Genomic DNA, 111,925 nt, shown 5'->3' with positions numbered 1-111,925 from the left:
GGCGAGCTGGCCCCGAAACGCCTGGCCCTGCAGCGCACCGAAGGGCTCTCGCTCTTCGTGGCGCCCTTCCTCGACTGGATCGCCCGGCTGTCGCGGCCCGTCATCTGGGCGCTGTCGAAGTCCACCGACGGCGTGGTCCGGCTGCTCGGCGGCAACCCGCAGGCCGACCGCGAGGAGGTCACCACCGAGGAGCTGCGCGACATGGTGGTCGGCCACACCGACCTGACCGCCGACGAGCGCAAGGTCATCGCCGAGGTCTTCGCCGCCGGCAAGCGGCAGCTCAGGGAGGTGATGCTGCCGCGCACCGAGGTCGAGTTCATGGAGGCCGACACGCCGCTGGCCGAGGCCGCCGCCCTCGCCGCCCGCCTGCCGCACTCCCGCTTCCCCGTCTACCGCACCTCGTACGACGAGATCATCGGCTTCGTGCACGTGCGCGACCTGCTCGACCCCGAGCTGTCCGGCCGCACCGAGCCGATCAGCGCGGTCGTGCCGATCCGGCCGGCCAAGTTCGTGCCCGCCTCCAAGCGCCTGCTCACCACGCTCAACGAGATGCGCGACGAGGGCCAGCACCTCGCCATCGTCGTCGACGAGTACGGCGGCACCGCCGGCATCGTCACCATGGAGGACCTGGTCGAGGAGCTGATCGGCGACATCAGGGACGAGTACGACATCGAGGACGACGTCGTCGTCCTGCCCGCCGGCGAGATCGAGATCGACGGCCTGACCAACCTCAACGACTTCGCCACCGAGACCGGCATCAAGCTGCCCGACGGCCCGTACGAGACGCTCGGCGGCTTCGTCATGGCCTGCCTGGGTCACGTGGCCGCCATCGGGGAGCGGGTGGAGCTGCCCGGCTTCGAGCTGGAGGTCATCGAGCTGGACGGGCGGCGTATCGCCAGGGTGAGGGTGAAACGCCGACCGGTCGCCGAGTCGCCGCAGGAGCAGGATTCCTGACACAATTGCCTGCTATGGCCAGACCTCGTGTTCTCTCCGGCATCCAGCCCACCGCGGACTCCTTCCACCTGGGCAACTACCTGGGTGCGGTCCGGCAGTGGGTCACCATGCAGGAGACCCACGACGCCTTCTACTGCGTGGTCGACCTCCACGCGATCACCGTGCCGACCGAGCCGGCCGCGCTGCGCCGCCGCAGCCGCGTGGCCGCCGCGCAGCTGTTCGCCGCGGGGCTCGACCCCGAGCGCTCCACCGTCTTCGTGCAGTCGCACGTGCGCGAGCACACCGAGCTCGCCTGGATCCTGATCTGCCTCACCGGCATGGGCGAGGCGGCCAGGATGACGCAGTTCAAGGACAAGTCGGCCAAGTTCGGCGAGAACGCGGCCAGCGTCGGGCTGTTCACCTACCCGATCCTGCAGGCCGCCGACATCCTCATCTACCAGGCCGACAAGGTGCCGGTGGGGGCCGACCAGAAGCAGCACCTGGAGCTGACCCGCGACCTCGGCCAGCGCTTCAACCACCGCTTCGGCGACACCTTCAGGCTGCCCGAGCCGTACATCCTGAAGGAGGTCGAGAAGATCACCGACCTCCAGGACCCGACGTCGAAGATGTCGAAGTCGTCCTCCAGCCCGGCCGGCATCCTCGACGTGCTGGAGCAGCCGGGGCCGCTGCGCAAGAAGGTCATGCGGGCGGTCACCGACACCGGCACCGAGGTGCTCTTCGACGAGGACAACAAGCCCGGCATCTCCAACCTGCTGCGCATCCAGTCGGCCCTGACCGGCACGCCGATCCCCGAGCTGGTCGCCCGCTACGCCGGGCAGGGCTACGGCACGTTCAAGAAGGACGTGGCCGAGGCGGTGGCCGAGACGTTCACGCCGATCCGCGAGCGCACCGAGAAGCTGCTGTCCAACGAGGCCGAGCTCGACCGCATGCTCGCGGTGGGCGCGGAGCGCGCGGGCGCGGTCGCCAGGCAGACGATGGAGCAGGTCCGCGACCGGATCGGCTTCCTGCCGAAGTTCTGAGGGGCGGGGTGGGCCCGCCGCCGGGGCCTGCCCTCCCGGCGGCGGGTGTTCGGGGGTGAGTGCCTGGCCGCCATCCGGCTGGAGGAGGACGGAGGATGGCGACCAGGACGGAGGGGCTTCAGCCGGGCCACAGCTCCAGGCGCTGGTTGTGCAGCAACGTGGCCTGGTGGGCCAGGGCCGAGGCGAGCGTGACCGCGTCGGGGGCGTCGAGACGCCGGCGCACCCCGCGCGCCGACGACCGCTCGGCGACCGGCCGGCGCAGCGTGGCCGTCCACGGGTCGGGCACGGGCGGGTCGGCCAGGTAGTCGATCTCCCAGGCGGGGTAGGTGCTGCGGAGGACGGCGAGCTGACGCCAGGGGAGCTGGGCGTCGGCGTCGGTGGACGGGCCGCTCACCTCCTGCCGGCCGCCCGGTGGACGCGCAGCAGGGCGCGGAGGGCGGCCAGGCTGTGCCTGGTGAGGCGTAGGTCGCCGTTGACGGCTGTCCAGCCGGCCTGATCTCGTTCGAAGGCCCAGCCGGGGAACTCTCTCGCGGCCTCGTTGAGCAGTCGTTCCATGACGAGATCGGCAGTCGGCGCTGTGGTCATGAACGCAGCGTGTCATCCGGACGCCGATGCGTGACGAACTCGAGCGGAAGAACTCTCAGTTCGCCCGCACCGAACACAGAGTTCGCTCCGGGTGGCGCACTGTCAGCCCAGGATGCCGTGCCGCTCGGCGAGCTGGCGGACCTCGGGGGCCCACGACGGCCGGGCCCGCCGGGCCAGCGACCGGACCATCTCGCGGAGCAGCAGCTTGTGGTCGAGCTCCTCGGGGCACTCGCGCTCGATGCGCAGCAGGTGGAGCAGGCTGGCGGCGTCGTCGCCGAGGTCCTCGCAGGCGCGGGCGACGTGCCCGAGGTGGGTGGTGCGCCGCTCGATGGACGGGGTGGTGCGGAGGTCGATGTCGTCGGCGATGCGCAGCACGTCCTCGGGACGGCCGGCGTCGTTCTCGATGCTGGCCAGGTGGATGGCCACGTTCGTGGGGCCGAAGAAGGCCAGGTCGTAGACGTCGGAGTCGTCGCGCACCCGCTCGGCCAGCCGGGTGGCGGTGCCGAGCAGGCGCTCCCTGGCCCGGTCGTCGTCGCCCGAGCGGGCCTCGCCGACGGCGGCCAGCAGGTGCAGCGCGCCGAGCGCCTTGAGGTGGCGCTGGTCGCCGTCGGCGACGTGCGGCTCGAGCAGCTCGATGCCGCGCCGGGCCACGTCGTGGGCGATCTGGTGCATGTCGTCGGACAACATTGACTGCCCGAGGCTCCAGTACGCCCACGCGATCGTCAGCGGGTCCTCCGACTCCTCGGCGAAGCGCATGGCGCGGTCGGCCGCGAGGTGCGCGAGGTCCACCCGGCGCAGGTGCTTGAGCACGCCCCTGGCCAGCATGTACGCGTCGGTGGCGACGCTGCAGGCCCGCGGCGTGCGCTCGGCGGCCAGGCTCTCGGCGTCGGTGACCAGGGACGGCAGCGCCGCCATGAGGATGGAGTAGCGCCGGGCCGAGGTGAACCAGGTGTTGCGGGCGGCCGCGACCCGTTCGGAGAGCTGGTCGGCGTCCGGCGGTTCGAGGTCGGGGGCGAGCGAGCGGCAGGTGAACAGGGCCCGCTCGATGTCGCTGATCTGCGGCCTGCTCGGCTCGTGGGAGTCGCGCGGGGTCTCGCCCAGCAGCACGGCGGTGCGCACGCCCAGCACCTTGGCGATCTCGCGGAGCAGGGGCAGCGAGGGGGTGCGCTTGCCGTGCTCGATGAGCTCGATGTGGCGGGTGGTGCAGCCGGACTGGGTGGCCAGCGCGGTGGTGCTCATGCCCCTACGCTCGCGCTGGAGTCGGACCATCTGACCGGTGCTGATCTCGGTCATGGGCGTGGCGCCTCCTGGCTCTGTCGCAACAGACCACAGGCTAGGACTCCAGAACCTCCCCTGTACCGGTTTCCGCGCAGGTCAGGAACGTGAGTGGTGCTCAGCTCGGCCTGGCTCGCGGGACCGGACTCGCGCGGCGCGACGAGCGCGGCGTGGTGCCACTTGCGGGCGTCGAGGCGGGCCAGGCGCTCGTTGACCAGTGGGTCGGGTGCGCTGTCCCGGCATGCGGCCGTCGTCGGTCATGGCCCGAGCTTACCGGGGTTGCGTTAGTCGCACTAACGATGTAGCTTCGTTAGTGTCACAAACGTTAGTTCAACGAACGGATTCCGTCATGATGATCGACGTGCTCGGCTCCTCCCTGTACTACGAGGACTCCGGGGAGGGCGTCCCCTTCGTCTTCCTGCACGGCAACCCCTCCTCCTCCCGCCAGTGGCGCAACGTGCTGCCCGGGGTGGCCGCCCCCGGCCGCCGCCTGCTCGCCCCCGACCTGATCGGCATGGGCCGCTCCGGCAAGCCCGACCTGCCCTACCGCTTCGGCGACCACGCCCGCTACCTCGACGCCTGGTTCGACGCCCTCGGGCTGGAGGACGTGGTGCTCGTCGGCCACGACTGGGGCGGCGCGCTCGCCTTCGACCACGCGGCCCGCCATCCCGGGCGGGTGCGCGGCGTGGCCTTCTTCGAGACCATCGTCCGCGAGCTGAGCTGGGACGAGCTGGGCGAGGCCCCACGCCGGCGGGCCGCCGCCATCCGGGGCCCGGAGGGCGAGTCGCTGGTGCTGGACGGCGACTTCCTCGTCCGCTCGGCCTACACCGGCGGCGTGCTCACGCCGCTCGGCGAGGACGACCTGCGGCCCTACCTGGAGCCGTACCCGACGCGGGAGAGCCGCCGGCCGCTGCTGGAGTGGGCGCGCTCGTCGCCGCTCGACGGGGACCCGGCCGACGTGGTCGAGCGGGTCGCCTTCAGCCGCAAGTGGCTGGCGTCCGCCGCCGAGGTGCCCAAGCTGCTGCTCACCTTCGACACCTCGCCGACGCTGCTGATCACCCCGGCGGTGGCGGCCTGGTGCGCGGAGAACGTCGCGGCGCTGGAGACCGTGCACTGCGGCCCGGCCGGGCACCACGCCACGGAGGACAAGCCGGGTGAGATCGCCGCCGCGATCGACGCCTGGGCCCGCCGCCACGGCCTGTGACGCGGGTGCTCAGCGGAAGCGGCGGCGGCCGAGCGGCGCCAGCACCTCGCGGAGCGCGTCGGCCGCCCGCCGCAGCGTCTCCTCCGGGATGCCGGCCGTCACCTCCTCGTGGACGCGGCCCGACACCTCCAGGGCCGCGGCGGCGGTGCGCCGCCCCTCCTCGGTGAGGCGCACCCACCGGCTGCGCGCGTCGCCCGTGTCGGCCTCGCGCTCGACGTGGCCGGCCGCCGTCAGCCGCTGGAGCACGTTGCTGGTGCCGCCGGAGGTCAGCAGGAGGTTCTTGGCCAGCTCGCTCGGCTTCATCCGCGACGCGGGGGCCCGGCTGAGCGCCACCAGCACGTCGAACTCGGCGTAGGTCAGCCCCAGCTCGGCCAGCTCGGCCTTGACCGCCTGCTCGAAGAGCAGGTTGAGCCGGGCGGCGCGCTTGCTCAGCTCCAGCGTGGCGACGAGGGACGGCGACATGCCCGCCTCCTCCCAGCGGGGGACCAGCGCGTCGATCTCGTCAGGCTTCATCCCATCGAGGATACTCATCCATCGATTGCTTTCTGAAAAGCTTCTGGTTAAGCTTTCGCCATGCTCAACTCCCTGCTGATCAAGAACGGCGTCGTCATCGACACCGCGCCCGCGCCGGTCGTCCTCGGCCCGGCGGACGTCCGCGTCGAGAACGGCGTCATCGCCGAGGTCGGCCCCGGCCTGACCGCCGCCCCGGGGGCGGAGGTCATCGACGCGACCGGCCGGCTCGTGCTCCCCGGCTTCGTCGACACCCACCGCCACACCTGGCAGGCCCCCATCCGGGCGCTCGCCCCCGACGTCTCCTTCGACGGCTACCTCGCCCGCGTCCTCGGCGAGGCCGCCCCCCGCTTCCGCCCCGAGGACGTCTACGCCGGCAACCTGGCCGGCGCCCTGGAGTGCCTGGACGCCGGCGTCACCACGCTGCTGGACTGGTCGCACATCCAGCTCACCCCCGCCCACACCGACGCCGCCGTGCGCGCGCTCCGCGACTCCGGCATCAGGGCCGTGTTCGGCTACTGCCACGGCGGCGACCCCGCCGAGCTGGCCCGCGAGACCCGGCGGGTGCGCGAGGAGCTGTTCGACACCGAGGACGGCCTGCTCACCATGGCCCTGGCCGCGCTCGGCCCGGAGATCGCCGGCGAGGAGCGCGCGCTCGCCGAGTGGCGGCTCGCCGCCGAGCTGGGCCTGCCGGTCACCGCCCACCTGGGCGGCCACGGCAGGGAGAGCGCCGCGCGGGGGCTCGCGTTCCTGGAGTCCCACGGCCTGCTGTCGGTCCGCACCACGTTCGTGCACGCGCTGCACTACACCGACGAGGAGTTCAAGCGCATCGCCGGCAGCGGCGGCAGCGTCTCCTTCGCACCCGTCGACGAGATGAACCTCGGGCTCGGCTGCCCGCCCGCCGGCCGGGCCAGGGCCGCCGGGCTGCCGGCCGGGCTCGGCGCCGACACGGTGGTGTGCGCCCCCGGCGACCTGTTCTCCCTCATGCGCACGGTCCACCTCCTCGAACGCGGCCGCCCCGACGGCGCCGGGCTCGGCTTCACCACCCACGACGCGCTCCGCATGGCCACCGCCGAGGGCGCCGAGGTGCTGGGCCTGGCCGGGTCCGTCGGCTCGCTGCGGCCCGGCGGGCAGGCCGATATCGTGCTGCTGCGCACCGACAGGCCCGGCATGGCCGCCGCGCACGACCCGATCGGCGCGGTCGTGCTGCACGCGAGCCCGGCCGACGTGGAAACGGTGCTGGTCGGGGGGCGTGTCGTGAAGCGAGATGGGCAGTTGCTCCAGCACGACCTGACGACGGTGCTCGCCTCTCTCCGGGAGTCCGCCGCCGCGGTCGCGGGGTGAGGCCGGGAGGGCGTGTATGGCGGGTCTTTGGCAGCGCGTGGAGGCGGTCCGCGCGTGGGGGCGCCGCAGGGTCGAGTACTGGCGGGTCCGGCGGCTGTCGCTCGACCACCTGATCCGCGGCGTGCAGCGCTACCAGCTCCAGAGCGGCGACCGGCTGGCGGGCGCGGTCACCTACTTCGCGTTCCTGTCGTTCTTCCCGCTGGTCGCGCTGGCGTACGCGCTGCTCGGCTACGTGGTGGCGACCAGCGAGGCCACCAGGGAGGCGCTGCAGACGGCCATCACCGAGCGGCTGCCGGGCATCGCCGAGCAGCTCAACCTCAAGGCCATCGGCGAGGCCAAGACGACCGCCGGCATCATCGGCCTGCTCGGCCTGCTCTACGCCGGGCTCGGCGCGCTGGACGCGCTGCGCGGGGCGCTGCGCGAGATGTACATGACCACCGAGCCGCCGCTCAACTTCTTCGTCGGCAAGCTGCGCGACCTGTCCTCGATCATCATGATCGGGATCGCCATGATCACCTCGGTGCTGGTCGGCGGGTTCGCCACCAGCGCCACCGACCGGGTGCTGCACCTGCTGTTCGGCGGCGGGTCCCCGCTGGCCACCTTCGGGCTGCGGCTGGCGGGCGTGGTGGCCGGGGTGGCCGCGGACTGGGTGCTGTTCCTCATCCTGCTCGGCTGGGTCGCCCGGCCGGTTCAGCCGTTCAAGGTGATCGCCAAGGGCGCGCTGATCGGCGCGATCGGGTTCGGCGTGCTCAAGCAGCTCGCCACGCTGCTGCTCGCGACGACGCTGCACAACCCCGTCTACGGCACGTTCGCCGTCATCGTCGGGCTGCTGATCTGGATCAACTTCTCGGCCCGGCTCGTCCTGCACGTCGCGGCGTGGACGGCCACGGCCGGCTACTGCCCGCCGCCCGCGCCCACGCCGGTGCCCGCTCCGCTGGAGGAGGGCTCAGGCGCCTGAGCCCCCGCGGCGGCGGCGCCGGATGCCGTACACCAGCCACACGACCCCGACCAGCAGCCCGCCGCCGATCACCACCGACCCGACGGTCTTGGTGTGGTCGGTCTGCTTGCGCGCGGCCGCGTCCAGCAGCGGCGGCTGCCGGGCCGGGGTGACCTGGGTGACCGGGCCGCCACTGGCCTGCTGCTGGGGCGCGGCCGGCTGCCCCTCGGGCAGCGGGTCGACGAGCTGCCCGACCGGGGCGGCCTTGCCCCGTACGGAGAAGCCCCAGTCCATGAGCTTGCCGACCTCCTCCCAGAAGTAGCCCTCGTGGCGCATGATGCTCACCACGATCGTGTGGCCGCCGCGGGTGGCCGCGCCGACGAAGCTGCCGAGGGCTTTGGAGGTCCAGCCGTTCTTGACGCCGATCATGCCCTGGTAGCGCCAGAGCAGCTTGTTGTGGTTGCTGATCTGGTACGTCTTGCCCTTGGGGGCGGGGAAGTTCGCCGTCCTGGTGCTGATGTAGCGGGCGAAGTCGCGGTTGGCCAGGCCGGCGCGGGCGATGAGCGCCAGGTCGTAGGCGGAGCTGCTCTGCCCCGGCTTGTCCAGGCCGCTCGGCGTCTTGGCGACGGTGTCGTACGCCTGCAGCCGCCGCGCCTCGGCGTTCATCTCGCTCATGGTCTTGGCCAGGCCGCCGTTGACCTCGGCGAGGGCCATGGCCGCGTCGTTGCCGGAGGACATCATCAGGCCCTTGAACAGGTCGTCCACCGAGTACGTGGCCTTCGGCGTGAGCCCGACCGCGGTGCCCTCCTGGTTGCAGGCGTTCTGGCTGGGGCGGATCCGGCGGTTCTTGTCGAGCTTCGGGATGAGCGTGAGCGCCGTCAGCGTCTTCAGCGTGCTGGCCGGCAGGTAGTGCCCGTGGGCGTCCTTGGCGGCGAGCACCTGGCCCGTCTCCACGTCCGCGACGACGTACGACGTAGCCTTGGTCTTGGGCGGCTTCCTGACGCCCTGGGGTGCCACCAGGCCACGGCTGCCCAGTGCCTCGCCGCCGACGGGTGTCGCCGGGGCGGCGTGAGCGGTCCCGCCGGTCAGCGAGGCCGAGGCGATGAGTGCCGCAAAAAGCACGGTTTTTGTCCACATGGCGGGTCTCAGCGTAGCCCTGGATGAATGCCCATGTGGCGACACATCCCCCGAAGATCCACCTTCGATACTAGAGAGATGGTCATGTCACGAAAGATCGCCGGATTCCTCATCGCCCTCGGCGCATTCATGATCTTCGAATGGATCAATCTCGGCCTCAACCTGGCCGACGGGCATCCGACGAGCTTCTACGTGGTGCACGGGATCCTCATCGCGGTGAACCTCGTCCTCGCGCTCGTCCTCGCCTGGATCGGCGTCCGGGGGTTCACAGGCCGCTCAGGAGGCGCCCGGTGAGGGCGTGCAGCTCGTCCGCCTCCTCCCGGGAGTCGCCGATCGTGGTGAAGCCCAGCTTGCCGTGCTCGGGGATGGCGCCGAGCAGGTGGAAGACGTTGCCGGTGCGGCGCTCGTGGTCGAAGCCGAGGCCGAGCCGGTCGGCCGTGCGCATGACCTCGCCGGGCGTGCGGCCGCGCAGGCAGGGGGCGGCGCAGTTGTCGGTCGCTGTGTAGTACTTCGGCCGGCCGTCGGCCACGAGCAGCCCGTCCGCGGGGTCGTAGACCGCCCCGGTGGTCAGCGTGACGGCCCCGTACGGGTGCGTGGTGCCGCCGATGCGCAGGTTGATCTCGCACAGCAGCGCCGCGTACCCGGCGTCGGCCTTCAGCGCGAAGAAGTCCATCCCGAACAGCCCCACCACGCCGCGGTCGGCGAGGACGCGGGCGATGCGCTCGGCCGAGGCGCCCACCTCGGCGCGGTACTCGGGGGCGGCGGGGAACGTGCAGCCCTGGTAGACCTGGCCGCTGTCGCCGCCGAGCACCTGGTCGTGCGTGGCCAGCACCCGGGCGTGGCCGCCCGGGCTGACGCACGCCAGGGCGCTCGGGTAGTACAGCGGCCGGTGCTCGATGAACTCCTCCACCACCGCGCCGCGATCCCTGATCTTCGACGAGAACGCCTCCCAGGTCTCGTCGCCCGCCGAGAAGCTGATCAGCGAGCGGTCGGCCTTGGTGACGATGGCGTTGCCCAGCCCCGAGTAGGCGTCGTTGAGCTTGACGATCACCCGCTCGCCGGGCAGGGCCTCGATGGCCTCCTCGATCTCCAGCGCCGTGCGCACGTCCCCGAAGCCGCGCGCCATGGGCACGCCGGCCTCGCGGCCGATCTCGCGGGCGCCGCTCTTGGAGCCGTAATAGGCGTACGAGGTGGCCGGACCGTAGATGGGCACGTGGAGTGACGATGCGAGCTCCTCCTCCAGCTCGCTGAGCACGAACGGCACCAGCCAGGCGTCGCCGTCGATCTCCGCCCGTAACTGCTCCAGCACGTCGGGACGGCGGAGCAGGGTCCTGGTCAGCGGCTGGGACCAGGGGTCGTCGAGCGTGATCAGCGTGAGGCGCTTGGCGGCGTCATCCGGATCGGGCAGGAACGCGAAGTAGTAGTCGATGATGTCGGGATCGATCGGCGCGGAGGAGAGGTAGATCACCTTTACCCCGGGTTCGCGGAGCGTCAGCAGCAGGAAGAGCAGGCGCTCCTCGTAGGACCTGGCCGCCTTGATGCGGCGGAGCTCGTCCTGGGGCAGGGAGAGCGAGGGCACGACCACCAGGGTCCCCTCCCTCGGCTCGAAGATGCTCAACCCAGCACTCTTCTCCCCGAACGGGATATTAGTGATCATATAGCGAGTGAAACACCGATTCACCCCAAATGCAGCCAGCCCCGAAGTGTCATGACCATGACAGAAGGTGACAGGATTCGGAATCGGCGACCACGTTTGGGAGGGGCGGCGACGGGTCACTATCTAATGATCCCTTGTGACTATTTCCGGACCAGCCGGTCGTTCACGTATGGTGACGAGCAGGGGTTACGGGCGTGCCGTCGGCTAACTTTTGGTGTATCTGTCGGCGCGAAGCCGTACGCGGGCGATAGAGTCGAAGCATCGCCATCGGGCTCACGGCCGACCGCTGTGCTCCCGGGCTGCAGCGGCACTCGCGACCGACGTACGCATGCCCATGCCGACGATCTCACGCACCCGAACCAGCGGGTGTGTTTTTTGATTCGCCGAGTCGGCCGCTCGACCACGGCGGCCCACGGCGCGAAGTGGACGAGTACGACAGCGCACTAGCCGCGCTGGTTCATAGTGATGTGGCGCGCGGCATTGGGACGGGACGGTGACATATGCGGGGACGTGAGCTGCGGGGGGAACTCGACGCGTTCCTGGCGGAGACCGAGCAGGATCTCGTGGCGTTCCGCCGCGACCTCCACATGCACCCGGAGCTCGCCTTCGCCGAATACCGCACGACGCAGCGGATCGCCGAGCGGCTCAGCGCCGCCGGGCTGAGCCCGCAGGTGCTCCCCAGGGGCACGGGCCTGATCTGCGACGTGGGCAGCGGCGACGGCCCCACGGTGGCCCTGCGCGCCGACATCGACGCGCTGCCGCTGCAGGACGAGAAGGACGTCCCCTACCGCTCCACGGTGGCGGGCGCCTGCCACGCGTGCGGTCACGACGTGCACACCACGGTGCTGCTCGGCACCTCGCTCTTCCTCGCCCAGCAGGCCGCGGCGGGGCTGCTGCCCGGCCGGGTCCGGCTGATCTTCCAGCCCGCCGAGGAGCTGCCCGGCGGCGCCCTGGAGGTCATGGCGCACGGCGGCATCAGCGGCGTCGACCGCATCTTCGGCCTGCACTGCGACCCCCGGGTGGACGTCGGCCAGCTCGGCCTGCGCACCGGCCCGATCACCTCGGCCTGCGACCGGCTGACCGTCCGCGTCTCCGGCCCCGGCGGCCACACGGCCCGCCCGCACCTGACCGCCGACCTGGTCTTCGCGCTGGCCAAGATCCTCACCGAGCTGCCCGCCGCGCTGTCGCGCCGGGTCGACCCGCGCTCCTCGCTCAGCCTCGTCTGGGGCCGCGTCGAGGCCGGCTCGGCCGCCAACGCGATCCCCGACGACGGCATCGCCGAGGGCACCGTGCGCTGCCTGGACGAGAACGCCTGGCACGCGGCCCCCGACCTGATCAAGTCGCTGCTGGAGTCGGTCGCGAGCGCCTACGGCATCGAGGCCACCATGGACTACACCCGTGGCGTGCCGCCGGTCGTCAACGACGAGGTCAGCGTCGAGATGCTGGGCGAGGCCGCCGAGCGCGTGCTGGGCGCGGGCGCCGTGGTGCCCACCCAGCAGTCGCTCGGCGGCGAGGACTTCGCCTGGTACCTGGAGTCGGTGCCGGGCGCGTTCGCCCGCCTCGGCACCCGGTCCCCCGACGGCGTCACCTACGACATCCACCAGGGCACCTTCGACGTGGACGAGAAGGCGATCGCGATGGGCGTGCGGGTCATGGCCGCCACCGCGTTCACCGCCCTGTGGGAGGTCGGGCCGCTCGACCCGTCGGTCACCAGCGCGCTGGCGTGACCACCGGCAGCCGCAGCGCCGACCTGCCGGGCGCGACCGTGATCCGCGTGCCCGGCGGGTAGCGCAGGGTGTAGTCGCGGTCGGTGGAGATGATCACCAGGCTCAGCCGGTGGCCCTTCTTGACCAGGTAGTCCGTCGGCTGGAAGTCCCAGGTGAAGTCGTACTCCTTGCCCGCCCGCAGCGGCTCGGTCCGGTCGGCGCGGTGCCGGTTGCGCACGTCCAGCCAGCCCCGCGTGACGATCTTGTACGGGGTCACCGCGGTGCCGAGCGTGCGCAGCGCGGTGCACCCGGTGTCGCCCGGCACGCCCTGGCCGTAGCAATAGGTCTCGCCGGTCGGCACCAGCGTGCCGTTGGCCCGGGTGTCGCTGCCGTGGTCGACCAGCAGCGCCGTCAGGTACGGCGAGGAGCCGCCGGCGAAGGAGGCGCGCACCGACACCCGGGGCGTGCCGGAGATCCGCACGTCGGCCGGCAGCTCCCCGGTGGTGTAGGCGAGCCGGTTCGGGTCCGCGCCGCTCGCCTCGACGAGCTGCTCGGCGGTCCTGGTCTTCTGGTCGGTGAACGTCTCGCGCCCCGACAGCGGGCGCGGCAGCAGCCCCAGCCGCCCGCCGGAGCCCAGGTGCAGCGGCACGGTCGCGGCGCCGGGCAGCGGCCACGAGGCGTGCCGCTCCCACTGGCCGGGCCCGATCTCCACGTCGGCCTGCGGCTCGCGCGTGATGCCCGAGTCGATGCCGTACAGCCAGTGGTCGAACCAGCCGTGGAGCTGGCGCAGCCACTCGGCGGTGCGCAGCGAGAACGGGTTCATGTGGGTGCCCTGGTGCAGCCAGATCTTGCGCGGCACGTTCCGCTCGGCCAGGGCGTACCACCACTGGGCGAACTGCTTGGTCTTGACGTTCCAGTCGTTCAGGCCGTGCACGACGAAGACGCTGGCCTTGACCTTGTCCACGTCGTTCAGGTAGTTGCGGGCGGCCCAGAAGGCGCTGTAGTCGCCGGTGACGCGGTCCTGGGCGGCGGTGATGGAGTCGATCAGGGGGCCGCACACCTCCTGGCCGTTCTCCCTGGTCAGGACGTACTTGGCGAGCACGTCCAGGTCCTCGCCCTGGAAGCCGCCGGGGGCGAGGACGCCGCCGTTGGCGCGGTAGTAGTCGTACCAGGACGAGATCGCGGCGATCGGCACGATCGTGCGCAGGCCCTCGACGCCGGTGGCGGCGACGGCGTTGGGCAGGGTGCCGTTGTAGGAGACGCCGATCATGCCGACGTTGCCGGTGGACCAGGTGGCCTCGACCGGGTTGCCGTCGGCGTCGTAGCCCTTGGCCCGGCCGTTCAGCCAGTCGATGACGGCCTTCGGGCCGGCGGTCTCGTTGCGGTCGCCGGAGGTAGGGCAGCCGGTGGCGCGGCCGCTGCCCAGGTTCTCCACCAGCGCGACGGCGTAGCCGCGGGGCACGAAGTAGTTGTCGTAGTAGCCGTCGAACGGCTCGGCGGCCAGCTTGTTCGCCTGGGCCCTCAGCGTGGGCAGCGGGTTGCCGTTCTCGTCCACGTCCACGGGGTAGTTGGCGACGTCGTTGCCGCCCGCGTAGTACGGGCTGGCCTCCATGATCACCGGGACCTTGAGCCCGGCCTCGGTCTCCTTGGGCCGCAGGATGTCCACCGCGACCCGGTCCGGGCGGCCGTCGGAGTCGCTGTCGGTGCCCGCGACCTCGACGTGGACGGTCTGCTTGACGGCGTCGGCCCGGGAGAAGACCGGCTGGGTGGCGTTGTTCTCGACCTTGACGGCAGGGGTGTCCGCCGCGGCCGGCGCGGGGCCGGTCACGGCCGCGACGAGGAGCGCGGCCAGCGGCACGGCTAAAAGTCTCCTAGGGTGCATGTTCGGAATCTCTGTCAAGATCGGCCGTCGGACAAGGGGGCAGGGAGTGCCAAAGTTGGGCAAAACCTGTTCTCGCGGATAGCGTGTCGGATGGCGCGGAACCTAGGTCACGGACGCGCCTGATGTCGATAACGGAGCGGTTGCGACCCTGTGTGCCGGTTTGGTCTGCCCTGGTCAAGCAACTATCTTCCGTGCAGGTGCCGTACGTTTCTTCGCGCCTGCGATGAACCCGACGGCGGGGAAATGGAAGGGAGTCGCCTTGCTCGGCAAGCGATTCAGCAAAGTGACGTTCGGCTCCGTGGCCGGCGTCATGCTCATGGCGGCTGCCGCGTGTGGTGGCGGCAACAGCGGGGGCACCACGGCCAGCGAGGCGCCGAGCAGCGCCGGCGCCAGCAGCGCGGCGCCGCAGGGCGGGCTCAAGGTGGGCCTGGCGTTCGACGTCGGCGGGCGCGGTGACAAGTCCTTCAACGACGCCGCGTACGCGGGTCTGGAGAAGGCCAAGACCGAGCTCGGCGCGGACATCAAGGAGCTGAGCCCGGCCGCCGACGGCTCCAACCGCGGCGACCTGCTGCGCCAGCTCGCCGACGCGGGCTACAACCCGATCATCGGCGTCGGCTTCGCCTACGGCGAGGACATCAAGAAGGCCGCCGAGGAGTACCCCGACATCCAGTTCGCGGTCGTCGACTCCGCCAGCAACGCCCCCAACGTGACGGGCCTGCTGTTCGCCGAGGAGCAGGGCTCCTACCTGGCGGGCGTCGCCGCCGCGCTCAAGTCGAAGAGCGGCCACGTCGGCTTCGTCGGCGGCGTCGAGAACGACCTGATCAAGAAGTTCCAGGCGGGCTTCCAGGCCGGCGTGAAGTCGGTCAAGGCGGACGCCAAGATCGACGTCAAGTACCTCACCCCCGACGGTGACTTCTCCGGCTTCAAGGCCCCCGACAAGGGCAAGCTCGCGGCCGAGAAGATGTACCAGGACGGCGCGGACATCGTCTACCACGCCTCCGGTGACTCCGGTCTCGGCGTGTTCCAGGCGGCGGCCGCGGCCGGCAAGAAGGCGATCGGCGTCGACTCCGACCAGCGCCAGACGGTCAAGGAGAGCGACCTGCAGAAGGTCATCATGACCTCGATGCTCAAGCGCGTGGACGTCGGCGTGTTCGAGTTCATCAAGGCCTTCCAGGGCGGCGCCAAGGGCGGCAGCGACACGGTCTACGACCTCAAGGTCGACGGCGTCGGCCTGGCCACCACCGGTGGCGAGATCGACGACATCAAGGACAAGCTCGACGCTGCCAAGAAGGACATCGTCGACGGCAAGATCACGGTTCCGGCCAAGCCGTAACCTGGGCAGGACCGACGACCGAGGGCCCGGAGTCCGCTTCGGGCCTTCTGTCTATCCCGCCCTGCTCCTAGGAGAGGCGAAATGAGTGCTGACACCCTGGCCACGGCGAAACCCGCCGTAGAGCTGGAGGGCATCACCAAGCGTTTCCCCGGTGTCGTCGCGAACCATGACATCCGCATCACCGTCAGACCCGGGACGGTGCACGCCATCGTGGGAGAGAACGGCGCGGGCAAATCCACCCTGATGAAGATCCTCTACGGCATGCAGAAGCCGGACGAGGGCACGATCAAGGTGAACGGCACGGAGGTCAGCTTCCGCACGCCGAGCGACGCCATCGCCGTCGGCATCGGCATGGTCCACCAGCACTTCATGCTGGCCGACAACCTCACCGTGCTGGAGAACATCGTCCTCGGCGCCGAGCCGACCAAGGCCGGCGTGCTCGACACCAACGCGGCGCGGGTGCGCATCGAGCAACTGGCCGCCTCGCACGGCCTGCGCGTCGATCCCGGCAGGCTCGTGGAGGACCTCGGCGTCGGCGACCGCCAGCGCGTGGAGATCCTCAAGGTGCTCTACCGGGGCGCCCGCATCCTGATCCTCGACGAGCCGACGGCCGTGCTCGTCCCGCAGGAGGTCGAGGAGCTCTTCCAGAACCTGCGCGAGCTCAAGGCCGAGGGCCTGACCGTCATCTTCATCTCCCACAAGCTCGACGAGGTGCTCGACATCGCCGACGCCATCACGGTGATCCGGCGCGGCACCACGGTCGCGAGCATGCCGCGCGCCGAGGTCGCGAGCGCCCGCCAGCTCGCCGAGCTGATGGTCGGCAGCGAGCTGCCCACGCCCGAGACGCGCGAGTCCACCGTCACCGACCGGGTGGCCTTCCAGGCCGCGCACCTCACCGTCGAGACCGACGGCAAGCGGCGGCTGCTGGACGACGTGTCGTTCGACATCCACGAGGGCGAGATCCTCGGCATCGCGGGCGTCGAGGGCAACGGCCAGTCCGAGCTGATCGAGGCCATCATGGGCATCCGCCCGGCCCAGGGCCTGATCCGGCTCGCCGGGCAGGACGTGAGCGCCTGGCCCACGCTGAAGCGCCGCGAGGCCGGCATCGGCTACATCCCCGAGGACCGCCACCGCCAGGGCCTGCTCCTGGAGGCGTCGCTGTGGGAGAACCGCGTCCTCGGCCACCAGACCAGGAAGCCCGCCAGGAAGGGCATCTGGGTGGACCGGCGCGCCTCCAAGGCCGACACCGAGCGCATCGTCAAGGAGTACGACGTGCGCACCCCGAGCGTCGAGACCCTGGCCCTCGCGCTGTCCGGCGGCAACCAGCAGAAGCTCATCGTCGGCCGCGAGATGAGCAGCGAGCCGAAGTTCCTCATCGCCGCGCACCCCACGCGCGGCGTCGACGTCGGCGCCCAGGCCGCCATCTGGGACCACCTCCGCAACGCCCGCGCCGCCGGCCTCGCCGTGCTGCTCATCTCGGCCGACCTCGACGAGCTGATCGGCCTGTCCGACACGATCCGGGTCATCTACCGCGGGCGCCTCGTGGCCGCGCTCGACCCGTCCGACATCACGCCCGAGCGGCTGGGCGGCTACATGACCGGCGCCATCGCCGGCACTGAGGAGACGTGATGCCCGCGGGGCTCAACCGGGCGCTGCTCACCGTGGCCGGCGCCGTCATCGCGATCGTGCTGGCCATCGCGATCTCCAGCGTGGCGATCATCGCCGCGGGCGCGAGCCCGCTGGACGCCTTCGCCGCCTTCTTCGACTTCGGCGAGACCGCGCGGGCGCAGTCCAACGGCATCGCGACCTTCATCAACCGGGCCGTCCCGCTGTTCATCGCGGGCCTGGCCGTGGCCGTCGGCTTCCGGATGAACCTGTTCAACATCGGCGTGGAGGGCCAGTACCGGCTCGCCGCGATCGTCGCCGCCTACGTGGGCTCCACGTTCACCGCGCCCGCGCCGATCCAGATCGCGGTGATCATCATCGTGGCGGCGGCCACCGGCGGCCTCTACGCGCTCATCCCCGCGGTCATGAAGGTGACCAGGGGCGTGAACGAGGTCATCGCCACGATCATGCTGAACTACATCGCGATCAACCTGACGTCGTACCTGGTGCGCGGGCCGTTCGCGGGTCAGCGCGCGGCCGGGCAGCTCACCACCACCACGCCCGAGCTGCCCGAGTCGGCCATGTTCCCCAACCTCAACTTCGTCTTCGACTGGTTCGGGCAGCTCGCGCCCACCCGGGGCGGCGGCCTCCAGGGCTTCCTGCTGGTCGCGATCGTGCTCGGCGTGGTCGTGTGGATCGTGCTGGAGCGCACCCGCTTCGGCTTCGACATCAAGGCCAGCGGGCTCAACGGCCCGGCCGCGCTCGCCTCCGGCGTCAACCCGAAGAAGATGGTCATCGCGGCGATGGTGCTGTCCGGCGGCATCGCCGGGCTCATCGGCCTGCCCGAGATCCTCGGCGACAAGGGCGCCTTCAACTCCAACTTCACCGCCGGCCTCGGCTTCCTCGGCATCGCCGTGGCGCTGCTCGGCCGCAACAAGCCGGCCGGCATCGCGGTCGCGGCGCTGCTGTTCGCCTTCCTCGACCGGGCGCAGGGCTCGCTGCAGTTCGCGGGGGTGCCGTCGTCCGTGGTCACGATCATCCAGGCGGTGATCGTGCTGCTGGTCGTGGTGGCGAACGAGGTGACGAACCGGCTGGCGCTCCGGATCGAGGAACGCCGGGCGGCGCAGCAGCTCGGCAGGGACACTCCCGTTGAGGTGACCGCATGACCAGGGTCAGCAAGTACCACCTGACGCTCATCGGCGTCGCGGCGCTCCTGGTGGTGATGTCGCTGGTGCGGATCATCACCGGCCACAACGACATCACCTCGTCCGGCACCTTCTACGCGGCCCTGCTGCTGGCCGTGCCGATCGGCCTGGCCGGGCTCGGCGGCCTGTGGGCCGAGCGGGCCGGCGTGGTCAACATCGGCCTCGAAGGCATGATGGTGCTCGGCACCTGGTTCGCCGGCTGGGCGGGCTACCAGTGGGGGCCGGTGGCCGCGCTCGTCGCGGGCCTGCTGGCCGGGGCGATCGGCGGGCTCATCCACGCGGTCGCGACCGTCACGTTCGGCGTGGACCACATCATCAGCGGCGTCGCCATCAACCTGCTCGGCCCCGGCGTCACCCGCTTCCTGTCCGAGGTGCTCTACAAGGAGGGCACCCCGGCCGCGGCGGCCGGCGCTGGCATCACCACCTCGCCCGCGATCAGCGGGTCGACCTGGACGCCCAGCCTGCCGGTGCTGTCCGACGGGCCCGACCTGCTGGGCAAGCTGGAGAGCACGCACTGGTTCCTGCTGTCGGACCTCGCGGGCATCCTGCGCGGGGTGACGCACCAGATCAACATCCTGGTGGTGCTGGCGGTCCTGCTGCTGCCGCTGACGTACTTCGTGCTCTGGCACACCTCCTTCGGCCTGCGGCTGCGCTCGGCGGGCGAGAACCCGTGGGCGGCCGAGTCGCTGGGCGTCAACGTCTACCTCATCAAGTACCTGGCCGTCGTCGTCTCCGGCGCGTTCGCCGGGCTCGGCGGCGTGTTCCTGGTCTTCGTCTCCACCAAGTACGTCGAGGGCCAGACGGCCGGGCGCGGCTTCATCGGCCTGGCGGCGATGATCTTCGGCAACTGGCGGCCGGGCGGCCTCGCGGCCGGCGCGGCGCTGTTCGGCTACGCCGACGGCCTGCAGCTGCGCGACCAGCAGGCCGTCACCTCGTTCTTCCTGTTCGGCGCGGTGCTGCTGCTCGGCTACCTGGTGATGCGGGCCCGTCAGCTCATGGCCGCCGACCCGGCGGGCAGGGGCGCGCGGCAGTACACCGTGCTGGCGCTCGCCGCCCTCGGCACGGTCGTGCTGCTCTGGTTGTGGCGGACCGTCGAGCAGCTGCCGAACGAGTTCGTCTTCATCACACCACACGTGCTCACGCTGCTCGTGCTCCTGGTGGCGTCGCAGCGGCTGCGGATGCCCAAGGCCGACGGCGTGCGCTACCGGCGGGGGGAACAACATTGACCGAGCACATCGAATGGGACGCCCTGCGCGAGCAGGCGGCCGAGGCCATGCGGTACGCGTACGCGCCGTACTCGAAGTTCCCGGTGGGGGCGGCGGCGCTGGTGGACGACGGGCGCGTCGTCACCGGCTGCAACGTCGAGAACGCCTCCTACGGCGTCGGCCTGTGCGCCGAGTGCGGGCTGGTCTCGGAGCTGCAGCGCACCGGCGGCGGCCGGCTGGTGGCCTTCACCTGCGTGGACGGCCACGGCGAGCTGCTGATGCCGTGCGGGCGCTGCCGGCAGCTCCTGTACGAGTTCGGCGGCGACGACCTGCTCGTCGAGACCGTGGACGGCCCCAAGCCGATGGCCGAGATCCTGCCGTACGCGTTCGGCCCGCAGGACCTCAGCCGGAGCGCCTGATGGACGCCATCGAGGTCATCCGCGCCAAGCGCGACGGCGGCGAGCTGACCACGGCCCAGATCGACTGGGTGATCGCGGCCTACACGCGCGGCGAGGTGGCCGACGAGCAGATGTCCGCGCTCGCCATGGCGATCCTGCTCAACGGCATGAACCGGCGCGAGATCGCGGACTGGACGCAGGCCATGATCCGCTCCGGCGAGCGCATGGACTGGTCGGCGCTGGACCGGCCGACCGCCGACAAGCACTCCACCGGCGGCGTCGGCGACAAGATCACGCTGCCGCTGGCGCCACTGGTGGCGGCGTGCGGGGCGTACGTGCCGCAGTTGTCCGGGCGCGGCCTCGGCCACACCGGCGGCACGCTGGACAAGCTGGAGTCCGTCCCCGGGTGGCGGGCCTCGCTGTCCAACGACGAGATGCTGGGCGTGCTGCGCACGGCGGGCGCCGTGGTGTGCGCGGCCGGCTCCGGGCTGGCCCCCGCCGACAAGAAGCTCTACGCGCTGCGCGACGTCACCGGCACCGTGGAGTCGATCCCGCTCATCGCCTCGTCGATCATGTCGAAGAAGATCGCCGAGGGGACGGGGTCGCTCGTCCTCGACGTGAAGGTGGGCTCCGGGGCGTTCATGAAGGACGTCACGACCGCGCGCGAGCTGGCCGAGACCATGGTCGCGCTCGGCACCGACGCGGGCGTCCGCACGGTCGCCCTGCTGACCGCCATGGACCGGCCGCTCGGCCGGGCCGTCGGCAACGCGCTGGAGGTCGAGGAGTCGGTCGAGGTGCTGGCCGGGGGCGGGCCCGCGGACGTGGTGGAGCTGACCGTGCGGCTGGCGGGCGAGATGCTGGAGGCGGCCGGGCTGCCCGGGGCCAAGGATCCGGCCGAGGCGCTGCGGGACGGCTCGGCCATGGACGCCTGGCGGCGGATGATCTCCGCCCAGGGCGGCGACCCGGACGCCGTGCTGCCGCGCGCGGCCGAGACGCTGACCGTGGAGGCGCCCGCGTCCGGGGTGCTGAGCCGGCTGGACGCGTACGCGGTGGGCCTGGCCGCGTGGCGGCTGGGCGCCGGGCGGGCGCGCAAGGAGGACCCGGTGTCGCCGGGGGCCGGGGTGACGCTGCACGCCAAGCCGGGCGACCTGGTGCGGGCCGGGCAGCCGCTGCTGACCCTGCACGCCGACGAGACGGCGCGCTTCGAGCGGGCGCTGGAGGCGCTGGCGGGCGGCTACGCCGTGGAGGACGCGGCGGGGGAGCGGCTCCCGCTGGTCATCGACCGCATCACCGCCGGGTAGCCCCTGGTCAGGGGGCCAGGGCCGGGGCGTCGGCGAAGACCTCCCGGAGGACGGCCCGCTGCGTCGGAAGGGCCTCGGCGTGGCGGGCGCGGCCCTCCGGCGTGATGCAGACGAAGATCCCGCGCCGGTCGGAGCTGCACGCGTCGCGCGAGACCAGCGCGGCCTTCTCCAGCCGCGCCACCACCCGCGACAGCGCGCTCTGGCTGAGGTGCACCTCGTCGCACAGCTCCTGCAGCCGCAGCTGGCGGTCGTGGTGGACGATCCGGTCGAGGACCTCGAACTCGCTCGGGCCCAGCCCGTGCCGGTCGCCCAGCTCGCGCTCCAGTGCGCACATGGCCTTGGCGTGCTTCGCCAGGACGTAATGCCAGGTCTCGACCACGACTTCCTCGTCCATGTCGCGGAGGTTACCACCCGGCTAAAGCTTATGCAACGGCATTAAATGCGCTTGCATATGATGCGGATGCATGTAATCGTTCTGAGCCATGTCCTCTTCTCGTTGGGGCGCGCTCGCCGTGCTCTGCGCAGTGATATTCCTTGACGCCCTGGACGTGTCCATGGTGGGGGTCGCCCTGCCCGCCATCCAGCACGACCTGGGCCTGAGCACGTCGTCCTTGCAATGGGTGGTCAGCGGTTACGTGCTCGGCTACGGCGGTCTTCTTCTGCTCGGGGGCAGGACCGCCGATCTGCTCGGGCGGCGCAGGGTGTTCCTGGCCGCGCTGGGCGTCTTCGCCGTGGCGTCGCTGCTGGGCGGCATCGTGGACGACGGCGGGCTGCTCATCGCGGCCCGGTTCGTGAAGGGCGTGGCCGCCGCGTTCACCGCCCCCGCCGCGTTGTCGATCATCACGACCACCTTTCCCGAGGGCCCGGAGCGCAACAAGGCGCTGAGCATCTTCACCGCCTGCGGCGCCAGCGGCTACTCGCTCGGCCTCGTGCTGTCCGGTCTGCTGACCGAGCTCGGCTGGCGCTGGACGCTGCTCATGCCGGTGCCGGTCGCCATCATCGCGCTGGTCGCCGCGCTCAAGGTGCTGCCGCGCGGCGCCGAGGAACGGGCCGAGGGCGGCCACGACCTCGTCGGCGCCGTGCTCATCACCGCCTCGATGCTGCTGCTGGTCTTCACCGTCGTGCAGGCGCCCGAGGCCGGCTGGGCCTCGGCCCGCACGATCGGCTCGCTGGTGGCCGTGGCCGTGCTGCTGGCGCTGTTCGTCCTCGCCGAGTCGCGCATGAGGCACCCGCTGGTGCGGCTCGGCATCCTCCGCTCGGGCCACATCGTGCGGGCCAACCTGGGCCTGGTCATCCTCATGGGCTCGTACGTGGCCTTCCAGTTCGTGGCCATGCAGTACTTCCAGAACCTCCTGCACTGGTCGGCCCTCGGCACCGCCCTCGCGTTCCTGCCGGCGGGCCTGCTGGTGGCCGTCACCTCGACCAAGATGGGCGACTTCGCCGACCGGTTCGGCACCGGCCGGCTCATCGTCATCGGCGCGGCGGCCCTGGCCGGCGGGTACGCGATCTTCCTCGGCATCGACGCCACCCCCAGCCTGGCCGGGATGGTGATCCCCGGCATGCTGCTGCTCGGCGTGGCGTTCGCGCTGTCGTTCCCCTCGCTCAACATCCAGGCCACCAACGGCGTGGACGACGACGAGCAGGGCCTGGCCTCCGGGCTGCTCAACACCTCCGGGCAGGTCGGCGGCGCGATCGTGCTGGCCGTCGTGACCGCCGTGCTCACCTCGGGCGGCGGCGGCGAGACGTTGTCGATCGGGTCGCTGCGCGCGGCCATCGTGGTCTCGCTGGTGCTGGCGCTGGTCGGGCTGGCGATCTCCGCCACCGGGCTGCGCCGCCGCCGCGCGGCCGTCGCCGCCGGCCAGGAGGAGACGCGAGTGTACGAGACCGTGTGACGCCCCGGTCGCGCGAGGGCCCCGTCCGGACACCGGGCGGGGCCCTTCCCGTCAGTGGCCGAGCCGGCCGAGCGGGTCCTCGTAGTCGAGGGAGTGCGTCACGTCGTCCGCGTACTCCGAGACCTGGCCGGTGCGCACGTCCACCCTGGTCAGGTAGATGTAGTCGTCGTCGTACTGGCGGACCAGGACCTCCTCGGGGCCGAGCCAGCGCTCCACGGACACCACGTCGTACTCCCGCAGCGTCGCCCGCCTGGCGGCGACCCGGCCGGTGCGGACGTCCATCGTGACCAGCGTCCGGTCGTCGGCGACCAGGGCGAGCGTGCGGCCGTCGGGGGACAGGGCGCCGCCGTAGGAGACCAGGGCCGGATCGATGCTGTAGCCGCCCGCGTACACGGCCGGGCCGCGCAGTTCGAGCGTGGTGACGGAGGCGTGGCCGGGGACGTCGGTCACGTCCTCGGTCTCGCTGACCACCTGGCTCCCGTCGTCGCCGACGGCGATGATCTCGACGTCGCTGCCCGTGGTGTAGCGGGTCACGCCGGTCTGGAAATCCAGCAGCGCCGCCGATGCGGCGGAGCCGGGGAAGTCGAAGGCGAAGTAGCGGCCGCCCGGGGAGGCGACGATGCGGGCGGTGGAGGGGGAGCCGGTCACGTCCACGCGCTTGCGGACGCCCGTGGGGAGGTCGTGGATGACGTAGGAGCCCTGGTTGTCGCGGTAGCCGAGGCGGCGGCCGTCCTGGCTGACGGCCAGGGGGAGGGGGTCGCCGGTGGCCTCGTCGTAGCCGGCGCCCGCGCCCGGCAGCCGCCACTCGGCCCCGGACGTCGTCACCAGGCGCCACTGGCCGCACGGCTGCGGGTTCGCGGCGTCGTTCGGGGTGTCGCCGCAGTAGCTCGTGTACGCGTAGTGCACCGGCTCGGTCAGGACGGCCGGCATCGGCGCCGGGTCGCGCTGCGGCCGGCCGGCGGGGTCGAAGGCGGGGTCGGCGGACAGGCGCTCGGCGTTGCGGGCCACGGCCGTCACCGCCAGCGCGCCCAGGCCGACGAGCGCGCCGACCACGCCGAGGCCGGCGGCGGTCCAGGCGGCGGCCCTGATCCTGCGGCGGCGGCCGAGCCGGCGCAGCACCTGGTCGGACAGGTGCACGTGGGGCATCGCGGCGGCGGCCGCGACGAGCGCGGAGCGGAGGGCGGGGTCGTCGGCCGGCTCGGTGGCCGACCAGGGCTGCTGCTGTTGCCCGGGAGCCGTCCAGGCCGGGGTGGTCCCGGTGGGCGTGGCTTCGGTGGGGGTGGCTTCGGTGGGGGTGGCTGCGGCGGGGGTGGTCCAGGGGGCCGTCCACGCGGCCGCCGGGGGCGGGGTGTCCTGCGGCGGTGCGTCGTGCGGCTCCTGGGAGGCGGGCTCCTCGTCCGTGGGGGGCGGGGCGAAGGTGAACAGGTCGGGATGGGCGGCGCGCAGGCGGGCGCGGGCCGTGCGCAGCTCCTCCTCGAACGCGGCCGGCGACTGCCCGGCGACGGTGGCCGCGAGCTGCGGCGGCAGCCCGTCGTGGTAGCAGGCGACGAGCGCGGCCCGGCCCCGCGGCGGCAACGTCGCCAGCACGTCCGGCGTAACAAGCGGGGGATCGGTCGGGGGATCGGCCGGGGGATCGGCCGGGGTGGGCTGCCGGTCGTGGGCGTCGGCGTGGCGGCGGTAGAGCTCGCGCAGCGCGTCGTGCGCCGGCTGGCCCCAGCGGACGCTCGCCCAGCGGCGTCCCACCGCGACCAGCGCCTCGACGGCCAGGTCCCGGGCGCGGTCGGGGTCGCCGGTCAGCAGGTACGCCGTCCGCGCGATCGGCGGCCCATAATTGGCCAGAAATATCGGTAATTCGCTGGATCTAGTCACGTATTCGACTCCTTGTGGGCCAATCAGCGTAGAACTGCCGACCGGTCCCGCGAAAGCCCCCGGAAAGACCCCTCTGATCAGGCAAAACACCGCTTGCGACCCCGTGGGCTGGGCATCTACCGGGCATGCGACCGTCTTCCCCGTCCGGCATCCGGTCGTCGCGCCTCCGCGTCGCCGCCCCGATCGCCGCTCTCGCCACTCTCGCCGCGCTCACCGCGTGCGGCCCGGCCTCCCAGACCGCCCTGCCCGGCGCCCCGTCCGGCGCCGGCTCGTCGGCGGCCCGCACGCCCGAAAACCCGGACAGCCCCGGCGACCCAGGCCGCGGCGCCGAGCCGGGCGCCCCGACCAGCACCAGCGAGGTGGACGTCGAACGCGGCGGCATGGACCCGGCCGTCGTGACCGCCGTGCGCTACGCCGCCCACCCGACCTACGACCGCCTGGTCATCGACCTCGACGGCGACATCCCCGGCTACAACGTCAAATGGGTGGACGAGTTCGTCCAGGACGGCTCGGGCCGCCCCATCGACGTGCGCGGCGGCGCGTACCTGCAGCTCACGCTCTTCCCCGCGAACGCCCACGACGACGACGGCGTGCCGACCTGGAAGGGCGGCCCGATCTACCCGGCCGACCTCGGCAACCTCACCGACGTCGTGCGCACCGGCGACTTCGAGGGCCGCGTCGGCATCGGCCTCGTGCTGGCCCGGCAGGCGGCCTTCTCCATCGAGGAGCAGGGCGAGCCCAACCGGCTGGTCCTCGACGTGGCACACTGACCTGCGTGGTGAGAAAGATCGAGGGCCCGGCCCGCATCCCCGTACCCGGCGGCAAGCTCATCGACGAGCACATCGGCCGCGTCAACAGCGGCGACGAGGCGGTCTCCATCGCCCACATGACCGCGCCGCCGGGCTGGGAGGAGCCGCCGCAGACGCCGTCGTTCACCGAGTACACGCTGGTCCTGCGCGGCACGGTGATCGTCGAGCACGACGGCGGCCGGACGGAGGTGGCCGCCGGGCAGTCGGTGGTCACCGAGCCGGGCGAGAAGATCCGCTACAGCGCCGGCCCCGAGGGGGCCGAGTACGTCGCCGTGTGCCTGCCCGCGTTCTCGCCGGACGGCGCTGGGCGCGAGTGACGCCGCTGGTCATATCATGGGCGGATGAGTCCTGCGCTTGACGAGATCCGGCGGGCTCCCAAGGTGCTGCTGCACGATCATCTCGACGGCGGGCTGCGCGCCGAGACGATCGTCGAGCTGGCCAGGGAGACCGGCTACGATCGGCTGCCCACCAACGACCCCGACCACCTGCGCCAGTGGTTCGAGGAGGCGTCCGACTCGGGCTCGCTCGAACGCTACCTGGAGACGTTCGACCACACGGTCGGCGTCATGCAGACCCGCGAGTCGCTGACCCGCGTGGCCGCCGAGTGCGCGGAAGACCTCGCCGCCGACGGCGTCGTCTACGCCGAGGTGCGCTTCGCGCCCGAGCAGCACACCACCACGGGGCTGAGCCTCGACGAGGTGGTGGAGGCGGTGCTGGAGGGCTTCCGCCAGGGGTCGGCCGGCCGGGGCGTCCGGGTCGGCACGCTGCTGACCGCCATGCGCCACCAGGCCCGCTCGATGGAGATCGCCGAGCTGTCCGTCCGCTACCGCGACGTCGGCGTGGTCGGCTTCGACATCGCCGGGGCCGAGGCCGGCTACCCGCCCACCCGCCACCTCGACGCCTTCGAATACCTCCAGCGGGAGAACGCGCACTTCACCATCCACGCGGGCGAGGCGTTCGGGCTGCCGTCGATCTGGCAGGCCATCCAATGGTGCGGCGCCGACCGGCTCGGCCACGGCGTGCGCATCATCGACGACATCGCGGTGGGCGACGACGGCACGGCCAAGCTGGGGCGCCTGGCCGCCTACGTCCGCGACAAGCGCATCCCGCTGGAGATGTGCCCCACGTCCAACCTGCAGACCGGGGCCGCCGCCTCCATCGCCGAGCACCCGATCGGGCTGCTGCGGCGGCTGCACTTCCGGGTCACCGTCAACACCGACAACCGGCTGATGAGCCGCACCAGCCTGTCACTGGAGTTCGCCAAGCTGGTGGAGGCGTTCGGCTACGGCTGGGACGACCTGCAGTGGTTCACGGTCAACGCCATGAAGTCGGCGTTCCTGCCGTTCGACGAGCGGCTGTCGCTCATCAACGGGCGCATCAAGCCCGGCTTCGCGCAGCTCAAGTGGCAGCCGTGAGACAGACCTACCGCTCCAGGTCCGCGTTCGTGATGGCGTGGTTCTGGCTGGCCTTCGTCGCCTTCAACGTCTACGACCTGATCCACAAGTACAGCGGGAAGGCGTCGATGGTGGCGCTGGCCGTGCTGGCCGTGCTCACCGCCGTCGTGTACGTCGTGGCGCTGCGGCCCGCGACCGTGTTCACCGAGCGCGAGCTGGTGGCCCGTAACCCGCTGCGCACCGTACGCGTGCCGTGGGCGGCGATCGAGGACGTCACCGTGTCCCACGCCATCGGCGTCCACCACGGCGACGACCAGGTGCTGCGCCTCTGGACGCCGATGAGCAGCGCCAGGGAGCGCGCCAAGGCCCAGCGGCGCGGCCTGGCGAGCCAGCGGCGGGGCCGTTTCCAGACCGAGCCGGCGCTGAGCAAGGCGGAGCAGGCCGCGCAGGAGGCACTGGCCGGCCGGACGCACGCCGACTGGGTGGGCGAGCAGATCCGCGAGCGCGCCGAGGCGGCCCGGCGCCGCCACGAGGAGGCGGCGCCGGTCCAGGCTTCCTGGGCCTACGACGCCGTCGCGGCCGGGGTGGCCGCGCTGGCGCTGGTGGTCGTCGCGATCGTCGTCCCCTGACCCGCCTGCCCGGTGGCCGTGGTCAGCTTTCCCCGGTCTGAGGGTGTGCGGCGGTGAAGCGGGCCATGCCCGCCTGGGCGAGGCCGCTCGCCTCCACCCGCACGGCCGCCTCGGTCTCGGCCGCGAACGCCCGCTCCACCTCCGCCAGGGACGGCCGCAGCAGCGCCAGGTGCGCCGCCGTGGCGGCCCCCGGCTCGCTCCACCGCCGCACCTGGGCCACGGCCGCGTCCACCAGCTCCTCCGGAGGCACGATCTCGTCGAGGAGGCCCGCGTCGAGGGCGTCGGCCGCGTTCAGCCGGGCCGAGCCGAGCACCAGCCGCAGCGCCCGGCCGCCGCCGGTCAGCCGGGGCAGCAGCAGGGAGGCGGCGTTCGAGATCGACAGGCCGAGGTGGTTCTCGGGGAAGAAGTACCCGGCGGAGGGCACGCCGAGCCGGGCGTCGAAGCAGAGCGTCCACTCGGCGGCGCCGCCCACGGCCAGGCCGTTGACCGCGGCCACGACCGGCACCTCGCTCTCCAGCACGGCCCGGGTCATGTCGTGGAACAGCTCGACCTCCGTGACCAGCGAGCGTCCGGTGGCCTCGTGCAGGTCCTCCCCGGCCGAGAACGCCCGCCCGGTGCCGGTGACCACGATGCCGCGCCCGCTGCGGCCGTGCCCACTGCTGCCGTGCCCACTGCTGCCGTGCTCGCGCACGGCGGCGGCCAGGTCGGCGCGCATGGCGGCGGTGAGCGCGTTGAGCTTCGCGGGACGGGCCAGCGTGATGACGGCCACCTCGTCGCGTACCGTGACGTCGATCATGTTCTCTCCTCGTGGACCGGGATGGCGGGGGCGGCGCGCTGGTCGCGTCCCGGCGGCAGCAGGTGACGCTTCTCGATGCGGGCCGACGGGGTCAGCGAGAACCCCTCGACGAACTCGACGTACGCCGGGATCTTGAACCGGGCCAGGCGGCGCCGGGCGTGCCCGACCACGTCCATGGCCGTCGCGGCGTCGGCGGCGTGCCCGGGGCGGAGCTGGAGGAACGCCTTCGGCAGCTCGCCCCACAGCTCGTCGGGGATCGGCACCAGCGCCGCCTGCAGCACCGCCGGATGCTCGGTGAGCACGCTCTCGACCTCGGCGCACGAGATGTTCTCGCCGCCCCTGCGGACCATGTCCTTGATCCGCCCGGCGTGCGCGATCCGGCCGTGCTCGTCGCGGACGCCGAGGTCCCCGGTGTGGTACCAGCCGTCGCGCAGGGCGCGGGCGGTGGCCTCGGGCTGGTTCCAGTAGCCGGTCATCATGGGCCGGCCGCGGACCAGGATCTCGCCGGTCTCCGCGTCGAGCACGACCTCCTTGCCGGGCGGCGGCACGCCCAGCGCGCCGGTGCCGACCGAGCCGGCGTCGTCGAGGGGGACCAGCAGGTCGGGGCCGCTCTCGGTGGAGCCGTACAGCTCGCGCCAGGGCGCGCCCCAGCGCTCCTCGAACTCCCGGTGCAGGCCGGGACGGATGCCGGAGCAGAGCACCAGCCGCATCCGGTGCCCGCGGTCCTCGGGCGACGGCGGCTGCTTGTGCAGCAGGAGGGGCATGGAGCCGAGCACGTACGTGAGCGTCGCCCCGTGCTCCCGCGCCGCCCGCCAGAAGCCGGAGGCGGAGAAACGCGGCAGGACGACCAGCGGGATGCCCCCCGCCAGGCAGACGAGCGTGGCCCACTGCGGGTCCAGGTACGAGTACGCCTGCGCCATCATGAGCACGTCGTCGTCCCTGACCTGGACGGCCTCGGCGAGGATGCGCGCGGTCCGCGTCCAGTAGTCGTGGGTGAGCAGGCACGCCTTGGGGAACCCGGTGGTGCCCGAGGTGTACTGGAAGTTGGCCACGTCGCCGGCGCCGACGCGCACCCGTGGCGCGGGCGCGTCGTCGTCGAGGCCGGCGAGCAGGTGCACCGTGCCGGGCAGGTGCGGGGCGTGCTCCTCGGTCGTCACCGTCGCGACGGCGCCGGAGTCGCGCAGCACGTGCTCCAGGTCGGCGGCCCGGTAGCGGACGTTGACCGGCACGGTGACCGCGCCCGCCTTGAGCGTCGCCAGCCAGGTCAACGGCCAGCCGGGGACGTTGTCCAGCATGATCGCCACCCGGTCGCCGGGCCGGACGCCGCGCGCGGCGAGCGCCCCGGCCAGCCGGTCCGTGACGGCGTCGGCCTCGGCGAAGCTCAGCGCGGGGTGGTCGGGGAAACGGAGGAAATCGCGGCGGCCGTACCGGTCAGCGGCCTGCCTCAGCAATTGGGGGATCGTTTCTGACATCCGGCGGCTCCCAGGGGAACTCGGGCAGCAGGGAGAGGTCGGGGACCGCGACGACCTGGACGGAGGAGCGCACGGCGGCCAGCCCGATCGCGGTGAACTCCGCGCACACCTGCTCCAGGCTGGAGTCGCCGTCGGGGCGGTACCACTCGCTGGTGCCGGTGCACATGGACATGAGGGCGAGGCGGGTCAGCCGCTGGTCGGCGATGTGGAAGGCGCCGGCGGCCACGCCGTCGGCGATCGCGCTCCTCCAGTGGTCCTCGTAGGCGTCGCGCAGGGCGATGATCTCGTCGCGGGCGGGGGAGCCGGGGGTCAGGGAGCGGAGCTCGCCGTCCATGACCCGGGTGGTCATCGGGCTGAGGGCGTGGGTGGCGGTGAGCGAGCTGATCAGCAGGGCCAGGCGGTCGGCGGGGCTCTCGACGCCGTGCAGCATGCGCTCGGTGGCGTCGATGAGGCCCCGCTGGGCGACGCGCATGAGGTCGGCGAGCAGGGCTTCCTTGCTGGCCACGTGGTGGTAGACGCCGGCGTTGGTCATGCCGACCGCGCGGGCCAGGTCGCGGATGCCGGTGGCGGCGTAGCCGCGCTGGGCGAACAGCAGCACCGCCGCCGTCCTGATCCGGCGGTTCGCGTTCGCGTCCCGGTCCTTGAGGTCCATGGGCTCCTACCGAACGTTCGGTCGTGGTCCTGTCGGAAAAGTACCCCATGTCATCCGAAAACGCCATAGGTTGACCCTGACACCGTGTCAGCCCCTACACCGGGAACCGCCATGTTCACCATCGGAGACTTCGCCAGGCTCGGGCTCGTGTCGGTGCGCATGCTCCGCCACTACGACGCCATCGGCCTGCTGCGCCCCGCGCACGTGGACCCGGTCACCGGCTACCGGTCGTACCAGGCGGAGCAGCTCTCGCGGCTGCACCGGATCGTCGCGATCAAGGACCTCGGCTTCACCCTGGAGCAGGTCAGCGCCATCCTCGACGAGAAGGTGAGCGCCGAGGAGCTGCACGGCATGGTCCGCCTGCGCCGCGCCCAGCTGGAGGCGCGGATCAGCGCCGACCTGGCCCGGCTGCGCAGCGTCGAGGCGCGGCTTCGCACCATCGAGACGGAAGGCCGCATGGGGGCCGCCGAGGTCCTGCTCAAGCAGGTGCCCCCGGTGCGGGTCGCCCAGCTCGCCGCGCGCGCCGCCGACTACGAGAGCGAGGCCATCGGGCCGGTGATCAAGCCGCTGTTCGGCGAGATCCACCGCCGGGTGGCGGCCGCCGGGCTGCCCGTCACCGGCCCGGGCATCGCGTACTACCTGCCGGAGGAGGACGGCGCGGTGCTGGCGCACGCCTGCCTGCCGATCGCCGCCCCGCCGCCCGCCGGCGACCCCGGCTTCGAGGTGGTGGTCCTGCCCGGCATCGAGACCGCCGCCAGCCTCGTCCACCAGGGCTCCATGGACGTGGTGAGCTCGTCGTTCCAGGTGCTGGCGCACTGGATCGAGGAGCACGGCTACCGCTGGCTCGGCCTGGCCAGGGAGATCTCCCTGCACTGCCCGGACGACCCGGCCGCCTGGGTGACCGAGCTGCAGATCGAGGTGGCCCCCGAAGCATGACGGATTTCGACGGCGAACGGCACCGGGTCGAGCTCACCGGCTACTGCTACCGCATGCTCGGCTCCGGGTTCGAGGCCGAGGACGCGGTGCAGGAGACGTTCGTGCGGGCCTGGCGGACGTACGACGCCGGGCGGGGGCCGCTGCGTCCCTGGTTGTTCCGCCTGGCCACGCAGGTCTGCCTGGACATGCTGCGCGGCGCCCAGCGCCGCGCCCTCGCCATGGACCTGGCGCCGCCCGCCGTCCCCGGCGCGGCCCTCGGTGAGCCGCTGCCGCCCGGCCGCTGGGTGCAGCCCGTCCCCGACGAGCGGGTGCTCGACCCGGCCGACGTGGCGGTGGGCCGGGAGTCGGTCCGGCTGGCGTTCGTGGCCGCGCTCCAGCACCTGCCGCCCCGGCAGCGGGCCGTGCTCGTCCTCCGCGACGTCCTCGCCTGGTCGGCCGCCGAGACCGCCGCCCTCCTGGACACCACCGTCGCCTCCGTCAACAGCGCCCTGCAACGCGCCCGCGCCCGGCTCCCCGCGCCCGGCGACGGGGGCGACGTGGACGAGGACCTGCTCGCCCGCTACCTGTCGGCCTTCGAACGCTACGACGTGACCGCCCTGGTGGCGCTGCTGCACGAGGACGCCACCTCGTCGATGCCGCCGTTCACCTGGTGGCTGCGGGGCCGGGCGGACATCGCGGCCGTGATGCGCGCCGCTCCCGCGCCGTGCGCCGGCTCCCGCCTGGTCCCGGCGCGCGCCAACGGCGGCCCGGCCTTCGCCCGGTACGCGGCGGACGGGGCGGCGTTCGCCCTGGTCGTCCTGGACGTCGCGGCCGGGCGGGTGGCCGGCGTCACCACGTACCTGGACCCCGGGCTGTTCCCGTTCTTCGGGCTGCCGATGAGTTCCGGCGGCGCGCGTCGTACTGATCGGTGAAGGAGGAAACACCATGCCACAGATCACCGAGTTCCCCGAGCGTCCGTACGTCGGGGTGCGCGCGACCATCACCATGACCACCTTCGGCGTCGTGGGCGACCGCATCGCCGGCGTCATCGCCTGGCTGCTGGACCAGGGGGTGGCGCCCGCCGGCGCGCCGTTCTTCCGCTACCGGGAGATCGACCTGCCGCACGACCGCCTGGTGGTGGAGGCCGGCGTTCCCGTGCCGTCCCCTGTGCGGCCGGAGGGCGACCTCTTCACCGACACGCTCCCGGCCGGCCGCTACGTCACCGAGCTCCACCACGGCCACCCCGACGGCCTGGCCGCCGCCCTCGACCGCCTGCTGTCCTGGGCCGCCGGCGAGGGCCTGACCTGGGACCTGACGGAGAAGGACGGCGTCGAGCACTGGGGCGCCCGCCTGGAGCTCTACCTCACCCACCCGATGGAGGAACCCGACCTCGGCAACTGGGACACCGAGCTCCAGCTCCGCCTCGCCTGACCGCCCCTAGAGCCCCAGGGCGGCGGTGAGGTCGGCTTTCAGGCTGGTCAGGGCCGTGTCGGCGGTGGTGCGGGCGGCGGCCGGGTCGGTGGTGACCGGGACGACGACCTCCAGGTAGCACTTCAGCTTGGGCTCCGTCCCCGACGGGCGGGCGACCACGCGGGCGTCGCCCTCCAGCCGGAAGCGGAGGCCGTCCGTCGGCGGCAGGCCGCCGTCGCCCCGCGCCAGGTCGTCGGCCGCGAGCACCTTGCGGCCCCCCAGCTCGGCCGGCGTGTCGGCGCGCAGCCGGGCCATCGCGCCGGCGATCAGGGACAGGTCGGCGACGCGGAAGGCGAGCTGGGACGTGGCGTGCAGGCCGTAGCGGCGGGCCTGGTCGTCCAGGAGGTCGAGCAGGGTGCGGCCGTCGCGCTTGGCGGCGGCGGCGATGGCGGCCACCGTCAGCGCGGCCCCGATGCCGTCCTTGTCGTGCACCGGCAGGCCGGCGTCCGAGCCGACGCTGTAGCCGATCGCCTCCTCGTAGCCGAAGACCAGGCCGGGGCCGGCCTTGATGATCCACTTGAAGCCGGTCAGGGTCTCGCCGTACCGGACGCCGTGCGCCGCCGCGATCTTGCTCAGCAGCGTGGAGGAGACGATGGTGGTCGCCACCATGCGGTCGCCGGTGGTGTGCGTGATGACGTGCTCCGCCAGCAGCCCGCCGACCTCGTCGCCGGTCAGCATGCGGCAGCCGCCCCCGGGCAGCGGCACGCCGACCGCGCACCGGTCGGCGTCCGGGTCGTTGGCGAGCACCAGGTCGGCGCCGCGCGCGGCGGCGAGGGCGATGGCGAGGTCCATCGCGCCCGGCTCCTCCGGGTTGGGGAAGGAGACGGTGGGGAAGTCGGGATCGGGGTCGCGCTGCTCCTCGACGGTCAGCGGCGACGGGAACCCGGCGGCCAGGAAGGCCCCGGTCAGCGTGGCCGCGCCCACCCCGTGCAGCGGCGTGTACGCCACCAGCAGGTCACGCGCGTCGCCCAGCGGCAGCGCCGTGACCGCGTCCAGGTAGTCGTCCACGATGCCGTCGCCCAGCTCGGTCAGCGTGCCGGGGCCGCCGAGCGGCAGCCGGTCCACCGGGCCGACCGCGTCGATCGCGGCCGAGATCTCGCTGTCGAGCGGCGGCACGATCTGCGAGCCGTCGCCCCAGTAGACCTTGTAGCCGTTGTCGCGCGGCGGGTTGTGGCTGGCGGTGACGGTCACCCCGGCGTCGGCGCCCAGGTGGCGGACGGCGAAGGCGAGCACCGGCGTCGGCAGCGGCCGGGGCAGCAGCGAGGCGTGCAGGCCCGCGCCGGTCAGCACGGCGGCGGTGTCGCGGGCGAACACGTCCGACTTGTGCCGGGCGTCGTAGCCGATGACGACGTGCTTGCCCGGCCCGAGCACGGCGGCGAGCCCGGCGGCGGCGCGCATGACGGTGACCCGGTTCATCCGGTTGGGCCCGGCCCCCAGCTCGCCGCGCAGGCCCGCGGTGCCGAACTCCAGCTTGGCCGAGAAGCGCTCGTGCAGCTCGTCCAGGTATTCGCGCTCGATCAGCCCGGCCAGCTCGGCCCGCGTGTCGGGGTCGGGGTCCTGGGCCAGCCAGGCGCGGGCGCGTTCGATGAGGTTCACAGCTTGTCCACCACCTTGCCGAGCAGCGCGCCCATGCGGGCGGCGGTGGCCCGGCCGACCTCCAGGACCTCCTCGTGGTTCAGCGGCTCGCCGGCCAGCCCCGCGCCGGGGTTGGTGACCAGGGAGACGCCGAGCACCTCGACGCCCGCCTCGCGGGCGGCGATGGCCTCCAGGACGGTGGACATGCCGACCAGGTCACCGCCCAGGGTGCGCAGCATGCGGATCTCGGCCGGCGTCTCGTACGTCGGCCCGCGGAAGGCCACGTACACGCCCTCGGCCAGGGTGGGGTCCACCTCGTGGACCAGGGCCCGCAGCCGCCGCGAGTAGACCTCGGTGAGGTCGATGAACGTGGTGCCGGTGATCGGGTTCGCGCCGGTCAGGTTGATGTGGTCGCTGATCAGGACGGGGTCGCCGACGTTCTGGGTTTCGGGCCGCAGGCCGCCCGCCGCGTTGGTCAGCACCAGCGTGCGGACCCCGGCCGCGGCCGCCGTGCGCACGCCGTGCACGACGGCCTCGACGCCGAGCCCTTCGTACAGGTGCGTGCGCCCGAGGAACACCAGCGCGTGCCGCCCGGCGGCGGTGCGCACCACCCGGATCCTGCCGCCGTGCCCGGCCACCGCCGGCGCCCGGAAGCCGGGCAGGTCGGTGAACGGCACCTCGCTCACGGTCTCGCCGATCGCGTCGGCGGCGGGCACCCACCCCGACCCCATGACGAGCGCCACGTCGAAGGTGTCGAGGCCGGTCGCGGCTCGCAGCGCCGCGGCGGCCTCACTGGCCAGGGTGTATGCGTCTTTGCTCACACTTCAGTAGTTTAGGAGCAGCCTGTCCAGCACCCGTACGCCGAACTGCAGCGCCTCCACCGGCACCCGCTCGTCCACGCCGTGGAACATGGCCGCGAAGTCCATCCCGGCGGGCAGCCGCAGCGGCACGAATCCGAACCCGCGCACCCCGAGGTCGGCGAAGAAGGTCTTGTTGTCGGTGCCGCCCGACATGCAGTACGGGATCGCCCGCGCCGTCGGGTCCTCGGCCTTCAGCGCCGCGATCATGGACTCCACCAGCGCCCCGTCGAACGTCGTCTCCAGTGCGATGTCGTGGTGGATGAACTCGCGCCGCACCTTCGGCCCGGTGAGCGAGTCGATGGTCTTGAAGAACTCCTCCTCGAAGCCCGGCAGGAACCGCCCGTCGACCACGGCCGTGGCCTGGCCGGGGATGACGTTCGACTTGTAGCCGGCGGCGAGCTGGGTGGGATTGGCGGTGTTGCGCAGCGTGGCGCCGACGAAGCGCACCAGCGGCCCGATCCGGTCCAGGACGGGCTGCGGGTCGTCCTCGTCGAACGGGATCCCGAACGCGTCGGCGACCTCGGTGAGGAACTGCCGCACGGTCGGCGTGTACGTCAGCGGCCAGTCGTGCTCGCCGATCCGCGCCACCGCCCGCGCGACCTCGGTCACCGCGTTGTCGGCGTTGAGCATCGAGCCGTGCCCGGCGGTGCCGTCGGCGACCAGCTTCATCCAGGCCAGGCCCTTCTGGGCGGTCTCGATGAGGTAGAGCCGCAGCGACGGGTCCACCTCCAGCGAGTAGCCGCCGACCTCGCTGATGGCCTCGGTGACGCCCTCGAACAGCTCGGGGTGGTGGGCGGTGAGGTGCTTGGCGCCGTACACGCCGCCCGCCTCCTCGTCGGCGACCCAGGCGAAGACCAGGTCGCGGCGGGGCCTGCGGCCCTCGCGGGTGAGCTGGCGCAGCACGGCCAGCATCATCGCGTCCATGTCCTTCATGTCGACGGCGCCGCGGCCCCAGATGTAGCCGTCGCGCACCTCGCCGCCGAACGGGTCGACCGACCAGTCGGCCGCGTTGGCCGGCACGACGTCCAGGTGGCCGTGCACGAGCAGCGCGGGCAGCGACGGGTCGGTGCCCTCCACGCGGGTGATCACGTTGCCGCGGCCCGGCTCGCTCTCCACGTAGGTGGCCTCGATGCCGACCTCGGCCAGCCTGGCCATGACGACCTCGGCCGCGGCCCGCTCGCCGGGGCCGCTGCCGTCCCCGTAGTTGCTGCTGTCGACGCGGATCAGCTCCACGCAGAGGTCGGCGACCTCCTTCTCGGCGGGCGAGGTCGGCTCGGCAGATGTCATGGTGTCTTCTCCAGGGTGAGCAGTCCGGACTTGCGGAGGTGACCGCGCTTGTAGGCGCGGGTGATCAGGGTGAGGTCGCTGTCGGCGATCTCGTCGTAGGCGCCGACGACGCCCGTCATGAAACGGTAGAGGTCCGCCTCGTGGGCCGAGACCACCTGGACGATGAGGGAGTGCGTGCCCGAGGTGGCGGCGCAGTAACGCACGCTGGGGTGCGCCGCCAGCCGCTGCCCCACCAGGTCCAGCGCGTACGGCCGGACCTTGAGCCACAGCATGGCCTCCACCTCCAGCCCGAGCAGCGCGGGCTCGACCTCGGCGCGCGGCAGCAGCAGCCGCCGCTCCAGCAGCGAGGTCACCCGGCGGCGCGCGGTCGGCAGCGACACGGCCAGCCGCTCGGCCACCGCGGTGAAGGCGATCCGGCCGTCGGCGGCCAGCAGCTCGGCGATCTCCTGCTCCAGGGGCGACAGGCCCTCCTCGTCGGGCAGGTCCTCCGGGGGCGGGGCCGGGCTCAGCTCGGCGACCTCCTCCTCGCTCAGGTACGGGGCGTGCCACTCGGCGACGGTCCTGAAGGTGTGCAGCACGACCTGGGTCTGCGTCTGGAGCACCCCGTCGATCGAGCTGATCTCGGTGGACAGCGTGCGGTGCAGGGCCTCGCGGGACGGCGAGACCAGCTCGCAGCCGAGGTCGGCCGCGCCGGTGAGGGCGTAGACCGAGCGCGTGTCGGGCCGGTCGGCCAGCGCCTCGGCGACCTTGCCCGCGGTGCCAGGACGCACGTGCACGTGCAGGTGGGCGGGCCGCCCGTGCCCGGTGCGCAGGTCGTCGTAGATCGTGGTGACCCGGACCTGGCCCTCGGCGATGAGCTTCTGCAGGCGGCGCGCGACCGTGCGCTCGTGCTCGCCGACCACGCGGGCGATCTCGCCCCACGAGGCGCGCGGGCTCACCTGGAGTGCGGCGACCAGGCGCCGGTCGAGAACGTCCACCTGCAAGCGGCTCCGTGTCGGATATGTAAAACTCTGGCCAGATATTTGACTGTTTCGGTCTTCCAACTGCACAGTAAGCCATTACGCACTTGTCAGCAAAGGAGCCATTCGTGGCGACACCCCCTGTGGCGCAATCACCGCTCGGCATCCCCAAGAGCCGGGTCCGCCAGCTCATGGCGGCCAGCATCGGCAACGTGGTCGAGTGGTACGACTGGTACGCCTACACGTTCCTGGCCACCTATTTCTCCGCCCAGATCTTCCCGAAGGGCGCCGGCAACAGCCTGGTGCCGCTGCTGAGCTCGTTCGTGGTCTTCGCGGTCGGGTTCTTCATGCGCCCGCTCGGCGGCCTGCTGGTGGGCGCGTTCGCCGACCGCTACGGCCGCAAGAGCGCCATGACCTTCACCATCGTGCTGATGGGCGCGGGCTCGCTGCTGGTCGGGCTGACCCCCACCTACGAGGCCGTCGGGCTGCTCGCGCCGATCATCCTGACCCTCGCCCGCCTGGTGCAGGGCCTGTCGGTGGGCGGCGAGTTCGCCGCCGCGACCACGTTCCTGGTGGAGTCGGCCCCGCCGGGCCGCCGCGGCCTGTTCTCCAGCTTCCAGTACGTCAGCACCACGATCGGCCAGCTCATCGCCTCCGGCCTGGCGGCGCTGCTGGCCACGGCCCTGGTCGAGGCCGACATGAACTCCTACGGCTGGCGCATCCCGTTCGTCCTGGGAGCCGTGCTCAGCCTCGTCGGCCTGTGGATCCGCAAGGGCGCCGACGAGACCTCCGCCGTGGCCGAGGAGATCCAGCGCGGCGAGGCGGTGCGGCCGAAGATGTTCGAGTTCCTCAAGCACCACCCGCGCTCGGCGCTCACCATCGTCGGCATCACGATCGCCGGCACCGTGGCGTACTACACCTGGACCAGCTTCCTGCCGACGTACGCGCAGATCACCGTCAAGTTCGACAAGGCCGACTCGCTCCAGATCGGTACGATCTGCCTGGTCTTCTTCATGATCCTGCAGCCGCTGCTCGGCATGTTGTCGGACCGGATCGGGCGCAAGCCGATGCTGATCACGTTCGGCCTCGGCTTCCTGATCCTGCCCGTGCCGCTGCTCGGGCTGCTCAGCGACTCCTACGGCAGCCTGCTCGCCGTGCAGCTCGTCGGCATGGTGTTCCTCGGCTGCTTCACCTCGATCTCGGCCGCGGTGAACTCCGAGCTGTTCCCCACGCGGGTGCGGGCGGCGGGCGCGGGGTTCCCGTACTCGCTGACGGTGGCGCTGTTCGGCGGCACCGCGCCGCTCATCGGCACCGCGCTGCAGGAGGCCGGCAACCCGGGCGCGTTCCCGTGGTACATGTCGGCGCTCGCGCTGATCTCCACGCTGGTGTACGTCTTCGTGCTGCGCGAGACCAAGGACCAGCCGCTGCGCTAGCCGAACGAGGTGCAGGGGCGCTCCCGCAGCTCCTTGACGTAGTCGTCGGGGGCGCCCGCCCGCTCGGCCGCCTCGGCCAGGCTGCCGAGGTAGCGGGCCGTGGGCAGGCCGCCCTCGTAGCCGTCGAGCACGTAGAACCAGGCCAGGACGTCGCCGTCGAGGGTCTGCACCCGCAGCCGCACCTTGTGGTAGGCGCCGCGCACCGCGCCCTCCCACTGGTCGAGGGAGGTCTCCTCCCACTCCGGCACGTCGTAGAGCACGACGAACACGTGCTCGTCTGGGTCTTCGACGATCGTCGCGAGCGCGCCACCCCAGGCCGGGTCGTGGCCGCCGAACGTCAGCCGCCAGCCGGTGAGCCAGCCGTTCCCCCTGATCGGGGAGTGCGGGGCGCGCATGGCCATCTGCTCGGGATCGAGATTGCTGCCGTAGGCGGCGTACACAGGCACAGCAGCCAAGACTAGCGCCTGAGAGGCCGACCCGTTCGATGTCACGGCTGAGCATGGGCGAGAATGGATACGTGACGAGGATCGTGATCATCGGTGGCGGACCAGGCGGCTACGAGGCGGCGCTGGTGGCCGCCCAGCTAGGCGCGCAGGTCACGATGGTCGAACAGGACGGGCCCGGCGGCGCCTGCGTCCTCACCGACTGCGTGCCCTCCAAGACGCTGATCGCGACCTCGGTCCGCAAGCAGGCGCTGCACGACGCGCCGTCGCTCGGCATCTCCTTCGACGGCGGCGCCGACCACGACGCCGGCGCGGTCGGCGTCGACCTGCCGCTGGTCAACAAGCGGGTCAAGGAGCTGGCGCAGGCGCAGTCCGCCGACATCGCGGCCCGCGTCGAGGCCGAGGGCGTCGAGATCATCAAGGCCCGGGGCCGGCTGGTCGACCCGCAGGTCGTCCGGGCGGGCGACCGCACGATCCGGGCCGACGTCGTGCTCGTCGCCACCGGCGCGACGCCGCGCGTGTTGCCCGGGGCCGAGCCCGACGGCGAGCGCATCCTCACCTGGCGCCAGCTCTACGACCTGGAGGAGCTGCCCGAGCACCTGATCGTGGTCGGCTCGGGCGTCACCGGCGCGGAGTTCGCCGGCGCCTACCGCTCGCTCGGCGCCGAGGTCACGCTGGTCTCCAGCCGCGACCGCATGATGCCCAACGAGGACGCCGACGGCGCCGAGGTGCTCGAGGAGGTCTACCGGCGGCGCGGCATGAACGTCATGGGCCGCTCCCGGGCGGCCGGCGTCAAGCGCACCGCCGACGGCGTCGTGGTGACGCTGGAGGACGGTCGCACGGCCGAGGGCACGCACGCCCTCATGACGGTCGGCATGGTCCCCAACACCTCCGGCATCGGCCTGGAGGAGGCCGGCATCCAGCTCGACCGGGGCGGCTTCATCAAGGTCGACAAGGTCTCGCGCACCTCCGCGCCCGGCGTGTACGCCGCCGGCGACTGCACGGGCGTGCTCATGCTGGCCTCGGTCGCCGCCATGCAGGGCCGCATCGCGGTGTGGCACGCGCTCGGCGAGGCGGTGCAGCCGCTGCGCCTGGCCACCGTGGCCTCCAACATCTTCACCGACCCCGAGATCGCGGCCGTCGGCGTGGCGCAGCGGGCCATCGAGGCGGGCGAGATCGAGGCCAACGTCGTCAAGCTGCCGCTGGCCACCAACGCGCGGGCCAAGATGCAGGGCTTCAACGACGGCTTCGTCAAGCTGTTCTGCCGCCCGCACACCGGCATCGTGCTCGGCGGGGTGGTGGTGGCGCCGCGCGCCTCCGAGCTGATCCTCGCGGTGTCGGTGGCGGTGCAGCAGCGGCTGACCGTCGACCAGCTCGCCCACACCTTCGCGGTCTACCCGTCGCTGTCCGGCTCGGTCACCGAGGCGGCCCGCCGCCTGATGCAGCCGCAGACGGCCTCGGGCATCTAGACCCCCGCTCCGCGAGCGCGACGAGGCAGGGCCCGTCGCGCCCGTCGTGCTGCCCGGGGGCGTCCGCGCCCGGGCGGTGGCCTCGGACGGTCCGCTGTCGTGCGCGCCTGAGGACGGCCGCCGTCAACCGTTGACGTTTGTTGGTATGGGCACCAAACTAACTCACGAGTTGGCGCAGCCGTTCGAAGGAGCTTCCATGCCCTATCGCCCCCCCTTGGTCGCGCACGAGTACTTCGTGGCCGACCCGCCCGAGCTGCCGGTACGCGAGCGAGGCGAGGGCGGCCTGTCGGCGGTCACCGCGGCCGAGCTGGTCGCGGCCGACGGCGCGGAGGTGATGCTCAAGGCGGTCACCTCCGCGGAGGAGACGCTGGTCGTCCAGGTGGGCGTGGCGGGCGAGGGCGTGATCCGGGTGCGGCTGTCGGAGGACGCGGCGGCCCGGCCACGCTCGGCGGCGGCCATCGCGCTGGTGAACCCCGGCACGTACTCAGGGGCCCGTGCCGGGGTGACACCGGGTGAGCCGATCGTGATCGACGCGGGCCCGCTGCGGGCCGAGATCCGGCTCTCCCCGTGGCACCTGCGCTTCACCGACGCCACCGGGCGCACGCTGGTGGAGCAGGACCGCGGGCACACCGACATCAGCGGCCGGCTGCGCACCCTGCCGTTCGGCCGCTCCAGCGCGGGCGGGACCGCCGTCGCCTATCACGAGAGCTTCGCCGCCGCGCCCGACGAGTGCTTCGCCGGGTTCGGCGAGTCGTTCACCCGGCTCGACAAGCGCGGGCAGCGGCCGCTCATGTGGAACTTCGACGCCTTCGGCGCCGAGTCGCAGCGCGCTTACAAGAACGTGCCCCTGTACGTCTCCAGCCGCGGCTACGGCGTCCTGCTGGACAGCGGCGCGCCGAGCGAGTTCGACGTGTGCCAGTCCACGCACAGCGTGGTGCAGATCGTGGTGCCCGACGACGTCATGGACTACTACGTGATCGCCGGGCCCACGCCGCCCGAGATCCTGGACCGTTACGACCGGCTGACCAGCCGCCCCTCGCTGCCGCCGAAGTGGGCGTTCGGCACCTGGATCTCCTCCGGGTTCTGCGTGGACAGCCAGGAGCGGGTGCTGGCGCGGGCGCGCACGATCCGCGAGCGCGGGATCCCGTGCGACGTGCTGCACCTGGACACGTACTGGCAGAGCGACGGGCACTGGTCGGACCTGCGGTGGGACCCGGTGAACTTCCCCGAGCCCGAGCGGATGCTGGCGGAGCTGCACGCGATGGGGTTCCGGGTGTGCCTGTGGATGAACCCGTACGTGTCGCACCTGAGCCCGGCGTTCGAGGAGGCGGCCGCCGCCGGATATTTCCTGAAAAATCAGCAGGGCGAGCCCTACGTCGCCGACTGCTGGCACGGCTCCTTCCCCGCCTGCGGCATCGTCGACTTCACCGACCCGGCCGCCGTCGCCTGGTTCCAGGGCCTGCTCCGCGACCTGCTGCGCCAGGGCGTGGACGCCTTCAAGACCGACTTCGCCGAGGGCGTGCCGGCCGACGCCGTCGCCGCGAACGGCATGACCGGCACCGACCTGCACAACGTCTACACCCTGCTGTTCAACGACGCCGTCGCCGACGTCACCCGCGAGGTCAACGGCCACTCGCTGGTGTGGGCGCGCTCGTCGTACCTGGGCGGGCAGCGCCACAGCGCCCAGTGGAACGGCGACACCTACACCAGCTACGCCGCCATGGGCAGCACGATCAGGGGCGGCCTCGCGCACGGCCTGTCCGGCGTGCCGTTCTGGAGCCACGACGCGGGCGGCTTCACCGGCCGGCCGAGCGACGACCTGTACGTCCGCTGGACCCAGTTCGGCGCCCTGTCGCCGCTGGTGCGCCTGCACGGCACCACCACCCGCGAGCCGTGGGAGTTCCCGGCCGTCGAGGAGCAGGCCGTGGCCGCGCTGAAGCTGCGCTACCGGCTCATGCCCTACCTCTACTCGGCGGCCGTCGAGTCGGCCGCCACCGGCGCGCCGATGATGCGCGCGCTCTGCGTCGACTTCCCGGACGACCCGGTCGCCTGGCAGGCCGACCTGGAGTACCTGTTCGGCCGCGACCTGCTCGTCGCCCCCATGACCTCGCCCGAGGGCGTCCGCCAGGTGTACCTGCCGCGCGGCGCGTGGGTCGACTACTGGACCGGCGAGACCCTGGACGGCGGCCGCTACGTCGAGGTCGCCAAGCCGCTCGACCAGATCCCCCTGTTCGTCCGGCACGGCGCGCTCATCCCGGTCGCCGGCGCGGGCGGCACCGTGGACGTGCCGGCCGAGATCACCCTCGTCGCCTTCGGGGGCGGCGACGGCACCACCAGCGTGCACGACGAGGACGGCGTGACGTTCGCCGTCGCCACCAGGCACGGCGACGAGCTGCGCGTCGCCGTCACCGGCCCGAAGCGCGTCACCGCGGTCGAGATCGCCCCGGTGGCCGGAGCTCCCGTCCGGGCCGTCATCGAGTAACACCCCCCTTGGAGGGATCATGGTCAGATTGAGAGGCGCCGCGGCGCTGGCCGCCGCGGTCCTGGTCCTGTCGGCCTGCGGCTCGGGCGCGGAGACCCCGCCGTCGGCGTCGGCCGCCCAGCCGCGCGTGCTGAAGCTCTGGCACTACGAGACCCCCGACAGCGCCATGGGCAAGGCGTGGGCCGAGGCGATCAAGAAGTTCGAGGCGTCGCACCCCAACGTCACCGTCAAGTTCGAGTCCAAGGGCTTCGAGCAGATCCAGAAGACGGCGAGCATGGTGCTGAACTCCGACGAGGCGCCCGACATCATGGAGTACAACAAGGGCAACGCCACCGCCGGCCTGCTGTCCAAGCAGGGCCTGCTGACGGACCTCACCGAGGAGGCCGCCAAGCGCGGCTGGGACAAGCTGCTGCCCGGCGGCCTGCAGACCACCGCCAAGTACGACGACCGCGGCGTCATGGGCTCCGGCAACTGGTTCGGCGTCCCGAACTACGGCGAGTTCGTGATGGTCTACTACAACAAGGACCTGTTCGAGAAGCACAAGGTGCCGGTCCCGGCCACGTTCGAGGAGTTCACGGCGGCCCTCGACACGTTCGTCAAGGCCGGGGTGACGCCCATCGCCAACGCCGGCGCCGAGTACCCCGCCCAGCAGATCTTCTACCAGCTCGCGCTGACCAAGGCGCAGAAGCCATGGCTGGCGGCGTACCAGTCGTACCAGGGCAAGGTGGACTTCCACGGCCCCGAGCTGACCTACGGCGCGCAGACGTTCGCGGACTGGGTGAAGAAGGGCTACATCGCCAAGAACTCCTCCGGCCTGAAGGCCGAGGACATGGGCGTGGCGTTCATGAACGGCAAGTTCCCCATGATGATCAGCGGGAGCTGGTGGTACGGCCGCGTCGCCTCCGAGGTCAAGGACTTCGAGTGGGGCCACTTCCTGTTCCCCGGCGCCACGCTGTCGCCCGGCTCCAGCGGCAACCTGTGGATCGTCCCCGAGAAGTCGAAGAACAAGGACCTGGCCTACGACTTCATCGACATCACCATGAGCAAGGACATCCAGAACCTGCTCGGCAACTCCGGCGGGCTCCCCGTGGCCGCCGACCCGGCCGCGATCACCGACGCCAGGAGCAAGGAGCTGATCGAGACCTTCAACAAGCTCACCAGCACCGACGGCCTCGCCTTCTACCCGGACTGGCCGGCGCCCGGCTACTACGACGTCCTCGTGGCCGGCGTCCAGAACCTCATCAACGGCAGCAAGACGCCCGCGCAGGTGCTGGACGAGATCGCCAAGCCGTACGAGGACAACCTCCAGGACATCGGCAACTAGATGAGGGTGCGCACGCGGGGGTACTGGCTCTACCTGGCCCCCAGCCTGGTCCTGTTCGTGGTCGTCGTCGTCGTGCCGTTCCTCATGAACGTGGGGGCGAGCTTCACCCGCTGGTCAGGGGTGGGCACGCCGCGCTGGATCGGCTTCGACAACTACGCCCGGCTGCTGCGGGACGAGCGGTTCTGGCAGTCCTTCCAGCACAACGTGGGGCTGATCGTGGCCATGGCCGTCGTGCCGACCGCGATCGGCCTCGTGCTGGCCTCGGCGCTGTTCGACTACGTCGCCAAGCGGTTCGGGACGCGCACCGCCGCGACGCTGCGCGCGATGTACTACCTGCCGCAGGTGCTGCCGGTGGCGGTGGCGGGCGTGGTGTGGGGCTGGATGCTGCACCCGTCGTACGGCGCCGTCAACCAGATCTTCCACCTGGACCTCGACTGGCTCGGCGATCCCGACCTGGCGCTGGCCACGGTGATGGCGGTCATGGTGTGGTTCCAGCTCGGCTACCCGGTCGTGATCTTCATGGCCGGGCTGCAGCGCGTCGATCCGGCCTACTACGAGGCGGCCGAGATCGACGGGGCCTCGTGGTTCCGCAAGTTCTGGCACATCACGATCCCGCAGATCCGGCCGGAGATCTTCGTGGTGCTGCTGACGTGCACGATCGCGGCGCTGAAGGTCTTCGGGCCGATCTTCGTGCTGACCAGGGGAGGACCGGGCAACGCCACCATGGTGCCGTCGTACTTCTCGTACCTGAACTTCTTCCAGAAGAGCAACGTCGGGTACGGCTCGGCCGTCGCCACGGTGCTGGCGCTGATCATCATCGTGGTGACGTTCCTGTTCCTGCGCGTGCAGGAGCGTGCGCAGTGAGGGGGCCGGGGCGCTGGGCGGTGCTGTTCGCGCTGGCGGTGCTGGCGGTCGTCATGCTGTTCCCGTTCGCGCTGGTGGCGATGAACGCGGTCAAGTCGCCCGCCGAGTACAGCACGCAGGGGCCGCTCAGCCTGCCGGACGGGCTGTACCTCCAGGGGCTGGCCGACTTCTGGACCCGGGTGGACTTCGCCGGCAAGCTGTGGAACAGCCTGGTCATCAGCGTGTCGGTGGCGGTGTTCGCCGTCGTGCTGTCGGTGCTCAACGCGTACGCGCTGGGCATCGGCCGGATCAGGGGCCGGCTGTCGATCCTCGTGCTGTTCCTGGTGGCCAACACGCTGCCGCAGGAGGCGCTGGCCTACCCGCTGTACTACCTGGCCAAGGCCGCCGGCCTGTACGACACCCAGCTCGCCGTGATCATCGTCATGACCGTGATCCAGGCGGCGTTCGGCACGTACCTGCTGAGCGCGGTGCTGGGCCAGTTCCCGAAGGAGATCCTGGAGGCGGCGGCCATCGACGGCGCGGGGCGGCTGCGCGCCCTGTGGCAGATCGTGGTGCCGATCAGCAGGCCCACCCTGAACGTCCTGCTGATCTTCTTCTTCATCTGGACCTGGAACGAGTTCTTCCTGCCGCTCATCTTCCTCATCTCCAACGACACCCAGACGGTGCCGGTCGCGCTCGCCGTCCTCCAGGGCGAGAAGTTCATGGACGCCACCATGTCCAGCGCCTCGGCCCTGCTCGGCATCGTCCCGGCGGTCGCCTTCTTCCTGATCTTCCAGCGCACGCTGACCCGCGGTGTGACGGTCGGCGCCATCAAGTGACGGAGTGCCCATGCGTTCACGTGTCCCGTTGTTGGCCGCCCTCACCCTGGCGGCCTCGCTGCTCGCGGCGCCGCCCGCCGCGCAGGCGGCCGGCTATCCCTTCCAGAACCCGCGCCTGCCCCTGGAGCAGCGCGTGGACGACCTGCTCGGCCGGCTCACGCTCGACGAGAAGCTGAGCCTGCTGCACCAGTCGCAGGCGGCGATCCCGCGCCTCGGCATCGCCTACCACAAGAACGGCACCGAGGCCCTGCACGGCGTGGCCTGGTCGAACGACCTCAACGACGGCTGGAAGCAGAAGTTCGCCTCCGGCACCGTGTTCCCGCAGGCCGTGGGCCTGGCCAGCACCTGGGACCCGGCCCTGATCAGGAAGGTCGGCTCGGCCGTCGGCGACGAGGCGCGCGGCTACAACGCGGCGAACCCCACGCTGTGGGGGCTCCAGGTGTGGGCGCCCGTGGTGGACCTGCTGCGCGACCCGCGGGCGGGCCGCAACGAGGAGGGCTACTCGGAGGACCCGTACCTGACGGGGGCCGTCTCGACCGCGTACGGCAAGGGCCTGGAGGGCGACGACCCCTTCTACCTGAAGACCGCCCCGGTCCTGAAGCACTACCTGGCCTACAACAACGAGACCGACCGCGGCGTCACCTCCTCCAACCTGACGCCCAAGCTCAAGCACGAGTACTACGAGCAGGCGTTCAAGGCGGCGATCTCGGCGGACGCGGCGACCGGTGTCATGGCCTCCTACAACCTGGTCAACGGCCGCCCGAACCACGTCAACCCGGACCTGGACCAGGTGGTCCGCTCCTGGACGGACAAGACGCTCTACAACGTCAGCGACGCCTGGGGCCCGCACGCCCTCACCGACCTCGAGCACTACTACGACACCAAGCCCGAGGCGTTCGCCGCCGTGCTGAAGGCCGGGCTCGACAGCTACACCATCGACGACAGCAACACCGGCCCGCTGGTCACGAACCTGCGGGCGGCGCTGGACCAGAACCTCATCACGGTGCCGGACGTGGACCAGGCGGTGCGGCACGTGTTGTCGATCCGCACCAGGCTCGGCCACTTCGACCCGGACGGCGGGCCGTACAAGAAGATCACCCAGGACGTGATCAACAGCCCGGCGAACCAGAAGCTCAACCGGGAGACCGCGGCCAAGGCCGCCGTGCTGCTGCGCAACTCGGGAACGCTGCCGCTGGCCAGGCCGAAGTCGGCGGCCGTGGTCGGGCCGCTCGCCGACCGGCTCCACCGTGACTGGTACGCGGGGCAGCTCCCGTACCAGGTGACGCCGCTGGCCGGGATCAAGGAGCGGGTGCCGGACGTCAGCACCGGGCAGGGGCTGGAGCGCGTCGCGCTCAAGCACCTGGCCTCCGGCAAGTACATCACCGCCACCGGCACCGGCCCCGACGACAACGCGGCCCTGCTCGACACCGCGCCGACGGCCGCCTCGCAGTGGGACCTGACCGACTGGACCGGCGGCGTGTCCACGCTGCGCAACGCGGGCAACGGCAAGCTGCTCGGCGGCGACTGGCGCTCGCTCGACACCGACGACGCCGAACCCGACGGCTGGTACGTGCAGCAGCAGTTCGCCCTGGAGCGCCAGGACGACGGCAGCTACCTCATCCGCTACGCGGGCTACGAGACGGTCGAGGGCTGGTACGCGCTGCCCGACCCGTACGTGACGGTCACCGCCGACGGCGCGCTCGCCCTGGCCCCCAAGGCCGAGGCGGCGAGGTTCGGCAAGGAGGTCGTCTCCGACGGCGTCGCCGAGGCCGCCGCGCAGGCCGCCAAGGCGGAGGTCGCGGTCGTGGTGGTGGGCAGCCACCCGTTCGTGTCCGGGCGCGAGTTCCACGACCGCCCGAACCTGCAGCTCGGCGAGGGGCAGCGGCGGCTCATCGAGGCCGTGCGCAAGGCCAACCCGAGGACCGTGGTGGTGCTGGAGACCAGCTACCCGGTGATCGTGGACGCCCCCACGCTGCTGTGGACCACGCACGCGGGCGCGGAGACCGGGCACGCCGTCGCCGACGTGCTGTTCGGCGACGTCAACCCGGCGGGCCGGCTCACCCAGACCTGGCCCGCGAGCGACGCGCTGCCGAGCAGGTTCGACTACGACCTGACCAAGACCGGGATGACGTACCTGTACGGGAAGGACAAGCCGCTCTACGCCTTCGGGCACGGGCTGAGCTACACCACGTTCGGCTACCAGGGGCTCAAGGTGCAGGGCGACCGGGTGAGCGTGCGGGTCACCAACACCGGCCGGACCCGCGGCGACGAGGTCGTGCAGCTCTACACCCACCAGCGCGAGTCGCGCTTCGTCCAGCCGGTCAAGCAGCTCCGCGGCTTCCAGCGGATCACCCTGAACCCGGGCGAGAGCCGGACCGTCACCTTCCCGCTGAAGCGCTCGGACCTCGCGGTCTGGGACCACACGCGGGGCCGGTGGGTGGTGGAGAACGCCACGCACGACGTCCTGGTGGGCTCGGCCTCCGACCGGATCCGGGCGACGGGCGCGCTGCGCGTCGCGGGCGAGACCGTCCCGGTGCGCGACCTGGCGCGGACCACCCGGGCGATGGACTTCGACGACTACTCCGGCGTCGTGTTCGCCGACGAGACGAAGGTCTCCGGGGAGGTCGTCGAGGGCTCGGCGGGCGACTGGGTGTCGTTCGCGAAGGCGTCCTGGGGCTCGCGCCTGACGGCGTCGGTGGCGTCGGTGAACGGCGGGGCGTTCGAGGTGCGCTCGGGCTCGCCGGCCGGCCCGCTGCTCGGCACCGTGGAGGTGCCGGCCACCGGCGGGATCTATCGGTACGGGACGGCGAGCGCGGCGGTGAAGGCCGGCGCGGGCACCCTGTACCTGGTCTTCAAGGGCGATCTGCGGCTGAAGGACGTCACGCTCGCGCGGTAGCCCACCGAATTGGATAGTGTCACTATCGAGTATGTGAGATAGTGGCACTATCCAATCTTGGGAGGCTGTGATGACCGTCCTCGTCCTGCTGGCCGCCACCCTGGCGTTCCGGCTGCTGGGCGCGCTCGGCGTGTCCCGTTTCGCCACATGGCGGGTCAGCGCCGCCCACGGGCTGGCCGTCATGCTGGTCATGACGGCCAGTGCGCACTTCGTCCCGGCGGGCGTGACCTTCATGCCGAACCACGCCGACATGGTCGCCATGGTGCCGCCGTTCGTGCCGTTCCCGGCCTTCGTGGTCCTCCTGACCGGCGTGCTGGAGCTGGCGGGGGCCGCCGGGCTCGTGCTCGAACGCTTCCGGCGGCCCGCCGGCGTCTGCCTGGCGCTGCTGTTCCTCGCCATGCTCCCGGCCAACGTGCACGCCGCGCTGAACGACGTCACGTTCGGCGGCGAGCCCGCCACGCCGCTGTGGCAGCGCGTCCCCGAGCAGGTCCTCTACATCGGGATCGCGCTGTGGGCGGCTAGTGAGCCCAGCCGCGTACGTAGTCCACGGTGAACTCCTTCGGGTACGTGCCCGAGCCCGGGCGGAACTCGTAGACGTTGAGCATGAGCTGCATCGGGTAGGCCGGCGACTGGCGCACGGTCCGCACATGCCGGCCGTCCACCTCGAAGGACACCTGGTCCGGCGTCCAGTCGGCGGCGTAGACGTGGAACTCGCGCGCGTCGATCGGCAGCTCCTCCACCGTGAAGTCGTCGGTGATCGACGGGTCGCCGAAGGGGTGCACGCCCATGCCGACGCGCGCGCGGTCCGGGCCGACGTCCCTGCCGAAGATCTCGGCGACGCAGATCTCGGCCGAGCGCTCCGGCGCGTCCTCGTAGCCGATGAGCCAGAGCGCCACCATGCAGTCGGGGTCGTCGAGGGCCCGGGCGCGCATCTCGATCCGGCCGTAGCGGGGGGTGTAGAGCCGCTGCGCGGGCTGCTCCTCGCGCACCCGCAGGCCGCCGCGCCCGTGCTGGCCGACAGTGCTGCCGAGCGGGCCGGCGTACAGGCCGGTCTGGAGGGACGACACCCGCAGCTCGCCCTCCACCTCCGGCAGCCACGGCGGCTGGTCCTCCTCGATGCGCAGCCGCAGCAGGCCGCCGCCGAGCCGGTAGCGGGCCCGCGCCGCCTCCCTCCCGCTCCACTGCGGCAGGTAGTACGGGATCCACTTGCTCTCGTCGAGGCGGTCGCCGTCGAAGGTGTCCTCGAACTCGGGCCTCATCGGACCGTCCAGCCGCCGTCCACGACCAGCGTGTGGCCGGTGACCAGGGACGCGGCCGGGGAGGCCAGGAACAGCACCGCGCCGGCCACGTCCATGGGCTCGCCGATGCGGTGCAGCGCCGCGACGCGCTCGATCACGTCCGCCTCGAACGCCGGGTCCGACAGCGCCGATTCGGTGCCCGGCGTGCGGATGAAGGTGGGCGCGACGTTGTTGACCGTGACACCGTGCGGGCCCCACTCGACCGCGAGGCAGCGGGTCAGGTGGGCGATCGCGGCCTTGGTCATGCAGTAGACGGACTCGCCGGGCAGGGCGACCTCGCCGGCCTGGGAGCCGACGTTCACGATGCGGCCGGAGCCCTGGCGGATCATCGCCCGGCCGGCCGCCTGGCTGGCCAGGAAGGTGCCCTTGAGGTTGACGGCGAGGGTGCGGTCGAAGTCCTCCTCGGTGACGTCCTCGGCCGGGTTGCCGGGGGCGACGCCCGCGTTGTTGACCAGGATGTCGAGGCGGCCGAAGCGGTCGAGGACGGCCTGCACGGCCGCGCCGATCTGGGCCGGGACGGTCATGTCCATCTGGAGGGGAAGGGCCTCCCGGCCGAGCGCGGTGATCTCGGCCGGCAGCCCGCCGTCGCTCCCGGCGTCCCGCAGGCCCAGGGCGACGTCCGCGCCGGCGTTCGCCAGGGCCAGGGCGATGGCGTGGCCGAGACCCCGCGCCGCCCCTGTGACCAGGGCGACCTGGCCGTCCACCCGGAAGTCGGGATAGTGCATCCTGCGCTCCTTAATTCGTTGTACATCCAAACTATTGACCTTCGGCGCGGGCGTGTGTGAGCCTCTTGGGGAAGCTCATGCGCGAAGGCGCGGCGACGGTCAGGGTCTCGCACTCTGCTCGTGCATGGCGGTCATCAGAAGCCTTGGGGCCGCCCTCCGGCGTGCCCGGAAAGGGAGAGCCGCGCATGCGAAGAAGGTTATTGGCCCTGCTGGCGACGGCCGCCGTCCTGCTGGTGGCGGCCGTGGTCCGGATGACGCCGGTCGCGGCGGTCGCCTCCGATCCGTACGCGTACAAGAACGTGCGCATCGACGGCGGCGGCTTCGTGCCGGGGATCGTGTTCAACCCCACCGAGCGCAACCTCATCTACGCCCGCACCGACATCGGCGGCGCCTACCGGTGGAACCAGTCCACCAAGTCGTGGACCCCGCTGCTCGACTGGGTCGGCTGGGACAACTGGGGCTACAACGGCGTGATCAGCCTCGCCACCGACCCCGTCCAGACCAACCGCGTGTACGCCGCCGCCGGCATGTACACCAATAGCTGGGACCCCAACAACGGCGCCATCCTGCGCTCCACCGACAAGGGCGACACCTGGCAGGTCACGCCGCTGCCGTTCAAGCTCGGCGGCAACATGCCCGGCCGCGGCATGGGCGAGGCGCTGTCCGTCGACCCGAACGACAACCGCGTCCTCTACTTCGGCACGCCCAACGGCAACGGCCTGTGGCGCAGCACCGACTACGGCGCCACCTGGGCCAAGGTCGCCTCCTTCCCCAACCCGGGCAACTACGCCCAGGACCCCAACGACGCCAACGGCTACCTGAGCCACCGCCCCGGCGTCGTCTGGGTCACCTACGACAAGCGCTCCTCCGCCTCCGGCACCGCCACCAAGACCATCTACGTGGGCGTCGCCGACAAGGAGAACACCGTCTACCGCACCACCGACGGCGGCGCCACCTGGTCGCGCCTGGCCGGCCAGCCCACCGGCTACATCGCCCACAAGGGCGTGCTCGACACCGTCAACGGCTACCTGTACATCGCCACCAGCGACACCGGAGGCCCGTACGACGGGGCCAAGGGCGACGTGTGGCGCTACGCCACCGCCACCGGCGCCTGGACCCAGATCAGCCCCGTCCCGTCGTCCTCCAGCGACGACTACTTCGGCTACAGCGGCCTCACCCTCGACCGGCAGAAGCCCGGCACGCTCATGGTCGCCACCCAGATCTCCTGGTGGCCGGACGTCATCTTCTTCCGCTCGACGGACTCCGGCGCCACCTGGACGCGGGTCTGGGACTGGACCTCCTACCCGAACCGCAGCTTCCGCTACAAGATGGACATCACCGAGGACCCCTGGCTGACCTTCGGCACGAACCCGCAGCCGCCCGAGGTCACGCCCAAGCTCGGCTGGATGACGGAGTCGCTGGAGATCGACCCGTTCGACTCCAACCGCATGATGTACGGCACCGGCGCCACCGTGTACGGCACCGAGAACCTCACCCAGTGGGACGCGGGCGGCCAGTTCACCATCAAGCCCATGGCCAGGGGGCTGGAGGAGACCGCCGTCCTCGACCTGATCAGCCCGCCGAGCGGCGCCCCGCTGATCAGCGGCCTCGGCGACATCGCCGGCTTCCGGCACGCGAACCTGGACGCCGTACCGCCGATGATGTTCACGCAACCCCTGTTCACCTCGACCACCAGCCTCGACTACGCCGAGAAGAACCCGTCCGTCATGGTCAGGGCCGGCAGCTTCACCGACGCCGACCGCCCGAACGACAGCCACGTCGCCTTCTCCACGGACGGCGGCGCGAACTGGTTCCAGGGCACGGAGCCGGGCGGCGTCAACGAGGGCGGCACGGTCGCCGCCGCCGCCGACGGCTCCCGCTTCGTGTGGGCCCCGAAGGGCGTCACGCCGGTCTACTCGGTCGGCTACGGCAACTCCTGGCAGACCGCCTCCGGCCTGCCGACGGACGCCGTCGTCGAGTCCGACCGGGTCAACGCGGCCAAGTTCTACGGCCTGAGCGGCGGCCGCCTCTACCTCAGCACCAACGGCGGCGCCACCTTCACCGCCACCGCCGCCACCGGCCTGCCGACCAGCGGCAAGTTCAAGGCGGTGCCCGGCGTCGAGGGCGACCTGTGGCTGGCCGGCGACGGCGGCCTCTGGCACTCCACCAACAGCGGCGCCTCCTTCACCAAGGTCAGCGGCGTCACCAAGTCGGTGAACGTCGGCTTCGGCAAGGCCGCGCCCGGCGCGACGTACGCGGCGGTCTACACGGTCGCCACGATCGACAACGTCACCGGCCTCTACCGCTCCGACAACGGCGGGGCGAGCTGGCTGCGCATCAACGACGACAAGCACCAGTGGGGCAACATGGGCGAGGCGCTGACCGGCGACCCGCGCGTGTACGGCCGGGTGTACGTGGGGACGAACGGCCGCGGCATCATCTACGGCGACCGCACCGGCCCGCCCATCACCGTCACCCCGACCGTCACCCCCACGGTCACCCCCACGGTCACCCCCACCGTGACCCCGACCGTCACCCCCACGGTCACCCCCACCACCGGCACCGGTTGCACCGCCACGTACAAGCCGGGCAACAGCTGGCCCGGCGGCTTCGGCGCCGAGGTCTCGGTCCAGAACACCGGCTCCGCGTCCATCTCGGGCTGGAAGGTCACCTGGACCTGGCCCGCCGACCAGAAGGTCACCTCCCTCTGGAACGGCACCGTGTCCCAGTCCGGCGCGAACGTGACCGTGACGAACGCGAGCTACAACGGCGCCCTGGCCGCGAACGCCACCACCTCGTTCGGCTTCAACGGCTCCGGCGCCGCCGCCACCCCCACCCTCGCCTGCGCCCCCGCCTGACCCAGCAGGCGGGCTTCCCATCACCCGATGCCCGACGCGCGCGAGAGGGCTTCCCGGCCCTCTCGCGCTCTCCCGGTCCGCGCCGCCCCGTGTCCGCAACCGGACGTTGACGCACGGTAGGCGAGGGAGCACGCTCCAGGAGTCCCCACTCCTTTCACGACGAGGTGATCGTGATGGCCGGAACCCGTCCCGCCCTGCCGGACGCCACCACCGACAGCTTCCTGTCGGAGGCGCTCAGCGAGGCCAACGCCTACCGGGCCAAGCACCACGCACCACCGCTCACCATGGACGCCAAGCTCGTCGAGTACGCCAAGTCCCGGGCGGCGTCCCGCTCCGAGTACGAGAAGCTGTCCGCGGGCCACGACGGCCTGCGCGACGGGACCGGCGAGAACATCTACTGGGGAGCCGGTTCCGCCGGCCAGCCGAAGACCGCCGCCGACGCCGTCACGAGCTGGTACAACGAGATCACCAACTACAACTGGGACGACCCGCCCGGCGACTTCGCCAGGACCGGCCACTTCAGCCAGCTCGTCTGGAAGGGCACGACCAGGGTCGGCGCGGCCCGCGTGGCGGGTCAGGGCACCGACTACTACGAGACGTACATCGTCTTCGTGTTCGAGCCGCCCGGCAACTACGAGGGGCAGTACCGGGAGAACGTCCTGAAGGCCTGATCCGCCGGGCTTCCCGCGGGCGGGGACGGGGCTCAGTCCTCGTCCGCGGGGAGGGTGAACAGACGGACGTGGACGGGGCGGGCGCCGGGCGGGGCCTCGTCGGCGCGGCGGCTGTAGCGCAGGAGCAGGGCGATGTACTCGTCGTAGAAGGCGTCCAGGTCCTCCTTGGTCATGCGGGCCAGCCCGCGCGAGCCCTTCGCCCAGCCGGGGTCGGCGCGGTAGGCGGCGGGGAAGCGGTCGAACAGCCGGCGGTCCTCCTCGTAGCCGACGCGGTGGAACTCCTCCAGCACCGGCCGGTCCTCGGGGGCCACCTGGTCGGGGGTGGGCAGGCGCATGTCGCGGGGCAGCTCGGCGCGGCGCCACCAGCGCTCGCGACCCGACGAGCGCTCGGGGATCTCCTCGATGAAGCCGTACTTCTCCAGCTGCCGCAGGTGGTAGCTGGTGGTGCCGGTCTTCGCGCCGAGCAGCTCGCCGAGCGTGGTGGAGGTGGCGGGGCCGTGCACGTTGAGGTGGGTCAGCATGCGGCGGCGCATCGGGTGCGCCAGCGCCTTGAGCCGGTCGGGGTCGTCGAGCACGAACGGCTCCTCGTCCTTCATGAGGATCAGGCTAGTCCTTCAGAACGATATCTGCAGAGAATCGTTTGCCGACAACTCTCTGCAGAGTAGTGTCTGCGGACATGAAGATACTGTGGGCGGCGGCCGTGGCCGTCGTGCTCCTGCTGCTGACGGGCGGGCCGGCGGTCGCCGCCGCGCCTCCGGCCCTCCCCGAGGGCTTGACCTCGACCGAAGTGAGCTTCCGCGGCGACGGGAACCTGCTGCTGCACGGGAGTGTGATCAACCAGGCCGGGGCGGGGGACGGGCGGGCCGGGGTGGTGCTCGTGCACGGGGCCGGCACCGGCACCCCGCGGGAGAAGCTGCTGCCGGAGGCCGTCGCGTTCGCCCGGCAGGGCCTGGCCGTGCTCGTCTACGACAAGCGTTCGCAGGGCTACTCGACGTTCCAGCGGTCGTACGGACAGCTCGCCACGGACGCCCTCGGAGCCGTCGAGACCCTGCGCCGGCAGCCCGGCGTCGACCCCGGCAAGGTCGGCATCCTGGGCCTCAGCGAAGGCGGATGGGTGGCCCCGCTCGCCGCCTCCCGCTCCACCGGCATCGCCTTCGTCATCGTCGTCGGCGCCAACGCCCTGATCCCGCTGCGCCAGCAGACCTGGGCGGTCGCGGCCGGGCTGCGCAAGGCGGGCGTGCGCGGGTCGCTCGTGGACCGGGCCGAGCCCACCCTGTACCGGGTGATCGCGGACGGCGGGCTGTTCCCCGAGCCGTACCACGACCCGCTGCCGGTCCTCGCCCGGCTGCGGCAGCCCGTGCTCGCCATCTGGGGCACGAACGACCTGCTCACGCCGCCCAGGGAGACGCCGCCGATCTTCGCCGCCGCGCTGGAGCGGGGCGGGAACCGCCGCTACACGTTCCGCTTCTTCGACGGGGCCGACCACGCGGCGCACGCGACGCCCGACGGCGGGGTCACCCGGCTGCCGGAGCTCGCGCCCGGCTACGCGGAGCTGGTGGGCACGTGGACCGGCCAGGCCACCACGGGACGCGCTCCCGTGGCCCGGATCGAGGGGCCCGCGCCGGTGCAGGCCGACGACAGCGTGGGGGTGCCGCCTCCCGCGTGGTGGGAGTCGGCCGGGGTGCAGCTCGCGGCGCTGGTGGTGTTCCTGGTGGCGTTCGGCGGGTATCCGGTGGTCGCCCTGGCCCGGCGGCTGCGGCGAAGGAGGGCCGCCGGGGTGGTGGCGCCGGTGCGGGCCGCGCGGCTGGTCAGCGCCGGTGGGCTGACGGTCGTGCTGGGCGGGTTCGGTTACCTGTGCTACGTGGTCCTGACCGGCGGCAAGCTGGCCGCGCCCGGGCCGCTGCTGGCCGGGCGGCCGGTCGTCTGGCTGGCGCTCCAGGCCGTCGCGGTCCTGACGATCGCGGCCACCGTGGTCACGGCGGTCACGGCCACCCGCCGCCGCCGCGGGCAGGACGCCGCCCGCGGCGAGCGGATCCGGCTCGGGGTCCTGGTCGCGGGCGGCGCGGTGTTCGTGCCGTGGGCCCTGTACTGGGGGCTCCTGCTTCCCTAGCTGCCGGCGGGCGGTCGGCCGGCCGGGCCGCCCAGGTCGTTCCAGCCGGGGTCGGCCTCCAGGACGCACGGCTGGACCGGGCCCTCCACCACCAGCGCCTTGAACTGCCACAACACGCGCGGCTTGGCAGGCCCGGACGTCTGGTCGGCGTTCTCGGTGAACTCCATCACCAGCGTCTGCCCGGGCTTGACGTACGCGGGCGAGAGGTCGACCCCCGCGCCGGCCGGTCTGGCGGCCCGGTAGGAGACCGACGTGCGCCAGTCCTCCGGGGTCGTCGGCTCCTCGCCGCCGACGATCCGCCCTCGGTCGCCCCGGCAGCGGGTGCCGGGACGCAGGTAGGTGACGTCGGCCGTGACCCCGGCCCGCGCCAGGTCCCGCTCCAGCTTGTCGGCGTCCCTGAACTCGTTGACCTCGACCCGGACGGTGCCGTCCGGGTTCTTGCTCACCGCGTACGCGGGCGGCTGCGCGCCCGTCACCAGCGGCAGCGCGATCGCCCCCACGGCGGCCACCCCGGCCACCGCCGCGCCCGCCAGCAGACGGCGGGTGGTGCGGCGGGCACGCTGGGCGCGCGCGGAGATTTCGGCCTTGAGATCCATCAGCAACTGCTCCTCGAATGTCATCGGGTGATTCCTTCCAGGACGAAGGGCAGTTTCCGCAGCGTCTTGCGGGCGCGGTGCAGCCGTACCATGGCGGTGCCCGAGCGGATGCCGAGCGCCTCCGCCGCCTCGGTCACGGTGAGCTGCTCCAGCACGACCAGCTCCAGGACCGCGCGTTCCCCGTCGGGCAGGTCCGCCATCGCCTCGAACGCCCGCCTGGCGGGCCGCTCGGCGTCGATGCGCTCCTCCAGCCTGGCCAGGTCGTCCTGGTCGAGCGGACGCCGGCCGCTGACGCGGTGGGTGAGCTGCGACTGCTTCAGCGCCCGCCGCCGCTCGGCCGACAACGTGTTCCGCGCCACCCCGTACAGCCAGGCGATCTCGCTGCCCCGGCCGGGACGGTAGGTGTGCGCCGAGTCGAGCACCGCCAGGAACACGTCCGCCACCAGGTCGGCGACCGTGTGCGGGTCGTCGGCGCGGCGGGCCAGGAACCGGGTGACCGCGTCCACGTGCTGCCGGTAGAAGGCTTCGAACGCCGCGGGGTCCGTGGCGAGCTTCGCCCGTTTGAGACGCACCGGCCATGCTCCCTTCGTCGATCTACACCCGTACTTGGAGAGAACAGGCCAAAGCCTTACAAGGTTGACCGCCGCGAGACCCCGGCGCACGATCGGGTGGTCTCTCCCAACGAGGTGATCGTGTTGGCCGGAACCCGCATCGCCCTCCCCGACGCCACCGACCTCGCCTTCCTCGCCGAGGCGCTGAGCGAGGCCAACGCCTACCGGGCCAAGCACTACGCGCCGCGGCTGGTCATGGACCCCGAGCTGGTCGCGTACGCCAGGCTGCGGGCCGCGTCCTGGTCGGAGCACCAGACGCCGGGCCCGGTCCGCGACGGGACCGGCGAGAACGTCTACTGGGGCGCCAGCTCCGGCACGCCCCGCACCGCCTCCGAGGCCGTCGTCGCCTGGTACGACCAGGTCGTCCACTACGACTGGGCCGACCCGCCCGGCGACCCCGCCCGCACCGCGCACTTCAGCCGCCTGGTGTGGAAGGAGAGCACGCGGGTGGGCGCGGGCCGGGTGGCCGGGCAGGGCCCGCTGCACTACGAGACGTACGTGGTGTTCGTCCTCCAGCCGCCGGGCAACGTCCCCGGGCGGTACGCGCAGAACGTCCTGCACACCTGACACCGGGCGTAGCCGGGGGACGCCCGGGTAGCTGCCGGGCCATGCACACGCTCACGAAGGGCCTGATCGCGGGCGCCGCCGGGACCGCCGCGCTCAACGCCGTCAGCTACCTCGACATGGCGATCCGCGCCCGCCCCGCCAGCAGCACCCCGCAGCGGGCCGTGGACAAGCTCACCCACCTCGCCGACGTGGACCTGGGCGACAGCGAGCGGGCCGGCAACCGCAAGGAGGCGCTGGGCGCGCTGCTCGGCTACGGCACCGGGGCCGCGGCGGCGCTCTGCTACGGGCTCGCCGCCGAGCGGTGGCGGCCGTCGTGGCCGGTCGGCGTGCTGGCGCTCACGGCGCTCGCGATGACCGGCTCCAACGCCCCGCTCACCCTGCTCGGCACCACCGACCCGCGCACGTGGTCGGCGACCGACTGGATCTCGGACGTGCTCCCGCACCTGGCGTACGGGGCCACGGCGTACGCGGCGTACCGGCTGCTGAGGTCCTGACAGGCCGGGCACCCGGCTGTACGTGCCGCGCGTCGCCCGCTCCGACTACTGGGCCGGCCCCTCGTACGCGGCCCCGCGCCGCTTCTGCGCCACCACCGGCCTGCCGGTCAGCCGCGACGGCGAGGTGGCCGCCGAGGACGTCTTCACCGGCTGACGGCGGCTCACCAGGTGACCTCGTCGATGCCGACGGTCACCGGGTCGTCGGTCTCGGCGTAGAGCTGCACGCCGATCGCGTGCAGCTCGTCCATCCGCGGGACGGTCCAGGTGAAGGACGTCCAGCCGCGGGCGGCCGGCAGCCTGGTCTCCGTGTCGGGGTTCTCCGGCGCGAACACCGTCCTGGAGGCCGCGTCCATGGCGAAGAACCGGACGCCGGCGCCCGGCTGGGCGCCTGGCACCCAGAGCCAGGTGGTCACCTTCATGCCGGGCCTCAGCCCGGTCAGGCCGTGGGTGGTGCCGACGGCCGAGTAGCCCCGCGCGGACGTGGCGCCCGTCACCTTGACCAGCACGGCCCGCCTGCCGTGGTGCGCGACCGCCGAGGTGACCTCGCTCCTCGCGACCTGCGAGCCCCAGAAGACCGACCAGCGCTCGCCGGGCCGCTCGAAGTCCATCATGACGACGGACGTGGCGGCCGCGGCAGGGGCCGGGGCCGGGGGCTGCGTGGGCTGCGTGGGCCGCGTCGATTCCGGAGACGGCCGGGACGCCGCCACCACCGCCGTCATCACCATCGTCGTCACCGCCACCGCGGCCACTGCCACCGCGGCCACCGCCACGGCCGCCGCCGCGATGACGACCCCGCGCGTGGGCCCCCTCCGGCGGCGCGAAGGCCCGGCGTCGCCCGCGGTGCCGTGCGCCTCCTCCCGCGCCGCCGCCGGCGGCGGGTCCTGGAGCAGCCGGGCCGCCTCGACCTGCCCGCGATCGGCCAGCGCCGCGTCCCGCAGGCGCAGCAGCTCCCCGTCCGGCACGCCGAGCGCCCGCTCCACGGACGTGAGGAGGTCCAGCGGAGGCAGCCGCCTGCCGTGCTCGTAGTCGACCAGGGTCCCGTGACCGGTGAGCCCGACCGCGCGGGCCAGCGCCCGCAGCGACAGGCCCCGCGCCAGCCGGTGCGCCCGGATCGCGGCGCCGAGCCGGCGTGCCGCGTCGTCGCCGTTCCCGCTCACGTGTCGCCCCTCCGCTGGTCCGCGCCTGGTCCGCGTCCGGTCCGCGTCCGGTCCGGCCTTGGTCCCAGGGTGGTCCACGCCGTTCCGCCCGGGCAAGGGCCGCGGTTAGCGTCCAGGAGCCGGCCTCGCGATCCCGCGGCCGTCGCCGGCTCCCGTTCCCCTCTCCTCCGGAGGATTCCTGTGCGTCTGCGTCCGATGCCGGCCGTCCTGGCCGCGCTGACCCTGGTCCTGCTCCCTTGCTCGCCCGCGAACGCCGCCCCCGAACCGCCGCGCGACAAGCTGATCCGTACGGTGCCCTGCTACCGGACGGGCTGCGACGGCAAGGACCCGGTCGCCACCGGCTGCACGGCGAACGCCTGGACCGTCCAGCACGGGGGAGTGCCCGTCCGCGCCCGCGCCTTCGGCGGCTACGTCGAGCTGCGGTACGGGCCGGGCGAGCTGGTCAACGACCTCATGAGGGGCAGGGCGCGCACCTGCCAGGTCAACTGGGCGCGCTTCGTCGCGCGGGGCCAGGGCGCCGGCTACGTCGTGTGGGTGGAGCGGGAGTCCCGGATCGACGGGGACGAACCGGACTGGAGGCTGACGCGGTACTCGGGCGGCGACTTCGGCACCGGCGTCAGCTACTCCGACGAGGTCTACGCGCCGGACGAGCGGGCACGAGCGTGCGTCGCCCCTTCCGGCCGCGGCGGAACCGCGCGACCGGCCGGCGCGATCTGCACCGCGCTGGTCTGAACTCCGTCCAGCCGTCCAGCCGCCCGGCCGTCCGGCGGTTCACCGGAGCGACGCGCGCACCGCCAGCCGGATCGTCTCCGGGTTCGCCGGCACCGGCGAGCCCGCGACGAACACGGTCGGCGTCGCGCTGACGCCCCGCTCGACGGCCAAGGCGGTCACGTACCCTGCCCAGTCCAGGTAGGCGCCGGACCGTACGCAGGCCCCGAAGCCCTCCTCGTCCAGCCCGGCCGCGCGGCGTCCCAGCTCGATGAGCTGGTCGTCGCCGAGCCCCGGGCCGCCCTCCGGCGGCTGCTCGGCGAACAGCGCGCGGGCGTACGCGGCGAACCGCCCCTGGTCGGCGGCGCAGGCGGAGGCGGCGGCGGCCCGGGTGGAGTAGCGGGTGGTGGACAGCTCGTCCAGGAACGCCATCGGGTGGCGGACCAGGCTGATGGCCCCGGCGTCGACCAGCTCGTCGAGCAGCGGGGCCGCGGTCTGCTCGAACAACCGGCAGAACGGGCACAGGAAGTCCTCGTAGGCGTCCACGGTGACGGGCCCGGCCCCGACGACGATCCCGTCGCCCAGCTCCGACGCCCCGCTCGGCACCTTGCGTGTCGGACTGTTCATGGCTCCCCCTTCTCACGTCCCTCCCCCCCTACCCGGCCCCCGGGACGGCTTTCTCCGTGGACGGTCAAGCCTCGGAATCGGCCGCACCGGCCGCCCAGGCGGATCCGGCGGCGCTGTGTCCGGCAACACAGCGGCTTTACCTCGCGCCGCGAATGATGACGGTAGGCACGACCGAAGGGGGTTGGAACGCCATGCGTACCACCGTTGACCTGCGTCGATCCGTCCGTCCGGCCCCGCGCGCGCTGACCGTCGCCCTCCCCGTGACCGCCGGGCGGCCGGGCGCGGGCGGCCCCGGCGGCTTACGCCACGGCTGAACCGGCAGGCGGGCGACCGCCGCCGGTCCTGGCCGCCCAGGGCGTCGCGCCGGCCCTGGGCGGACCGGGCGGCCCGGGCGGACCGGTTCAGCCCTTGATGGCGCCGACGATCACGCCCTTGGTGAAGTGGCGCTGCACGAACGGGTAGATGATCAGGGCGGGCACCACCGCGATCACCACGATCGCCATCTTGATCGCCAGTGTGGGCGGCGCGTCCCCGGTCACCCCGGCGGTGGCCGCCGGCAGCGGGTTCGAGTCGACCACGTACTGCCGCAGGATCAGCGCCAGCGGCCACCTGCGGGTGTCGTCGATGTACAACATGGCGTTGAACCAGGCGTTCCAGTAGCCCACCGCGTAGAACATCGCGACCACCGCCGTCACCGCCTTCGACATCGGCAGCACGATCCGCCACAGCACGCGGAACTCGCTCGCGCCGTCGATGCGGGCGCTGTCCAGCACCTCGCCGGGGATGTTCATGAAGAACGACCGCAGCACCACCACGTTGAACGCCGACACGGCGGTCGGCAGGATCAGCGACCAGTAGCTGTCCTTCAGCCCCAGCCCGCTCACCATCAGGTAGACGGGGATGATGCCGGGGAAGAAGACGAACATCAGCAGGACGCTGAACAGCAGCGGGCGGTGCAGGAACGAGCCGGGGCGCGACAGCGAGTACGCCCCCAGCACGCTCACCGCGGTGCTGATCAGCGTCCCGGCCACGGTCACCCCCGTGCTCACCAGCACGGCCCTGCTCACCACGGTGTCGGAGAAGATCTGGCGGTAGGCCTCCAGGGTGAGGCCGTCCGGGACGAGCACCAGGCCGCCCGCGCGGTTGACGGTCGCGGCCGAGCTGAGGCTGGTCAGCACGATCGTGTAGAGCGGCCCGAGCACGGCGAGGACGATCAGCGTCACCGCCGCGCCCTTGCCGGCCTGCCCGACCGGCGAGGGCCGCTCCTCCCAGGGGGCGAGCTTCGCGGGCTTGCCGCGCGACAGTACGGTCATGATCGCGTATACACCCCTCGCTCGCCGAACGCGTGCGCCACCCGGTTGGCCGCCAGGATCAGCAGCAGCCCGACCAGCCCCTTGAAGAGCCCGGCCGCCGCCCCGTACCCCAGGTCGCCGGTACGCAGCCCGGACCAGTACACGAACGTGTCGAACACCTCCGACGCCTGGCTGCCCACCGCGCTCCGTTGCAGCATGAACTGCTCGAAGCCGACGTTGAGCGCGTCGCCGAGCCGCAGGATCAGCAGCAGCACGATCACCGGGCGGAGGCCGGGCAGCGTGATGTGCCACATGCGCCGCCACCGGCGGGCCCCGTCCACGGCGGCGGCCTCGTACAGGTTGGGGTCGATGGTGCTGAGCGCGGCCAGGAAGATGATCGCGCCCCAGCCGGCGTCCTTCCAGATGGTCTGGGTGGTGATGAGCAGGATGAACGTGTCGGAGTTCGTCATCCAGTCCACGCCCTGGTGGCCGTGCTCGCGCAGGAGCTGGGCCAGCAGCCCGGCCCCGCCGAACATCTGCTGGAAGACGGCCACGACCAGCACCCACGAGAAGAAGTACGGCATGTAGACCACGCCCTGCACGAACGCCCGCAGCCGCGCCGAGACGATGCTGTGCAGCAGCAGCGCCAGCATGATCGGCACGGGGAAGTAGAACACGAGCTGGAACGCCGTGATCGACAGCGTGTTGAGCATGGCGCGCAGGAACTGGGGGTCCTGGAAGAGCAGCGCGAAGTTGGTGAAGCCGATGACCGGGCTGTCCAGGATGCCGCCGGTGTAGGGGTTGTAGTCCTGGAAGGCGATGACGTTGCCGAGCGCCGGGATCCACCAGAAGGCGAGCACCAGCAGCAACATCGGCAGGTTCATCACCAGCAGCGGCCAGTCCCTGCGGAGCTTGTCGCGCCAGGTGAGCTTCTGCGGCACGGCGGGTTCGCGCAGCCGTGCCGGGGAGGCGGTCACCACGCCCACGCCGGGCCCCTCACAGCCGCCCGTTCTCGCGCGCGACCTTCATGTAGAACTCGCGCGCCTCGTTGCCGCCCTGCTCCTGCCACTCCTTGACGATCTTCGGCCACTCCGACACCGGGCGCTTGCCGCGGAAGATCTCCTGCATCTTGTCCTCGGTGGGGGTGACCAGGCCCGCCATCTTGGACGGCGTCTCGACCCTGATGCCCACGAACGGGTCGTTCTCCAGCAGCTTGGCGGCCTGCGTCTCCCAGTCGTACAGGGCCTGGACCAGGCCCTCGTACTGGCTCTTCTCGTTGGCGTTGGGGCGGCCGGACAGGAACATGTACGTCGGCGCGACCTCCTTGCGGCCGAGCGCGGTCTGCTTGATCTTGCCGTCCTCGACCGTGTAGTGCTTGCCCTCGACGCCGTTGAAGACCAGCTCGTACTCCTGGGTGCCGAAGGGCGCGGAGGTCCAGTTGGCCAGCGCGAGCAGCTCGCGGGTGCGGGCGTCGCCGAGGCCCTTCTTGATGAAGGCGAACATGCTGGCGGGCTCGTTGCGCCACATGATGACCTTGCCGCCGGGGGTGGCGGGGTAGGGGGCGACGATCTGCTGGTCGAACTTGGGGTTGTCGGGCTGGAAGCGGCCCAGGTTCTCGTGCCAGGAGCCGAGGCCGTCCCGGTAGACGACCATCTGGCCGCTGCCGAAGATGCCTTTGTTGTCGGCGTCCTTGTTGGCCACGATGTCGGGGTGCACCCAGCCGCCGGCGAAGAGCTTGGTCATGAACTCGATGGAGGCGGCCCACTCGGCGGTCTCGTACTTGTACTCGAGGGTGCCGTCGGCCTTCTTGCGCCACTCGCGGGGCGCGCCGAAGGCCCGCTGCATCTCCTGCTCCATGCCGCCGCCGAAGGCCCAGCGCTTCTTCTTGGCGTCGGTGATGGCCTTGCCGAGCGCGAGCAGGTCGTCGCCGCTCCTCGGCTGCTCCAGGCCGAGGTCCTTGAGGATGTCCTGGCGGACGAAGGTGGCGAACGGGAACGGGTCGTTCTGCCAGGGGATGCCCTGGAGGAGGCCGCCGAAGACGCTGTACTGCCAGGCGGCGGTGTCGTAGTTGGCGAGGAGCGGGAACTCCTTGGCCTTGTCCCCGGCGAGGTAGGGCGACAGGTCGGCGAAGAGCTTGTTGGCGGCCTCGGTGAAGTGCGCGATCTTGATGAGCTCCCACTGCGGCACGCACACCATGTCGGGGACGTCGCCGCTGGCCAGCAGGGTGGAGAGCTTCTGCCCGTAGGTGTTGCCGTCGGAGATGTTGAAGCGGACGACGCCGCCGAGGCGCTCGTTGACGATGTCGTAGTAGGAGTTGCTGCCGAGGCCGGGCGGCACGGTGCCCCACAGCGGGGTCATCGCGGTCACCTCCTTGCCGCTGGTCAGCGGCTTGGTGGTGACGGCCTGGGCCATGGTGGCCGGGCGGGTCAGGAAGCCGGGCGCGACGAACTCGCCGCCGGGCAGGTCGGGCCGGAGCCCGGGGATCTCGAACGGGACCCGCGTCGGCACCAGGCTCTTCAGCTTGTCGGCGGCGACGGCGGTGCCTTTCGAGGCCGTCTGCTTCTCCGCGCAGCCGGCGACCAAGATGCTGGCGCCGACGAGGCCGAGGAACCCGCGGCGTGTGGTGGTGGGTGGCATGGCTCGCCCCTTCGTACGGACGGGAGGGCCCGGTGGGAATCAGCCGGTGGGAATCAGCCGGAAAAGTTAGTTGGTATTCCGACCAAACAAATTAGTAGACTGTGAGCGCGGCCACAAGGGACCGGAGCGGTCACAGGTTGGTGAAGGAGGCCCACGATGCGGCATGCTTGGGTCATCTCTTGGCGGGAACGGGGCTGATTTTGATCACTTCTACGACCGGCCCGCAGCCGGCCGACTTCGCCGACGTACGGGCCACCAACCTCGCGGTCGTGCTGCGTTTCGTCCGCGAGCACGCGCCCTGCTCGCGCGCCGACATCGCGGCCTCCACCGGGCTCAACAAGGCGACCGTGTCGAGCCTGGTCGCCGACCTCATCGACCGCCGCCTGGTCCGCGAGACCGGTCTCACCGAGAACCGCGTCGGTCGGCCCGCCACGATGCTCGTCCTCGACGGCTCCCCGTACGCCGCCATCGGAGTGCAGATCAACGTCGACCACGTCTCGGCCGTCGCCACCGACCTCGCGGGGGAGCGGCTGCTCACCTGGCGGCGCTCGTTCGCGGCCGGCGACTCGGTCAACCAGGACGTGGCCGGCGTCGGCGCGATCGTGCGGCGGGTGGTCAGCCGCATGGCCAAGGAGGAGCGCCAGGTGCTCGGCCTCGCCGTGGCCGTGCCGGGGCTGGTCGACGTGCAGGGCACCGTCCGCCTGGCCCCCAACCTCGGCTGGCGTGACGCCGACCTCGGCGGCGACCTCGCCAAGGCACTGCGCGACCCCGGCTTCCCCATCCAGGTGGACAACGACGCCAACCTCGCCGCGCTCGCCGAGCAGCGGTTCGGCGCGCACGCCGGGGCCGCCGACCTGGTCTACCTGACCGGCGAGCTGGGCGTCGGCGCGGGCATCATCCTCGACGGGCGGCTCCGGCGCGGCGGCCTCGGCTACAGCGGCCAGTTCGGCCACGTGCAGCTCGACCCCGACGGCCCGGAGTGCCACTGCGGCCGGCGCGGCTGCCTGGAGGCGATGGCCGGCGTCGGCGCGGTGCTGCGCAGGGCCCCCTCCCCGGCCGGCGTGCCGCCCGCCGAGATCCAGATGGAGATCGAGGAGGTCGTCCGGCTGGCCGGCGCGGGCGATCCCGGCACGCTCACGACGCTGGAGACGACCGGGCGCAACCTGGGCCGGGGCGTGTCCGTCCTGGCCAACCTGCTCGACCCCGAGGTGATCGTCCTCGGCGGTCACTACGTGCCGCTCGCGCCGTGGCTGCTGCCCGCCGTGCACGCCGAGCTGGCCGATCGGGTGATCGCGCCCGACGCGGGAGGATGCCAGGTCGTGGCCTCGACGCTGGGCCAGGACGCGGCGGCGCTCGGCGGCGCGGCCCGGGTGCTCGACTCCGTCGACTCGGGAAGATTGCCCGGAGGATTGTCGCGAATCCCTTGACCTTGGTCACGCGGAAGTGCACCCTTCAGTCAACCCACCGAAACGTCCGCGTAACTTCCCCAGGCCGGTCGTCGAAGCGCTTCGACACTCTCTCGAGGGATGACCATGCACGAACCCCCCTTCCGCGACCCCTCGGCCCCCCTGGCCGACCGGATCGACGACCTGGTGCGCAGGCTCACCCTGACGGAGAAGGTCGGCCTGCTGCACCAGTACCAGGCCCCGGTCGAGCGGCTGGGGCTCGGCCCGTTCCGCACCGGCACCGAGGCGCTGCACGGCCTGGCGTGGCTCGGCCCGGCCACCGTCTTCCCGCAGGCCGTCGGGCTGGCCTCCACCTGGGACCTCGACCTCGTCCGCCGCGTCGGCGAGGCCACCGGCGAGGAGGTCGTGGCCTTCCACCGCAAGGACCCGTCCGGGGCGGGGCTCAACGTCTGGGCCCCCGTGGTCAACCCGCTGCGCGACCCCCGCTGGGGACGCAACGAGGAGGGCTACTCCGAGGACCCCTGGCTGACCGGCGTCATGGGCGCGGCCTACGCCCACGGCCTCCGTGGGAGCGCTCCCGAAAGGCTGCGGACCGCCCCCACGCTCAAGCACTTCCTCGCCTACAACAACGAGACCGACCGCTGCACCACCTCCAGCGGCGTGCCGCCGCGCGTGCTGCACGAGTACGAGCTGCCCGCCTTCCGCCCGGCCATCGAGCAGGGCGCGGCCGTGGCCGTCATGCCCTCCTACAACCTGGTCAACGGCCGGCCCGCGCACCTCAGCCCGCTGATCAACCAGCTCTTACGCGCCTGGGCGCCGGACGACCTGCTGGTCGTCAGCGACGCCTACGCGCCGGGCAACCTCACCGGCACCCAGGGCTACCACGACACGCCGGCCGAGGCGTACGCGCACGCCGTCAAGGCCGGCCTGGACAGCTTCACCCAGGACGACGACCGCTCCGCCGCCACCCTCGGTCACCTGCGCGACGCCCTCGGCCAGGGGCTGCTGAGCGAGGCCGACGTGGACGCGGCCGTGCGGCACGTGCTGTCGATCCGCTTCCGGCTCGGCGAGTTCGACCCGGCGGCGCCGTGCACGGCGGACGGCGTGGTCAACTGCCCCGAGCACCAGGCGCTGGCCAGGGAGGCCGCCCGCCGCTCGATCGTGCTGCTGAAGAACGACGGCCTGCTGCCGCTGTCCGGCCGGCCGCGCGTCGCGGTCATCGGGCAGCTCGGCGACACACTCATGGAGGACTGGTACAGCGGCACCCTGCCCTACTCCGTCACCGCCCGCGCCGGGCTGGCCGAGCGCGGCGAGACGGTGTTCTGCGAGGCCGTGGACCGGGTGACGTTCACCGCGGACGCCGGGCCGGTCAGCGCCGACCCCGGCGGCGGGCCGCTCAGCGCGGGGGCGGCCGAGGCGGGGGCGTTCGACCTGTTCGACTGGGGCGGCGGGGCGTACGCGCTGCGCTCGGTCACCACCGGCCGGTTCGTCTCGGTGGACGGCGGCACCCTGGTCAACGACCAGCCCGGCCCGAACGGGTGGGAGGTGCGCGAGACGTTCCGGATGGAGGAGCGCCCGCGCGGCACGCTCGCCCTGCGCCACATCTCGACCGGCTGCTACGTCGGCGCCGCCGCGGACGGCGTGCTGCGCCTGGTGGACGACGCCGACCAGGCCGTCTGGCTGGCCATGGACGTGGTCAGGAGCGGCGTCGAGCAGGCCGCCCGGCTGGCCGCGACGGCCGACGTGGCCGTGGTCGTGGTCGGCGACCACCCGCTGGTCAACGGCCGCGAGACCGAGGACCGTCTGACCCTCGCCCTCGCCCCCGCCCAGAACGCCGTGCTCACCGCCGTCCGCAAGGCCAACGCCCGCACCGTCATGGTCATCACCAGCGGCTACCCGCTCACCTGGACCGACGACGAGGTGCCCGCGGTGTTGTGGTCGGCGCACGGCGGCCAGGAGTACGGCCACGCCCTGGCCGAGGTGCTGTTCGGCGACGCCGACCCCGAGGGCCGCCTCACCCAGACCTGGTACCGCTCCGAGCAGGAGCTGCCCGACCTGCTCGACTACGACATCATCGCCTCCGACGCCACGTACCTGTACTTCCGCGGCACCCCGCTGCACCCCTTCGGCCACGGCCTCAGCTACACCACCTTCGACTACGCGGACCTGCGGGTCTCGGTCGAGGACGACACCGTGACCGCGCGGGTCACCGTCACCAACACCGGCGAGCGGCCCGGGGTCGAGGTCGTGCAGTTCTACACCCACCAGCAGCGCTCCCGCGTCAAGCAGCCGCTGCGCCGCCTGCGCGGCTTCGAGAAGGTGCGCCTGGAGCCGGGCGAGAGCCGCCTCGTCACGCTCGCCCTGCCGGTCGCCGAGCTGGCCTTCTGGGACGTCACCCGCGCCCGCTTCGTCGTGGAGCGCGCGCCGCACCGGCTCATGGTCGGGCGCAGCGCCACCGACCTGCGGCTGAGCGCCCGGTTCGAGGTCGCGGGCGAGGTCATCCCGCCCCAGCGCGGGCCGCTGCGCGCCGCCGCGCACGACGAGTACGACGCCGTCACGTTCGTGGCCGAGACCCGCGAGGACGGCGACGCGGTGCGCTCCGACGCCGAGGGCGCCTGGATCGCGTTCCGCGAGGTGGACCTGACCGGCGTGACGAGCTGCGCGGCCACGGCCGGCAGCGCCGAGGGCGGCATGATCACCGTCCGCCGCGGCGACCCCCTCTACGGCGAGGTGCTCGCGACGTTCCCCGTCCCGCGGACGGGCCGCTACGAGCATCACACCGTCACGTCATCCCTTGCGCCCGCCGAAGGGGTGCACGATCTTTATGTGGTGTTCGAGAACGACGGCGTGACCCTGGTCCGGCTCGACCTCGGAGCCGGGGCTTGAGCCGGCGCACGGTCACGATCTCCGAGGTCGCCAAGCACGCCGGCGTGGCGGTCAGCACGGTGTCGTACGTGCTGAGCGGCAAGCGCACGATCTCGGCCGACACCCGCCGGCGCGTGCTCGACAGCATCAGCGCGCTCGGCTACCACCCGAACGCCGGGGCCCGCGCCCTGGCCAGCAAGCGCTCCAACGTGATCGCGCTGGTGCTGCCGCTGCGCGCCGGCATGCACGTGCCCGTGCTGATGCGCTTCGCCAGCGCGGTCGTCACCGCCGCCCGCCGCTTCGACCACGACGTGCTGCTGCTGACCGCCGACGAGGGCACGGCCGGGATCCGGCGGGTGGCGGCCAGCGCCCTGGTGGACGCGCTGGTCCTCATGGACGTCGAGCTGGACGACCGCCGCGTCCCGCTGCTGCGCGAGCTGGCCGAGCCGAGCGTGCTCATCGGCTTCCCCGCCCGCCCCGCCGGGCTGACCTGCGTGGACCTCGACTTCCGCGCGGCCGGCGCGCGCTGCGTCGAGCACCTGGCCGAGCGCGGCCACCAGGAGATCGCGCTGCTCGGCGCGCCCTCGGTCGTCTACGACCGGGGCACCGGCTTCGCCACCCGCACCCGCGACGGCTTCACGGCCGCGCTGGCCGGTCACGGGCTGAAGGGCGTGGCGCTGCCCTGCGAGGAGACCTTCGACGAGGTCTACGAGAGCGTGCGCGACCTGCTGCTCGACCGCCCGGCGCTGTCCGGCCTGGTGGTGCACAACGAGGCCGCGGTCGGCCACGTGCTGGCCGCGCTGCGCCAGCTCGGCCGCCGGGTGCCGCAGGACGTCGCCGTGGTGGCCATCTGCCCGGACGACGTGGCCGAGCGCGCCAGCCCGCCGCTCACCTCGGTGCTGATCCCGGCCGAGGAGGTGGGCCGGGAGGCGGTGCGGCTGGTCATGGACAAGCTGGAGGGCCGTGACGTCCCCGACTCGACGTTGCTGGCCCCGCTGCTGGCCGTGCGCAGCAGCACGTAAGCCAAACGTGCTCCCGCTCCACGTTCGGCCAAGGCTGCGCCGACGCAGGTAAAACCTGTCCGATATCTCGCCGTATGTGGTTGGGTGTCGCCTTCCTGCGGGGAGGGTCGCCTGAGGCGAGAGGGGAAAGGTATGACCACCTCAGTGCAGCCGGCCGGCACCGGCCAGATGGGAAAGCCGTCCTCGACAGGTCTGGCCGACGTCATCGACACGATCCTCGACAGAGGGCTCGTCATTGACGCCTACGTCCGCGTGTCCCTCGTCGGGATCGAGATCCTGACCATCGACACGCGGATCGTCATCGCCAGTGTCGACACCTATCTCCGCTTCGCGGAGGCCGCGAACCGGCTCGACATGGCCAAGTCCGAGAAGGGCTTGCCGGAGGTCGTCGCGCAGGCCAAGGGCGCGCCGTCCCCCGACAAGACCAAGGAAGTGGTCCAGGGCGTGCTCGAAGCGGCCGACGAGAAGCTGGCCGACTTCGCCGACCAGTTCTCCAAGAAGCGCGAGGAGCAGCCGGCGGAGACGGAGACCCACGTCGAGCGAGAGGACAAGTAGGACATGGGACGATCGACAGAGGTTCAGGGCGCCTCCGTGCCCAAGCAGGCCAGCCGCCAGAACACGACGCTCGGCGCCTACGTCTACGGCATCGTGCCCGCCGACACCCAGGTGCCGCCGGACCAGCGCGGCCTCGGCGACCCGGCCGGCAAGGTGACGCTGGTACGCCACGGCCAGATCGCCGCCCTGGTCAGCGAGGTCGCCGTGGACCAGCCGCTCGGCCAGCCGGGCGACTTCCTGGCCCACGAACGGCTGCTCGACGCCGTCTCCGGCAAGACCTCCGTGCTGCCGTTCCGCTTCGGCTCGGTCCTGACGAACGCGGAGGCCGTCGTCGAGGAGCTGCTGAAGCCGCACCACGACGACTTCGCCAACGCGCTCAACGAGCTCAAGGGCTACGCCGAGTACATCGTCAAGGGCCGCTACGTCGAGGAGACGCTCATGGGCGAGATCCTCAGCGAGAACCCGGAGGCCGCGACCCTGCGCGAGGCCATCCGCGGCACCTCCGAGGACGCGACCAGGAACGAGCGCATCCGGCTCGGCGAGATCATCGCCGGCACCATCGAGGCCAAGCGCGACCTGGACACGCGCCTGCTCCTCGACGCCGTGACCGGCTGCTACGCCCAGGCGGCGATCAGGGAGCCGACGCACGAGCAGGACGCCGTCAACGTCGCCCTGCTGATGCGCACCAGCGACCAGGAGGCGCTGGAGCAGAAGCTCGGCGACTTCGCCAAGCGCTGGTCGGGACGGGTGGACGTGCGGCTGCTCGGGCCGCTCGCCCCGTACGACTTCGTCGTCGCGCAGGCGGACGAGGGGTAGCGCGTGGGCCTGTTCGGCGCGATCGGAGGTCTGCCGCTCGCGCCGGTCCGGCTCCTCATGAAGCTGGGCGAGGTGATCCAGCAGCAGGTGGAGCAGCAGACCAAGAACCCCGCCGCGATCCGGCGGAAGTTGGAGGAGATCGACGCGGCCCTGGAGGCCGGGCAGATCTCCGAGGAGGAGCACGACGAGGCGGTGCGGCAGGTCCTCCGCCTGGCTACCGGGAGGTGACCGATGCCCGCCATCGATGAGCAGCGGGACGAGCGCGAGAGCGCGCCGGCGCTGACGGCCGTCACGGCCGGCGGTGTGGGCCTGCGCCACATCGCCGACCTGACGACCAAGGAGACCGAGGGGGTGACCGCGGTCACCCCCGCCCAGGACGGCTGGATCATCACCGTGGAGGTCGTCGAGGACCGCCGGATCCCCTCCTCCGGCGACATCCTCGCGCTCTACCAGGTCGAGATCGACGAGGAGGGGAGCTTGCTGGCATATCGGAGGCTGCGACGCTACCGGCGGGGCAGCGGCGACAACGGGGAGACCCTGTGACCGGGCGGGGCGGCGTGACATGGACTCGGTAGGGACCTCGGGCGGGCCGGTCGTCCGCCCCTCGTACGGGCCCACCTCGACCGGCCACGAGCCGGCCAACCTGGGCGACATCCTGGAGCGCGTGCTCGACAGGGGCGTGGTCATCGCGGGCGACATCCGGGTGAACCTGCTCGACATCGAGCTGCTGACGATCAAGCTGCGGCTGCTCATCGCGTCCGTGGACACCGCCAGGGAGCTCGGCATCGACTGGTGGAAGCACGACCCCTTCCTGTCCGGCCGGGACCGGGAGCTGGTCGAGGAGAACCGCCGGCTGCGCCGCCGCCTGGCGGCCATCGAGGACCGGGCGGGCCAGGATGAGTGACGCCGGGACCTACCTGTACGCCGTCGCCAGGGACGAGGTGCCCGGCTGCCCGCCGGGCGTGGCGGACACGCTCGTGCGCACGATCGCGCGCGGCGGGCTCGTCGCGTACGTGAGCAGCGTGCCGCTGGAGCGCTTCGCCGAGGAGCCGCTGCGCCGCTCGCTGGAGGACATGGACTGGCTGGCCGGCACCGCCCGCGCGCACCACCGCGTGGTGGACGCCGTGGCCGCCGCCACGCCGACCGCGCCGGTCCGGCTCGTCACCGTGTACGACGACGACGAGCAGGTCCGCGACCTGCTGGAGCGCCGCGCCGGGGCGTTCGCGGAGGTGCTGGAGCAGGTCAGGGGGCGCCGCGAGTGGGGCGTGAAGGCGTTCGCCGACCCGGCGGCTCCCGAGCCGGCGGCCGACGCCACCCCCGACGCGGACGGGACGGGCTGTGAGCCCGGCAAGCCGGGCACCGCGTACCTGCGGCGGCGGCGGGCCGGCCTGCGCGGGCGCGAGCAGGCGCGGCGGCAGGCCCTGGCCCGGGCCGAGCACATCCACGCCGCGCTCGCCACGGTCGCCGCGGCGAGCCGCCGGCACCGTCCTCAGGACCCGCGGCTGTCGGGCCGGGCGGACTGGATGTTGCTCAACGGGGCCTACCTGGTGGACGAGGGCCGTGTCGGGGAGTTCGCCGAGCTGGCGGGCGCGCTCGGCGGGAGCGGGGTCGAGCTGACGGTGACGGGGCCGTGGGCGCCGTACTCGTTCACCGTGCTGGAGACCCGGTGAGCGCGCCGCCGCTGCCGGCGACGCCCGGCGACGACGTGGCGATGAGCGACCGGCTGCCGCCCGAGCGGGTGTCGCTCGTGGACCTGCTGGACCGGCTGCTGGCCGGCGGCGTCGCCCTGAGCGGCGACATCGTGCTGTCCATCGCCGACGTCGACCTCGTGTGCATCTCGCTGCGGACGATCTTCGTCTCCGCCGACAAGCTGGAGGGCGCGTGAACGAGGAGGGGACGCGCTGGCGCATCGCCGCCGACCCGGAGACCGTCCAGCGCGACCTGTCCCGCCTGGTGCTCACCATCGTCGAGCTGGTACGCCAGCTCGTCGAGCGCCAGTGCGTGCGCCGCATGGAGGGCGGCAACCTCACCGACGAGCAGATCGAGGCCCTGGGCGTCACGCTCATGAGCCTGGAGGAGGCGATGGAGGACCTGTGCGAGCGCTTCGAGCTGACGCCCGCCGACCTCAACCTCGACCTCGGCCCGCTCGGCACCCTCCTGCCCGCCGACTGACCGCCCCTCGCCGGTGGTACCAATTACTCATGCGAGTAACCTCCGGCGGTCACACGTTCACGTCGACGGCCAGGCGGGCGCAGATCGTCGCCGCCACCATCGACACGATCGCCGAGCTCGGCTACAACCAGACCAGCTTCGCCAGGATCGCCGAACGGGCCGGGCTCAGCAGCACGCGGCTCATCTCCTACCACTTCGCCGGCAAGGACGAGCTGATGGCCGCCGTGCTCGCGGACGTGCTCCAGCGGCTCGCGCGGCACATGGGCGAGCGGGTGGACGCCGCCCGGGACGCGCGCGGGCGGCTGCGGGCCTACATCACCGGCCTGGTGGAGTTCGTCGCCGGGCACCGGCCGCAGATGAAGGCGGTCATGGAGATCTTCCTGCATCCGAGCGGCGACCTCAGCTCCTACGGCCCCGGCGACGACCGCGACGCGCTCGGGCACCTGGAGGCCATCCTGCGCGACGGCCAGGAACGCGGCGAGTTCCGGGCGTTCGACCCCTTCGTCATGGCCACCGCGATCCAGCGCAGCATGGACGGGCTGCCGTTCCTCCTCCAGACCCGCCCCGACCTGGACCTGGAGGCGTACGCGCGGGAGCTCTGCGTCACCTTCGACCTGGCCACCCGCAGCCCTGAGGCGTCATGAGCCGGCTCAGACCATCTCCGCGGTGATGGCCCACCGCTCGTGGTCGCGCCAGGCGCCGTTGATGAGCTGGAAGTGGGGGGAGAAACCCTCGCGCTGGAAGCCCACCCGTTCGATCAGGTGGAGCGAGGAGGTGTTGCCGGGCTGGATGTTGGCCTCCAGCCGGTGCAGCCCCAGCTCGCCGAAGGCGAACAGGACCAGCAGCCGCAGCCCCTCGGTCATGTAGCCGCGGCCCGCGGTGGAGGCGTAGGCGCTGTAGCCGATCGTCGCGGACTGGTGGGTGCCGCGGATGATGTTGTTGACGTTGACCCGGCCGGCGATGCGCCCGGTGTCGCGGCGGCAGATGACGAAGCCCTCGTGGGACGGGCCGTCGAAGCGGCTCATGTACGCCTCGAACGCCTCGGGGGTGGTGACGGGGTCGCCGGGCAGCCAGGGGGCGTGCAGCTCGCGGCTCTCCCGGTTGAGCGCCACGACCTCGGCCGCGTCGGCCATCGACAGGTAACGGAGCCCGACCCGGCCGCCCTGCGCGAGGTAGATCACAGCGCTGATCCTACGCAGGCCAGAACCGCAGGCAGAACAGGCGCCCCCGCACCAGCAGCAGGTACGCGACCCGCACCTCGCCCGTCCAGATGCGGGTCCACCCGTCGTCATAGGCGCCGGCGTCGTGGACGAGCAGCCGCCCGTTCTCGGAGTCGAGGTCGTCGAGGAGGTGCGCGGTACGACAGGAACGCTAGGCGGCGCGTACGGCGTAGCCGCCGAGGGAGGGCTCCAGCAGGTCGAAGACGCGGCGGGCGGCCTCGGTGACGGCGGCCGCGATCTCGTGGTCGGCCGTGCCCGCCATGGTCAGCTCCATGACCTGCTGGAACAGCACCCGGTGCGCGCCGGCGAGCACGGCGGCCACGGCCCGGGGGACAGGGTCGCCGGGAGCGGCGCCGGCGGCGAGCGCCCGCGCGAGCGCGTCCTCGCGCAGGTCGTGCAGCTCGCGCAGCCGGGCGGACAGGGTGGGGCTGCCGGTGATCAGGCGGGCGAAGTCGGGGCCGGAGAAGCCGGCGACCGCGTCGCGCCGCTCGACGGCGGCCAGGAGCTCCCGGCGCAGCGCGGCCAGCGCGGACTCGCCCGCCCGCCGCTCGGTCACGGCGGCGGCCAGGCTGGCGGTGAAGGTCTCGTGGTAGTCGAGGGCGAGGTCCTCCTTGCGCGGGAAGTAGTTGGTGACGGTCATCTTGGCCACCTGGGCGGCCGCCGCGATCTCGGCCACCGTGACCTGCTCGAACCCGCGCTCCAGGAACAGCCGGGTCGCGGTGTCGGAGATCGCCTGCCGCGTCTGCCGCTTCTTCAGCTCGCGAAGTCCTGCGCTCATGCCGCTCATATTAGCATTGACACAAACTTATGTTTGACCTAAATTTGTTGTCGTCCTAAGAGAAAGGAGAGCGCATGAACCTGCGCATCACGCACGAAGAGCCGTTGCGCCTGATGAGCGTGCACGCCCACCCCGACGACGAGTCCAGCAAGGGCGCCGCGACGCTCGCCAAGTACGCCGCGCAAGGCGTGGACGTCCTGGTCGTCACCTGCACCGGAGGGGAGCGCGGCGACGTGCTCAACCCCGCGATGGACCGGCCGGACGTGCGGCGGGACCTGCCCGCGATCCGGCGGGCGGAGGTGGCCGCGGCCTGCGGCGTCCTCGGCGTGCGGCAGCGCTTCCTCGGGTTCGCCGACTCGGGGCTGCCGGCCGCGGGCGAGCCGCCGCCGGCGGGCTGCTTCGCCGTCACGCCGCTGGAGGAGGCGGCCGGCCGGCTCGTGGAGATCATCCGCGAGTTCCGCCCGCACGTCGTCGTCACCTACGACGAGACCGGCGGCTATCCGCACCCCGACCACGTCAGGACCCACGAGGTGACGGTGGCCGCCTTCGACGCGGCCGGCGACCCGGCCTGCCGGCCCGAGGCGGGCGAGCCCTGGCGACCGGCCAAGCTGTACTACCACAACGCCCTGTCCAGGGCCTGGTTCCGGACGATGCACGACGCGCTCACCGCCCGCGGCCTCGACTCGGCCATGGGGCCCGTCCTCGCCGAGCTCGGGGACGCGTCGGAGCCGGAGGTCACCACCCGGGTGCCGTGCGCGGAGTACTTCGAGGTCAGGGACCGGGCGCTGCTCGCCCACGCCACGCAGATCGACCCGGACGGCGGCTTCATGTGGCACGACCGGGAGGTCGAACGGCAGGTCTGGCCCACCGAGGACTACCGGCTGGCGCGCTCGCACGTCGAGAGCGCGCTGCCGGAGGACGACCTGTTCGCCGGCCTGGCGGCCGGACGTGTGCCTGGCCTCGCCTGATGGGCGCCCGGCGGGCACGGGAGAACGAGAACGCCCCTCGCGGACCGGACCGCGAGGGGCGTTCTCATGCGTGCGGGCGGATCACCCGGGTGACCTGCCGATCGGGAGCGGACTACCAGTCGCCGCCGCCGAAGTCGCCCCCGCCGAAGTCACCGCCGCCGAAGTCGCCACCGCCGCCGCCGAAGTCACCGAAGCCGCCGAAGTCGCCGCCGCCCCCGCCGAAGTCGCCGCCGCCGTCGGCGTAGCCCTCCGCGTAACCGGCGCCGTAGCCGCCGTAGCCCCAGCCGCCGCTCAGAAGGCCGCCCATCATGGTGCCGATGAACATGCCGGTCATGATGTCGCCGAAGCCGCCGTAGTAGCCGTAGGCGTAGGGAGTGTAGGCCGGGCCCGCGTCGTAGTACGGGCGGCGCTGGCCGTCGACCATGACCTCGCGCATCTGCGGGTCGAAGCCGCGCTCCACGGCCTCGGCGTCCATGCGGCAGGCCGGCACGTCGCGCACCGCGCCGCCGGGCGGGGCCCAGCGCACGTCGCGGACGGACGGGCCGTGCTGCGGGTTGAAGAAGCAGGGGGCGCGCCGCTCGGGCACCGGCTCGTTGTTGACCTTGGCCTTGACCACGGCCAGCGCGTAGCGGCCGTCCTCCAGGGTCTGGGTGACCTCGCGCACCTGGTCGGGACGCTGCACCGCGGCGAGCTGGGTCTTGGCCTTCTCGTAGGAGTCGAGCGCCGTCTGCCACTCCTGGATGTGCTGGCCGCCCTCGCCGGCGAGCTTGACGTCGGTGTCGAGCGCGGTGATCTCCTCGCCCAGCTTGGTGACGTCCTCGTCCACGGTCTGCTTGACCGCCGCGAGGTCCTTGGCCTCCTGGATGGCCCGCTTCTTCTTCTTGTTGCTGGAGTAGAGGAAGTAGCCGCCGCCGCCGACCAGGGCCAGCGCGCCGAGGCCGATCAGCGCGGCGGTGCCGCCCGCGCCGGGGTTGGCCTGGCTGCCGCTGTCGAGGGCGTTGCGGTCGCCCGACACGGCGAGGTCGACGCGGTTGGCGAAGTCCTTGAAGCCGTCGACCACGTCGGAGTTGGCGCTGGTGGAGCGCTTGGCCAGCTGACCCGCGAGGTTCTGCGGGATGGCGGTCGAGGCGGTGAACATGGTCATGCCGTCCAGCACCACGACGGTCGCGCTGGGCCGCCCGGCGGCCGACAGGGCCGAGGTGAGCTGCCCGGTGTACGACGCGACGTTGGAGTTGTCAATCGTGCCGTCGGGCAGGGCCACGGCATAGATCTTGCTGTCGGCCCCCTTCAGCGCGTCACTGATGTCACTCTGCTGGTCGGAGGTCAACGGGGAGCCGGACACCGTGTACAGCGGGTCCTTCTTCCAGTTGGACACCACCGTCTGGGCATCAGGGGGAGCCGCCGCGTTGGCGGCAGGGGACAGCGCAAGAACGACGATGAGACCGGCGATCAGAGCCGCGATCGCGGCCCCTGCCCGGCGCAGCGAATGGGTCATTGGCAGCAAGCCTCCTTCGCCCATGAGGACGAACGGGCGGTCGGCAAAGTTCCTCACTGGGCACGCTACCCGCTGGGAAGCACGGCGGAGCACGCCCCCGGCAAAGATCCTGGAGCCCGGCCTCAGGCGTCCTTGATCTCGCAGATGACCGCGCCCGAGGTCACCGGCTGCCCGACGGCCGCCGAGAGGCCGGTGACCGTGCCGGACTTGTGCGCGGTGAGCGGCTGCTCCATCTTCATGGCCTCCAGCACCACGATCGTGTCGCCCTCGGCGACGGTGTCGCCGTCGCTCGCGACGACCTTGACGATCGTGCCCTGCATGGGGCTGACCAGGGAGTCGCCGCCCGCGGCCGGCTTGCGCGCCCCGCCGCGCCCGCGCTTCTGCGGCGACCTGTTCGCGGAGGGCGTAGCGGCCGCCGCGCCGAGCCCGGCGGGCAGCACGACCTCCAGCCGCTTGCCGCCGACCTCCACGGTGACCGTCTCGCGCGCCGCCTCCTCGCCCGCCGCCACGGGCTCGTTGTACGGCGTGACCGTGTTGTCCCACTCGGTCTCGATCCACCGCGTGTGGACGGAGAACGGCTCGCCGGTGAAGGCCGGGTCGTCCACGACCAGCCGGTGGAAGGGCAGCACGGTCGGCATGCCGGAGATCTCGAACTCCGCCAGCGCCCGCCGCGAGCGTTCGAGCGCCTCGCGCCGGTTCCGCCCGGTGACGACGAGCTTGGCCACGAGCGAGTCGAACGCCCCCGGCACCGTCATCCCCGTCTCGTAGCCCGCGTCGAGCCGCACGCCCGGCCCGGAGGGCGGGCGCATGGCGGTCAGCGTGCCGGGGGCGGGCAGGAAGTTCCGGCCGGCGTCCTCGGCGTTCACGCGGAACTCGATGGAGTGGCCGCGGAGCGGCGGGTCGTCGTAGCCCAGCGCCTCGCCGTCGGCGATGCGGAACATCTCACGGACCAGGTCGAGGCCGGAGACCTCCTCGGTGACCGGGTGCTCGACCTGGAGCCGGGTGTTGACCTCCAGGAAGGAGACCGTGCCGTCCTGGCCGACCAGGAACTCGCAGGTGCCCGCCCCGACGTAGCCGGCCTCCCGCAGGATCGCCTTGGAGCTGGAGCGCAGCAGCTCCTCCTGCTCGGCGGTCAGGAACGGCGCGGGCGCCTCCTCGACGAGCTTCTGGTGGCGGCGCTGGAGCGAGCAGTCGCGGGTGCTCACCACGACCACGCCGCCGTGCGCGTCGGCCAGGCACTGCGTCTCGACGTGGCGGGGCCGGTCGAGGTAGCGCTCGACGAAGCACTCGCCCCGGCCGAACGCGGCCACGGCCTCGCGCACCGCCGACTCGTACAGCTCGGCGACCTCCTCCAGCCGGCGGGCGACCTTGATGCCGCGCCCGCCGCCGCCGTACGCCGCCTTGATCGCGATGGGCAGCCCGTGCTCCTCGGCGAACGCCACGACCTCCTCGGCCCCGGACACCGGGTCCTTGGTGCCCGCCACCAGCGGCGCGCCCACCTTCTGGGCGATGTGGCGGGCCCGCACCTTGTCGCCGAGCGCGGCGATGGCGGCGGGCGGCGGGCCGATCCAGGTCAGCCCGGCGTCGATGACCGCCTGGGCGAACTCGGCGTTCTCGGACAGGAAGCCGTAGCCCGGGTGCACGGCGTCGGCCCCGGCGCGGGCCGCCACGCCGAGCAGCTTGGCGATGTCGAGGTAGGTCTCGGCGGGGGACTGCCCGCCCAGCGCGTACGCCTCGTCGGCCACCCTGACGTGCAGGGCGTCGAGGTCCTGGTCGGCGTAGACCGCCACGCTGCCGATGCCGGCGTCCTTGCACGCCCTGGCCACCCGCACGGCGATCTCGCCGCGGTTGGCGATCAGCACCTTCCGCACCGACGTCCGTCCTTCCTCGAGTCTCGATGGTGTCAGCGGCCCAGGTAGGCGCCGCCGTTCACGTGGAGCACCTGCCCTGTGACGTGCCCGGCACCGGCGCCGGCCAGGAACAGCACGGTATCGGCCACGTCCGACGGAGTGCCAGGGCGGCCGTTGCGGGTGTTGTCCACCCGCGCCCGGATGCCGTCCTCGGTGAGGCGGCCCCGGAAGAACTCGGTGTCGAGGACCAGGCCCGGGGCGACCACGTTGGCGGTGATGCCGCGGGGGCCCAGCTCGGCGGCCAGGTCGGCGGTCCAGGACTCCAGGGCGGCCTTGGCGGCGCCGTACGAGCCGGAGCCGGTGCCGCGGGCGGCGAGGGAGCCGATGGAGACGACCCGGGCGCCGTCGCTGAGCCGCGGCGCCAGCGCGGTCGTGACGAGCACCGTCGACATCAGGTTGGCGTTGAGGTTGGCCCACCACGCCTCGGCGACGTCCATGAGGTCGCCGGACTGCCTGCGGTCGAGGTTGGTGTTGCCGCCGGCGTTGTTGACCAGCACGTCCACGCGCGGCGGCAGGAGGTCGAGCGCCTCCTTGACGGCGACCGGGCTGGCGGCGTTGAAGGCGGCCCAGGCCGCGCCGATGCGGCTCGCGGACTCCTTCAGCACGTGCTCACGGCGGCCGGTGATCGTGACGTGGTCGCCCCGCGAGGCGAACGCCGCGGCGATCGCGTACCCGATCCCGGTGCCGCCGCCCGTCACCACAACCTCGCGCATGGCCGGACAGCCTCCGTCGAGAAATCCCGAATGTTCCTCTGGTAGACCATAGCCGCTCGGCATAACCAGGACGACGACCGGTGCCCCCGCTTAGGGTGATGGCGCTTTCACACGGTCCAGGAGGTATGCATGAGCCAGAGTATGCTCGGCGGCGACCCCGCGGAAATGCAGCAGATGGCCAGCCAGTTCACCCAGCAGTCGGAGGCGGTCCGCACCACGATGACCGCGCTCGACCGCGAGGCGGCCAAGGTCGGCACCGCGTGGACGGGCCCGGGCGCGCAGCGTTTCCAGCAGGCCTGGCAGAACTACCGCACGGCCTTCCAGCGGATGACAGAGGAGCTCCAGGAGGCCTCGCGCGTCATCGGCACCTACCGGCAGAACATCGAGTCCGCCACGAAGTGAGCAACGGAACGGGGCCCTGGCGACCCGCTGGGGCTTCTTTCCGTGGGCTGGGGTGGGCGATATACGCTCTTTCGTCATGATCGGTCGCGCCGTCCTGGCGAGCCTGCTCGCCCTGAACCTCGCCGCGGCTCCGGCCGCGGCGGCCGCCCCCGAGGAGTGCAATCCGAAGAAGGGCACGCTCAAGCTGCCCGCGGGAGAGCCCTGGGCCCAGAAGCGGCTCGACATCAAGGCCGCCTGGCAGCTCACCAGGGGCGCGGGCGTGACGGTCGCGGTCGTGGACAGCGGCGCCGACTACCACCCGCAGGTCCAGCTCTCCAAGATCATCGACGAGACGCACACCGGCTACCGGGACTGCGTCGGCCACGGCACGGCCGTCTCCGGCATCATCGGCGCCCGCTACCTGTCCGGGGTCCCCTTCCACGGTGTCGCGCCCGACGCCCGGATCGTCATGGTCAAGCAGAGCAACAAGACAGAGGGCGACATCAACACCCTCGTCAACGCCATCAACGACGCGGTGGACGCCAAGGCGGACGTGATCAACGTCTCGGTGCGCGCCTCCGACAACGCCTCGCTCAAGGCGGCCGTCCAGCGGGCGCTGGACAACGACATCGTGGTGGTGGCCGCCGCGGGCAACGTCACCGGCCCCGACGACCAGGACGTGCCCGCCTACCCGGCGGCCTACGAGGGCGTGCTGGCGGTGGGCGCGGCCACGCCCGACGGCAAGCGGGCCGACTCCTCCAACGCCGTCACCCCGGTCGGCGTGCTCGGCCCCGGCACCGACATCACCGCCCCGTGGCCGGGCCGCTCCTACATGCGCGGGCTGCAGGGCACGAGCTTCGCCTCGCCGTACGTGGCCGGCACCGCCGCCCTGGTCCGGGCCCGCTTCCCCAAGCTCAACCAGGAGCAGGTGCGCCGGCGCATCATCGCCACCGCCGACGGCACCTCGGGCGCCGGCACCGGGGCCGGCATGGTGAACCCGCTGCTCGCGCTCACCGCCGTGCTGCCGTACGAGGCGGCCAACGGGCCCGTGGTGGCCGAGCCGCCGCCCTCGGCGCTGCCGGCGAACGCGGTGGCGAAGGTCCCGGCCCGCGACGAGAAGGCCATGGGCGTCGCGATGGCGGTGGGGACCGGCGCGCTCATGGTGGTGCTGGTCGCGGGCGCGCTCGTGCTGCTGATCCCGCTGGGCCGGCGGCGGGGGTGGCGTCCCGGGCGGGCGTCCTCGTCGTAAGTTGTGGGTGAATTGTCAAATTGCGGGTGAAACCACTGATGTAAATGTGGCTGATGCGGTTGAATGTCCCTTCGAGATCTAGCTTTGACCGAAGGGATGGAGATGCACCCCCTGCGTCCGGGTGATCCCGCGAAGCTGGGCGCGTACGACATTTCAGGACGTCTGACCGACGGGCCGCGTGGCGCGGCCCTCCTCGGCAAGGAGTCCGACGACGCGCCGTTAAGAGTGATCAAGTTGCTGCCGCCCGCCGAAGGACCGGGCAGCGACGACGTCGCTCGGCTCACCGGGGTGCAACGGGTGTCCAGCTCGTACGTGGCCCGCACCTTCGAGGCCGGCGAGCACGGCGACCACCTCTACGTGGTCCGCGAGCACGTCGAGGGCCGCAGCCTGGCCGAGGTCGTGGCCGAGGACGGCCCCCTCGACGCCGACACCCTGGAGCGGGTCGCGGTGGGCGTGCTCACCGCGCTGACCGCCGTGCACCTGGCGGGCATCACCCATCGCGGGCTCACCCCGCACAACGTGATCCTCGGCCCCGACGGCCCCCGCGTCACCGACGTCGACCTCGGCGAGCCCGTCGGCGAGCTCGGCTACCGCGCGCCGGAGCAGCTCAGGGGCCTGGCCTACGGGCCGTACGCGGACGTCTTCGCCTGGGCCGCGACCGTGGTCTTCGCCGCGACCGGGCAGCCGCCGTTCGGGCAGGACGAGGAAGCGGTGCTGAACGGGCAGCCCGAGCTGGGCGGCCTCACCGAGCCGCTGCGCCGGGTGGTGCTCGCCGCCCTGTCCAAGGACACCGGGCAGCGGCCGACCACCTACATGGCGCTGCTGCAGCTCCTCGGCGACAAGCGGAGCGGCCTCGCCGCGCAGAGGCCGGGCACGGGCCCGGACGGCGTGATCGACGGCATCCCGCTCCAGGGCGGCGTGCCGATCCCGGGCGTCCCCGGTGGCCCGATCCCCGGTGGCCCGATCCCCGGTGGCCCGATCCCGGACGTGCCGGTGCCGGGCGCGCCGGTCGGCGGGATGCCGCCGCAGGGGATGCCCCTGGAGGGCGTGCCCGTGCCGGGCCTGCCGATGGACGGCGTGCCGCCGCAGCAGAGCTGGGGCCCGCCCCGGTGCCGCCGCAGGGCGGCGTCGCGCCGGCCGGCCCCGAGCCGATGCAGGGCGTGCCGGTCCCGCCGGCCGCGCCCATGTGGGAGCCGCCGCGCGAGCAGCAGCGGCAGGCCCCGGTCCAGGGCCAGACGGTGTCCTCGCGCCCGCCGCGCAAGTTCCCCGTGGGCCTCGCCGCCGCCGTGGGCGCGCTGGCGCTGCTGTCCGGCGTCGGCCTGTGGGGCGCCAACCAGTACGCCGCCACGCAGCGCTTCGAGCCGGTGGCCGCCGCGGGCGACGAGCGCACCACCGACCCGGCCGCGGCCGGCAACAACAACGTGGACGACAACGGCGTCCCCCAGCCGAACAACCAGGACCAGACCGGGCAGAACCAGCCGGAGGTCACCGTGCCGTGGGCGAACACCCCGGGCGCGGACCCCAACGACGTCGGCCCGATGACGCTGCCGAGCGACTGGACCTCGCAGGCGCCGACCCCGCCCGTGATGACCACGGTGCCCACGCCGCTGCCGGTCGGCACCCAGCCGGTCGCGCAGCCGCCGGTCACGACGCAGCCGGCCGCCACGCAGTCCGCCACGGCCCAGCCGACGGTGACGGTGACCGAGCGGCCGACGCCGACGGCCACGCCGACCCCGTCGAACTCGAACGTGGTGACCATGGGCCCGTCGGAGTCCCCGACGCCGGCCCCGACGGTGACCGTCACCGCCACGCCGACGCCGAGCGTCAGCGAGACCCCGACGGCGGTGCCGACGGTCACCCCGACCGCGACCCCGACGCCGACGGCCGAGCCCACCCGGACGCCGACCTCCCGGCCCACGGCCCGCCCGACGGCGACCGCGAAGCCGACGGCGACCGCGCGGCCCACCGCCACGGCCCGGCCCACGGTCACGGTGAAGCCCACCGTGAAGCCCACGGCCACGGTCAAGCCCACGGTGACGAGGACGGCCGAGCCGACCCAGAAGCCCACGGCGAGCAGCCCGCCCCCGGTGGTGCGGAACCCGTACTCGCCGACGCAGGTCTGCGGGCCGGGCTTCTACGTCCAGCGCAGCCAGCCCTTCACCGGCGGCGAGACCTTCCAGCTCTACAACAGCTCCACCGGTGAGAACTGCGTGGTGACGATGAAGACGGCGGAGGTCGGCAAGGCGACCCCGGTCAGCGCCATGCTGGAGGTGCAGGGCGGCGGCTCGAAGACCCAGAGCGGCAACTTCGAGTACTACGCAGGACCGGTCAAGCTGCCCGCCAAGGGCAAGTGCGTGCGCTTCACCGGCAGCGTCGGCTCCGGGAGCACCAGCGCGGGCTGGTCCAACTGCGGCTGACGGCCGTCAGGGCGTGAGAACGCGCGAAACCCCCTCCGGGAGCTCCCGGAGGGGGTTTCGCGGCGCTGGGCGCCCTTCGGCGGCCTCTCAGCGATCGGGCATCAGCTCGTCCCTGGCGGCCTCGGCGGCCCGCTCCGCCCTGACGATCGCGGCGGTGATCTCGTCGGCCAGCCGGCGGGCGTCCAGCCGGGCCCGGCTCAGCGGATGGATCCGCAGGTCGAGCAGGACGCCGAGGGCGTCGGTCGTGGCCTCGATGCGGCCCTCGTCGGCGCGGCCGGTGAAGCGGCGCGCGCTCCACTCGGCCACCGCCTCCTCTGCCCGCCGCGCGGTGGCGATCAGCTCCTCCAGCCGGGCCATCGCCTCCTCCATCTCGCGCACCGCTCACCCCTCCCGCATGACCCGCTGGACGTGCGCCGCCAGCGGGTCCTCCGGGCCGGCCGGCCGCGGCCCGGCCAGGCCGGCCGTCAGCTCCTCCAGCCGCTCGCCGGCGGCCGCGCGGGCGGCGCCGACGGCCTCCATGACGGCCGCGGCGAGCCGCAGGTGGTCGAGCTCGCGCAGCCCCTTGGCGTCGATGCGCAGGTCCAGCAGCCGCCCGGTGCCGGCCACCCGGGCCCGGACGGCGCCGCTCGCGTCGGCGCCCTCCATCCGGGCCGCGGCCAGCTCGTCCAGCGTGCCGGCGATCCTGGCGGACCAGCCGTCCAGCTCGCGCAGCAGCCCGGCGACGTCGCCGTCGCGGCCCTCCGCGAACGCGTCGATCTGGCTCACGTGCTCGCCGCCTTCGGCACCCACATGTCGCCCGCCCGCGCCGGGTCGTCGATCGTGGGCGACAGGTGCAGGTCGCGGGCCCCCTGCGCGGGGTTGCCCGACTTGTAGAAGGCGCCCCTGAGGTCGTTGAGCTTCAGCTCCAGCTTGTTGAGGTCGCCCTCGTAGGAGTTGTAGATGTCGGCGAACTGCTTGACCAGGTTGCCGAGCGCGGTGGTGAAGACGCCGACCTGGGTCATCAGGGCGACCCGGGCGACGGGGTGCGCGGTGCTCATGGAGGCCAGGGAGCGCAGGACCGGCGCGGAGGTGGCGTAGAGGCCGAAGACCGACAGGTCGTACTCCAGCACCTCCTTGAACTGGCCGTGCATCGCGCCGCTCATCTCGTCGCCGACCTTGCCGAGCTGGCCGAACAGGCCGTTGACGTTGAATCGCACGTACTGCTGGAGCGTCTCGACGGCGGTGCCCTTCCAGTTGGGGGCGATGTCGTCGAAGAAGCCGCGCCACAGGTTCGACCGGTTGCCCTCCAGCGAGCCAGACAGCTCCTTCCAGGTCTCGCGCCGGTCGTAGAACAGGAAGGGGTTGCCCAGGTTGAGCGTGGCGGCCACGTCCATGGCGAGGGCGGCCGTGCCGAGGCCGGACATCACCATCGCGCTCCTGGTGTTCTGGCGCAGCGGGTTGAGGCCGGTGACCAGGCGCTTGAAGAAGCCGGGGTCGGTGCGGGTGGCCGCGGCGGCGGCGGGCGGCACGTTGACGGTCCTCGTGACCGTGCCGCCGGCGTTGGCCAGGTGGAGGGTCTGGCCGGTCTGCGCGGGCGTGCTCTGCCCGGGGACGATCAGCCTGGCCGGCTGGTTCGCGGGGGTCGACATCGGGGGCCCCTCAGTTCTTCCCGTTGGCCTGCTCGGCCGCGCGGTAGTTGCCGGCCGACAGCGTGACCTTGCCGGCGTCCCTGTGGAGCACGTCGCCCAGGATGCGGGCGCTGTCGCTCCAGGTGTCGGCGATCCTGTTGAAGCGGTCGGTGAACATCAGCCCCACGACGGGCACGCCGGCGAGGGGGGCCAGGTTCCAGCCCTCGAAGCGCGGCGTGCGCTGCTTGACGAGGTGCACGCCGCGCGCGCTGTCCGTCATGACGCCGGCGAAGGCGTCGATGGAGCCGGTGCGGCTCTCGTAGCCGGGCAGGTTGGACCTGTCGCTCCCGGGGTCCTGCTTGACCGGCTTCGGCGCGGACGACGGTGACGCGGCCGGGCGCAGCGACGGCGGCAGGCACACCGGCGGCGGGCATGTGGGGGTGTGCGGGCACGCGCTGGTGACGGTCACCGTCGGCGCGGGCGACGCGGACCCGGTGGAGCCCGGCGTGGCGCTGGGGCTCGCGCTGGCGCTCGGGCTCGTGCTGGGCGACGGGGCCGTGCTCGGGGACGGCGTCACGGAGGGGGTCGCGGTCGGGGCCGCGGAGGGGGTCGTGCTCGCCGTGGGCGACGCCGTGCCCGAGGGGGCGGCGGAAGACGGATCGGTCGACACTCGATCTTTCTACCACCGCACTACATCCCTTTATGAGGCATTCGCCCAGGTAGAAAGCAATATGCGAATTCCGTTCACGTTCCCGTAACCCGGCGTTCCCTCAGTACGGCTTGTAACCGCCCCCGCTCTCCAGCGAGGCGATGCCCGGATGGTGGGCCAGGTCCCCGTACCGGCTGTAGGTGTACAGGACGCCCGCGATGATGTTGTCCACCGGCTCCCGGATCTTGTCGTACCCCGGCAGGTGATGGGCGTTGAACGTCGGCGGGATGGTCTGCATCAGCCCCTGCGACGGCACGCCGTTCTGCGCGTTGACGTCCCAGTTGTTGATGGCGTTGGGGTTGCCTCCGGACTCGTGGTAGATGATCGTCCAGATGCGCTGGATGTCCGTCGGGTCGTTCGGGTCCAGGTCGCTGACGTCCAGGCCGCGCTTGCGCAGGACGGCCGCCATCTCCGGCGACCTGATGACGGTGAGCGCCTCCTTGATCCAGTCCACCACCTGGGCCTTCGGCGCGGGCGCGTTGCCGTACGAGGACGGCGCCCCCGCGCCACCGCCGCCCGCCCCGCCGCCACCACCACCGCCGCCGCCGCCGTTCTGCAGGCCGGGCGGGGTCTTGGGGTCGGCCGAGGACAGGGTCGTGGGGCTGTAGCCGGCGACCTTCTGCCAGTCCACCTTGTTCTCGCCCGGCTGGAAGTCGGCCCCGCCGGGCTGCCTGATGCCCTTGAAGAAGGCGAAGCCGTTGCCGAGCTGCTTGTCCAGCGCGCCCTTGGCCGCGGTCAGCGCCTCCTCGGCGTCGCTGACGGCCTTCCTGGCCGTGCCGACCGGGTCGCCGCCGAGCCGGCCCTTCACGTAGCCGTCCACGTCCTCCTGCTTGGCGTCCTGGTGGTCGCGCTTGTAGTCGCTCTCGGCGGAGGTGGCGTTGGCGTGCAGGGTGCTCACCGTGTCGAAGGCCGTCTGGAGCTTGCCGGCGGCCGTGTCGAGGGCCGTGGCGCAGGCGGAGAGGGCGTCGCGCAGGTCGCCGCCCGCCTTGGGGTAGGCGGCCATGTAGGTGGCGAAGGCGTCGGCGCTCGCGCCGTTCCAGGCGTTGCCGACCTCGGCCACGCTCTTGACCAGGCCGTTGGCCGAGGTGGCCGCGTGGCCGCCGGCCGTGCGCAGGCCGGCCGCGAGGTCCCGGACGGCCTGCGGGTCGCCGTCCACCTTCTTGCGCAGCGCCGCGAGCTCGCTGACGACGCTCATGCGCCCGAGCCCGTCTCGGCGTTGCGGAAGTTGGTGGCGACCTGGCTGAGCGCCCGCTCGACGTTCTCCAGGCGGTTGCGGCCCTCGCCGAACTCGTCGCCGACCGACTTCCAGACCGCGTCGATCTTGGCCGCCAGGCCGGCCGCGCCGTCCAGCTCGCCGAAGATGTCGGCCTTGGTGTCGCCCTGCGGCGCCTTGACGCCGGAGTCCACGAACGCGTCGTCCAGGTCGAGCATGTTCCTGACCCGGCGGGCCTGGCGTCCGCACTCCTCCAGCGCCTGCACGTGCACGTCGTAGGTCATGCCTCTCCCAAGTAGGCGGTCTGGATCAGCCGCGCGCCCTGCCGGCGGTCCACGTAGTAGCCGCGGCCCACGGGCAGCGGCGTCGGCCGGACGTTGCCGAACAGCGGGCCTTCCTCACGGTTGCCCGACATGATCAGCGCCGGGGTGGCCATCTCCTTCATGCGCTGCACGGCCTGGTCGTACATGGACCGGCTGGCGCCGCCGCTCTGCCGGGCCAGCACCAGGTGCAGGCCGATGTCGCGGGCCTGCGGCAGCAGGTCGGCCAGCGGCGCCAGCGGGTTGCTGGAGGTCGCCACGAGGTCGTAGTCGTCCACCACGATGTAGAGGTCCGAGCCCTGCCACCAGCTCCGCGCGCGGAGCTGCTCGGGCGTCAGGTCGGCCGGCGGCAGGCGCTTCAGCAGCGCCGAGCGGGCGTCCTGGATCAGCTCGGCGGCGGCCGTGCTGGAGGCGGCGTAGCCGATGCGGTGGTCGGTGACGGCCGTGTCCAGCAGCGAACGCCGGTAGTCGAGCACGATCATCATCGCCTCGGCCGGCGTCTTCCGCGCGACCAGGCCCTCCATGACCAGCCGCAGCACGTTCGACTTGCCGCACTCGTTGTCGCCGAACACGATGAAGTGCGGGTCGGTGTCGAAGTCCAGCAGGACCGGCGCGAGCGCCTCCTCGTCGATGCCGAGCGCGATGCGTCCCGCGCCCGTCTGCGCCGGCCCCGGCAGGTCCGCGGCGGGCAGCAGCGACGGCAGCAGACGCACCGGCGGGGCCGCCGGGCCCTGCCAGGACTGCCGGACGATCTCCACCAGCGAGCGCACGCCGTCGGAGACGTCGTCGGCGCCCGGCTGGCCGTCGATGCGCGGCAGGGCGGCGAGGAAGTGCATACCGTCCCTGGTCAGGCCGCGTCCCGGCACGCCTTCGGGCACCGCGAGCGACGCCTTCCTGCTGATCTCCGACTCGTAGGCGTCGCCGAGCTTGAACTCGATCCTGGTGCCGAACAGGTCGCGGATGCCGGGCCGGAACTCCGACCACTTGTTGGTGGCCGCGATCACGTGGATGCCGTAGCCGAGCCCGCGCGCCGCGAGGTCGGTGATGACGGCCTCCAGGCTCTCGTACTCCTGCCTGATCGTCAGCCAGCCGTCCACGACCAGGAACACGTCGCCGAAGCCGTCGCTCGGGACGCTGCCCTCGGCGACCATGCGCCGGTAGGTGGCGATGGAGTCGATGCCGCGCTCGGCGAAGCCGCGCTCGCGCTGGCGCAGGATCGCGCCGACCTCGGCGACGGTCCGCCGCACCCGGTCGGTGTCGAGCCGGGTGGCCACGCCGCCCACGTGCGGCAGTCCCGACAGCGCCGCGAGGCCGCCGCCGCCGAAGTCCAGGCAGTAGAACTGCACCTCGCGCGGGGTGTGGGTGAGCGCCATGCCGGCGACCAGCGTCCGCAGCACGTTGCTCTTGCCGCTCTGCGGGCCGCCCGCCACGCCGACGTGCCCGGCCGCGCCCGACAGGTCCAGCCAGTACGGGTCCCGCCGCTGCTCGAACGGCTTGTCGATGATGCCGACGACGGCGTGCAGCTTGCCCCGCCCCGGCCAGCCCGGCGTGGACAGGCCCAGCTCCGGCGTGACCGACAGCGGCGGCAGCAGGTGCGCCAGCGTGGGCGGCTCGCCGAGCGGCGGCAGCCAGATGCGGTGCGCGGCCGGACCGTGCCCGGCCAGGCGCTGCACCACGATGTCGAGCAGGCTCGCCTGCGGGCCGCGCTCGTCCAGCTCGGCGGACGGGGCCTCGGCGGCCGGCTGCGGCACGACGGGGAGCGGCACGTAGCCGGAGCCGTACTCGACGACCTGGCGCAGGATGGTGTTGCCGTCGCCGCCGCCGGGGCGGCGGCCGTCCGGCTGGTACGACCCCGACACGTACGCGGCCTTGAACCGGGTCATGCCGGTGGTGTCGAACTTGAGGTAGCCGTTGCCCGGCGCGGAGGGCAGCTCGTAGGCGTCGGCCACGCCCAGCACGACCCGGCTCTCCATGGCCGAGAACGTGCGGAGGCCGATCCGGTAGGACAGGTGCGTGTCCAGGCCGCGCAGCCGTCCCTCCTCCAGGCGCTGCGAGGCCAGCAGCAGGTGCACGCCCAGCGACCGGCCGAGCCGGCCGATCATGACGAACAGCTCGATGAACTCCGGCTTGGCCGACAGCAGCTCGCTGAACTCGTCCAGCACCACGAACAGGGTCGGCATCGGCGCCAGCTCGGCCCCCTGCTCCCTGGCCCGCTCGTAGTCGCGCAGCGAGGCGTAGTTGCCGGCCGAGCGCAGCAGCTCCTGGCGGCGCACCATCTCGCCGTGCAGGGCGTCGTACATGCGGTCCACCAGCGGGAGCTCGTCCTCCAGGTTGGTGATGACCGCCGAGACGTGGGAGAGCGACTCCAGCCCGAGGAAGGTCGCGCCGCCCTTGAAGTCCACCAGGACGAAGTTGAGGATCTCGGAGGAGTGCGTGATCGCCAGGCCCAGCACCAGCGTGCGCAGCAGCTCCGACTTGCCGGAGCCGGTGGCGCCGATGACCAGGCCGTGCGGGCCCATGCCGCCCTGCGCGGACTCCTTGATGTCCAGCTCCACGACCCGGCCGTCGGCGCCGAGCCCGATGGGCACGCGCAGCCGGTTGCGGCCGGCGCGCGGACGCCAGACGACCGACGGGTCCACGAGAGACGGGTCGCCGACGCCCAGCAGGTCGGTCAGCGTGGTGTTGGCCGCGAGCACGTCCTCGGTCTCGCCGCCGCCGGACGACGCCGAGGAGCGCAGCGGCGCGAGCTGGCGGGCCAGGCCCTCGGCCCGCAGGTAGTCGAGCCGGTCGGGGTCGCCGAGCCGGGTGCGGTGCTCCTTGCCGGCGTGGTCGAGCTTGACCATGTGGAAGCCGTCCGGCTGGATGTCCAGCCGGAGCGTGCTGTTCTCCTCCACCTCGCCGGTCGAGCCGGACAGGTCGATGACGGTGACGCCCTGGATGGCGTCGCTGCCGAGCTGGGAGTCCTGCGGCACGTGCCCGCCGTCCACGATGAGCACGTGGTACGGCAGCGCGTCGGCCGCCGAGCCGGGCCGGAACCGGGCGCGTTCCTTCAGCTCGCCGCCGACCAGCCGGTCCAGCTCGCCCATGTTCTCCGTCATCAGCCGCACCTGGCCGGCGGCGTCCACTTCCTCCGGATGCAGCGCGTGAGGCAGCCATTTGACCCATTCCCAGTACGGCATCCACTCGGTGCCGGCGCAGATCATGATCCGCAGGTCGTCCGGCGAGTGGAACGTCGAGAGCTGGCAGATCACCGCCCGCACCAGGTCGCGCACCCGCCCGGGGTCGCCGGTCATCCGGATCCTGGCGAAGGAGCCGAGCGCGACCGCGACCGGCAGCCCGGAGACCGTGGAGTGCGCCCTGATGAACCTGCGGAGCGCGCCCGCCGACAGCGCGTCCAGGTCCTCGACCGGTTTGGAGTCCGGCGGGATGAGCTGCACGGCCAGCTTCTGGACGCCGGTGCCGAGCCGCACGGTGGCGAAGTCCTCGTCGCGGGGCCGCCGCTCCCACAGCCGGGGGCCCATGGCGATCCACCACAGGGACTCCGGCTCGGGGCCGCTCCACTCCAGGGCCTCGCGCTGCTGCTTGGCCGCCCGCCGGGTGCGCCTCCGCACCTGGCTGAGGTAGCGGAAGTAGTCGCGGCGGGCGCCGTTGAGCCGGTACTTGCGCTCGCCCGCCTGGCGGCCGATCTGGCCGGCGGTCATGCCGACCATGGACACCGCGAACAGGCCGCTCGCGACGTACATGATCGGGTTGGCGTTGCCGTAGGAGGTGAACATGAGGGCCATCGCCGCCGCGCCCGCACCCATGGGGAGGTAGGTGAGGACCGCGGAGAAGCCCTGCGGCTGGACCTCGGGGATCTCCGGGGGCGATTCGAGAAGGACCTCGCCGCGCGGTGGCTTCGGGCCCGGGCGGCGTTCCGGGCGGCGTACGACGACGATGCTCATCGAGACGTTCTTACCAGAAGAGACCCGATATGTTCTCTGTTGTCCGTGACCATTGGTGGGGACGGAGAGTTGAGATGGGACATATCGTTCAGGGACCTCCGCCCGGTCCACCGCCCCCGATCCAGGGGCCACCCCCCGGCTACGGCGGCCCGCCCGCCTTCCCGCCGGGACCGCCAGGGCCGCCGGGACCACCGGGTCCCGCGGGCCCGCCCGTGCCTCCGGGGCCGCCGCCCTCGGGGCCCTTCCAGCAGGGCGCGCTGGCCCAGGTGCCGGTGCCGCTGCCCGCGCAGTGCCACGTCACGATCGTCGGCCCCCGGCGCAAGGCCGACCTGGCGCTGCCCGCCGACATCCCGCTCCCCAACGTGCTGCCCGGCCTGCTGCGGGCGCTCGGCGAGGTGGGCGGCGAGAGCGCCGCCGCGCCCGGCTGGACGCTCCAGCGGCTCGGCGGCCAGCCGTTCGACCTCGGCCAGAGCCTCGGCGCGCTCGGCGTGCTCGACGGCGAGATCCTCTACCTCAGGCCGCGCGAGGCGATGCTGCCGCCCGCCCTCTACGACGACGTCGCGGACGTGGTCGCGAGCGGCGTGCGCGAGGGCCGCGGCGCGTGGAGCGCCAAGCACACCAGGGTGGTGGGCGCGGGCGGCGCCTCGGCCCTGCTGGCGCTCGGCGCGGGCGGCCTCGCGGTGTCCGGCATGCCGGCGCTCACCGTCACGATCGTGGCCGGGCTGCTGGCGCTGCTGCTGATCGTCACGGCCGCGCTGCTGTCGCGGGCGGTCGGCGACTCGCTGGCGGGCGCGCTGGTCGGGCACGCGGCGCTGCCGTACGGGCTGGTCGCGGGCCTGTTCGCGCCCGGGACCTCGGCCGGGATCGGCGCGCCGCACCTGCTCGCCTCGCTGGCCTGCACGGCGCTGGTGGCCGCGATCGCGGGCGCGCTGGTCTCCGACGGCGTCCAGGGCTTCCTCGGCGCGGCCGGCGCGGCGACGGTCGGCGGGATCTGCGCGGCCGTCGTCATGGTGTTCGCGCCGCCGCCCGCGGGGGTGGCCGCGATGGCCATGGCCGTGCTGCTGGCGCTCAGCCCGCTGGTGCCGACGCTGTCGTTCCGGCTGGCCAAGGTGCCGCTGCCGGCGATGCCGACCACGGCGGAGGAGCTGCGCAGCGACAACCAGCGCCTGGACGCCCCCGCGATCCAGGAGCGCACCCGGGTCGCGCAGCGCTACGCCACCGGCATGATCGCCGTGATCGGCCTGTCCGCGCTGGTCACGCAGGCGCTGCTGGTCATGGCCGACGGCTGGGTGGCCGACGCCATGACGGTCTCGCTGTCGCTCACGCTGATCATGCGGGCCCGGGTGTTCCGCGGGCTCGGCCAGCGCCTCTGGCTGATCGGCGCGGGTCTGGCCGGGCTCGCCATGCTGGCGGTCTCGCTGTTCGGCCAGGGCGGGATCGTGGGCTCGCTGGCGGTGGCCATCGGCATCCTGTGGCTGGCGCTGATGACCGTCGGCATCGGGCTGTGGCTGGCGACGGGCCGGCCGTCGCCGTTCTGGGGGCGGGCGGGCGACATCCTGGACATCGCGCTGATCGTCCAGCTCTTCCCGCTCGCGCTGGGTGTCCTCGAGGTCTACACCTGGGTGCGCGGGCTGTCCGGTTAAGGAGAGGCAATGCAGGAGTTCGGCGACTTCGCCAAGATCGACATCGACAAGCTGCTCAAGGGCATGGACGACCAGCTCGGCCGGCTCGGCGAGTTCCAGAAGCGCGCCGGCGAGTGCGTGGGCCGGGCCGAGGACGAGAACGGCTTCGTCAGCGTCGAGTACGGCCAGAACGGCGTCCAGGAGCTCACGCTGCACCCGAAGGCCATGCGGCTGTCCTCGGGCGAGCTGGCGGAGCTGATCAAGGCGACGCTGGCCGACGCCACGAGCGACTACCAGCGGGCGTTCGGCGAGCTGATGACCGAGGTCTTCGGCGAGGCCGGCAACCCGCTGACGTCCTCGCGGGCGGCGCTGGAGGACCTCGAACGGGTCGAGAAGATCCACGACCGGGCGTTCCACGACGTCATGGGCGAGCTGGACCGCATCCGGCGTCGCCTGCAGCTCTGACGTCACCCGTCGACACCTGACCTGAACCGAATGTCAGGGCATATTAGGGCCTCGACCAGCGCATTTACCGTAAAGTCGCCTTCGCGTGATCGATCCGTAATTTGATGTTTCTGGGAATTGCGGGGTTGATGGTGACTAACATGCCATTTGATGTTGTCTGCGGGGGTAGTCCGTTCCTCACGGGGGAGACCGCTCGCCGCGACAGACGAAGCATGATGACCTTGGAGGTCCAGTGTCACTGTACGGGGCCAGCCCGACTCAGCTGACGACCGCTGCGGGCTATTGCCAGGACACGGCGCAGTACATCGAGGGCATGCGGCAGCGGGTGCAGGAGATCAAGGCCGGCCTCAAGTGGCAGGGCGGCGCTTACCAGAAGTTCAGCAACGCGATGGACCAGTGGGACGTCGAGTTCAAGGGGGTCATCAAGATCCTCGAGGACATCTACGACAAGCTCAACATGGGCGCCGGCGTCTACCGCAACGCCGCCGACCAGAACATGGACATCGTCGGCGGCTTCGCCAGCGACGGCAACGCCGGCCGCATCGACTCCCTCATCAACGCCAACCAGAAGGCGAGCTGACCCTGATGTCGATCCAGCCCGACGACTACACGTACGTCAACTTCGGCTCCCTCGAGTCGGCCTACGAGGAGCTCAAGAAGGTCGTCACCGAGCTCGACCGGGTCACCGACGACCTGTACCAGGACATCAAGAAGGAGCTCGGCGCGAGCTGGGAGGGCGAGGCGGAGCGCTTCTTCGACCAGAAGCGCGAGCAGTGGAACCAGCACGAGAAGGCCATGGGCCAGCAGCTGTTCCAGGCCGCCACCGCGGTCAGCGTCGCCAAGGGCAACTACGAGACCGCCGAGCGGCGCAACATCAGCATCTGGACGGACTAGCCGCCCGGCTCGTTCCTCTTCTCGGTCATCGCCCCGATCCCGGCGCGGTGGCCGAGAGCTCTGTCGTTTGAGGGTGAGGCATGACGCAGAAAGACGCGATGGAGGGCGGTCCCGACCCTCTGGCCGTCGACGGCCATCTCTTCGACGGCGACGCGCGGGAGAACTCTCCGCAGGCCATCCGCGCCGTCGCGCAGGAGCTGAGGATCGGCTACGAGGCCATGCTGGGCCACAGCGAGCGGCCCAACGGCAACATCGACCAGCTCTCCAAGGGCGGCGAGCTGTCCGCGGCCCAGATCGGGCAGTGGAACGACGCGCTGGCCCTCGCGGCCACCGTGGGAAGTCACAACGCGGGGGCGAAGTTCGCCGAGGTCTACCAGAAGTTCATCGACGCTTACCGGGACGTGGTCGAGGCCGTCGAGACCAGCGCTGAGAACCTGGACCGCGCCCGCCGGGGGAACGAGGGTAACGCCTGATGAGTGAGCGGCAGGTCGTCGTCATCCTCTCCTTCGAGAAGATGCCGCAGGGCGACTGGCCCCAGCTTGAGGCCGACGAGATCAAGCGGCTGCTCGGGGACACCGATCCTTTCACGATCCAGGGCGCCGGGCAGACCTACCAGTACGCCTCCAGCAAGGTCGACGCGGCGATCAGCACCCTGGAGGAGCACGCCGCCAAGATCGCGCAGGTCTGGAAGGGGCCGGACGCCGCCAAGGCCCGGCACGCCCTCGAGATGCTGCACGCCTCGGGCAAGGAGCTGTCCACCAAGCTCAGCCTGATGGGCAGCGCCCTGCAGTCCTACGCGGGCCACCTCACGGACGCCAAGAGCAAGGCGAACGAGGAGGTGACGGTCCCGGGCGCGAACCAGATGAGCTCCTCCGAGGAGAAGGTCGTCCGGGACGGCCTGGAGAAGGTGCAGGCCCAGCGGGCGCTGTGGGAGCTCAACAAGCAGATCGTGAGCCTCTACAACATCGAGGTGCCGCACGACGTCTCGTACGAGCTGCCGACGGTGACGATCCCGCCGCTCGTCGACCCCGAGCAGGTGGACTACCCCGACGGGCCGGGGACGACCGCGCCCAAGCTCAGCTCCGTGAACTACGACACCTCGTCGGGTTCGACCGGCTCCTCGGGCAACGGCTCCTCCGGCTCGGGGTCCGGCTCCTCCGGCAGCGGCTCCTCGGGCTCCACCGGCCCCGGCTCGGGCTCCACCGACCCGGGCGGCAACGACCCGAACGGGTCCAACCCCGGCGGATCTGACCCCAACGGGTCGGACCCGAACGGTTCCGACCCGAATGGCTCGAACCCGAACGACCCGGGCACGCAGCAGCCGTCCGACCCCGGGGCCCAGAACCCCGGGCAGACGCAGAACCCCGGGGCCCAGAACCCGGGCGGCGACACCGTGCCGCCGGTCATCGGCGCCGACGACCGCACCACGACCGACGGCTCGAACGGCCTGGACCCGCGCCAGACCGACGTGGCGAGCTTCCAGCCGCAGACCGGCGTGCTCAACCCGTCGCTCAGCACGTTCACCACGCCGCCGCCCGCCACCACCATCAGCCCGCCGCCCAGCATCGGCCTGAGCCCCGTGGGCGCCACTCCCGGCGTGCCCTCGGTGATCGGCTCGCCGGGCCTGGTCGCCGGCCAGTCGCCGCTCGCCGCGGCGGCCGGGCGTGGCCTCGGCGGCGCCTCGTCCGGGATGCCGTTCATGCCGTTCATGGGCGGGGCCGGCGGCGCGGGCGAGCACGGCGACCTGGAGCGGAACACATTCCTGTCCGAGGACGCGAGCTGCTGGACGACCGGCCATGACACGACGGATCCCGTGATCGGATGACAGGCGACAGATCGAACGGGGGCGCCAACCCCTACACGCTCAACCTGCCGGGCCTGACCGCCGACGGGAAGCCGTCGTCGGGCATCTCCTTCACCAAGGGCGAGCTGGCCAACGCGGGCACCAGGATCGAGAGCCAGACCGAGCTGCTGAGCAGGCTCAACCAGTCCTCGACCAACCTGCCCGTGCCCTGGCCGCACTTCGGCGTGCTCGGGATGGGCGTCCAGAGCGTGCACGAGAAGGCCATCGAGAGCCAGCGCAGCGCGCTGGAGCGGGCCCGCGAGGCCCTGGAGACCTGGCAGCCGGCGCTGGTCGCGGCCGACAAGAACTACAAGAAGGCCGACGACGAGAGCGGCAAGCCGCCCGGCAGCGACCTGCCCCCCGGCGGCCTGCCCACCGGCCTGCCGAAGACGGATCTGCCGACCGGCCTGCCGAAGACGGACCTGCCCGGCACCGACCTGCCCGGGACGGACCTGCCGGGCACGAACCTGCCCGGCACGAACCTGCCGGGCACCGACCTCCCGGGCACCGACGTCCCGGGCTCCGACCTGCCCGGCAGCGACCTGCCCGGCAGCGACGTCCCCGGCAGCGATCTGCCCGGCGGCAACCTGCCCGGGACCGACCTGCCGGGCACGAACCTGCCCGGCGCCAACGGCAACCAGCCGAACATCCCGACCACGGACCCGGCCGACACCCGCGTCCCGGACCTGGACTCCGCGCTCAACCCGAACAAGACCGACCTGTCGGCGTTCCAGCCCACCGCCACGCCGCAGGTCCCCACGATCGACCCGAACGCCGCCGGCCTGAACTCCCGCACCGGCGTCCCCGGCTCGATCGGCCTGCCCGGCTCCGGCACGGGCGCGGGCGGCGGCATCGGGGCGGGCGGAGCCCTGCCCGGCGGCGCGGCCGCCGCGCTGCGCGGCGCCGCCGGCTCGTCTGGCATGCCGATGATGCCCATGATGCCGATGAGCGGCGCCGGCGCGAACGGCAACCAGGAACGCGACCGCGACAAGACGGTCGGCCTGGGCGAGGACGAGGGCGTCTGGGGCGGTGACGAGGACATCGCGCCTCCGGTGCTCGGCCAGGAGGATGACCTGCTGTGAGCGTCTACAAGGAGTTCTCCATGGCCGCCGCGTTCACGGCGACGGCCGCGGCCTTCATGATCCGGTCGCCCTGGGCCTTCTACGTGGCCACCGGCATCGGCACCATGATCTCCGACCCGGAGGGCATGGAGGAGTCGGCCAAGCAGTGGCGCACGTCCGACCGGGGCGGCCTCACCGACGAGCTGGACGAGCTCGACACGCAGCTCGCCGGCCTGCGGACCCAGCTCCAGGAGAAGGGGACGTGGGAGGGCGAGTCGTTCAAGGCGTTCGACGCCGTCCACACCAGCTACAAGGACTCGCTCAAGCAGCTCAAGGAAGTCCGCAACAGCACCGGCGACGGCGTCGAGTCGACGGCCGGCTTCTACAAGGTGAGCGTGTACGCCTGCAACGCCATCGCCCTCGGCATGATGGCGTTCGGCATCTGGAAGCTCGTCTCCAAGGCCAACCCGGTCACCGCCGCCGTCGCCGAGGGCTCGGACCCCGTGGTGGGCAGGACCTTCCTCACCGCGGCCAAGCAGGTCCTCCGCAAGCAGGTGATGGTGGCCGGCGGTCTCACCTTCGCGCTGTACTCCGCCGTCCAGGCGAGCGAGATGAGCGGCAAGATCTTCCCCTCGCTCAAGGCCATCCCGACCGAGATGTCCTCGCTGCAGAGCGGCAAGGGCATGCCGTTCACGCAGGACGGCATGACCTACGACGAGAACGCCGGCAGCCTGATGCCGAAGATGGACGAGTCCGCCAACCCGTACGGCGGCGGCTCGTTCGGCACCTGACGCCCGTCCCCCTGGCCGGGGGACGGGCGCCCGCCTCACTGCGTCGGCGCCTGGGGCTGCTGCTGGATGCCCTGCACCTCCTGCACCGGCGCGCGGGCCGCCGCCGGGTCCAGCATCGGCCCGTCCGGGATCAGCCGCAGCAGGTGCGCCGGCACCGGCGCGACGTCCGCCGCCTCATACCCCAGCTTGCCCACCAGGTCCGCCGACGACAGCGCGAACCTGCGGCCCTGCTCGGTGATCAGCGAGTACTGCTGCACCGCCGAGAGCTGCCCGTCGCCCGGCAGGGTGCCGGCCAGCACCGCGCTGCCCGCCGGCAGCATCACCTGGTCCACCTTCTCCGCCCCGGCGCTCGCGCCCGGCGTCGGGATGCGCATCCGGGCGCCCGTGGTCAGCACCGCCTTGGTGGAGCCCTTCTGGGTGTCCCGGTAGACCGCGCACAGCGGGGCGGACATGCCGGGGGAGCGGAAGCGCGGCATGGTGTCCGGCAGCGGGCTCTCCATCGGGTGCTGGGCCGACACCTTGGTCGCGTTGGCGCTGGCGGCGTCGATCGCCGTGTCGCGCACCGGCTGGCGGCCGTAGGCGACCTTGCTCGCCGGGTCCAGGAGCAGCAGCATCGCCTGCGTGTGCTTGATCGGCGCCAGGCCGTCGGCCATCATCACGTACCACCGCTCGCCCGTGCCCGCCACGGACGGCACCTTGTACACTTGCCCGACCCGCGACGCCCTCCCGCCCGGCCCCGGCACCTTCTTGCCGCGCTGCGCGACCTTGGGAGCGGCGAAGTCGACCCCGGCGGGGATGCCGTTGATCCACGACGCCGGGACGCGGCGCGGGGTCTGGTCGGTGAGCCGGTCCACGTTCGTCACGCGCATGCGCTGGTTCGCCCAGAGCACCCAGCTCTGCTGGCCGTCGTTGACGACCAGCGCCTCGCCGCCCACGGGCGTGCCGCCGACGTCCGTGCCGCCCACGAGCGTCGTGAACGGCTTGCGCACCCCCGTCGCGTCCATGCCCTCGGTCACGCACACCGACCACGGGGCCTTGACCAGCCGCTCGCGCTTCGGCAGCGAGTCGGGGGCGCCCTGGATGCCGACCTTCTGCCCGCGGGCGAAGCCGGCCAGCGACTCGGCGGAGACCGTCCTGACCTTGATGTCGTCGTTGTCGAGCAGGAGACGGGCCGAGACGTAGTTGGCGACCGGCTGGAGCCTGCGGGACTGCTGGTTGTAGACGTACGAGGCGCCGGTCTCCTCCTCGACCAGGAGCTGCCCGGCTTCGGTGAGCTTGGTGGCGTTGCCCGGCTTGAGCAACCCCCAGATCCCGAACCCGGCCACCACCAGCACCGCGACCAGCACTCCGGCGAACGTGGCCACGTTCTGCCGGCGCATCGGCGACTCGGGCACGTCCGGCTCGCCCTGCAGCAGCGCCAGACCCAGGCGCTGCGTCATGAGGCGATGCGCCTGATAGAGATCCTTCTGGGTCTGCATAGCGCCTCATGTTACGCAAGTTGACACTGAGTCTTCTGTACGGAAAAGGAACATTCAAGTAAGGTGCTTGATCGAGTGCCAAGGGGGAGGTCTCGTGGGCGAAACGCAACCACCCAAGAACTGGCCCGGCCTTGAAGCCGAGCGGGACGGCGTCACGTACGACGCCACCAAGATCGCGAACATCGCCGAAGCGCTGCGTGAGGCCATGAAGCCGATCAACGGCGGCGGCTACGGCGAGTACCAGGGCTCCATCCAGGACCTCAGCATCAACGGCTCGCTCTCCGACGTGCGCCAGCACCTGCAGAGCATCGACCGCTGGGAGGCCGGCAAGACGTTCGCCGCCACCCTGACGCAGGCCCACCGGGAGTTCCTGAACGTCTACCAGGAGGTCCTGGAGAACTTCTCCATCGCGATCGCCCTGGTCGAAGCGGGAGCAGGCGTCTACAAGACGACGAACGCGGCCAACGAAGGCGGGGCCTGACCGGCATGGGCGGCGAGAAGAAGAAGACCCACCAGCTGAAGCCCTCCGGCGCCGACTGGTCCGTGGAGACCGGCGGGCGCAACGTCGAGCAGATCGTCACCTTCATCAAGGGCTTCGACGCCACGCGCATCGCGCAGGCCGCGACCGCGTACAAGGACGCCCACAAAGCCGTCGGCGACGTCCGCAAGGCCATCGAGGAGCAGGCCGGGCAGCTCGCCAAGGTCTGGGAGGGCAACGCCTCGGTCGAGGCGCAGAAGGCGCTCGGCGTCCTCTACGTGACGATGGGCGAGCTGGCCGAGAAGCTCGACAAGATGCACACCCCGGTCGACAACCTGGCCAACGTGGTCCGCAAGCACCAGGCGTTCATCGACGACACCTGGAAGGGCGTCATGCCCACCTGGGCCAACCAGGACCTCGGGAGCTGGAACGACAGCATCCCCGACATCTACAGCACCTACAGCGGCGTCTACGGCGGCGACGACGCCAAGAGCGACTTCGGCTCCCAGGACGAGCTGGCCGGGCTGCACCTCCAGACGTTCGGCAACGACCTGCAGCACGTGCACGCGGAGATCCCCGACAGCGTCGAGAAGGTCCTGCGCGACATCGACTACCCGGTGCCGAACCAGGACACCCCGCCGCCGGTCCAGCTCCCCAACAACAACAACCGCCCGTACGGGAACGTCAACGCCTCCCCGTACGACGGCTCCGGCTACACCGGCCTGCCCGCCGGCCAGTACGGCACCGACAACCCCGGCTACGGCACCACCGACCCGTCCACCGGCTACCCCACCGACCCGAACGGCACGTACCCGCCGGGCGGCGACGGCACCGGCGACGGCACCGGAGGCAACGGCGACAACGGCGGCACCGGCACGGGCACCTCGCCCACCGGCGTCAACCCGGTGGGCACCACCGGGCCCGGCGGCACCAACCCGGCCTACAACCCGGCCGTCCACAACCCCTCCGCCACCGGCACCAACCCCTCCACCAGCCTCCAGGACTTCAACCCCGCGAACACCGCCGGCCACAACCCGGCCGGCACCCACCCGACGGCCGGCACCACCGGCTACGGCTCGCCCTCGACCTCGTCGTACGGGCCGGGCACCACGGGCGGCCCCGGCACGGGCACCGGCGGCGGCGTCATGGGCGCGAACCCGGCCGCCACCAGCATCGCCGGCCGCGGCGCCACGACGGGCACCGGCATGCCGTTCCTGCCGATGGGGGCGGGGGGCGGCGCGGGGGCGCAGGAGTCGGAGAAGCCGGAGTCGACGACGTGGCTGCACGAGGACGACGACGTCTGGGGCAGCGACCCGGGCACCGTGGTCAACAGCCGCATCGGCTGACCCCGCCCCGCCTCCTTCCCCACCCGAAGCCCTGACCGCCCGGGCAACCCCTCCCACCCCGGACCCCGGGCGGTCCCACCCTGTGATCGGCACCCCAGGGTGGCCCTCACTACCTCTCATGTCGCTCGATCAGCCCTTCGGCGCCACCTTCGAGCATCCGCGCCATCCCCTCCGACCGCGGCACCATGACACTCTCGTACCGGCGCACGGCCTCATCCACCGTCGCAGCCCCGGCCAGCGCCAGAGCGAGCTCACAAGCGTCGAGCATGGCCAGATTGGCCCCGACGCCCAGCGGCGGCATGAGGTGGGCGGCGTCACCGAGCAGGGTCACTCCCGGCGCGTGCTCCCAGCGATGCGGCACCGGCAGCGCGTACAACGGACGATCGACGTACGGACCGTCGTTCTCGCTGATCATCCTCATCATGGACGGCGCCCACCCGGCGAACGCGTCGAGCAACCACGCGCGGATCCCCGCGGTGTCCCCGACGCTCAGGCCGTTGGCCGCGATCCAGTCGGCCGGCAGGCGCTGAATGATGTAGACCCGGATGTGGTCACCGCTGTTGCGCTGCGCGAACAGCCCCCGTTCACCGTCGGCCGCGGCGGCCCCGCCCTGACCGACCAGCGCGGACAGCTCCGGATGCGCCTGCTCGACGTCCTGGAACCAGGCCTCCAGAAAGCTGATCCCCGTGTACAGCGGCACGGCCGACGACACCGCGGCCCGCACCCGCGAGAACGCCCCGTCGGCGCCGATGACGAGGTCCGTCTCCACGGTCGTGCCGTCCGCGAAGCGGATCCGCCGCGACCCGTCCGCCGCCGCCTCGCTCACCTTCTCGACGGTGTGGCCCCACCGCACGGTTCCCGGCTCCAGAGAGCCGAGCAGCAGGTCGCGCAGCTGCCCCCGGTCGATCTCCGGTTTGAACAGTTCACCCTCGGCCGGCACGTGGTGCGCCAGCAGGTGTCCCGCCGGGTCCAGTTGCCGCATCTCCTGCCCCTCCGGCCGCGCCAGCCCGAAGAACGCGTCGAGCAGCCCGGCCTCGCGCAGCGCGAGCTGCCCGTCGTCGGCATGCAGGTCGAGCGTGCCGCCTTGATCGCGCGCCCGCGGGTGCGGGTCGCGGTCGTGGACCGTCACGGGGATGCCGTGCCGCTGCAGGATGCGGGCACAGGTGAGCCCGCCGGGACCCGCCCCGATGATGCTGATCCGCGCAGCAGCCGGTGCTGGTGATTCCATGATCGTTCCTTCCGTTCGTACGTAGCCGGCGCGGCGAGCTCAAAGCCCTACGCCACCCTGAGCCACGGGACATGGGCAGCCGACAACCGCCCCCACGCCCCCTGCCGCCGCTGCGAACCGGCCCAGCCTCCGCCCGCAGGGATGGCACACCCCGCCCAGAAGCCGCGACCGGAGCCGATCCGCGCCACCCCAGAAAAGCAGAACGATTCAAAAAGTGCAACCAGTCAACTAATTGCCCGTGACCACCTTTGCGGTAGGGTGGCCGCATGGACACCGCACCCGCCGTCGGCCGCCGCGAACGCAAGAAGGCGGCCACCCGCCGCGCGATCGCCGACGCCGCCCTGCGCCTCTTCCTCGAACACGGCTACGACCGGGTGAGCATCAAGGACATCGCCGAAGCGGCCGACGTGTCGACGACCACGCTGTTCAAGCACTTCCCCGGCAAGGAGGCGCTGGTCTTCGACGAGGAAGCGGACCGCGAGGCGGAACTCGTCGCCGTCGTACGCGACCGCCCCGACGGCCAGGGCATCGTGGACGCGCTGCGCGAGCACGTCCTCGCCTCCTGGCTGGCGGTCGCCGCGCATCCCCGCCGAGCCGAGTTCACCGCCCTCGTGGACTCCACGCCGGCGCTCCAGCAGTACGCGGAACGCATGTGGACCCGGCACGCCGCCGCCCTCGCCGCCGCCATCGCCGAAGACGTCGGAGCCGGCCACGACGACATCACCTGCCATGCGCTGGCCCGTTTCGTACTGGAGATTCCCGCACTCACCCGAGGCCGCCGGGATCTCCGAGCCGCCGTCGAGGAAGTCTTCGACCTCCTCACCCACGGCTGGCGCCCACCCGCACCCGGCCTCCCGCCAGCCACAGACGCGTAATCTGCCGCCCTCAGGCCACCCCGAGCCCAGGCACGGGCCCTCGGTCCGGCGGACGCCGGATCGAGGACGGCCGCACGCCTCGGACGAACATCACTCCTCCCCACCCCGGCCCCAGGAACGATCTCTCCCCTGGGGCCGCCGCCTCCAGGGACGCACTCCACACCCCATCGGTTCACGCCCGGAACAGGCGCCTGCCACACCTGCAACAGACTCGATCGCAACGGCCCCCACCCCGGACCGGGCGAGTTCGATGGCGATGCCGGCAGTAGCGGCTGGTGCGTCCATCGCCGGCCCGGCACTCTATCTTGAGATCACCCGCTCCGCCGGAGCCGCAACGAGTTCGGGGGAAGGCATCTCATGACCCAAGCCATCGCCAAGGTACGCGGCCTGCCGACGGCAACAGTCGCGTGCTCGTACGGGGCGGCGGTGCTGACGCTGACGGGGCTCACCCAGGACGGTCACCTCGGCGATGCGATGTACGGGGTGATGAGCATGATCCTCATGGCCTTCCCGCTCTCTCTCGTCGGCGGCTCCTTGTACGGGACACTCCAACAGCTGTTCTATGACAAGAAGCATGAGGATCCCACCTACGGGATGGACTACCCGTACGGCTTGGATCACTTTCTCATGGCGTGGCCAGGGATCGTCACGGCGATCGTGCTGGCGTTCCTGCTGGCATGGCGGCGCACTCGCGCGGCAGGACGTGTCACGGGGTGGTTCCTGGCCGTTGCTGTCATCGTGGTGGGAGTGACGACCACCTTCGACGGCTGGGGGCCGCGCCGGCCCTACGGCTGGCCGTTCCTCGTCTACGGGCTAATCATGATCACCGGGTTGGCCGCCGTGAGAAGACCGGCCATGGACAAAACCGTCACCCGGAACGCCTAGTTCTGCTTTGCTGCCCATCCCCTGCACGGGCTGGGCCATGCGTGACGGCCAGTTCCAGCACGACACGTTGAATGAGTGCGCTCCCGGTCCTCTCGGATCTCGAAGTCCATCGCATCCCTCGTGGAGGGTGCTGCGACGACCACTAGAAGCAACGCCGGGCCCCGCGCCCTGTCGATCCACCCGCGGCACGCTAGCGCCCCGGCACGGTAGCCCGCCGCGGTACGGCAGCGCCCCTTCGGGACGGCCCACACCCTGTACCGTTCCCGCATCCGAGACGGGCTCCGCGCCCGATCGCTCCACGCTCGAACAGGCCCCGCCCGGGACGGTCCCCCGGGACGCCCCCTCCCCGGGATGGCCTTCGCTCCTGGGGTGGCCTCCGCTCCTGGGGTGGCCCCCGCTCCTGGGGTGGCCCCCGCTCCTGGGGTGGCCTCCGCCCCCGGGGGTGGCCCCCGTCCCCGGGGTGGCCCCCGCTCCTGGGGTGGCCCCCGTCCCCGGGATGGCCTCCGTCCCCGGGATGGCCTCCGTCCCCGGGATGGCCTCCGCCCCCGGGATGGCCTCCGCCCCCGGGTGGCCCCCCGTCCCTGGGATGGCCCCCGCCCCCAGGACGGCCCGTATCCGAGACCGCCTCGCATCCGAGACCGCCCCCACTCGGGGGATCCGGACCCGAAACATGCTCACACCCGCGTCGGCCCGCACCCGCGTCGGCCCGCACCCGCGTCGGCCCGCATCCGAGACGGCCCCGCATCCGAGACGGCCCCGCATCCGAGACGGCCCCGCATCCGAGACGGCCGCGCCCGAGGCCGGGTCCGCGCTTCCGCTGGAGAGACGGCTCCCCCTATTCGGGTGTCGGCCGAGGCGGTGACGCATGGGCGATGCGGCGACCACGACGTGCAGATCAGGGGTCGCGGAGCCGTACGCCCGTTCGGCGCGCTTCGCCGGACGTGGGCGGCCTGTCGTGCGGCGGGAGTCAGGGGAGGTCCGGGAGGGCGGCTTGGACGGGGGTGATGGTGCCGGTGGTCACCAGGAAGCCGCGTCCCGGCGGGCCGCCGACCGTGCCGCGCGGCAGCCGGATGTTGAACAGGTCTCCGTCCGTCTGCCCCTGCACCGCCAGCAACACCCCCGTACGCGACTTGCGGGCCTCGGCCACGAAGCCCCGGTAGGCGACCGCCAGGTCACCGGTCGTGCCGGCGATGAGCAGCCCGTGGTCCCCGTCGCGTCCCGAACGCAGCACCTCCTCCAGCGCCGTCCCCAGCGGCGCGTCCGCGTTGACGAGCTCGGCGTCGTCCACCATGACGACGTAGTCGTGCAGGTCGGCGATGAGTTCGGGCAGATTGTCCGCGTTGCCGTCCAGGACCGCGAGCAACCCGTCCAGCTCGCGCAGCGGGCTGCGCCGCGGCGTGACGGCGATGACCGGCGTCCCCTGCTGGATCAGGGACGTCGCGGCCGTCAGCAGCGCGGACGAGCGCCCGGACCGGGCCGGGCCCGCGATCACCGCCGCCGGCCCATGCGCGAGGAGGTCGAGCCCCAGCGGCGCGAGGGCGTCGCCGCCCGCTCCCACCAGTGCCCACAGCGGTGACGGCGGCGTGAACGTCGGTTCGAGGCCGAGGGTCTCGGCCACGGTGATGCGCATCGGCAACGCGTCCACCCGCAACGGCGGGGGGCCCGGCCAGCGCCAGCCGCCCCTGCCGCCGCCGGACGACATGGCGTGCGCGGGCCCCGGCCGCCCCTGGGCGGGCGAGAACCCGCGGGCGTCCGCCGGACGGCCGGCTCCTGCGCCGGCGCCTCCGCCGGTGCGACCGCCGGAGAGGTGATCGCCCTCGGCGGGCGCGGTGATGGAGCGGGCGAGCGTCTGCAGGGCCGCGACCTGGGCGGGGCCGGACGGATCGGGGGAGAGCAGCGCGATGTGGTGCTCCACGATGCCGTTGTCGTCGAGGGACAGGGCACGCCCCGGCGGTATCGACGACGGCAGCCCCTTGAGCGGGAACCCGGCGAGGCCGTAGTCGGCCGGATCGGAGAGGCGGAGCAGCAACCGGTCGTCGAACACCGTGGACACCTGGCCCAGCAGCCCCGACCGGTCGCTGGTGATCACGGCCCGCAGGCCCACGGCCGGCCCCTCGCGCAGCAGTTGGAGCAGCGCCTCGATGAGCCGCCCGTAGTCGTAGCTCTCGAAGGCCGCCACGAAGCCCTCCCACCGGTCCAGCAGGAACACCAGCCACGGCAGCCGGTGCCCCGCCTGCCGGTACTCGGCCAGGGAGGCGTGCCCGGCCTCGGCCAGGAGCTGCTGGCGGCGGCCGACCTCGGCGCGGAGCCGGACGAGCAGGCGTTCGACCCGGTCGAGCTGGTCGCGGGTGACCACGGCGCCGCAGTGCGGCATCGCCACCAGCGGCAGCAGCGCCCCTGAGCCGCAGTCGATCGCGTGGAGGTGCACGTCGCCGGGGGAGACGTGGGCGGCGATGGAGCCGGCGATGGTGCGCAACGCCGTGGACCTGCCGCTGCGCGCGGCGCCCGCGATGAGCAGGTGGCCGCCGTGCGCCAGGTCGAGGGCGAGCGGCTGCCTGTCCTGCGCCCAGGGGCGGTCGGTGATCCCGAACGGGACCGGCTCCACTTCGCGGAAGCTGTCGTCGTCGCCCGGCCAGGCGGGGCGGCGGTGCTGAGGGCCGGCGCTGCCGGTGGGGAAGGGGCTGGTGCCGTGGGGCGGCGTGCCGTCGTGTTCGGGGTGTGCGGACGGGGGAGCGCCGAAGCCGGAGGGCGGGGTCGGGGCGGGCCTGGACACCGGGGGTGCGCCGGTCACCGCGGACGGGTGCACGTTGGCCTTCACCGGGCGGCCGGAGCTGTCGAACGACGGTTGCCCGGAGCCCTTCACCCGGGCTTGCGTCTGCGCCTGGGCCAGAGGGTCGCGGCGGAAGGGCACCCCCGTCGTGTGCAGGGGATGCGAGCCCCCTGGGACGGGCGGTGGCGGTGGAGACGGCGAGTCCGGGGAGGGCCGGTCCGAAGGCTGGAGGGCAGGGCCGGAGTCGATCGGGGCCGCGTGCAGGGCGCCGGGTTCCGCAGAAGCCGTGGCACCGGGGTCGACCGGGGTTCCGAGGAGTCCGGAGGGGGGCGCGTCCGGAGGCGTGGAGGAATCCCGGTCCAGGGGCGGCAGGGGGGCGAAGGGCGCGTCGCTGCAGGCGTCGGAGGCGTCGGAGGCGTCGTGGTGCGGTGACGAGGCGGTGAGGGCGGGCAGGGGCAGGACGAACAGGGTGGGGAGGGGGTCGAGCCAGGGGCTCGGCTGCGGCGGTACGCCGGTCAGCTCCGCCGCCTCGATGAGGGCGTCGGCCACCAGCGTCAGGTCGGTGACCGTCGACTCCTCCGCCGGCTCCGGCGGCCGGGGCAGCGGCCGCCCGAGAGCGCGCCAGGGCACGTCGACCACCCGCAGGCTCCCCGGCAGCGGCCCGGCCTCCGCGGACGCCCGCGCCGGGCTCCGCCCGCCCACGCGCGCGGTCTGCACGGCGATCGCCGCCCCCACCCCGGACCGCACGTAACACCGGCCCGGCGTGTTCTTGGAGATCTGGGCGGCGTCGGGCAGGTCGATGACGTCGGACGACTCGGCGGGCTCGGTCACCCGCAACGCGATCCGCAGCGACGTGTTGGCCTGGATGTCGGCCGTCACCACCCCGGCCGGGCGCTGCGTGGCCAGGATCAGGTGCACGCCGAGCGAGCGACCCCGGCGGGCGATGTCGACCAGGCCGGCGACGAAGTCGGGCAGCTCGGCCACCAGCGCGGCGAACTCGTCGATGATCAGCACCAGGCGGGGCAGCGGGACCGGCCCCGCGTAGTCGTCGAGGTCCTTCGCCCCCGCCTGGAACAGCAGGCGCTCGCGGCGGCGGAGCTCGGCCGCCAGCGAGTCGAGGGCGCGCTGCGTGAGGTGGCCGTCGAGGTCGCTCACCATGCCGACCGTGTGCGGCAGCCGCACGCACTCCTTGAACGCCGCGCCGCCCTTGTAGTCGATCAGCACGAACGTGAGCTGGTCGGGCCGGTTGGCGACGGCCAGCGCGCAGATCAGCGTCTGCAGCAGCTCCGACTTGCCCGCGCCGGTGGTGCCGGCGATCAGGCCGTGGGGGCCGTCGAGCCGCAGGTCGACCGAGAACGGCCCGTCGGGGCCGACGCCGATGAGCGCCGTGGTGGAGCCGCGGGCGCTCCAGCGGGCGGCCAGCCCGGCGCCGTCCGGGCTCGGCAGGCCCATGAGGTCGAGCAGGCGGACCGCGTCGGGCAGGTTGCCGCCGGGCGCCTCGCGGCTCACGTCGCGGATCGGCGCGAGAGCGCGGGCCAGGCGTTCGCACCAGGCGGGCGAGACGGAGTCGCCCAGCACCGGGCCGATCACGTCGAGGCCGCCGCCGCGCAGGTGGACCAGCCCGCCGGGGCCGCACGCCGCCACCGTCTGGCACTCCTCCGGCAGCAGGCGCTGGTCGTCGTCGATGGCCAGGGTGTAGACGCCCGAGCGCGGCCCCTGGCGCAGCACCTGCGGCATGTTGGGCAGGCCGCGCAGCACCTGGGCGCCGTCGAGGATCACCAGGACGTCGTAGGGGCGCACGTCGTAGGAGGAGAAGGCGGGCTGGTCGGCGCCGGAGCCGCCCAGGTCGTCCCAGCCGGTGGGGATCTTGCCCAGCTCGGGGATCTTGGTGTTCTGGCGCTCGTCGATGAGGGCGGCGAGCTCGGAGACGCGGCGGCCGGCCGACTCGGGGTCGACGCCGATCAGCGTCACGCACTCCTCGCCGCCGCGCGGCGCGCAGTGGGGCAGCCAGCGCAGCCAGCCCCAGCGGCGCTCGGCGTCGGCGTGCGCCGAGATGAGCACGATGGCGAGGTCGCGCGGGCTGTGCAGGGTGGCGGCCTGGGCGACGAGCCAGCTCGCCAGCCCCGCGGCGAACGCGCGCGGCCCGGTGACGCCCGCCACCCCGAGCCGGCGCATCGGCAGCGCCACGGGCACCGACCGGCAGATCGGCGGGTCGAGCGGCCCGCCCTGCTCCTCGGTGAGCCGCAGGTCGGCGGGCAGGTCGGCGAGCCCGACCCGGAGCCGCAGCGCGTCGGAGTCGTGGATGCGGCGCTCCCACAGCCGCCTGCGCGGCCCGGTGGCCGTGAGCAGCACCTGCGCGGGGTCGGGCGCGTCGGCGCGGCGGGCCGCCTCGTCGGCGACCCGGGCCCGCTCGACGGCCTCGTCGAACTCCTGGAGCCGCTCGCGGTGCTCCTTCAGCGCCTTCTTGTGCTGCTTCTTGCCGTGCCGGCGGTCGCTGAGCCACTGGCCGATCA

Annotated in this window: 107 protein-coding genes and 1 pseudogene (2 of these 108 running past the window's edge); 66 read left to right on the top strand and 42 right to left on the bottom strand. The window is 72.4% G+C overall.

What is annotated here, in order from left to right; genetic code table 11:
- Together MF672_RS47425 and trpS are read left to right on the top strand one after the other, a co-directional pair.
- On the top strand, positions 1 to 954 hold the 3' portion of the coding sequence (locus tag MF672_RS47425) for a hemolysin family protein (RefSeq protein ID WP_242373828.1). 360 nt of this gene lie to the left of the window's left edge; only the last 954 of its 1,314 coding nucleotides appear in the window; the start codon falls outside the window, past its left edge; the stop codon is at positions 952 to 954.
- Positions 955 to 968: 14 nt separating this feature from the next.
- A complete protein-coding gene (gene trpS, locus MF672_RS47420) occupies positions 969 to 1,973 on the top strand; it encodes a tryptophan--tRNA ligase (RefSeq protein ID WP_242373827.1) in 1,005 nt (334 codons plus the stop codon).
- Positions 1,974 to 2,091: 118 nt separating this feature from the next.
- On the opposite strand, the gene MF672_RS47415 is transcribed toward trpS, so the two are convergent.
- From MF672_RS47415 to MF672_RS47405, 3 genes are all read right to left on the bottom strand, one after another.
- Entirely contained in the window at positions 2,092 to 2,367 is a 276-nt protein-coding gene (locus MF672_RS47415; protein ID WP_242373826.1) for a hypothetical protein, read from the bottom strand.
- On the bottom strand, positions 2,364 to 2,558 hold the full coding sequence (locus MF672_RS47410; RefSeq protein ID WP_242373825.1) for a hypothetical protein: 195 nt from the start codon (positions 2,556 to 2,558) through the stop codon (positions 2,364 to 2,366). The genes MF672_RS47415 and MF672_RS47410 overlap by 4 nt, the downstream gene beginning before the upstream one ends.
- Before the next feature lie 102 nt (positions 2,559 to 2,660).
- On the bottom strand, positions 2,661 to 3,827 hold the full coding sequence (locus MF672_RS47405; RefSeq protein ID WP_302893438.1) for a helix-turn-helix domain-containing protein: 1,167 nt from the start codon (positions 3,825 to 3,827) through the stop codon (positions 2,661 to 2,663).
- A 355-nt stretch (positions 3,828 to 4,182) separates the two neighbouring features.
- On the opposite strand from MF672_RS47405, the gene MF672_RS47400 reads away from it, so the two are divergent.
- Positions 4,183 to 5,037 (top strand): haloalkane dehalogenase, encoded by an 855-nt coding sequence (locus MF672_RS47400; RefSeq protein ID WP_242373823.1) that lies wholly within the window; start codon positions 4,183 to 4,185, stop codon positions 5,035 to 5,037.
- 9 nt (positions 5,038 to 5,046) lie between these two features.
- Here the strand turns inward: MF672_RS47400 and MF672_RS51700 are convergent, their stop codons facing one another.
- Positions 5,047 to 5,550 (bottom strand): MarR family winged helix-turn-helix transcriptional regulator, encoded by a 504-nt coding sequence (locus MF672_RS51700; RefSeq protein ID WP_302893418.1) that lies wholly within the window; start codon positions 5,548 to 5,550, stop codon positions 5,047 to 5,049.
- A 60-nt stretch (positions 5,551 to 5,610) separates the two neighbouring features.
- Between MF672_RS51700 and MF672_RS47390 the strand changes: the two genes are divergently transcribed.
- Together MF672_RS47390 and MF672_RS47385 are read left to right on the top strand one after the other, a co-directional pair.
- Positions 5,611 to 6,891: an amidohydrolase family protein gene (locus tag MF672_RS47390; RefSeq protein WP_242373822.1), complete on the top strand. Its 1,281-nt coding sequence runs from the start codon at positions 5,611 to 5,613 to the stop codon at positions 6,889 to 6,891.
- 16 nt (positions 6,892 to 6,907) lie between these two features.
- Positions 6,908 to 7,849 carry a YihY/virulence factor BrkB family protein gene (locus tag MF672_RS47385; RefSeq protein ID WP_242373821.1) on the top strand — a complete coding sequence of 314 codons (942 nt, stop codon included), beginning with the start codon at positions 6,908 to 6,910 and terminating at the stop codon, positions 7,847 to 7,849.
- Here the strand turns inward: MF672_RS47385 and MF672_RS47380 are convergent.
- Entirely contained in the window at positions 7,838 to 8,950 is a 1,113-nt protein-coding gene (locus MF672_RS47380; protein WP_242373820.1) for a D-alanyl-D-alanine carboxypeptidase family protein, read from the bottom strand. The genes MF672_RS47385 and MF672_RS47380 overlap by 12 nt on opposite strands.
- A gap of 99 nt (positions 8,951 to 9,049) precedes the next feature.
- Between MF672_RS47380 and MF672_RS47375 the strand changes: the two genes are divergently transcribed.
- Positions 9,050 to 9,259, top strand: a complete 210-nt coding sequence (locus tag MF672_RS47375) for an SCO4848 family membrane protein (RefSeq protein WP_242373819.1) — start codon at positions 9,050 to 9,052, stop codon at positions 9,257 to 9,259.
- Here the strand turns inward: MF672_RS47375 and MF672_RS47370 are convergent.
- A complete protein-coding gene (locus tag MF672_RS47370; protein ID WP_242373818.1) occupies positions 9,231 to 10,583 on the bottom strand; it encodes a peptide ligase PGM1-related protein in 1,353 nt (450 codons plus the stop codon). The genes MF672_RS47375 and MF672_RS47370 overlap by 29 nt on opposite strands.
- Before the next feature lie 539 nt (positions 10,584 to 11,122).
- Between MF672_RS47370 and MF672_RS47365 the strand changes: the two genes are divergently transcribed.
- The gene (locus MF672_RS47365) at positions 11,123 to 12,349 is read left to right on the top strand and encodes a M20 family metallopeptidase (RefSeq protein ID WP_242373817.1); all 1,227 of its coding nucleotides are present in this window, start codon (positions 11,123 to 11,125) and stop codon (positions 12,347 to 12,349) included.
- Here MF672_RS47365 and MF672_RS47360 read toward each other — a convergent pair.
- Positions 12,330 to 14,186 carry a Xaa-Pro dipeptidyl-peptidase gene (locus tag MF672_RS47360; protein WP_242373816.1) on the bottom strand — a complete coding sequence of 619 codons (1,857 nt, stop codon included), beginning with the start codon at positions 14,184 to 14,186 and terminating at the stop codon, positions 12,330 to 12,332. The two genes, MF672_RS47365 and MF672_RS47360, sit on opposite strands and share 20 nt — an antisense overlap.
- A gap of 283 nt (positions 14,187 to 14,469) precedes the next feature.
- On the opposite strand from MF672_RS47360, the gene MF672_RS47355 reads away from it, so the two are divergent.
- From MF672_RS47355 to MF672_RS47330, 6 genes are all read left to right on the top strand, one after another.
- Positions 14,470 to 15,543 carry a BMP family lipoprotein gene (locus MF672_RS47355; RefSeq protein ID WP_242373815.1) on the top strand — a complete coding sequence of 358 codons (1,074 nt, stop codon included), beginning with the start codon at positions 14,470 to 14,472 and terminating at the stop codon, positions 15,541 to 15,543.
- 81 nt (positions 15,544 to 15,624) lie between these two features.
- The gene (locus tag MF672_RS47350; protein WP_242373814.1) at positions 15,625 to 17,172 is read left to right on the top strand and encodes an ABC transporter ATP-binding protein; all 1,548 of its coding nucleotides are present in this window, start codon (positions 15,625 to 15,627) and stop codon (positions 17,170 to 17,172) included.
- The gene (locus tag MF672_RS47345) at positions 17,172 to 18,314 is read left to right on the top strand and encodes an ABC transporter permease (protein WP_242373813.1); all 1,143 of its coding nucleotides are present in this window, start codon (positions 17,172 to 17,174) and stop codon (positions 18,312 to 18,314) included. Before MF672_RS47350 ends, MF672_RS47345 begins: the two co-directional genes overlap by 1 nt.
- Positions 18,311 to 19,579: an ABC transporter permease gene (locus MF672_RS47340; RefSeq protein ID WP_242373812.1), complete on the top strand. Its 1,269-nt coding sequence runs from the start codon at positions 18,311 to 18,313 to the stop codon at positions 19,577 to 19,579. Before MF672_RS47345 ends, MF672_RS47340 begins: the two co-directional genes overlap by 4 nt.
- Positions 19,576 to 19,977, top strand: coding sequence for a cytidine deaminase (locus tag MF672_RS47335; protein WP_302893417.1), 402 nt, complete (start codon positions 19,576 to 19,578; stop codon positions 19,975 to 19,977). Before MF672_RS47340 ends, MF672_RS47335 begins: the two co-directional genes overlap by 4 nt.
- Entirely contained in the window at positions 19,977 to 21,257 is a 1,281-nt protein-coding gene (locus MF672_RS47330) for a thymidine phosphorylase (protein WP_242373811.1), read from the top strand. The genes MF672_RS47335 and MF672_RS47330 overlap by 1 nt, the downstream gene beginning before the upstream one ends.
- Positions 21,258 to 21,264: 7 nt before the next feature.
- Here MF672_RS47330 and MF672_RS47325 read toward each other — a convergent pair whose 3' ends face one another.
- On the bottom strand, positions 21,265 to 21,651 hold the full coding sequence (locus MF672_RS47325; protein ID WP_242373810.1) for a MarR family winged helix-turn-helix transcriptional regulator: 387 nt from the start codon (positions 21,649 to 21,651) through the stop codon (positions 21,265 to 21,267).
- A gap of 88 nt (positions 21,652 to 21,739) precedes the next feature.
- On the opposite strand from MF672_RS47325, the gene MF672_RS47320 reads away from it, so the two are divergent.
- Positions 21,740 to 23,149, top strand: coding sequence for an MFS transporter (locus MF672_RS47320; protein ID WP_242373809.1), 1,410 nt, complete (start codon positions 21,740 to 21,742; stop codon positions 23,147 to 23,149).
- A 51-nt stretch (positions 23,150 to 23,200) separates the two neighbouring features.
- On the opposite strand, the gene MF672_RS47315 is transcribed toward MF672_RS47320, so the two are convergent.
- Positions 23,201 to 25,018, bottom strand: a complete 1,818-nt coding sequence (locus MF672_RS47315; RefSeq protein ID WP_242373808.1) for a SigE family RNA polymerase sigma factor — start codon at positions 25,016 to 25,018, stop codon at positions 23,201 to 23,203.
- Positions 25,019 to 25,143: 125 nt separating this feature from the next.
- Between MF672_RS47315 and MF672_RS47310 the strand changes: the two genes are divergently transcribed.
- The 4 genes from MF672_RS47310 to MF672_RS47295 are packed head-to-tail and all read left to right on the top strand — an operon-like array spanning position 25,144 to position 27,850.
- Positions 25,144 to 25,788 carry an AMIN-like domain-containing (lipo)protein gene (locus tag MF672_RS47310; RefSeq protein WP_242373807.1) on the top strand — a complete coding sequence of 215 codons (645 nt, stop codon included), beginning with the start codon at positions 25,144 to 25,146 and terminating at the stop codon, positions 25,786 to 25,788.
- A 5-nt stretch (positions 25,789 to 25,793) separates the two neighbouring features.
- A complete protein-coding gene (locus MF672_RS47305) occupies positions 25,794 to 26,144 on the top strand; it encodes a cupin domain-containing protein (protein WP_242373806.1) in 351 nt (116 codons plus the stop codon).
- Positions 26,145 to 26,168: 24 nt separating this feature from the next.
- Positions 26,169 to 27,242 carry an adenosine deaminase gene (locus MF672_RS47300; RefSeq protein WP_242373805.1) on the top strand — a complete coding sequence of 358 codons (1,074 nt, stop codon included), beginning with the start codon at positions 26,169 to 26,171 and terminating at the stop codon, positions 27,240 to 27,242.
- Positions 27,239 to 27,850, top strand: coding sequence for a PH domain-containing protein (locus tag MF672_RS47295; protein ID WP_242373804.1), 612 nt, complete (start codon positions 27,239 to 27,241; stop codon positions 27,848 to 27,850). Before MF672_RS47300 ends, MF672_RS47295 begins: the two co-directional genes overlap by 4 nt.
- Positions 27,851 to 27,872: 22 nt before the next feature.
- Here MF672_RS47295 and MF672_RS47290 read toward each other — a convergent pair whose 3' ends face one another.
- Genes MF672_RS47290 through MF672_RS47280 form a run of 3 tightly spaced genes read right to left on the bottom strand, consistent with a single transcriptional unit; the run spans position 27,873 to position 30,770 of the window.
- Positions 27,873 to 28,646 carry an enoyl-CoA hydratase/isomerase family protein gene (locus MF672_RS47290; RefSeq protein ID WP_242373803.1) on the bottom strand — a complete coding sequence of 258 codons (774 nt, stop codon included), beginning with the start codon at positions 28,644 to 28,646 and terminating at the stop codon, positions 27,873 to 27,875.
- Positions 28,643 to 30,118 carry an AMP-binding protein gene (locus MF672_RS47285; RefSeq protein WP_242373802.1) on the bottom strand — a complete coding sequence of 492 codons (1,476 nt, stop codon included), beginning with the start codon at positions 30,116 to 30,118 and terminating at the stop codon, positions 28,643 to 28,645. The genes MF672_RS47290 and MF672_RS47285 overlap by 4 nt, the downstream gene beginning before the upstream one ends.
- Entirely contained in the window at positions 30,078 to 30,770 is a 693-nt protein-coding gene (locus MF672_RS47280) for a TetR/AcrR family transcriptional regulator (RefSeq protein WP_242373801.1), read from the bottom strand. Before MF672_RS47280 ends, MF672_RS47285 begins: the two co-directional genes overlap by 41 nt.
- A 111-nt stretch (positions 30,771 to 30,881) precedes the next feature.
- On the opposite strand from MF672_RS47280, the gene MF672_RS47275 reads away from it, so the two are divergent.
- Genes MF672_RS47275 through MF672_RS47265 form a run of 3 tightly spaced genes read left to right on the top strand, consistent with a single transcriptional unit; the run spans position 30,882 to position 33,116 of the window.
- Entirely contained in the window at positions 30,882 to 31,706 is an 825-nt protein-coding gene (locus tag MF672_RS47275) for a MerR family transcriptional regulator (RefSeq protein ID WP_242373800.1), read from the top strand.
- A complete protein-coding gene (locus MF672_RS47270; RefSeq protein WP_242373799.1) occupies positions 31,703 to 32,617 on the top strand; it encodes a sigma-70 family RNA polymerase sigma factor in 915 nt (304 codons plus the stop codon). Before MF672_RS47275 ends, MF672_RS47270 begins: the two co-directional genes overlap by 4 nt.
- A gap of 13 nt (positions 32,618 to 32,630) precedes the next feature.
- Entirely contained in the window at positions 32,631 to 33,116 is a 486-nt protein-coding gene (locus MF672_RS47265; protein WP_242373798.1) for a GyrI-like domain-containing protein, read from the top strand.
- Between the two features lie 6 nt (positions 33,117 to 33,122).
- Here the strand turns inward: MF672_RS47265 and MF672_RS47260 are convergent, their stop codons facing one another.
- Genes MF672_RS47260 through MF672_RS47245 form a run of 4 tightly spaced genes read right to left on the bottom strand, consistent with a single transcriptional unit; the run spans position 33,123 to position 37,854 of the window.
- Complete coding sequence (locus MF672_RS47260; RefSeq protein WP_242373797.1) at positions 33,123 to 34,751, bottom strand: phospho-sugar mutase; 1,629 nt, start codon at positions 34,749 to 34,751, stop codon at positions 33,123 to 33,125.
- Positions 34,748 to 35,551: a purine-nucleoside phosphorylase gene (locus MF672_RS47255; RefSeq protein WP_242373796.1), complete on the bottom strand. Its 804-nt coding sequence runs from the start codon at positions 35,549 to 35,551 to the stop codon at positions 34,748 to 34,750. Before MF672_RS47255 ends, MF672_RS47260 begins: the two co-directional genes overlap by 4 nt.
- A 3-nt stretch (positions 35,552 to 35,554) precedes the next feature.
- Positions 35,555 to 36,877, bottom strand: a complete 1,323-nt coding sequence (locus MF672_RS47250) for a M20/M25/M40 family metallo-hydrolase (protein ID WP_242373795.1) — start codon at positions 36,875 to 36,877, stop codon at positions 35,555 to 35,557.
- Positions 36,874 to 37,854: an Lrp/AsnC family transcriptional regulator gene (locus tag MF672_RS47245; protein ID WP_242373794.1), complete on the bottom strand. Its 981-nt coding sequence runs from the start codon at positions 37,852 to 37,854 to the stop codon at positions 36,874 to 36,876. The genes MF672_RS47250 and MF672_RS47245 overlap by 4 nt, the downstream gene beginning before the upstream one ends.
- A 110-nt stretch (positions 37,855 to 37,964) precedes the next feature.
- Between MF672_RS47245 and MF672_RS47240 the strand changes: the two genes are divergently transcribed.
- Positions 37,965 to 39,269: an MFS transporter gene (locus MF672_RS47240; RefSeq protein ID WP_242373793.1), complete on the top strand. Its 1,305-nt coding sequence runs from the start codon at positions 37,965 to 37,967 to the stop codon at positions 39,267 to 39,269.
- Here MF672_RS47240 and MF672_RS47235 read toward each other — a convergent pair.
- Positions 39,266 to 39,715, bottom strand: coding sequence for a gamma-glutamylcyclotransferase family protein (locus MF672_RS47235; protein ID WP_242373836.1), 450 nt, complete (start codon positions 39,713 to 39,715; stop codon positions 39,266 to 39,268). The genes MF672_RS47240 and MF672_RS47235 overlap by 4 nt on opposite strands.
- A gap of 71 nt (positions 39,716 to 39,786) precedes the next feature.
- Between MF672_RS47235 and MF672_RS47230 the strand changes: the two genes are divergently transcribed.
- The 7 genes from MF672_RS47230 (at position 39,787) to MF672_RS47200 (ending at position 50,118) form a co-directional block, all read left to right on the top strand.
- A complete protein-coding gene (locus tag MF672_RS47230) occupies positions 39,787 to 41,181 on the top strand; it encodes an NAD(P)H-quinone dehydrogenase (protein WP_242373792.1) in 1,395 nt (464 codons plus the stop codon).
- 196 nt (positions 41,182 to 41,377) lie between these two features.
- The gene (locus MF672_RS47225) at positions 41,378 to 43,663 is read left to right on the top strand and encodes a TIM-barrel domain-containing protein (protein ID WP_242373791.1); all 2,286 of its coding nucleotides are present in this window, start codon (positions 41,378 to 41,380) and stop codon (positions 43,661 to 43,663) included.
- 19 nt (positions 43,664 to 43,682) lie between these two features.
- Positions 43,683 to 44,987 (top strand): ABC transporter substrate-binding protein, encoded by a 1,305-nt coding sequence (locus MF672_RS47220; protein ID WP_242373790.1) that lies wholly within the window; start codon positions 43,683 to 43,685, stop codon positions 44,985 to 44,987.
- Positions 44,988 to 45,851, top strand: coding sequence for a carbohydrate ABC transporter permease (locus MF672_RS47215; protein WP_242373789.1), 864 nt, complete (start codon positions 44,988 to 44,990; stop codon positions 45,849 to 45,851).
- Positions 45,848 to 46,669 carry a carbohydrate ABC transporter permease gene (locus tag MF672_RS47210; protein WP_242373788.1) on the top strand — a complete coding sequence of 274 codons (822 nt, stop codon included), beginning with the start codon at positions 45,848 to 45,850 and terminating at the stop codon, positions 46,667 to 46,669. Before MF672_RS47215 ends, MF672_RS47210 begins: the two co-directional genes overlap by 4 nt.
- A 10-nt stretch (positions 46,670 to 46,679) precedes the next feature.
- Entirely contained in the window at positions 46,680 to 49,565 is a 2,886-nt protein-coding gene (locus tag MF672_RS47205; RefSeq protein WP_242373787.1) for a glycoside hydrolase family 3 protein, read from the top strand.
- Between the two features lie 70 nt (positions 49,566 to 49,635).
- Positions 49,636 to 50,118, top strand: coding sequence for a DoxX family protein (locus tag MF672_RS47200; protein ID WP_242373786.1), 483 nt, complete (start codon positions 49,636 to 49,638; stop codon positions 50,116 to 50,118).
- On the opposite strand, the gene MF672_RS47195 is transcribed toward MF672_RS47200, so the two are convergent.
- Both MF672_RS47195 and MF672_RS47190 read right to left on the bottom strand, forming a co-directional pair.
- Positions 50,084 to 50,824: a glycoside hydrolase family 16 protein gene (locus MF672_RS47195; RefSeq protein ID WP_242373785.1), complete on the bottom strand. Its 741-nt coding sequence runs from the start codon at positions 50,822 to 50,824 to the stop codon at positions 50,084 to 50,086. The genes MF672_RS47200 and MF672_RS47195 overlap by 35 nt on opposite strands.
- Positions 50,821 to 51,588, bottom strand: coding sequence for an SDR family NAD(P)-dependent oxidoreductase (locus tag MF672_RS47190; protein ID WP_242373784.1), 768 nt, complete (start codon positions 51,586 to 51,588; stop codon positions 50,821 to 50,823). The genes MF672_RS47195 and MF672_RS47190 overlap by 4 nt, the downstream gene beginning before the upstream one ends.
- Before the next feature lie 185 nt (positions 51,589 to 51,773).
- Here MF672_RS47190 and MF672_RS47185 point away from each other — a divergent pair, with 185 nt between their 5' ends.
- Together MF672_RS47185 and MF672_RS47180 are read left to right on the top strand one after the other, a co-directional pair.
- Positions 51,774 to 54,446 carry a cellulose binding domain-containing protein gene (locus tag MF672_RS47185; protein ID WP_302893416.1) on the top strand — a complete coding sequence of 891 codons (2,673 nt, stop codon included), beginning with the start codon at positions 51,774 to 51,776 and terminating at the stop codon, positions 54,444 to 54,446.
- Positions 54,447 to 54,619: 173 nt separating this feature from the next.
- Positions 54,620 to 55,117 carry a CAP family protein gene (locus tag MF672_RS47180; RefSeq protein WP_242373783.1) on the top strand — a complete coding sequence of 166 codons (498 nt, stop codon included), beginning with the start codon at positions 54,620 to 54,622 and terminating at the stop codon, positions 55,115 to 55,117.
- A 32-nt stretch (positions 55,118 to 55,149) separates the two neighbouring features.
- Here the strand turns inward: MF672_RS47180 and MF672_RS47175 are convergent, their stop codons facing one another.
- On the bottom strand, positions 55,150 to 55,713 hold the full coding sequence (locus MF672_RS47175; protein WP_242373782.1) for an ArsR/SmtB family transcription factor: 564 nt from the start codon (positions 55,711 to 55,713) through the stop codon (positions 55,150 to 55,152).
- An 80-nt stretch (positions 55,714 to 55,793) separates the two neighbouring features.
- Between MF672_RS47175 and MF672_RS51695 the strand changes: the two genes are divergently transcribed.
- On the top strand, positions 55,794 to 57,227 hold the full coding sequence (locus MF672_RS51695; protein WP_302893415.1) for an alpha/beta hydrolase family protein: 1,434 nt from the start codon (positions 55,794 to 55,796) through the stop codon (positions 57,225 to 57,227).
- Here MF672_RS51695 and MF672_RS47160 read toward each other — a convergent pair.
- On the bottom strand, positions 57,224 to 57,847 hold the full coding sequence (locus MF672_RS47160; RefSeq protein ID WP_242373781.1) for a hypothetical protein: 624 nt from the start codon (positions 57,845 to 57,847) through the stop codon (positions 57,224 to 57,226). The genes MF672_RS51695 and MF672_RS47160 overlap by 4 nt on opposite strands.
- A complete protein-coding gene (locus MF672_RS47155) occupies positions 57,844 to 58,395 on the bottom strand; it encodes an RNA polymerase sigma factor (RefSeq protein WP_242373780.1) in 552 nt (183 codons plus the stop codon). Before MF672_RS47155 ends, MF672_RS47160 begins: the two co-directional genes overlap by 4 nt.
- A 120-nt stretch (positions 58,396 to 58,515) precedes the next feature.
- Between MF672_RS47155 and MF672_RS47150 the strand changes: the two genes are divergently transcribed.
- The 3 genes from MF672_RS47150 to MF672_RS51690 are packed head-to-tail and all read left to right on the top strand — an operon-like array spanning position 58,516 to position 59,649.
- A complete protein-coding gene (locus tag MF672_RS47150) occupies positions 58,516 to 59,001 on the top strand; it encodes a CAP domain-containing protein (protein ID WP_242373779.1) in 486 nt (161 codons plus the stop codon).
- A gap of 41 nt (positions 59,002 to 59,042) precedes the next feature.
- Positions 59,043 to 59,495, top strand: a complete 453-nt coding sequence (locus tag MF672_RS47145) for a hypothetical protein (RefSeq protein WP_242373778.1) — start codon at positions 59,043 to 59,045, stop codon at positions 59,493 to 59,495.
- Positions 59,496 to 59,517: 22 nt separating this feature from the next.
- The gene (locus MF672_RS51690; RefSeq protein ID WP_302893414.1) at positions 59,518 to 59,649 is read left to right on the top strand and encodes a hypothetical protein; all 132 of its coding nucleotides are present in this window, start codon (positions 59,518 to 59,520) and stop codon (positions 59,647 to 59,649) included.
- 7 nt (positions 59,650 to 59,656) lie between these two features.
- On the opposite strand, the gene MF672_RS47140 is transcribed toward MF672_RS51690, so the two are convergent.
- Complete coding sequence (locus MF672_RS47140; RefSeq protein WP_242373777.1) at positions 59,657 to 60,652, bottom strand: helix-turn-helix domain-containing protein; 996 nt, start codon at positions 60,650 to 60,652, stop codon at positions 59,657 to 59,659.
- Between the two features lie 180 nt (positions 60,653 to 60,832).
- On the opposite strand from MF672_RS47140, the gene MF672_RS47135 reads away from it, so the two are divergent.
- Positions 60,833 to 61,384, top strand: coding sequence for a YjfA family protein (locus MF672_RS47135; RefSeq protein ID WP_242373776.1), 552 nt, complete (start codon positions 60,833 to 60,835; stop codon positions 61,382 to 61,384).
- Positions 61,385 to 61,423: 39 nt separating this feature from the next.
- Here MF672_RS47135 and MF672_RS47130 read toward each other — a convergent pair whose 3' ends face one another.
- From MF672_RS47130 to MF672_RS47115, 4 genes are all read right to left on the bottom strand, one after another.
- Positions 61,424 to 61,987, bottom strand: coding sequence for a DsbA family protein (locus MF672_RS47130; RefSeq protein WP_242373775.1), 564 nt, complete (start codon positions 61,985 to 61,987; stop codon positions 61,424 to 61,426).
- Between the two features lie 401 nt (positions 61,988 to 62,388).
- On the bottom strand, positions 62,389 to 63,300 hold the full coding sequence (locus MF672_RS47125) for a carbohydrate ABC transporter permease (protein ID WP_242373774.1): 912 nt from the start codon (positions 63,298 to 63,300) through the stop codon (positions 62,389 to 62,391).
- Positions 63,297 to 64,265 carry an ABC transporter permease gene (locus tag MF672_RS47120; RefSeq protein WP_407654819.1) on the bottom strand — a complete coding sequence of 323 codons (969 nt, stop codon included), beginning with the start codon at positions 64,263 to 64,265 and terminating at the stop codon, positions 63,297 to 63,299. The genes MF672_RS47125 and MF672_RS47120 overlap by 4 nt, the downstream gene beginning before the upstream one ends.
- A gap of 10 nt (positions 64,266 to 64,275) precedes the next feature.
- Positions 64,276 to 65,916: an extracellular solute-binding protein gene (locus tag MF672_RS47115; RefSeq protein WP_242373773.1), complete on the bottom strand. Its 1,641-nt coding sequence runs from the start codon at positions 65,914 to 65,916 to the stop codon at positions 64,276 to 64,278.
- Between the two features lie 200 nt (positions 65,917 to 66,116).
- Here MF672_RS47115 and MF672_RS47110 point away from each other — a divergent pair, with 200 nt between their 5' ends.
- The 12 genes from MF672_RS47110 (at position 66,117) to MF672_RS47055 (ending at position 75,396) form a co-directional block, all read left to right on the top strand.
- A complete protein-coding gene (locus tag MF672_RS47110) occupies positions 66,117 to 67,343 on the top strand; it encodes an ROK family transcriptional regulator (protein ID WP_242373772.1) in 1,227 nt (408 codons plus the stop codon).
- A gap of 99 nt (positions 67,344 to 67,442) precedes the next feature.
- Positions 67,443 to 70,208 carry a glycoside hydrolase family 3 protein gene (locus tag MF672_RS47105; protein ID WP_242373771.1) on the top strand — a complete coding sequence of 922 codons (2,766 nt, stop codon included), beginning with the start codon at positions 67,443 to 67,445 and terminating at the stop codon, positions 70,206 to 70,208.
- The gene (locus MF672_RS47100; protein WP_242373770.1) at positions 70,205 to 71,209 is read left to right on the top strand and encodes a LacI family DNA-binding transcriptional regulator; all 1,005 of its coding nucleotides are present in this window, start codon (positions 70,205 to 70,207) and stop codon (positions 71,207 to 71,209) included. Before MF672_RS47105 ends, MF672_RS47100 begins: the two co-directional genes overlap by 4 nt.
- Positions 71,210 to 71,341: 132 nt before the next feature.
- Entirely contained in the window at positions 71,342 to 71,764 is a 423-nt protein-coding gene (gene gvpJ / locus MF672_RS52480; RefSeq protein WP_242373769.1) for a gas vesicle protein GvpJ, read from the top strand.
- A 3-nt stretch (positions 71,765 to 71,767) separates the two neighbouring features.
- Positions 71,768 to 72,580: a GvpL/GvpF family gas vesicle protein gene (locus MF672_RS47090; protein ID WP_242373768.1), complete on the top strand. Its 813-nt coding sequence runs from the start codon at positions 71,768 to 71,770 to the stop codon at positions 72,578 to 72,580.
- A gap of 3 nt (positions 72,581 to 72,583) precedes the next feature.
- Positions 72,584 to 72,808: a gas vesicle protein GvpG gene (locus tag MF672_RS47085; RefSeq protein WP_242373767.1), complete on the top strand. Its 225-nt coding sequence runs from the start codon at positions 72,584 to 72,586 to the stop codon at positions 72,806 to 72,808.
- 3 nt (positions 72,809 to 72,811) lie between these two features.
- On the top strand, positions 72,812 to 73,123 hold the full coding sequence (gene gvpO, locus MF672_RS47080) for a gas vesicle protein GvpO (protein WP_242373766.1): 312 nt from the start codon (positions 72,812 to 72,814) through the stop codon (positions 73,121 to 73,123).
- Between the two features lie 19 nt (positions 73,124 to 73,142).
- The gene (gvpJ, locus tag MF672_RS47075) at positions 73,143 to 73,484 is read left to right on the top strand and encodes a gas vesicle protein GvpJ (RefSeq protein ID WP_242373765.1); all 342 of its coding nucleotides are present in this window, start codon (positions 73,143 to 73,145) and stop codon (positions 73,482 to 73,484) included.
- Positions 73,477 to 74,250, top strand: coding sequence for a GvpL/GvpF family gas vesicle protein (locus MF672_RS47070; RefSeq protein ID WP_242373764.1), 774 nt, complete (start codon positions 73,477 to 73,479; stop codon positions 74,248 to 74,250). The genes gvpJ (MF672_RS47075) and MF672_RS47070 overlap by 8 nt, the downstream gene beginning before the upstream one ends.
- Positions 74,247 to 74,465 carry a gas vesicle protein gene (locus tag MF672_RS47065; protein ID WP_242373763.1) on the top strand — a complete coding sequence of 73 codons (219 nt, stop codon included), beginning with the start codon at positions 74,247 to 74,249 and terminating at the stop codon, positions 74,463 to 74,465. The genes MF672_RS47070 and MF672_RS47065 overlap by 4 nt, the downstream gene beginning before the upstream one ends.
- Entirely contained in the window at positions 74,462 to 74,752 is a 291-nt protein-coding gene (locus MF672_RS47060) for a gas vesicle protein K (RefSeq protein WP_242373762.1), read from the top strand. Before MF672_RS47065 ends, MF672_RS47060 begins: the two co-directional genes overlap by 4 nt.
- Positions 74,753 to 74,781: 29 nt before the next feature.
- Positions 74,782 to 75,396 carry a TetR/AcrR family transcriptional regulator gene (locus MF672_RS47055; RefSeq protein ID WP_242373761.1) on the top strand — a complete coding sequence of 205 codons (615 nt, stop codon included), beginning with the start codon at positions 74,782 to 74,784 and terminating at the stop codon, positions 75,394 to 75,396.
- A gap of 6 nt (positions 75,397 to 75,402) precedes the next feature.
- Here MF672_RS47055 and MF672_RS47050 read toward each other — a convergent pair whose 3' ends face one another.
- Positions 75,403 to 75,933, bottom strand: coding sequence for a GNAT family N-acetyltransferase (locus MF672_RS47050; protein WP_242373760.1), 531 nt, complete (start codon positions 75,931 to 75,933; stop codon positions 75,403 to 75,405).
- A gap of 190 nt (positions 75,934 to 76,123) precedes the next feature.
- Positions 76,124 to 76,750 carry a TetR/AcrR family transcriptional regulator gene (locus MF672_RS47045; RefSeq protein WP_242373759.1) on the bottom strand — a complete coding sequence of 209 codons (627 nt, stop codon included), beginning with the start codon at positions 76,748 to 76,750 and terminating at the stop codon, positions 76,124 to 76,126.
- A gap of 74 nt (positions 76,751 to 76,824) precedes the next feature.
- On the opposite strand from MF672_RS47045, the gene mca reads away from it, so the two are divergent.
- Positions 76,825 to 77,718: a mycothiol conjugate amidase Mca gene (mca, locus tag MF672_RS47040; protein WP_242373758.1), complete on the top strand. Its 894-nt coding sequence runs from the start codon at positions 76,825 to 76,827 to the stop codon at positions 77,716 to 77,718.
- 112 nt (positions 77,719 to 77,830) lie between these two features.
- On the opposite strand, the gene MF672_RS47035 is transcribed toward mca, so the two are convergent.
- The 3 genes from MF672_RS47035 to MF672_RS47025 form a co-directional block, all read right to left on the bottom strand.
- Positions 77,831 to 79,213: a hypothetical protein gene (locus tag MF672_RS47035; RefSeq protein ID WP_242373757.1), complete on the bottom strand. Its 1,383-nt coding sequence runs from the start codon at positions 79,211 to 79,213 to the stop codon at positions 77,831 to 77,833.
- Between the two features lie 122 nt (positions 79,214 to 79,335).
- Positions 79,336 to 81,084, bottom strand: coding sequence for an acetyl/propionyl/methylcrotonyl-CoA carboxylase subunit alpha (locus MF672_RS47030; RefSeq protein WP_242373756.1), 1,749 nt, complete (start codon positions 81,082 to 81,084; stop codon positions 79,336 to 79,338).
- Between the two features lie 32 nt (positions 81,085 to 81,116).
- The gene (locus MF672_RS47025; protein WP_242373755.1) at positions 81,117 to 81,836 is read right to left on the bottom strand and encodes an SDR family NAD(P)-dependent oxidoreductase; all 720 of its coding nucleotides are present in this window, start codon (positions 81,834 to 81,836) and stop codon (positions 81,117 to 81,119) included.
- Positions 81,837 to 81,965: 129 nt separating this feature from the next.
- On the opposite strand from MF672_RS47025, the gene MF672_RS47020 reads away from it, so the two are divergent.
- The 4 genes and pseudogenes from MF672_RS47020 (at position 81,966) to MF672_RS47005 (ending at position 85,883) form a co-directional block, all read left to right on the top strand.
- The gene (locus MF672_RS47020; RefSeq protein ID WP_026214895.1) at positions 81,966 to 82,238 is read left to right on the top strand and encodes a WXG100 family type VII secretion target; all 273 of its coding nucleotides are present in this window, start codon (positions 81,966 to 81,968) and stop codon (positions 82,236 to 82,238) included.
- A gap of 76 nt (positions 82,239 to 82,314) precedes the next feature.
- On the top strand, positions 82,315 to 83,466 hold the full coding sequence (locus MF672_RS47015) for a S8 family serine peptidase (RefSeq protein WP_242373754.1): 1,152 nt from the start codon (positions 82,315 to 82,317) through the stop codon (positions 83,464 to 83,466).
- A 63-nt stretch (positions 83,467 to 83,529) separates the two neighbouring features.
- Positions 83,530 to 84,165 (top strand): annotated as a pseudogene (locus MF672_RS51685) (serine/threonine protein kinase); the annotation flags it as partial.
- A gap of 722 nt (positions 84,166 to 84,887) precedes the next feature.
- On the top strand, positions 84,888 to 85,883 hold the full coding sequence (locus MF672_RS47005; protein WP_302893412.1) for a hypothetical protein: 996 nt from the start codon (positions 84,888 to 84,890) through the stop codon (positions 85,881 to 85,883).
- A gap of 87 nt (positions 85,884 to 85,970) precedes the next feature.
- On the opposite strand, the gene MF672_RS47000 is transcribed toward MF672_RS47005, so the two are convergent.
- The 4 genes from MF672_RS47000 to MF672_RS46985 are packed head-to-tail and all read right to left on the bottom strand — an operon-like array spanning position 85,971 to position 87,959.
- Positions 85,971 to 86,252: a YbaB/EbfC family nucleoid-associated protein gene (locus tag MF672_RS47000; protein ID WP_242373833.1), complete on the bottom strand. Its 282-nt coding sequence runs from the start codon at positions 86,250 to 86,252 to the stop codon at positions 85,971 to 85,973.
- A 12-nt stretch (positions 86,253 to 86,264) separates the two neighbouring features.
- Positions 86,265 to 86,648: a YbaB/EbfC family nucleoid-associated protein gene (locus MF672_RS46995; protein ID WP_242373752.1), complete on the bottom strand. Its 384-nt coding sequence runs from the start codon at positions 86,646 to 86,648 to the stop codon at positions 86,265 to 86,267.
- Entirely contained in the window at positions 86,645 to 87,511 is an 867-nt protein-coding gene (locus MF672_RS46990; RefSeq protein WP_242373751.1) for a hypothetical protein, read from the bottom strand. The genes MF672_RS46995 and MF672_RS46990 overlap by 4 nt, the downstream gene beginning before the upstream one ends.
- A 10-nt stretch (positions 87,512 to 87,521) precedes the next feature.
- A complete protein-coding gene (locus MF672_RS46985; protein WP_242373750.1) occupies positions 87,522 to 87,959 on the bottom strand; it encodes a hypothetical protein in 438 nt (145 codons plus the stop codon).
- Between MF672_RS46985 and MF672_RS46980 the strand changes: the two genes are divergently transcribed.
- Positions 87,949 to 88,248 carry a hypothetical protein gene (locus MF672_RS46980; protein ID WP_242373749.1) on the top strand — a complete coding sequence of 100 codons (300 nt, stop codon included), beginning with the start codon at positions 87,949 to 87,951 and terminating at the stop codon, positions 88,246 to 88,248. The genes MF672_RS46985 and MF672_RS46980 overlap by 11 nt on opposite strands.
- A gap of 12 nt (positions 88,249 to 88,260) precedes the next feature.
- Here the strand turns inward: MF672_RS46980 and MF672_RS46975 are convergent, their stop codons facing one another.
- The 3 genes from MF672_RS46975 to eccCa are packed head-to-tail and all read right to left on the bottom strand — an operon-like array spanning position 88,261 to position 93,676.
- A complete protein-coding gene (locus MF672_RS46975) occupies positions 88,261 to 89,394 on the bottom strand; it encodes a transglycosylase SLT domain-containing protein (protein ID WP_242373748.1) in 1,134 nt (377 codons plus the stop codon).
- The gene (locus MF672_RS46970) at positions 89,391 to 89,696 is read right to left on the bottom strand and encodes a hypothetical protein (RefSeq protein WP_242373747.1); all 306 of its coding nucleotides are present in this window, start codon (positions 89,694 to 89,696) and stop codon (positions 89,391 to 89,393) included. Before MF672_RS46970 ends, MF672_RS46975 begins: the two co-directional genes overlap by 4 nt.
- A complete protein-coding gene (gene eccCa / locus MF672_RS46965; protein WP_242373746.1) occupies positions 89,693 to 93,676 on the bottom strand; it encodes a type VII secretion protein EccCa in 3,984 nt (1,327 codons plus the stop codon). Before eccCa ends, MF672_RS46970 begins: the two co-directional genes overlap by 4 nt.
- Positions 93,677 to 93,888: 212 nt before the next feature.
- Here eccCa and eccD point away from each other — a divergent pair, with 212 nt between their 5' ends.
- The 8 genes from eccD (at position 93,889) to MF672_RS46925 (ending at position 100,352) form a co-directional block, all read left to right on the top strand.
- Positions 93,889 to 95,319, top strand: coding sequence for a type VII secretion integral membrane protein EccD (gene eccD, locus MF672_RS46960; protein ID WP_242373745.1), 1,431 nt, complete (start codon positions 93,889 to 93,891; stop codon positions 95,317 to 95,319).
- Positions 95,320 to 95,328: 9 nt separating this feature from the next.
- Positions 95,329 to 95,763: a YbaB/EbfC family nucleoid-associated protein gene (locus MF672_RS46955; RefSeq protein WP_242373744.1), complete on the top strand. Its 435-nt coding sequence runs from the start codon at positions 95,329 to 95,331 to the stop codon at positions 95,761 to 95,763.
- 232 nt (positions 95,764 to 95,995) lie between these two features.
- Positions 95,996 to 96,343, top strand: a complete 348-nt coding sequence (locus tag MF672_RS46950) for a WXG100 family type VII secretion target (protein ID WP_242373743.1) — start codon at positions 95,996 to 95,998, stop codon at positions 96,341 to 96,343.
- A 5-nt stretch (positions 96,344 to 96,348) separates the two neighbouring features.
- Entirely contained in the window at positions 96,349 to 96,657 is a 309-nt protein-coding gene (locus MF672_RS46945; RefSeq protein ID WP_242373742.1) for a WXG100 family type VII secretion target, read from the top strand.
- An 80-nt stretch (positions 96,658 to 96,737) separates the two neighbouring features.
- Positions 96,738 to 97,130 carry a hypothetical protein gene (locus MF672_RS46940; RefSeq protein WP_242373741.1) on the top strand — a complete coding sequence of 131 codons (393 nt, stop codon included), beginning with the start codon at positions 96,738 to 96,740 and terminating at the stop codon, positions 97,128 to 97,130.
- Entirely contained in the window at positions 97,130 to 98,482 is a 1,353-nt protein-coding gene (locus MF672_RS46935) for a WXG100 family type VII secretion target (protein ID WP_242373740.1), read from the top strand. Before MF672_RS46940 ends, MF672_RS46935 begins: the two co-directional genes overlap by 1 nt.
- A complete protein-coding gene (locus MF672_RS46930; protein WP_242373739.1) occupies positions 98,479 to 99,582 on the top strand; it encodes a pentapeptide repeat-containing protein in 1,104 nt (367 codons plus the stop codon). Before MF672_RS46935 ends, MF672_RS46930 begins: the two co-directional genes overlap by 4 nt.
- Positions 99,579 to 100,352 (top strand): WXG100 family type VII secretion target, encoded by a 774-nt coding sequence (locus tag MF672_RS46925; RefSeq protein ID WP_242373738.1) that lies wholly within the window; start codon positions 99,579 to 99,581, stop codon positions 100,350 to 100,352. The genes MF672_RS46930 and MF672_RS46925 overlap by 4 nt, the downstream gene beginning before the upstream one ends.
- A gap of 35 nt (positions 100,353 to 100,387) precedes the next feature.
- Here MF672_RS46925 and eccB read toward each other — a convergent pair whose 3' ends face one another.
- Complete coding sequence (gene eccB, locus MF672_RS46920; protein WP_302893411.1) at positions 100,388 to 101,830, bottom strand: type VII secretion protein EccB; 1,443 nt, start codon at positions 101,828 to 101,830, stop codon at positions 100,388 to 100,390.
- A gap of 94 nt (positions 101,831 to 101,924) precedes the next feature.
- Here eccB and MF672_RS46915 point away from each other — a divergent pair, with 94 nt between their 5' ends.
- Together MF672_RS46915 and MF672_RS46910 are read left to right on the top strand one after the other, a co-directional pair.
- On the top strand, positions 101,925 to 102,311 hold the full coding sequence (locus tag MF672_RS46915) for a hypothetical protein (protein ID WP_242373736.1): 387 nt from the start codon (positions 101,925 to 101,927) through the stop codon (positions 102,309 to 102,311).
- 5 nt (positions 102,312 to 102,316) lie between these two features.
- Positions 102,317 to 103,654: a WXG100 family type VII secretion target gene (locus tag MF672_RS46910; protein WP_242373735.1), complete on the top strand. Its 1,338-nt coding sequence runs from the start codon at positions 102,317 to 102,319 to the stop codon at positions 103,652 to 103,654.
- 109 nt (positions 103,655 to 103,763) lie between these two features.
- Here MF672_RS46910 and MF672_RS46905 read toward each other — a convergent pair whose 3' ends face one another.
- Positions 103,764 to 104,882, bottom strand: a complete 1,119-nt coding sequence (locus MF672_RS46905; RefSeq protein WP_242373734.1) for an FAD-dependent oxidoreductase — start codon at positions 104,880 to 104,882, stop codon at positions 103,764 to 103,766.
- Between the two features lie 266 nt (positions 104,883 to 105,148).
- Between MF672_RS46905 and MF672_RS46900 the strand changes: the two genes are divergently transcribed.
- Both MF672_RS46900 and MF672_RS46895 read left to right on the top strand, forming a co-directional pair.
- On the top strand, positions 105,149 to 105,757 hold the full coding sequence (locus tag MF672_RS46900; protein ID WP_242373733.1) for a TetR/AcrR family transcriptional regulator: 609 nt from the start codon (positions 105,149 to 105,151) through the stop codon (positions 105,755 to 105,757).
- Positions 105,758 to 106,114: 357 nt separating this feature from the next.
- Positions 106,115 to 106,642 carry a hypothetical protein gene (locus MF672_RS46895; RefSeq protein WP_242373732.1) on the top strand — a complete coding sequence of 176 codons (528 nt, stop codon included), beginning with the start codon at positions 106,115 to 106,117 and terminating at the stop codon, positions 106,640 to 106,642.
- Between the two features lie 967 nt (positions 106,643 to 107,609).
- Here the strand turns inward: MF672_RS46895 and MF672_RS46890 are convergent.
- On the bottom strand, positions 107,610 to 111,925 hold the 3' portion of the coding sequence (locus MF672_RS46890) for an FtsK/SpoIIIE domain-containing protein (RefSeq protein WP_247815793.1). Its footprint extends 715 nt past the window's final position; the window shows 4,316 of its 5,031 coding nt (coding positions 716–5,031); the start codon falls outside the window, past its right edge; it ends in the stop codon at positions 107,610 to 107,612.

Origin of the sequence: Actinomadura luzonensis, from assembly GCF_022664455.2 — a bacterium.
GTDB lineage: Bacteria > Actinomycetota > Actinomycetes > Streptosporangiales > Streptosporangiaceae > Nonomuraea > Nonomuraea luzonensis.
Note: the sequence above shows the minus strand (reverse complement) of the source record. Positions and strands in the feature narration are given on the sequence as shown.

Excerpts from the sequence above, each read along its gene's own strand:
- MF672_RS47045 (WP_242373759.1), bottom strand. The coding sequence starts at position 76,750 with ATGAGCGCAGGACTTCGCGAGCTGAAGAAGCGGCAGACGCGGCAGGCG.
- MF672_RS47300 (WP_242373805.1), top strand. The coding sequence starts at position 26,169 with ATGAGTCCTGCGCTTGACGAGATCCGGCGGGCTCCCAAGGTGCTGCTG.
- MF672_RS47180 (WP_242373783.1), top strand. The coding sequence starts at position 54,620 with ATGGCCGGAACCCGTCCCGCCCTGCCGGACGCCACCACCGACAGCTTC.
- MF672_RS47275 (WP_242373800.1), top strand. The coding sequence starts at position 30,882 with ATGTTCACCATCGGAGACTTCGCCAGGCTCGGGCTCGTGTCGGTGCGC.
- MF672_RS47390 (WP_242373822.1), top strand. The coding sequence starts at position 5,611 with ATGCTCAACTCCCTGCTGATCAAGAACGGCGTCGTCATCGACACCGCG.
- MF672_RS47250 (WP_242373795.1), bottom strand. The coding sequence starts at position 36,877 with ATGACATCTGCCGAGCCGACCTCGCCCGCCGAGAAGGAGGTCGCCGAC.
- MF672_RS47035 (WP_242373757.1), bottom strand. The coding sequence starts at position 79,213 with ATGACCCATTCGCTGCGCCGGGCAGGGGCCGCGATCGCGGCTCTGATC.
- MF672_RS47270 (WP_242373799.1), top strand. The coding sequence starts at position 31,703 with ATGACGGATTTCGACGGCGAACGGCACCGGGTCGAGCTCACCGGCTAC.
- MF672_RS47025 (WP_242373755.1), bottom strand. The coding sequence starts at position 81,836 with ATGCGCGAGGTTGTGGTGACGGGCGGCGGCACCGGGATCGGGTACGCG.
- MF672_RS47290 (WP_242373803.1), bottom strand. The coding sequence starts at position 28,646 with ATGATCGACGTCACGGTACGCGACGAGGTGGCCGTCATCACGCTGGCC.
- MF672_RS47145 (WP_242373778.1), top strand. The coding sequence starts at position 59,043 with ATGCACACGCTCACGAAGGGCCTGATCGCGGGCGCCGCCGGGACCGCC.
- MF672_RS46990 (WP_242373751.1), bottom strand. The coding sequence starts at position 87,511 with ATGTCGACCCCCGCGAACCAGCCGGCCAGGCTGATCGTCCCCGGGCAG.
- MF672_RS47350 (WP_242373814.1), top strand. The coding sequence starts at position 15,625 with ATGAGTGCTGACACCCTGGCCACGGCGAAACCCGCCGTAGAGCTGGAG.
- MF672_RS51695 (WP_302893415.1), top strand. The coding sequence starts at position 55,794 with ATGAAGATACTGTGGGCGGCGGCCGTGGCCGTCGTGCTCCTGCTGCTG.
- eccB (WP_302893411.1), bottom strand. The coding sequence starts at position 101,830 with ATGCAGACCCAGAAGGATCTCTATCAGGCGCATCGCCTCATGACGCAG.
- MF672_RS47160 (WP_242373781.1), bottom strand. The coding sequence starts at position 57,847 with ATGACATTCGAGGAGCAGTTGCTGATGGATCTCAAGGCCGAAATCTCC.
- MF672_RS47310 (WP_242373807.1), top strand. The coding sequence starts at position 25,144 with ATGCGACCGTCTTCCCCGTCCGGCATCCGGTCGTCGCGCCTCCGCGTC.
- gvpO (WP_242373766.1), top strand. The coding sequence starts at position 72,812 with ATGCCCGCCATCGATGAGCAGCGGGACGAGCGCGAGAGCGCGCCGGCG.
- MF672_RS47385 (WP_242373821.1), top strand. The coding sequence starts at position 6,908 with ATGGCGGGTCTTTGGCAGCGCGTGGAGGCGGTCCGCGCGTGGGGGCGC.
- MF672_RS47185 (WP_302893416.1), top strand. The coding sequence starts at position 51,774 with ATGCGAAGAAGGTTATTGGCCCTGCTGGCGACGGCCGCCGTCCTGCTG.
- gvpJ (WP_242373769.1), top strand. The coding sequence starts at position 71,342 with ATGACCACCTCAGTGCAGCCGGCCGGCACCGGCCAGATGGGAAAGCCG.
- MF672_RS46930 (WP_242373739.1), top strand. The coding sequence starts at position 98,479 with ATGACAGGCGACAGATCGAACGGGGGCGCCAACCCCTACACGCTCAAC.
- MF672_RS47280 (WP_242373801.1), bottom strand. The coding sequence starts at position 30,770 with ATGGACCTCAAGGACCGGGACGCGAACGCGAACCGCCGGATCAGGACG.
- eccCa (WP_242373746.1), bottom strand. The coding sequence starts at position 93,676 with ATGAGCATCGTCGTCGTACGCCGCCCGGAACGCCGCCCGGGCCCGAAG.
- MF672_RS46940 (WP_242373741.1), top strand. The coding sequence starts at position 96,738 with ATGACGCAGAAAGACGCGATGGAGGGCGGTCCCGACCCTCTGGCCGTC.
- MF672_RS47200 (WP_242373786.1), top strand. The coding sequence starts at position 49,636 with ATGACCGTCCTCGTCCTGCTGGCCGCCACCCTGGCGTTCCGGCTGCTG.
- MF672_RS47205 (WP_242373787.1), top strand. The coding sequence starts at position 46,680 with ATGCGTTCACGTGTCCCGTTGTTGGCCGCCCTCACCCTGGCGGCCTCG.
- MF672_RS47055 (WP_242373761.1), top strand. The coding sequence starts at position 74,782 with ATGCGAGTAACCTCCGGCGGTCACACGTTCACGTCGACGGCCAGGCGG.
- MF672_RS47345 (WP_242373813.1), top strand. The coding sequence starts at position 17,172 with ATGCCCGCGGGGCTCAACCGGGCGCTGCTCACCGTGGCCGGCGCCGTC.
- MF672_RS47320 (WP_242373809.1), top strand. The coding sequence starts at position 21,740 with ATGTCCTCTTCTCGTTGGGGCGCGCTCGCCGTGCTCTGCGCAGTGATA.
- mca (WP_242373758.1), top strand. The coding sequence starts at position 76,825 with ATGAACCTGCGCATCACGCACGAAGAGCCGTTGCGCCTGATGAGCGTG.
- MF672_RS47105 (WP_242373771.1), top strand. The coding sequence starts at position 67,443 with ATGACCATGCACGAACCCCCCTTCCGCGACCCCTCGGCCCCCCTGGCC.
- MF672_RS46935 (WP_242373740.1), top strand. The coding sequence starts at position 97,130 with ATGAGTGAGCGGCAGGTCGTCGTCATCCTCTCCTTCGAGAAGATGCCG.
- MF672_RS47225 (WP_242373791.1), top strand. The coding sequence starts at position 41,378 with ATGCCCTATCGCCCCCCCTTGGTCGCGCACGAGTACTTCGTGGCCGAC.
- MF672_RS47405 (WP_302893438.1), bottom strand. The coding sequence starts at position 3,827 with ATGGTCCGACTCCAGCGCGAGCGTAGGGGCATGAGCACCACCGCGCTG.
- MF672_RS47070 (WP_242373764.1), top strand. The coding sequence starts at position 73,477 with ATGAGTGACGCCGGGACCTACCTGTACGCCGTCGCCAGGGACGAGGTG.
- MF672_RS47125 (WP_242373774.1), bottom strand. The coding sequence starts at position 63,300 with ATGACCGTACTGTCGCGCGGCAAGCCCGCGAAGCTCGCCCCCTGGGAG.
- MF672_RS47115 (WP_242373773.1), bottom strand. The coding sequence starts at position 65,916 with ATGCCACCCACCACCACACGCCGCGGGTTCCTCGGCCTCGTCGGCGCC.
- MF672_RS47020 (WP_026214895.1), top strand. The coding sequence starts at position 81,966 with ATGAGCCAGAGTATGCTCGGCGGCGACCCCGCGGAAATGCAGCAGATG.
- MF672_RS46910 (WP_242373735.1), top strand. The coding sequence starts at position 102,317 with ATGGGCGGCGAGAAGAAGAAGACCCACCAGCTGAAGCCCTCCGGCGCC.
- MF672_RS46970 (WP_242373747.1), bottom strand. The coding sequence starts at position 89,696 with ATGACCTACGACGTGCACGTGCAGGCGCTGGAGGAGTGCGGACGCCAG.
- MF672_RS47215 (WP_242373789.1), top strand. The coding sequence starts at position 44,988 with ATGAGGGTGCGCACGCGGGGGTACTGGCTCTACCTGGCCCCCAGCCTG.
- MF672_RS47195 (WP_242373785.1), bottom strand. The coding sequence starts at position 50,824 with ATGAGGCCCGAGTTCGAGGACACCTTCGACGGCGACCGCCTCGACGAG.
- MF672_RS46905 (WP_242373734.1), bottom strand. The coding sequence starts at position 104,882 with ATGGAATCACCAGCACCGGCTGCTGCGCGGATCAGCATCATCGGGGCG.
- MF672_RS47410 (WP_242373825.1), bottom strand. The coding sequence starts at position 2,558 with ATGACCACAGCGCCGACTGCCGATCTCGTCATGGAACGACTGCTCAAC.
- MF672_RS47375 (WP_242373819.1), top strand. The coding sequence starts at position 9,050 with ATGTCACGAAAGATCGCCGGATTCCTCATCGCCCTCGGCGCATTCATG.
- MF672_RS46895 (WP_242373732.1), top strand. The coding sequence starts at position 106,115 with ATGACCCAAGCCATCGCCAAGGTACGCGGCCTGCCGACGGCAACAGTC.
- MF672_RS47090 (WP_242373768.1), top strand. The coding sequence starts at position 71,768 with ATGGGACGATCGACAGAGGTTCAGGGCGCCTCCGTGCCCAAGCAGGCC.
- MF672_RS47220 (WP_242373790.1), top strand. The coding sequence starts at position 43,683 with ATGGTCAGATTGAGAGGCGCCGCGGCGCTGGCCGCCGCGGTCCTGGTC.
- MF672_RS47130 (WP_242373775.1), bottom strand. The coding sequence starts at position 61,987 with ATGAACAGTCCGACACGCAAGGTGCCGAGCGGGGCGTCGGAGCTGGGC.
- MF672_RS46900 (WP_242373733.1), top strand. The coding sequence starts at position 105,149 with ATGGACACCGCACCCGCCGTCGGCCGCCGCGAACGCAAGAAGGCGGCC.
- MF672_RS47000 (WP_242373833.1), bottom strand. The coding sequence starts at position 86,252 with ATGGAGGAGGCGATGGCCCGGCTGGAGGAGCTGATCGCCACCGCGCGG.
- MF672_RS47190 (WP_242373784.1), bottom strand. The coding sequence starts at position 51,588 with ATGCACTATCCCGACTTCCGGGTGGACGGCCAGGTCGCCCTGGTCACA.
- MF672_RS46945 (WP_242373742.1), top strand. The coding sequence starts at position 96,349 with ATGTCGATCCAGCCCGACGACTACACGTACGTCAACTTCGGCTCCCTC.
- MF672_RS51700 (WP_302893418.1), bottom strand. The coding sequence starts at position 5,550 with ATGAAGCCTGACGAGATCGACGCGCTGGTCCCCCGCTGGGAGGAGGCG.
- trpS (WP_242373827.1), top strand. The coding sequence starts at position 969 with ATGGCCAGACCTCGTGTTCTCTCCGGCATCCAGCCCACCGCGGACTCC.
- MF672_RS47330 (WP_242373811.1), top strand. The coding sequence starts at position 19,977 with ATGGACGCCATCGAGGTCATCCGCGCCAAGCGCGACGGCGGCGAGCTG.
- MF672_RS47015 (WP_242373754.1), top strand. The coding sequence starts at position 82,315 with ATGATCGGTCGCGCCGTCCTGGCGAGCCTGCTCGCCCTGAACCTCGCC.
- MF672_RS47325 (WP_242373810.1), bottom strand. The coding sequence starts at position 21,651 with ATGGACGAGGAAGTCGTGGTCGAGACCTGGCATTACGTCCTGGCGAAG.
- MF672_RS47175 (WP_242373782.1), bottom strand. The coding sequence starts at position 55,713 with ATGAAGGACGAGGAGCCGTTCGTGCTCGACGACCCCGACCGGCTCAAG.
- MF672_RS47340 (WP_242373812.1), top strand. The coding sequence starts at position 18,311 with ATGACCAGGGTCAGCAAGTACCACCTGACGCTCATCGGCGTCGCGGCG.
- MF672_RS47265 (WP_242373798.1), top strand. The coding sequence starts at position 32,631 with ATGCCACAGATCACCGAGTTCCCCGAGCGTCCGTACGTCGGGGTGCGC.
- MF672_RS46975 (WP_242373748.1), bottom strand. The coding sequence starts at position 89,394 with ATGAGCGTCGTCAGCGAGCTCGCGGCGCTGCGCAAGAAGGTGGACGGC.
- MF672_RS46955 (WP_242373744.1), top strand. The coding sequence starts at position 95,329 with ATGCAGGAGTTCGGCGACTTCGCCAAGATCGACATCGACAAGCTGCTC.
- MF672_RS47285 (WP_242373802.1), bottom strand. The coding sequence starts at position 30,118 with ATGTCAGAAACGATCCCCCAATTGCTGAGGCAGGCCGCTGACCGGTAC.
- MF672_RS47365 (WP_242373817.1), top strand. The coding sequence starts at position 11,123 with ATGCGGGGACGTGAGCTGCGGGGGGAACTCGACGCGTTCCTGGCGGAG.
- MF672_RS47400 (WP_242373823.1), top strand. The coding sequence starts at position 4,183 with ATGATGATCGACGTGCTCGGCTCCTCCCTGTACTACGAGGACTCCGGG.
- gvpJ (WP_242373765.1), top strand. The coding sequence starts at position 73,143 with ATGGACTCGGTAGGGACCTCGGGCGGGCCGGTCGTCCGCCCCTCGTAC.